Source organism: Acinetobacter sp. ANC 3882, from assembly GCF_022549545.1.
Taxonomy (GTDB): Bacteria; Pseudomonadota; Gammaproteobacteria; order Pseudomonadales; family Moraxellaceae; genus Acinetobacter.
Window position 1 is genome coordinate 1 of sequence record NZ_JAKZGB010000013.1, and the last position, 95810, is coordinate 95810.

At 42.0% G+C, this 95810-nt stretch carries 93 protein-coding genes, 4 tRNA genes and 1 riboswitch; of the genes, 60 read left to right on the top strand and 37 right to left on the bottom strand.

Translation table 11 applies throughout. From position 1 onward, the window contains the following. The first annotated feature begins 261 nt into the window (after positions 1–261). The 3 genes from MMO42_RS16880 (at position 262) to cysK (ending at position 2685) form a co-directional block, all read left to right on the top strand. Entirely contained in the window at positions 262–603 is a 342-nt protein-coding gene (locus MMO42_RS16880) for a VOC family protein (protein ID WP_241321423.1), read from the top strand. 168 nt (positions 604–771) lie between these two features. After that, positions 772–1458: a dihydrodipicolinate reductase C-terminal domain-containing protein gene (locus MMO42_RS16885; protein WP_241321424.1), complete on the top strand. Its 687-nt coding sequence runs from the start codon at positions 772–774 to the stop codon at positions 1456–1458. A 225-nt stretch (positions 1459–1683) separates the two neighbouring features. After that, on the top strand, positions 1684–2685 hold the full coding sequence (gene cysK / locus MMO42_RS16890; RefSeq protein WP_241321425.1) for a cysteine synthase A: 1002 nt from the start codon (positions 1684–1686) through the stop codon (positions 2683–2685). A gap of 63 nt (positions 2686–2748) precedes the next feature. On the opposite strand, the gene MMO42_RS16895 is transcribed toward cysK, so the two are convergent. The 5 genes from MMO42_RS16895 to MMO42_RS16915 form a co-directional block, all read right to left on the bottom strand. Continuing rightward, on the bottom strand, positions 2749–3291 hold the full coding sequence (locus tag MMO42_RS16895) for a lytic transglycosylase domain-containing protein (protein WP_241321426.1): 543 nt from the start codon (positions 3289–3291) through the stop codon (positions 2749–2751). A gap of 339 nt (positions 3292–3630) precedes the next feature. Continuing rightward, the gene (locus MMO42_RS16900; RefSeq protein ID WP_005291127.1) at positions 3631–4194 is read right to left on the bottom strand and encodes a transglycosylase SLT domain-containing protein; all 564 of its coding nucleotides are present in this window, start codon (positions 4192–4194) and stop codon (positions 3631–3633) included. A gap of 315 nt (positions 4195–4509) precedes the next feature. Next, positions 4510–4728: a DUF2798 domain-containing protein gene (locus MMO42_RS16905; RefSeq protein WP_005291128.1), complete on the bottom strand. Its 219-nt coding sequence runs from the start codon at positions 4726–4728 to the stop codon at positions 4510–4512. After that, on the bottom strand, positions 4725–5300 hold the full coding sequence (locus MMO42_RS16910; protein WP_241321427.1) for a flavodoxin family protein: 576 nt from the start codon (positions 5298–5300) through the stop codon (positions 4725–4727). The genes MMO42_RS16905 and MMO42_RS16910 overlap by 4 nt, the downstream gene beginning before the upstream one ends. A 9-nt stretch (positions 5301–5309) precedes the next feature. Next, complete coding sequence (locus MMO42_RS16915; RefSeq protein WP_241321428.1) at positions 5310–5801, bottom strand: DUF2938 domain-containing protein; 492 nt, start codon at positions 5799–5801, stop codon at positions 5310–5312. An 81-nt stretch (positions 5802–5882) separates the two neighbouring features. On the opposite strand from MMO42_RS16915, the gene MMO42_RS16920 reads away from it, so the two are divergent. From MMO42_RS16920 to MMO42_RS16945, 6 genes are all read left to right on the top strand, one after another. Continuing rightward, positions 5883–6287 (top strand): helix-turn-helix domain-containing protein, encoded by a 405-nt coding sequence (locus MMO42_RS16920; RefSeq protein ID WP_005291137.1) that lies wholly within the window; start codon positions 5883–5885, stop codon positions 6285–6287. A 153-nt stretch (positions 6288–6440) separates the two neighbouring features. Further along, entirely contained in the window at positions 6441–7694 is a 1254-nt protein-coding gene (locus MMO42_RS16925; RefSeq protein ID WP_241321429.1) for an esterase-like activity of phytase family protein, read from the top strand. 79 nt (positions 7695–7773) lie between these two features. Then, entirely contained in the window at positions 7774–8979 is a 1206-nt protein-coding gene (locus tag MMO42_RS16930) for an MFS transporter (RefSeq protein ID WP_241321430.1), read from the top strand. Between the two features lie 72 nt (positions 8980–9051). Continuing rightward, positions 9052–9441 (top strand): hypothetical protein, encoded by a 390-nt coding sequence (locus MMO42_RS16935; protein ID WP_241321431.1) that lies wholly within the window; start codon positions 9052–9054, stop codon positions 9439–9441. Between the two features lie 178 nt (positions 9442–9619). Beyond that, the gene (locus MMO42_RS16940; RefSeq protein WP_241321432.1) at positions 9620–12001 is read left to right on the top strand and encodes a YgiQ family radical SAM protein; all 2382 of its coding nucleotides are present in this window, start codon (positions 9620–9622) and stop codon (positions 11999–12001) included. Positions 12002–12307: 306 nt separating this feature from the next. Further along, the gene (locus MMO42_RS16945) at positions 12308–12850 is read left to right on the top strand and encodes a DUF2726 domain-containing protein (RefSeq protein ID WP_241321433.1); all 543 of its coding nucleotides are present in this window, start codon (positions 12308–12310) and stop codon (positions 12848–12850) included. On the opposite strand, the gene MMO42_RS16950 is transcribed toward MMO42_RS16945, so the two are convergent. From MMO42_RS16950 to mdtD, 9 genes are all read right to left on the bottom strand, one after another. Further along, on the bottom strand, positions 12847–13200 hold the full coding sequence (locus MMO42_RS16950; RefSeq protein WP_241321434.1) for a RidA family protein: 354 nt from the start codon (positions 13198–13200) through the stop codon (positions 12847–12849). The genes MMO42_RS16945 and MMO42_RS16950 overlap by 4 nt on opposite strands. Positions 13201–13274: 74 nt before the next feature. After that, positions 13275–13478: a hypothetical protein gene (locus MMO42_RS16955; protein WP_005291155.1), complete on the bottom strand. Its 204-nt coding sequence runs from the start codon at positions 13476–13478 to the stop codon at positions 13275–13277. Positions 13479–13537: 59 nt separating this feature from the next. Then, entirely contained in the window at positions 13538–14926 is a 1389-nt protein-coding gene (gene creD, locus MMO42_RS16960) for a cell envelope integrity protein CreD (protein WP_241321435.1), read from the bottom strand. Between the two features lie 75 nt (positions 14927–15001). Continuing rightward, positions 15002–16468 (bottom strand): two-component system sensor histidine kinase CreC, encoded by a 1467-nt coding sequence (gene creC / locus MMO42_RS16965; protein WP_277603374.1) that lies wholly within the window; start codon positions 16466–16468, stop codon positions 15002–15004. A gap of 3 nt (positions 16469–16471) precedes the next feature. Then, a complete protein-coding gene (creB, locus tag MMO42_RS16970; protein ID WP_241321436.1) occupies positions 16472–17191 on the bottom strand; it encodes a two-component system response regulator CreB in 720 nt (239 codons plus the stop codon). Positions 17192–17495: 304 nt separating this feature from the next. Further along, on the bottom strand, positions 17496–18563 hold the full coding sequence (gene dinB, locus MMO42_RS16975; RefSeq protein WP_241321437.1) for a DNA polymerase IV: 1068 nt from the start codon (positions 18561–18563) through the stop codon (positions 17496–17498). After that, positions 18553–19314 (bottom strand): glycoside hydrolase family 25 protein, encoded by a 762-nt coding sequence (locus MMO42_RS16980; RefSeq protein WP_241321438.1) that lies wholly within the window; start codon positions 19312–19314, stop codon positions 18553–18555. Before MMO42_RS16980 ends, dinB begins: the two co-directional genes overlap by 11 nt. Positions 19315–19324: 10 nt before the next feature. Continuing rightward, positions 19325–20293: a hypothetical protein gene (locus MMO42_RS16985; RefSeq protein ID WP_241321439.1), complete on the bottom strand. Its 969-nt coding sequence runs from the start codon at positions 20291–20293 to the stop codon at positions 19325–19327. A gap of 43 nt (positions 20294–20336) precedes the next feature. Further along, positions 20337–21725, bottom strand: a complete 1389-nt coding sequence (gene mdtD / locus MMO42_RS16990) for a multidrug transporter subunit MdtD (protein WP_241321440.1) — start codon at positions 21723–21725, stop codon at positions 20337–20339. A 164-nt stretch (positions 21726–21889) separates the two neighbouring features. Here mdtD and MMO42_RS16995 point away from each other — a divergent pair, with 164 nt between their 5' ends. Next, positions 21890–23677: a choice-of-anchor I family protein gene (locus MMO42_RS16995; RefSeq protein ID WP_241321441.1), complete on the top strand. Its 1788-nt coding sequence runs from the start codon at positions 21890–21892 to the stop codon at positions 23675–23677. A gap of 53 nt (positions 23678–23730) precedes the next feature. Here the strand turns inward: MMO42_RS16995 and MMO42_RS17000 are convergent, their stop codons facing one another. Further along, positions 23731–24357 carry a TIGR00730 family Rossman fold protein gene (locus MMO42_RS17000; RefSeq protein WP_241321442.1) on the bottom strand — a complete coding sequence of 209 codons (627 nt, stop codon included), beginning with the start codon at positions 24355–24357 and terminating at the stop codon, positions 23731–23733. A 325-nt stretch (positions 24358–24682) separates the two neighbouring features. Here MMO42_RS17000 and MMO42_RS17005 point away from each other — a divergent pair, with 325 nt between their 5' ends. The 6 genes from MMO42_RS17005 (at position 24683) to MMO42_RS17030 (ending at position 32426) form a co-directional block, all read left to right on the top strand. Beyond that, a complete protein-coding gene (locus MMO42_RS17005) occupies positions 24683–26260 on the top strand; it encodes a TerC family protein (protein ID WP_005154688.1) in 1578 nt (525 codons plus the stop codon). 86 nt (positions 26261–26346) lie between these two features. Beyond that, positions 26347–26817, top strand: coding sequence for a YchJ family protein (locus tag MMO42_RS17010; RefSeq protein ID WP_241321443.1), 471 nt, complete (start codon positions 26347–26349; stop codon positions 26815–26817). 52 nt (positions 26818–26869) lie between these two features. After that, the gene (locus MMO42_RS17015) at positions 26870–27514 is read left to right on the top strand and encodes a trimeric intracellular cation channel family protein (protein ID WP_004802075.1); all 645 of its coding nucleotides are present in this window, start codon (positions 26870–26872) and stop codon (positions 27512–27514) included. Between the two features lie 126 nt (positions 27515–27640). Next, positions 27641–28255, top strand: coding sequence for a sel1 repeat family protein (locus MMO42_RS17020; RefSeq protein ID WP_241321479.1), 615 nt, complete (start codon positions 27641–27643; stop codon positions 28253–28255). Between the two features lie 115 nt (positions 28256–28370). After that, positions 28371–30590 (top strand): DNA topoisomerase IV subunit A, encoded by a 2220-nt coding sequence (gene parC / locus MMO42_RS17025; protein WP_241321444.1) that lies wholly within the window; start codon positions 28371–28373, stop codon positions 30588–30590. 156 nt (positions 30591–30746) lie between these two features. Further along, entirely contained in the window at positions 30747–32426 is a 1680-nt protein-coding gene (locus MMO42_RS17030) for an AMP-binding protein (RefSeq protein ID WP_241321445.1), read from the top strand. Between the two features lie 76 nt (positions 32427–32502). Here the strand turns inward: MMO42_RS17030 and MMO42_RS17035 are convergent, their stop codons facing one another. After that, a complete protein-coding gene (locus MMO42_RS17035; protein ID WP_241321446.1) occupies positions 32503–32895 on the bottom strand; it encodes a hypothetical protein in 393 nt (130 codons plus the stop codon). Positions 32896–33045: 150 nt separating this feature from the next. Here MMO42_RS17035 and MMO42_RS17040 point away from each other — a divergent pair, with 150 nt between their 5' ends. Both MMO42_RS17040 and ppa read left to right on the top strand, forming a co-directional pair. Further along, entirely contained in the window at positions 33046–33444 is a 399-nt protein-coding gene (locus tag MMO42_RS17040) for an MAPEG family protein (RefSeq protein WP_005291200.1), read from the top strand. Positions 33445–33558: 114 nt separating this feature from the next. Then, positions 33559–34086 carry an inorganic diphosphatase gene (gene ppa / locus MMO42_RS17045; RefSeq protein ID WP_004656389.1) on the top strand — a complete coding sequence of 176 codons (528 nt, stop codon included), beginning with the start codon at positions 33559–33561 and terminating at the stop codon, positions 34084–34086. Positions 34087–34187: 101 nt separating this feature from the next. Here the strand turns inward: ppa and MMO42_RS17050 are convergent, their stop codons facing one another. Continuing rightward, a complete protein-coding gene (locus MMO42_RS17050) occupies positions 34188–35459 on the bottom strand; it encodes an OprD family outer membrane porin (RefSeq protein ID WP_005291202.1) in 1272 nt (423 codons plus the stop codon). A gap of 740 nt (positions 35460–36199) precedes the next feature. On the opposite strand from MMO42_RS17050, the gene MMO42_RS17055 reads away from it, so the two are divergent. Next, positions 36200–36970, top strand: a complete 771-nt coding sequence (locus MMO42_RS17055) for a TorF family putative porin (RefSeq protein ID WP_241321447.1) — start codon at positions 36200–36202, stop codon at positions 36968–36970. Between the two features lie 115 nt (positions 36971–37085). Here the strand turns inward: MMO42_RS17055 and MMO42_RS17060 are convergent, their stop codons facing one another. Beyond that, positions 37086–37850, bottom strand: coding sequence for a TSUP family transporter (locus MMO42_RS17060; protein ID WP_241321480.1), 765 nt, complete (start codon positions 37848–37850; stop codon positions 37086–37088). A gap of 394 nt (positions 37851–38244) precedes the next feature. Between MMO42_RS17060 and MMO42_RS17065 the strand changes: the two genes are divergently transcribed. After that, a complete protein-coding gene (locus MMO42_RS17065; RefSeq protein ID WP_005291212.1) occupies positions 38245–39033 on the top strand; it encodes a TorF family putative porin in 789 nt (262 codons plus the stop codon). Positions 39034–39073: 40 nt separating this feature from the next. Here the strand turns inward: MMO42_RS17065 and MMO42_RS17070 are convergent, their stop codons facing one another. Further along, a complete protein-coding gene (locus tag MMO42_RS17070) occupies positions 39074–40561 on the bottom strand; it encodes a YifB family Mg chelatase-like AAA ATPase (RefSeq protein WP_241321481.1) in 1488 nt (495 codons plus the stop codon). 69 nt (positions 40562–40630) lie between these two features. Beyond that, positions 40631–40858: an accessory factor UbiK family protein gene (locus MMO42_RS17075; protein WP_004802123.1), complete on the bottom strand. Its 228-nt coding sequence runs from the start codon at positions 40856–40858 to the stop codon at positions 40631–40633. Positions 40859–41133: 275 nt separating this feature from the next. On the opposite strand from MMO42_RS17075, the gene glnK reads away from it, so the two are divergent. The 7 genes from glnK (at position 41134) to MMO42_RS17110 (ending at position 47994) form a co-directional block, all read left to right on the top strand. Then, complete coding sequence (gene glnK, locus MMO42_RS17080) at positions 41134–41472, top strand: P-II family nitrogen regulator (RefSeq protein ID WP_004656379.1); 339 nt, start codon at positions 41134–41136, stop codon at positions 41470–41472. 67 nt (positions 41473–41539) lie between these two features. Continuing rightward, positions 41540–42946, top strand: a complete 1407-nt coding sequence (locus MMO42_RS17085) for an ammonium transporter (protein ID WP_005291248.1) — start codon at positions 41540–41542, stop codon at positions 42944–42946. 125 nt (positions 42947–43071) lie between these two features. Further along, positions 43072–43536 (top strand): transcriptional regulator NrdR, encoded by a 465-nt coding sequence (nrdR, locus tag MMO42_RS17090; protein ID WP_004656377.1) that lies wholly within the window; start codon positions 43072–43074, stop codon positions 43534–43536. A gap of 12 nt (positions 43537–43548) precedes the next feature. Then, complete coding sequence (gene ribD, locus MMO42_RS17095; protein ID WP_241321448.1) at positions 43549–44649, top strand: bifunctional diaminohydroxyphosphoribosylaminopyrimidine deaminase/5-amino-6-(5-phosphoribosylamino)uracil reductase RibD; 1101 nt, start codon at positions 43549–43551, stop codon at positions 44647–44649. Further along, complete coding sequence (locus MMO42_RS17100; protein ID WP_005191741.1) at positions 44646–45938, top strand: DNA adenine methylase; 1293 nt, start codon at positions 44646–44648, stop codon at positions 45936–45938. Before ribD ends, MMO42_RS17100 begins: the two co-directional genes overlap by 4 nt. A gap of 396 nt (positions 45939–46334) precedes the next feature. Further along, complete coding sequence (locus tag MMO42_RS17105) at positions 46335–47174, top strand: MIP/aquaporin family protein (RefSeq protein WP_241321449.1); 840 nt, start codon at positions 46335–46337, stop codon at positions 47172–47174. A 160-nt stretch (positions 47175–47334) separates the two neighbouring features. Then, positions 47335–47994: a riboflavin synthase gene (locus MMO42_RS17110; protein ID WP_005154709.1), complete on the top strand. Its 660-nt coding sequence runs from the start codon at positions 47335–47337 to the stop codon at positions 47992–47994. A 43-nt stretch (positions 47995–48037) separates the two neighbouring features. Here the strand turns inward: MMO42_RS17110 and MMO42_RS17115 are convergent, their stop codons facing one another. From MMO42_RS17115 to MMO42_RS17125, 3 genes are read right to left on the bottom strand one after another with little or no spacing between them, the layout of a single operon-like run. Next, positions 48038–48664, bottom strand: coding sequence for a hypothetical protein (locus tag MMO42_RS17115; protein WP_241321450.1), 627 nt, complete (start codon positions 48662–48664; stop codon positions 48038–48040). A 35-nt stretch (positions 48665–48699) separates the two neighbouring features. Continuing rightward, positions 48700–49107, bottom strand: a complete 408-nt coding sequence (locus MMO42_RS17120) for a DNA polymerase III subunit chi (RefSeq protein ID WP_005154712.1) — start codon at positions 49105–49107, stop codon at positions 48700–48702. Positions 49108–49110: 3 nt separating this feature from the next. Beyond that, complete coding sequence (locus MMO42_RS17125) at positions 49111–50559, bottom strand: leucyl aminopeptidase (protein WP_241321451.1); 1449 nt, start codon at positions 50557–50559, stop codon at positions 49111–49113. A gap of 154 nt (positions 50560–50713) precedes the next feature. Between MMO42_RS17125 and lptF the strand changes: the two genes are divergently transcribed. From lptF to MMO42_RS17145, 4 genes are all read left to right on the top strand, one after another. After that, positions 50714–51814 (top strand): LPS export ABC transporter permease LptF, encoded by a 1101-nt coding sequence (lptF, locus tag MMO42_RS17130; RefSeq protein ID WP_241321452.1) that lies wholly within the window; start codon positions 50714–50716, stop codon positions 51812–51814. Then, a complete protein-coding gene (gene lptG / locus MMO42_RS17135; protein ID WP_005291274.1) occupies positions 51814–52884 on the top strand; it encodes an LPS export ABC transporter permease LptG in 1071 nt (356 codons plus the stop codon). Before lptF ends, lptG begins: the two co-directional genes overlap by 1 nt. A gap of 121 nt (positions 52885–53005) precedes the next feature. Next, on the top strand, positions 53006–54550 hold the full coding sequence (gpmI, locus tag MMO42_RS17140) for a 2,3-bisphosphoglycerate-independent phosphoglycerate mutase (RefSeq protein ID WP_241321453.1): 1545 nt from the start codon (positions 53006–53008) through the stop codon (positions 54548–54550). 9 nt (positions 54551–54559) lie between these two features. Beyond that, positions 54560–55738 (top strand): S41 family peptidase, encoded by a 1179-nt coding sequence (locus MMO42_RS17145; protein ID WP_241321454.1) that lies wholly within the window; start codon positions 54560–54562, stop codon positions 55736–55738. A gap of 35 nt (positions 55739–55773) precedes the next feature. Here the strand turns inward: MMO42_RS17145 and MMO42_RS17150 are convergent, their stop codons facing one another. Genes MMO42_RS17150 through MMO42_RS17160 form a run of 3 tightly spaced genes read right to left on the bottom strand, consistent with a single transcriptional unit; the run spans position 55774 to position 59450 of the window. Next, complete coding sequence (locus MMO42_RS17150) at positions 55774–57210, bottom strand: sigma-54 dependent transcriptional regulator (protein WP_241321455.1); 1437 nt, start codon at positions 57208–57210, stop codon at positions 55774–55776. Positions 57211–57231: 21 nt separating this feature from the next. Then, complete coding sequence (locus MMO42_RS17155; RefSeq protein WP_241321456.1) at positions 57232–58797, bottom strand: ATP-binding protein; 1566 nt, start codon at positions 58795–58797, stop codon at positions 57232–57234. A 17-nt stretch (positions 58798–58814) separates the two neighbouring features. Next, positions 58815–59450, bottom strand: a complete 636-nt coding sequence (locus tag MMO42_RS17160; protein ID WP_005154729.1) for a response regulator — start codon at positions 59448–59450, stop codon at positions 58815–58817. A gap of 209 nt (positions 59451–59659) precedes the next feature. Here MMO42_RS17160 and pbpG point away from each other — a divergent pair, with 209 nt between their 5' ends. The 3 genes from pbpG to MMO42_RS17175 all read left to right on the top strand — a co-directional run bounded on the left by pbpG (position 59660) and on the right by MMO42_RS17175 (position 62284). Then, positions 59660–60724 carry a D-alanyl-D-alanine endopeptidase PBP7/8 gene (gene pbpG, locus MMO42_RS17165; protein ID WP_155757577.1) on the top strand — a complete coding sequence of 355 codons (1065 nt, stop codon included), beginning with the start codon at positions 59660–59662 and terminating at the stop codon, positions 60722–60724. Positions 60725–60874: 150 nt separating this feature from the next. After that, positions 60875–61492: a hypothetical protein gene (locus MMO42_RS17170; RefSeq protein WP_241321457.1), complete on the top strand. Its 618-nt coding sequence runs from the start codon at positions 60875–60877 to the stop codon at positions 61490–61492. A gap of 21 nt (positions 61493–61513) precedes the next feature. Then, the gene (locus MMO42_RS17175; protein WP_241321458.1) at positions 61514–62284 is read left to right on the top strand and encodes a hypothetical protein; all 771 of its coding nucleotides are present in this window, start codon (positions 61514–61516) and stop codon (positions 62282–62284) included. 72 nt (positions 62285–62356) lie between these two features. On the opposite strand, the gene thrC is transcribed toward MMO42_RS17175, so the two are convergent. The 4 genes from thrC to xerD all read right to left on the bottom strand — a co-directional run bounded on the left by thrC (position 62357) and on the right by xerD (position 67164). Further along, positions 62357–63496 (bottom strand): threonine synthase, encoded by a 1140-nt coding sequence (gene thrC, locus MMO42_RS17180; RefSeq protein WP_004802157.1) that lies wholly within the window; start codon positions 63494–63496, stop codon positions 62357–62359. A 58-nt stretch (positions 63497–63554) separates the two neighbouring features. Further along, positions 63555–64856, bottom strand: a complete 1302-nt coding sequence (locus MMO42_RS17185) for a homoserine dehydrogenase (RefSeq protein ID WP_004802159.1) — start codon at positions 64854–64856, stop codon at positions 63555–63557. A 437-nt stretch (positions 64857–65293) separates the two neighbouring features. Continuing rightward, entirely contained in the window at positions 65294–66109 is an 816-nt protein-coding gene (locus MMO42_RS17190) for a DsbC family protein (protein ID WP_241321459.1), read from the bottom strand. Between the two features lie 134 nt (positions 66110–66243). Continuing rightward, positions 66244–67164 carry a site-specific tyrosine recombinase XerD gene (gene xerD, locus MMO42_RS17195; protein WP_241321460.1) on the bottom strand — a complete coding sequence of 307 codons (921 nt, stop codon included), beginning with the start codon at positions 67162–67164 and terminating at the stop codon, positions 66244–66246. Between the two features lie 205 nt (positions 67165–67369). Here xerD and MMO42_RS17200 point away from each other — a divergent pair, with 205 nt between their 5' ends. The 6 genes from MMO42_RS17200 (at position 67370) to ftsW (ending at position 72807) form a co-directional block, all read left to right on the top strand. Then, positions 67370–67630: a FeoA family protein gene (locus MMO42_RS17200; protein ID WP_005154750.1), complete on the top strand. Its 261-nt coding sequence runs from the start codon at positions 67370–67372 to the stop codon at positions 67628–67630. After that, positions 67627–69480 carry a ferrous iron transporter B gene (locus MMO42_RS17205; RefSeq protein WP_241321461.1) on the top strand — a complete coding sequence of 618 codons (1854 nt, stop codon included), beginning with the start codon at positions 67627–67629 and terminating at the stop codon, positions 69478–69480. The genes MMO42_RS17200 and MMO42_RS17205 overlap by 4 nt, the downstream gene beginning before the upstream one ends. 54 nt (positions 69481–69534) lie before the next feature. After that, on the top strand, positions 69535–69786 hold the full coding sequence (locus MMO42_RS17210) for a DUF6587 family protein (protein WP_005291299.1): 252 nt from the start codon (positions 69535–69537) through the stop codon (positions 69784–69786). A 52-nt stretch (positions 69787–69838) separates the two neighbouring features. Then, a complete protein-coding gene (locus MMO42_RS17215; RefSeq protein WP_241321462.1) occupies positions 69839–70129 on the top strand; it encodes a hypothetical protein in 291 nt (96 codons plus the stop codon). Between the two features lie 114 nt (positions 70130–70243). Next, positions 70244–71596 (top strand): UDP-N-acetylmuramoyl-L-alanine--D-glutamate ligase, encoded by a 1353-nt coding sequence (gene murD, locus MMO42_RS17220; RefSeq protein ID WP_241321463.1) that lies wholly within the window; start codon positions 70244–70246, stop codon positions 71594–71596. Positions 71597–71613: 17 nt separating this feature from the next. Then, a complete protein-coding gene (gene ftsW / locus MMO42_RS17225) occupies positions 71614–72807 on the top strand; it encodes a putative lipid II flippase FtsW (protein WP_005291305.1) in 1194 nt (397 codons plus the stop codon). 47 nt (positions 72808–72854) lie between these two features. Here ftsW and gluQRS read toward each other — a convergent pair whose 3' ends face one another. From gluQRS to thiC, 5 genes are all read right to left on the bottom strand, one after another. Beyond that, the gene (gene gluQRS, locus MMO42_RS17230; RefSeq protein ID WP_241321464.1) at positions 72855–73796 is read right to left on the bottom strand and encodes a tRNA glutamyl-Q(34) synthetase GluQRS; all 942 of its coding nucleotides are present in this window, start codon (positions 73794–73796) and stop codon (positions 72855–72857) included. A gap of 3 nt (positions 73797–73799) precedes the next feature. Then, a complete protein-coding gene (dksA, locus tag MMO42_RS17235; protein WP_005291309.1) occupies positions 73800–74333 on the bottom strand; it encodes an RNA polymerase-binding protein DksA in 534 nt (177 codons plus the stop codon). A gap of 189 nt (positions 74334–74522) precedes the next feature. Then, the gene (cpdA, locus tag MMO42_RS17240; RefSeq protein WP_241321465.1) at positions 74523–75338 is read right to left on the bottom strand and encodes a 3',5'-cyclic-AMP phosphodiesterase; all 816 of its coding nucleotides are present in this window, start codon (positions 75336–75338) and stop codon (positions 74523–74525) included. A 22-nt stretch (positions 75339–75360) separates the two neighbouring features. Beyond that, on the bottom strand, positions 75361–75972 hold the full coding sequence (locus MMO42_RS17245; RefSeq protein ID WP_241321466.1) for an NUDIX domain-containing protein: 612 nt from the start codon (positions 75970–75972) through the stop codon (positions 75361–75363). 75 nt (positions 75973–76047) lie between these two features. Next, a complete protein-coding gene (thiC, locus tag MMO42_RS17250; RefSeq protein WP_005291315.1) occupies positions 76048–77943 on the bottom strand; it encodes a phosphomethylpyrimidine synthase ThiC in 1896 nt (631 codons plus the stop codon). 85 nt (positions 77944–78028) lie between these two features. Then, a riboswitch (TPP riboswitch) is annotated at positions 78029–78149 on the bottom strand. Between the two features lie 147 nt (positions 78150–78296). On the opposite strand from thiC, the gene phoU reads away from it, so the two are divergent. Further along, on the top strand, positions 78297–79019 hold the full coding sequence (phoU, locus tag MMO42_RS17255) for a phosphate signaling complex protein PhoU (RefSeq protein WP_005154764.1): 723 nt from the start codon (positions 78297–78299) through the stop codon (positions 79017–79019). Between the two features lie 294 nt (positions 79020–79313). On the opposite strand, the gene MMO42_RS17260 is transcribed toward phoU, so the two are convergent. Continuing rightward, positions 79314–79586: an oxidative damage protection protein gene (locus MMO42_RS17260; protein ID WP_005154766.1), complete on the bottom strand. Its 273-nt coding sequence runs from the start codon at positions 79584–79586 to the stop codon at positions 79314–79316. Positions 79587–79595: 9 nt separating this feature from the next. After that, entirely contained in the window at positions 79596–81029 is a 1434-nt protein-coding gene (gene argH / locus MMO42_RS17265) for an argininosuccinate lyase (protein ID WP_241321467.1), read from the bottom strand. On the opposite strand from argH, the gene MMO42_RS17270 reads away from it, so the two are divergent. The 19 genes from MMO42_RS17270 to MMO42_RS17360 form a co-directional block, all read left to right on the top strand. Then, the gene (locus MMO42_RS17270; protein ID WP_241321468.1) at positions 81020–82162 is read left to right on the top strand and encodes a histidine kinase; all 1143 of its coding nucleotides are present in this window, start codon (positions 81020–81022) and stop codon (positions 82160–82162) included. The genes argH and MMO42_RS17270 overlap by 10 nt on opposite strands. A 57-nt stretch (positions 82163–82219) precedes the next feature. After that, complete coding sequence (locus tag MMO42_RS17275; protein ID WP_005191841.1) at positions 82220–82960, top strand: LytTR family DNA-binding domain-containing protein; 741 nt, start codon at positions 82220–82222, stop codon at positions 82958–82960. Positions 82961–83071: 111 nt separating this feature from the next. Continuing rightward, positions 83072–83989 (top strand): hydroxymethylbilane synthase, encoded by a 918-nt coding sequence (hemC, locus tag MMO42_RS17280; protein WP_241321469.1) that lies wholly within the window; start codon positions 83072–83074, stop codon positions 83987–83989. Then, complete coding sequence (locus MMO42_RS17285; RefSeq protein WP_241321470.1) at positions 83989–84765, top strand: uroporphyrinogen-III synthase; 777 nt, start codon at positions 83989–83991, stop codon at positions 84763–84765. The genes hemC and MMO42_RS17285 overlap by 1 nt, the downstream gene beginning before the upstream one ends. After that, positions 84762–85589 carry a hypothetical protein gene (locus MMO42_RS17290; RefSeq protein ID WP_241321471.1) on the top strand — a complete coding sequence of 276 codons (828 nt, stop codon included), beginning with the start codon at positions 84762–84764 and terminating at the stop codon, positions 85587–85589. Before MMO42_RS17285 ends, MMO42_RS17290 begins: the two co-directional genes overlap by 4 nt. Before the next feature lie 6 nt (positions 85590–85595). After that, the gene (locus tag MMO42_RS17295) at positions 85596–86789 is read left to right on the top strand and encodes a heme biosynthesis protein HemY (RefSeq protein ID WP_241321472.1); all 1194 of its coding nucleotides are present in this window, start codon (positions 85596–85598) and stop codon (positions 86787–86789) included. 8 nt (positions 86790–86797) lie between these two features. Then, on the top strand, positions 86798–87235 hold the full coding sequence (locus MMO42_RS17300) for a thioesterase family protein (RefSeq protein WP_241321473.1): 438 nt from the start codon (positions 86798–86800) through the stop codon (positions 87233–87235). 389 nt (positions 87236–87624) lie between these two features. Continuing rightward, entirely contained in the window at positions 87625–87951 is a 327-nt protein-coding gene (locus tag MMO42_RS17305) for an H-NS histone family protein (protein ID WP_005291332.1), read from the top strand. Between the two features lie 177 nt (positions 87952–88128). Then, complete coding sequence (gene gspN / locus MMO42_RS17310; protein WP_005291335.1) at positions 88129–88872, top strand: type II secretion system protein N; 744 nt, start codon at positions 88129–88131, stop codon at positions 88870–88872. Then, the gene (locus MMO42_RS17315; protein ID WP_005291338.1) at positions 88872–89711 is read left to right on the top strand and encodes a type II secretion system protein N; all 840 of its coding nucleotides are present in this window, start codon (positions 88872–88874) and stop codon (positions 89709–89711) included. The genes gspN and MMO42_RS17315 overlap by 1 nt, the downstream gene beginning before the upstream one ends. A 41-nt stretch (positions 89712–89752) precedes the next feature. Then, positions 89753–92014, top strand: a complete 2262-nt coding sequence (gspD, locus tag MMO42_RS17320) for a type II secretion system secretin GspD (RefSeq protein WP_241321474.1) — start codon at positions 89753–89755, stop codon at positions 92012–92014. 63 nt (positions 92015–92077) lie between these two features. After that, on the top strand, positions 92078–92695 hold the full coding sequence (locus MMO42_RS17325) for an FHA domain-containing protein (protein WP_241321475.1): 618 nt from the start codon (positions 92078–92080) through the stop codon (positions 92693–92695). A 70-nt stretch (positions 92696–92765) separates the two neighbouring features. Then, on the top strand, positions 92766–93431 hold the full coding sequence (locus MMO42_RS17330; protein WP_241321476.1) for a phosphoglycolate phosphatase: 666 nt from the start codon (positions 92766–92768) through the stop codon (positions 93429–93431). A 109-nt stretch (positions 93432–93540) separates the two neighbouring features. Beyond that, the gene (gene trpE / locus MMO42_RS17335) at positions 93541–95034 is read left to right on the top strand and encodes an anthranilate synthase component I (RefSeq protein ID WP_241321477.1); all 1494 of its coding nucleotides are present in this window, start codon (positions 93541–93543) and stop codon (positions 95032–95034) included. Between the two features lie 99 nt (positions 95035–95133). Continuing rightward, a tRNA-Thr gene (locus MMO42_RS17340) sits at positions 95134–95209 on the top strand. 53 nt (positions 95210–95262) lie between these two features. After that, a tRNA-Tyr gene (locus MMO42_RS17345) sits at positions 95263–95346 on the top strand. Positions 95347–95379: 33 nt separating this feature from the next. Next, positions 95380–95455, top strand: a tRNA-Gly gene (locus MMO42_RS17350). 11 nt (positions 95456–95466) lie between these two features. Next, positions 95467–95541 (top strand) — tRNA-Thr (locus MMO42_RS17355). A 162-nt stretch (positions 95542–95703) separates the two neighbouring features. Further along, positions 95704–95810: GTP-binding protein (locus MMO42_RS17360; RefSeq protein ID WP_017396788.1), on the top strand; the 107-nt coding region annotated here is incomplete at its 3' end.

Genomic DNA, 95810 nt, shown 5'->3' on the forward strand with positions numbered 1-95810 from the left:
CCCGAACTCAGAAGTGAAACCTCTTAGCGCTGATGGTAGTGTGGCACTTGCCATGTGAGAGTAAGTCATCGCCAGCTTTTAAATACTAACACCCCCTCCGCTAACGCAGAGGGGGTGTTTTTTATTGCATAGATAAAAAGAATAAGAACAAAAAACATAATATGTTGGAAAAATTGGCCTGATTGGTGATTTTTTAAATCATTAAGAGGTTATTCTAGTTATAAAGATAAGTATTAAAAAAATAACAATGAGGTGAATCGAATGGTTGATGTTGTGATTCCTTATTTAAATGTTCGTAATGCATTTGCTGCACTTGAATTTTATAAAATCGCTTTTGGTGCAGAGGTACTCAATATCATTGAGCGCAATGGTGGCTTGGTCGCACATGCGGATGTGTCTATTGAAGGTGCTCGTTTTATGCTACGAGAGGAATATCCTGAATATAATTTCAAAAGTCCTGAATCATTAGGTGGAACAACGATCAATTTATTTGTATACGTAAAAGATGTAGAAGCCTTTTTTGAGCAAGCAATTGCTTCGGGAGCTAAGGTGATCCGACCAGTTGAAGAACAATTTCATGGTGATTTGATGACTGAGCTTTAAGATCCATTTGGTCATTCGTGGTTTTTTGCAACACACCATACGGATATGACTTCAGAAGAACTTAAAGAACAAGCAAAGAAAGTAGGGCTGTAATGGAAAAGTTTATATAGATGTGATCTCTGTTTATACTTACTGAAATTCTATTTTTATTCTTAGAAATTTAAATCTATGACAAATATTTATATTGTTGGTTCTGGAAAATTAGCCGTTGAATTATTAAAAGAGTTGCGCCTAGGACAGAAATATTTGATATCTGCTTGGGCTGATCGTAGATATCAGTCTGAATCATCAATTGTTATTCATGCTGGTTCTGGACGAGAGTTACAGGATGTTATTGATTATTGTAAACAAACCGATTCTATTTTAATTGAGTTATCAACTGAAGCTAGTTTAAAACTAGCAGATTTAAGCATCTCAGTCATCCAATGCCCTAACACGAATATTCTAATGCTTAAATTTATGAATATGATTGAGAAAAGTGGGCAAAATTTCAGTCAATATCAGATAAGTATCACCGAATCCCATCAAGCTAATAAAAGCTCTATACCTGGAACAGCTGTGGCTATGGCAAGAGCATTGGATCTTCCAGCTGAACAGATTGAATCGGTACGTGAGGTAGACAGGCAGTTATCTGAACTCTCAATTCCAGAACAGAATCTAGCTCGACATGCATATCACCGTATTGAGATTTCAGATGGTAACTCATGCTCAATTCTGTTAGAAACCCGAGTTCTAGGAGTGGCACCCTATGCTGAAGGTGTAAGAGAGATAATCATTGCTCTGGGACGAAGAAGAGATAGCTTAGAAAAACGCTTATATAGTGTAATGGAGCTGATTGAAAATAAATGGATTTGAGAATAGCTTTCATTGTTATTTGTAGGGTTATTAAGTATATTTTTTATCGTTTTAGATTTTTATCATTTACGATTAAAAATTATTATTGTTGTCTGAATTATCAGCTTAATAATTTAACTCTATTAAAAATATAACTTTTCATAAATCTTAACGTTTTCTACTTTCCTCCTAAGTTCACAAGCCTATAATGATTAAGAATCATTCCAAATCTAATAAGGAAATAACATGTCAACCGATCAGCAATTTCCAACGCCTGCCAACCTAGGTATCGCAGTTTATTCAAACAATGCCGAAGCGATTGGTAACACTCCCTTAGTTCGTATCAACCGTCTAATTAAAACGGGTGCAACGGTCTTAGCAAAAGTTGAAAGCCGTAACCCTGCATTTTCCGTGAAATGCCGTATTGGTGCAGCGTTGATTGCAGATGCGGAAAAACGTGGTGTGCTTAAAACAGGTATGCATATTGTTGAGCCGACCAGTGGTAATACAGGTATTGCTTTAGCATTCGTTGCGGCAGCAAAAGGTTATCCAATTACCTTGACCATGCCTGCAAGTATGAGTTTAGAGCGTAGAAAAGTATTAAAAGCATTAGGTGCAGATCTGGTTCTGACTGATCCAGCGAAAGGGATGAAAGGTGCGGTCGATGAAGCAGTTCGTTTAGCCACTGAAAATCCTGAGCAATATTTCTTACCGCAACAATTTGAGAATCCAGCGAATCCACAAATTCATACAGACACCACTGGCCCTGAAATTTGGCAGGCAACCAATGGTCAAGTGGATATCTTAGTTGCTGGTGTAGGTACGGGTGGTACCATTACTGGGATTTCACGTTATTTTGAACAGGTTCAGAATAAACCATTGTATTCAGTTGCGGTTGAACCTGCTGAGTCACCAATTATTACTCAGACTAAACGTGGCGAGAGCATTACACCTGCGGCACATAAAATTCAGGGCATTGGCGCAAACTTTATCCCTAAAAACTTGGACTTGGATTTGGTAGATGAAGTGCTACCTGTGAATAGTGCCGATGCGATTGAGTGGGCAAGAAAATGCGCAACTCAAGAAGGAATCTTGGTCGGTATCTCGAGTGGCGCAGCATTGGCAGCAGCAGCTCAAATTGCTGAACGTCCTGAGAATGCGGGTAAAACCATTGTGGTGATCTTACCGGATAGTGGAGAGCGTTATTTATCTTCAGTCTTGTTTGAAGGACTCTTTGAAGAAGCTTAAGCTCATTCTTGATCCAATAAAAAACCATGCTTTCGCGCATGGTTTTTTACTATTCACTTATTTTTACAGAGCTTTCTTCAAGGTTTTTTCATGACGTTTGACCGAACGTGCATATTTTTTGGCTTTATGACGAGTCCAAAAGCTACGTTCGTAGCCTGTTGGTCCTACATTGTAATAGGCTACGGCTTTAGACCAGCTACCTGCTGATCTGTAATAGGTCGAGAGGACATGTGCGCCACAGTTAATATTGACATTTTCATCATAAAGATTGCCTGGGCATGATTGGCGCCAATGACTGGAAATGATCTGAGTTAAACCAATCGCACCTGTTGGGGAACGTGCCGAGCTGTTGTAGTTGGATTCTTGGCGAATCAGGGCTGCAAGTAAAGTTGGTGACACCTCATAACGTTCAGCACTTTGAATAATCATAGGTGATAAACGATTTGCCGTATTCGGGGAAACGGAATAGGCATTTTGTAATCCCGATGATAGTTGATTCGAGCGATTGGCAAATGATCCACTTAAACTGCTACATGCAGACATACTAATGGCAAGCACCACAAGGCTGATTTTTAAGAAAATCGATGCTAATTTTTTCAAGGCCATGTGTTGATCAGCGTAAGTCGATGTAATGTGCAAAACCAAGAACCAATAAAACCAAAATTATAAGGATGGTATTCACTCGGTTTTGCGGAGTCAATAGGAGTTATTTTACTGTATTGATTAGGATTAAATTGGGTATAAAAAAGCCCCGACATCCTGTCGAGGCTTTCTCATATTTGGTTTCTTGCCATCAACTCCTGTCAATGACCACGTCCTGTGCTTATTATTATTCGGAATGAGACATCCTGTCTCTCTATGATTCATATATTAGGGGATAACCGAATGATCGGATATTCGCAAATCACTTGAATTGATGTACGCTTTTACTTACAACAGCACCTTTTACAGAACTTCTTTCAATGATTGCTCATGACGTTTGACCGAGCTGGCATAACGTTGTGCTTGTTGACGCATATACGGACTTCTCCTATAGCCTGTTGGCCCGACATTGTAATAACCAAGTGCTTTTGCCCAATCTCCTGTCGATTGATAGTAATTCGCTAAGATATAAGCACCGCAATTAATATTGACGTGTTCATCATATAAATCGCCTGGGCAAAATTGTTGCCAGAACTTTGGGCGAACTTGAGTTAAACCGACGGCATCTGCTGAAGAGCGTGCATAAGTTCTATAGCTAGATTCTTGACGAATCACAGCTGCCAATAAATGCGGTGAAATGTTATGACGTTCAGCTGTTTGCAGGATAATCGGTGCAACCCGATTGGCTGTGGTTGGAGGCACTGAAAAGGCAGTCTGAATACCTGAAGATAATTTCTGGGAGTGATTCACTGTAGGTGCTTTGGTTGTGGTACACGCGACAGTGAGGCAAGTACTTAAAAAAATGAGGCTCAATTTAGCAAAAGTAATGTGAAAGCGAGAAAAAGAAAATTTGTTGTAAATTATCATCGTTGAAAAGTTTGACCATCATATATAAAAACATGCGGATGGTAGGTAGGGAATTGCACCGAGTCAATGCTAACTGTTTGGGTAAATCGTTTGCTTTTATATACTAAGCTTAATTCGAGAGCCATAAAAAAGCCCCGACATCCTGTCGAGGCTTTCTCATATGAGGTTTGTTGCCGTCAACTCCTGTCAACGACCACATCCTGTCTCTCTATGTTTAATAGAGTAAGTCATACACGCTGCATTGTATATTCACCAAAGACCGCAGTAGTTATACGTTTTCACCTACATCGCTTACCAAAGCTAAATTTATGGTGATTAACGTTTTTTCAGGATAAAGCCCACCAACCTTTGTGCAATTGGTGCGCAGATCAATACACTTGGAAATGCAAACATCCACGCCACAATCCATGCTGACATCCACATTGAAAAGAAGTGATCGATAAAGCCAACTGCTTTTAAAGTGGTAATACCTGAGATCAAAAATGACATCATGCAGGATAGGATAAGTGGAAATAAAAGACTTGCCGCCTTCACGTGATCATCACTCCTTGATATGCACTTAAACTCAATGCAAAATTTTGTCCAAATAGTTGAGCCGTTTTAATATCGCCAAATAGAAAGGCATTGGCTGCACTGGCATGCTCAGCTTGTGCCATTAATCCAGACCAAGAACCTAGGCGGTTGGCAGCCTGTGTATCAGGGATGCCTTGATGCTGCTCTGGCAGGATCGGATTGCCCACCCATATCATACCGTGTTGCATACAAAAGGTGAAAAGTGAAATGAGTGTAGATTGTTTATCGCCTGCTGGTAGAGAGGAAACGGTAAAACCTGCGGCGAATTTGCCTTTGAAATTTTGCTTTTTCCAAAGTGGGCCAGTGGCGTCCATCAATTGCTTTAAGGTGCCTGAAACCCCACCTAAATAGGTTGGTGTACCCCAGATTAAACCATCATATTGAATCAATAATTCTGGCTGAGAGATCAGCTGTTCTGCTGTAAATAAATCGATTTTTATATCTTTGACCTGTGCTGCACCAACCTGAATTTGCTGTGCGATAAATTGGGTATGCCCTTGGCGGCTATGATAAATAATGGCAATAGATTTCATGGTTCATCCTTATTGAAAGCGTTGCAGTAATTGAGCAGTAAGATATAAACCACAGCCAAATAGACTGTGATTGATCAAGCTTCGAAGGCAGTTCATCAGCGGTTTTGATGTTTTGGTTGAGGCAAAGCCTGCACCCATGGCTGGCTGCATAATGAAAAATGGAATTAGTACGGTAATCAGTCCAAAACTGAAGGCAGGCAAAAATTGGGGTTGTAATAACCATGCATCGCCCACGACCCAAATAAACCCGAATGCAAATAAGATTCCCACGCTGTAATGTGCAATCCAGCCTAAGCGGAATTCATATTGAATGGTTGGACTTTGTGCAATCGATGTATGTAAAACCCGACCCCGAAAAATCCAACCGACCCAACGGCCAAGCAGAGCAAAATTGAGTGTTGGGATATTGAATTGTTTTAAGATAAATACCCAAATATCCATAATGAATGTTGCGCCCACACCTAAACAGAAGGTATGGAATAGCAGTTCAAACGTTTTCATTTTTCCACCTTGATCTTCTCTGTACAAAACGTGATAAATTTATTGTGCAAGTTCAAGTCAACTTGAAGTCAAGAGGTATTTATGGATATTGCTGAAGTTGCTAAACGAGCCAATGTCGCCACATCAACGCTACGGTTTTATGAAGAGAAAGGTTTAATTCAATCGATTGGTCGGCATGGCTTACGTCGACAGTATGCCAAGCAGGTATTGGATCAATTGGCATTGATTGCATTGGGGCGTGCGGCTGGCTTTTCTTTAGATGAAATTGCGCATATGTTTGGGCAAGATGGTCGACCTGAGTTGGATCGTAAGATGCTGAATGACAAGGCAGAACAACTGGAACAGATGACACGACGCTTGCACTTTATCAGCGAAGGACTGAGACATGCGGCAGTGTGCCCCGCAGACAACCATATGCAGTGTCCGACTTTTCAGAATTTTTTAAAGGCTGCAATTGCTGGAGAATATTCACCGACTAAACTGTAGCCGTACAGCGTGAAATGAAAGTTCCTTAATTCATGGCTGGCATCCCTCTGTTACGTTGTCATTTTCCCGCCACAAAGATTTCACGTTATTGCAGTAAAAGCGTCATCAAAGCTTGTTTAAATGTGCATAATTTTTTACCAAATGTATAAAACCATGAACAAGAAAACTGTATTGGCGCTTTTCTGCTGTGCCGCTTTAGGTTTAACTGCCTGTAATGATGACAATAATCAAGATCAGATTTCATCGACAGACAAAGTGACAGAACCTACCTTGGTTTCTTTTGCCAAATTACCCGTAGCAACATATGCGGCAGGGCCTGACTCAGGTAAAGCCGTCAGTGGCGCGAATGGCATTTATCCGCCATTTAAAGGGCAACCTGTACAAGGCTTTTCTGCCGCTTTAAAAAATGATGATGGCAGTTATATGGCGATGGCTGATAATGGCTTTGGTACACAAGACAATTCAGCGGATTTCTTATTACGCATTTATAAAATCAAAGCCGATTTTAGAACCAAAACCAAAGGCACTGGGCAGGTCACTGTGCAAAGCTTTATTCAGTTACGTGATCCGAACAAACGTATTCCTTTCGAGATTGTGAATGGCAATACCGCAGAACGTTTATTGACGGGAGCTGATTTTGATCCTGAATCGATGCAACGTGCGCCAGATGGTACGTATTGGATTGGCGATGAATTTGGTCCATTCTTACTGCATTTTTCCGCAGAAGGGGTGTTAATCGATGCGCCGATTGCCTTGCCGAATCCATTTAATCCAGCTCAAGAATTACGTTCGCCACAAAATCAGTTAAACAAAGCCAATATTAATTATGTTGAGCCTTTGGTTGGGCGTAGTAGTGGCTTCGAAGGGATGGCGATTTCTCCAGATGGTAAGTATTTATATCCGTTACTGGAAAAGCCACTCGTCAATGACGCGACGGGAAGACTGCTAATTTCTCAGTTTGATCTCCAGAAAAAAGCCTATACAGGGCTCTATTATTGGTTTGTACTTGACAGTAAAGCCACCAATATCGGAGATTTTCAGCTATTTAATGATAAAGAAGGCATTATCATTGAACGGGATGTCAGCCAAAATAATCTTGGAGGACATAAGAAACTGATTCGAATTAAGTTCAATGAGCCGAAGCAAGTGGTAGCACGCGAAAACTTGGTCGATTTAATCAAAATTGCCAATCCAAATGGGTTATACGGCACCGCAAGAGATGGGGATATTGGAACGGGCAATGTATTTTCCTTCCCATTTGAAACCATTGAAGATGTGATTATTGAAAATGGCACAACGCTCACCGTGCTGAATGACAATAATTTCCCAGGTTCATCGGGTCGAAATGCGAAACTTGCCGATGATAACGAGATCATCCAAATTCGCTTACCCAAAGCATTATTTTAAACTTTAGGTAAAAAATGGCCGAAATGATCATTCCTCATTTCGGTCGAAGGCGTATACTGATTGGACATAAGGAGTTCCAATGTCTGAGTCAGCTGTACGTCCAACCCATATTGAATATGGTTCGAAATCGTTTACTGCGATTTTATGGTCATTGTTCTTTGCTGGTTTTGCGTCATTTTCATCTTTGTACTGCGTACAGCCAATGATGCCGATTTTTGCAGAATTCTTTCACGTCACACCCACACATAGCAGCTTTCCCTTATCATTTTCCACTATTGCACTGGCAATAGGTCTATTGTTCACAGGCTTTATTTCTGATCGCTTTGGCCGTAAACCGATTATGGTATTTGCCTTGTTTCTGGTGTCGATCTTACTGCTGATCAGTGCCTCTTTTCCGATTTGGGAAGTCTTCCTGAGTACCCGTGTTTTGATCGGTTTAGCCGTGAGTGGCGTTGCAGCTGTGGCCATGACTTATATTGGAGAAGAAATTGCACAGCAAGATATTGGCTTTGCAATGGGGTTGTATATCTCTGGCACAGCCATTGGGGGAATGGGCGGACGTTTGATTGCTGGGGTCTTGGTTGACTTTATTTCTTGGCAAGCAGCAACTTATGCGATTGGATTGCTGAATTTTATTATTGCCTGCTTATTCTATTTATTACTGCCAAAGTCTCAACATTTTAAGCCTTATCCATTTCGATTCTCCCGTTTTAAAGCTGCTTTTGAGCAAAATCTAAAAGATCCTAAATTGCGGATCCTGTTTGCTCAAGGCTTTATTTTGATGGGTTGCTTGGTGACGGTGTTCAACTACATCAGCTACCACCTATTAGAAGCACCTTTTCACTTATCGCAAACATGGATTGGTTTAGTTTCAATTGCTTATTTGGCAGGGATCTATAGTTCTCCCAAAGCTGCACAGTGGAGCTTTAAATATGGTCGAGATAAAGTGCTGCCAGTGCTGTTACTGACCATGATGCTTGGCTTATTAATTACTTTAATTCCATCTCTTTGGACGATTTTACTTGGCTTAATTATTTTTACTTTTTCATTTTTTGCCGCCCACTCAACAGCCAGCAGTTGGGTATCGGTGCAAGCTGTACAATATCGTGCGGTCGCTTCTTCTCTTTATTTATTTTGCTATTACATTGGCTCAAGTTTACTGGGGAGTAGTGCGGGTTTGGTTTGGGAAAACTTTGGTTGGGGCGGTATCAATTTAATGGTGGCGGTGGTGTTAGCCTTTGGGTTAGTCTTGGCGTTGCGGTTGAGGTTTTTTTCGATGCGCTAATCGGATTAACTTTGCTTTTTATGGATGATGCTTTAGAGTTTTATTTAATAAATCAAAAATTAAAGTATTAGAATGACAAGGGTTAAACAGATCTGGATTGTGTTCCTGATCATTATTTCGTTAATAATCAGTTTTGCTATGGGTGTTTTAACCACGGGCTTTAGTGCTTGGTTTACACCCCTAGTTAGCATGCAAATTTCAAATCAAAGTGGGCAAACGATTAGTGTGTTGAAGCTACATGTGCAAACAACAGGTGTGCAGCATGAAATCTTTTTTCAGCCACTCGAAAATAACAAGACCATCGCAACCCAGTTTTTTGTACAAGGCGAGGGGGGGTATCGGCTAGAAGCAACTTTGGCGAATGGTCAAATCGTTTCTGGAGGTAACGGCTATATTGAGTCGGGTTATACGGTCAAAGAAGTGATTCGATCAAATGGAATAACCAGTACTGCTTCCTATTAGTTAAAACTTCAGTTTGAGGCTCATATTTATATTTTGTTTAAACTTTATACAAATTATTTGTTATCTCCTTGTTCTTGAATATTTTATAAACAGGGAAAATGAATGAAATTCATGTTAAAATGATCGGCTTTCATCTTTAGATGTCTCTCCTCCATCTGCTAGCCGAGATTCGCAAGCTATGTCTACTGCCTATACCATGCAGACCGCGCCAAAAGCGCTGTTTGATTACGACAAATATTGGGCGTCGTGTTTTGAACCCGCACCATTTTTGCCGATGTCACGAGAAGAAATGGATCTGCTCGGCTGGGATGCGTGTGACTTTATCTTGGTTTGTGGTGATGCCTATATTGACCATCCGTCATTTGTATCGGGTGTGATTGGGCGTGTGCTTGAAGCACAAGGCTTCCGTGTCGGAATCATTGCACAGCCAGATTGGACCAATGCAGAGAGCTTCCGCGTTTTAGGTAAACCAACTATCGCATGGGGCGTGACCGCAGGCAATATGGATTCAATGATCAACCGTTATACGGCAGATCGTAAAATCCGTTCTGATGATGCATATTCACCTAATAATGAAGCAAACAAGCGTCCAGATCGTGCAGCAACAGTGTATTGCCAACGTTGTCGTGAGGCTTTCCCTGATGTACCCGTTTTGCTCGGTGGGATTGAAGGCAGCTTACGTCGTATCGCACATTATGATTATTGGTCTGACAAAGTACGTCGTTCAATTTTGATGGATTCAAAGGCTGATTTATTGATGTATGGTAATGGTGAGCGTGCCATTATTGACGTGATGCATCGTTTAGCCAAAGGTGAAAAAGTTCACGAGATTACTGATGTTCGTGGCACTGCATTTATTATCAATAAACATAATAAAAAATCGAAAGCAAAATTCGTTGAAATCGCCAGTAACGATGTCGATACCATCGGGCGTGTTGATCAGATCATCAACCCTTATGTGATGACTGAAGATATTGATGGCTGTGAAGTTGAAAAAGAAAAAGGCAACTCACTGGCACAATATCAGAACTTTCAGAAAGAATTCGTTGCCAATCCGATCGTACGTGAAGGCGACAATTTAGATCCAGATACGCAGATCGTACAGCTTAAACCTGCGCCATCGAAAGCGATTAAACATAAATTACCACCACGTGAACTGGCCGTGATCCGTTTGCCTTCTTATGAAGAAGTGGCCAATGATCAGGTTCTATATGCGCACGCCAACCGTATTTTGCATCTCGAAACCAATCCGGGTAATGCCCGTGCATTGGTACAACGTCATGGTGAGCGTGATGTCTGGATCAATCCACCGCCAATTCCTTTAACCACTGAGGAAATGGACTACGTTTTTGATTTGCCTTATGCACGTTTACCGCACCCCGCTTATGGCAATGCGCGTTTCCCTGCATTTGATATGATCAAGTTCTCTGTCAATATCATGCGTGGTTGTTTTGGTGGCTGTACTTTCTGTTCGATTACTGAACACGAAGGACGCATTATCCAAAACCGTTCGGAAGATTCAATTTTACGTGAAATTGAAAAGATTCGTGATACAGCACCAAACTTCACAGGCATTATTTCAGACTTAGGTGGGCCAACAGCAAACATGTACCGTTTGCATTGCCAAGACCCTGAAATTGAAAAGAATTGCCGTAAACCGTCTTGTGTTTACCCTGGGGTGTGTCAAAACCTGCATACGGACCATGCCCCTTTGGTTCAGCTTTATCGTAAAGCGCGTGAAATCAAAGGCGTGAAGAAAATTTTGATTGGTTCTGGTCTACGTTATGACCTTGCGGTATTAAACCCTGAATATGTCAAAGAACTGGTTCAGCACCATGTCGGTGGTTATCTGAAAATTGCGCCTGAGCATACCGAAAACGGCCCATTATCGAAGATGATGAAACCAGGCATCGGAACTTATGACCGCTTTAAACAAATGTTTGAGCGTTTCAGTAAGGAAGCGGGTAAGGAACAATATCTAATCCCATACTTCATTGCTGCACATCCGGGTACCACGGATTATGACATGATGAATTTGGCGATTTGGTTGAAAAAGAATGGTTTCCGTGCCGATCAGGTTCAGACTTTCTATCCATCACCAATGGCAACCGCGACCACAATGTATTACTCAGGCAAAAACCCATTGTCTAAGGTGGCGCGTTATACGGAAAATGTGGATATCGTTAAAGGTGAAAAGCGTCGTCGTTTGCATAAAGCGTTCTTGCGTTACCATGATCCAAACAACTGGCCTTTATTACGCGAAGCCTTGAAAGAAATGGGGCGTGTAGATTTAATCGGAAATTCAAAGCAGCATTTGATTCCAACCTATCAGCCACAAGGTACTGCTGAAGGTGAATATAAATCGGCGCGTAAAAAGAATTCCTCTGTTGCAGGAGATTCGGCAAAACGTGGTCAAGGACAATCTCGCCCACAGTCTGGTCAGAAACATCCACAGAAAGGTCAGCTGCTCACGCAACATACAGGTTTACCACCGCGTGAAACTGGCGAGAAAAGACCATTTTCAGGCAAACCCAAGTCGAAAGCCAAAGCATCTCGTTAATGAGCTGTTGAAGAAGGCATGGTGAATTCACCATGCTTTTTTTTATTTACAAATAATCGACTGCTCACAAATTAACCGTAAAACTATAAGTCATAGAAACATAAACTGACAATAACGACTTGAATATTGGGTGTGTAATGATTATAAATAAAGAGCAGAGGGCTGTTACGACTTTGGTCGTCTAGGAAAACACGATTAAAAAACTTAAGTTTGCACTGCAAAATGACTTTGCTATCGCTGTTATTGATTAAAAAAATTGGCATAAAGCCAAAATGATTATAAAAAATCTAAAGGGATTGGTTAGAAATGTATTATTTTATAACAATAGTTGGGTTGCTGTTGATCACAGCACTTGCGCTTCGCCGCCTACAACAAAACAGGCGTCAGGATAGTCCACTCAAACGCCGTGGTATTTTGAATATCGCAGAACAGATTACACTCATGCGTTTACAGGCTGTTTTACCGCGTCATACCGTGTTGGCACATGTTTCTTTTGATGCACTTTTGACCACAAAATTCGCACATACACGTCGTAAATATCAGGGTTTGGTTGCTGATTTTGTGGTTTTAGATCAACAGCATCAAGTGCTTGCGATTATCGAAATTGCCGACGAATCTTATGTGAACCGCCTACATCAAAAGCACTATCAAGACAGTTTACTTGAGCTGGCGGGCTATCGAGTATTGCGTTATAGCAGTATTCCAACAGAGCAAGAGCTCAGAGAAGATTTAGTACCTGATCTGTTTGAATCCGCGAAGGTCTCAACCGCTTCCACCACAACATCAATGCCAATTGCGAAAGCGGATCGAATGATGAAATATAATGAATTTGCGGTGAAATCCTATTAAGGAAGAACCGCTGTTACTGTCATTTCAACGAACACATCAGGTGCATAAAGTTTAGATTCGACACAGGTCCGTGCTGGGGGATGTCCCTCAGCAATCCACGCATCCCATACTGCATTCATAGCTGTATAATCTTTTTCAATATCTTTTAAGAAGATAATGACAGATAAAATATGAGTTTTATCTGTGCCTGCTTCTGCGAGCAAGCGATCAATATTGTCTAGTGTTTGTTGGGTCTGTGCACTCACATCGACACTCGTATCATCTGCTAATTGACCAGCTAAATGAACAAGATTTCCTGAAATTGCGACTTCGCAATAACGTGAAGTGACATGAAGTCGTTGCACAGACATAGTAACTACCTAATCGAAAATTGTGTTTAGGATTGTACTTGATGCGATTCAGCCGCAGTGTAATTTTGTATAAATCAGGCTAAAAAAGTTTCTATTTCCATTAAATTGCGTTGTTGAAAAAATAAGATGCAGCGTAACTGTGGACAAATAATGATATTGCCTAGATTAAGAAATTGAATTTTAGCTTGGCGTAATTGATTTAAGCATGTGGCAATTGAACTATGAGCAGGGCAAAGTTGTTTCATCTGGCTCAATGTCGAATGGTTGGTCTGATACATTTTTTATTCCTCGTCGATTTTATAAAAGGGGCGAAGATAAGCTTTCGCCCAAACACCGTTTAGACGCTTTGTTGTTCGGATTGATACCAATTGACATGACGGGTGATGAACATGACACAGCCAATTAGAATGAAGGAGAGGATGGAACCAAATAGGAAAGTTTTGCCGCTGGATTGCAGTAACAGATACATCATGCCGTATAGTACCCCCAGCAAAATACCGAAGAAGAGAGCAGCTTTCATGCCCTTCACAACAAAGTATAAATACCAAGTGATGAGACCGACACAGGCACCTGCCGCGACCAGATAAGCCAGAGAAAAGGCATAGTATTCACTGATTGAAAGCAATAGAACGAAGAATACACCTTGTGCCATGGCGACGAGTGCATATTGAACGGGATGAATTTTGAGCTGCTTTAAAACTTCAAACAGGAAGAAGCAACCAAAAGTAATAATGATCACCATGATGCCATATTTGATGGCACGATCGGTTTGGGTATAAATATTGACAGGTTCTAAGAATTGAGTCGAAATACCTGAAATATTTGAGGGTGTATTCGTATCATAAGCCGCGCCTGTTGGGACATTCTGTGGGTTGAGGGTTTGATAAAAACATTGGCTATTTTCACACAGTGACACACTTTCTAAATTACGTTTACCAAGCGCAATATTCTTCCAGTTGGCTTGGAATTGCTGTTTGGCGCTGGACTTTTTAAACGGTAAGCTTTGCCCATCGTATTTAACATCACCCCAGTTGCCCTTGGCTTGATAGGTCATTTCATAGCTGGTTGGAATAAAACTAAACTCACTGAGACCTTCAAGATCAAACTGCAAGCCAAATTTAAAACCCTGCTGGAACTTTTGAATCAGCTCAGGATATTGTTTTGCGCTAATATGCATGATGTCAAAACCACGTTGTCCTTGGCTTTGCTCGGAAAAATCAAACTTATAGGCTTTACCATCAATATTGAATATTGGTTTGGCATTCAACCCTCGTGCATCTTGAATCGGGAAAATAATTTCAGCCTGTTCCCACAGATAATCACGTTTTGCCTCATTATCGACAGCTTTAAATAGGCCTTTGCCTGACATCGAATTTTGATAGCTGATGGCTTTATAAATATTGCGTTTATAGGTACTGTCTGACACCTTAAATTGTGCTGTCCAATCTGTTGTTTCTGCACCTAAAGCGACGAAAAGGGTTTGAGTACATTGGTAGGTTTTCTTCTGTTCGTCGGTGCACGTCGTTTGAACTTGATAGGGAAGTTTTAAATAAGGCGCGACGATTTGTTGTGGGCGAATTTGTTCATTGGCAATGTCATGAATGACTTGTTGTTGATAGCTTTGTCGTTCAGTGACTAAACTTGAAATAAAGAATAGACCAATATAAAAAATCAAAATCAGGAACAAAATGGCTCCGATTTTGAGACTAATAAAATTGCGGCGCATGAGGTGTTCTCTGGTCGTTGGGATGTGACCAGTATCTCTAGGTGATATGCAGTTCGAATGAGTTCGGTTTGAAGCTTAAGTGAAGTTTGTGTGAAGTCTAAGCGTGACCAATACACCTGAATGATGGAATGCCAAGAAATCGAGGCGATTTGCTTCAATATTCTGAATGTTAATCTCCCCTTGATGTTGTTGAATAATTTGCTTCACGATACTCAGGCCAATACCTGTACTGCGTTGTTGATTGTGCGGACGCGGTAAGGAAAAATAAGTTTCAAAGACACGAGCTAAGGCATATTCAGGAATTGCATCGCCTTCATTAAAAAATAACAAGCTGATGTTCTGATAAGAAATATCTTGCTGTAATTGTATGGCGATCTGACCATCAAGCGGACAAAAATCTCTGGCATTGTCGAGTAAATTATTCACCGCCTGTTTGAGCCAAAAGGGGTCTGCATATACAGTACATTGCTGAGCAAGATCAAGGTGGAGCTGAATGTGTTTGAGCTGTAATGCGCTGTGTTGCTGCTGGATGCATTGCTGAATCAGTGTATTCAGATCGAGGGTTTGAAACTCTAGAGTATGCTGATTTTTTTCGAGTCGTGTTAACAGCAACATACGTTCAATCAGAGATTGCAAACGCTGGCTTTGCTGAACAATATGCGTCGCGAATTGTTGCTGATCTGCAAGTGGTAAATCATCTTGTAACAGCTCGGCACTGGCCTGAATAGCGGTGAGTGGACTTTTTAGTTCATGCGTAAGTGTATTGACATAATGCTCGACATAGCCACGATCTTCCAGTTTTTCTCGCATCTCGCTCAAGGCTTGGGTCACTTGATTAAGCTCTTTGGCAGAATAAAAGAAAGGGGCCTGATTCACGGGTGCCAATGCCTGTGCATAACGTCGTACTTTATCAATACTGTGTCTAAGCCAATATGCAACCATACTGGCAAGTAACAGGCTCAGCGCGGCAATCCACAAAGCTTGGTAAATCAATTGTTGTTCGGCGCGTTCGATATAAGGTTGTACCGATTGATTTGGCTTACCGATACTAACCACACCGAGTAATTGTTGCTGATAAATTATCGGGGCAGCAATATGCATCACGCTACTGTTACGATCATAAGGATTGGTTGCGGTCGAACGTGCGCCGTATTTTCCTTGTAGCGTCAAATAGACATCATTCCATTTGGAATAGTCTTGTCCCACAGCCTCACCCTCAGAATCATAAATGACGATACCGTTTCGGTCAGTGATATATAGCTGCTGATTGATTTGTTCTTTTCTATGCTGCCAAATCGTGGCATTGAGTTGGCGTGATAAAGCAGCCTGAATTTTTTGATCGAATTCTGGGGTATCGACTTGGTGCTGATAGACATCTTCTGCAATTAATTGCGCAATGATATTGGCATTTTCAGCAAGTGTATCTTCAACCACTTGTCGTACATTGGGTTTTACTTGCTGAGTGAGGGTATATGCGATAAAGCCTAAGCTGAGCACGACCACTAAGCTAAAGAAAAACCAGATACGGACGAAGATTGACATGGCTTAGCTCAATTTCACTAAACTATAGCCAAAACCACGATGGGTTCGAATCGGATCATCATTTGGGGTAACTTGTTTGAGTTTCTGTCTTAAACTTTTGATATGAGTATCGACCGTACGCTCTAAGCTATGCTCTGGATGTTCCCAAATATGATCCATCAGCTGTTGGCGACTAAACACCTGTTCAGGATGCTGAATCAGTAAAAATAACAAGCGGTATTCATAGCGAGTCAGTTGTAGTGCTTGTTGATGATAATGAATCTGCAAAGACTGTGGGTTGCATGACCATGTTGAGGATTGCAAAATGACTTCTGTTTCAGGGAGTCGCGGCACTGCTACCACAGGCTGAGTTGACGCTTCCATTCTGCGCCAAATGGCTTTAATTCTCGCCACAATTTCACGTGCGCTGAAGGGTTTACTGCAATAATCATCTGCACCAATTTCGAGTCCTACCACCCGATCAATTTCGTCATCTCTTGCGGTTAAGAATAGCAATGGGGTGTGGTATTTTTGGCGCAGTTGTTTACAAACTTCAAAGCCATTCAGGTCAGGTAGTCCTACATCAAGAATAATAAAATCAAAGGTTTGTTGTGTCAGGAACTGTAGTGCTTGAGTGCCTGTATTGGCCCAACTGACAGACCAGCCTTCACGCTCAAGCGCATAACGCAGTGGCAGTACGATTGCAGCTTCATCTTCAACACAGAGAATTTGTTTTTGCTTCATAAGACCGTTGTAATGCGCAATATTCTAATTTTATGCAGTTAGTTTAACTGAAGTCTTGGCGGAGAGAAGGATTAAATTCAGAATTTTTATAACGAGGAAAAATTGATAAATCACACTTGAAGTGCCCTGTAATATTCGGATTTGATCGTCACGCCAACCACAGGAGCAGATGCTAAAAGTGAGGATTTCTTTAGCAAAGCAAGCAACATGGATAATGTTACTGCGTTGCTTAGAGTACTGAAAACTGCATAAAAAGCAAACATAAATTTTGGTAAGACGCATGCTTTTGTTTAAAAAAACAGCATTACCATAAAGAAAGTTGAGATTCTTCTTGGAGTGGCTGTAACTGATAAACGCCAACACCAATCAGGCGAAATTGGAAATCTGGGTCAATATGCATTTCATCGAGCAGTTGTAAAACTACTTGTCCCAAATCCTGTTGAGATTGTAAGGCTTGCTTAAAGCTCTTGCTATGCTGTAACACCTGAAAATTTTTGAGTTTCAGTTTTACATTGACACCACGTGCGCTGAGCTGTTTTTTGTTCAAGCTTCGCCACACTTGCTCGGCCAAAGGCTGCCAAGCATGGCTGCACTGAACGAGTGTGTAATCATCATCAAAGGTGATCTCTTTGGAGATTTGTTGGCGTTCTCTTTCTGCTTTTACGGGACGATGATCAATTCCCTGAGCATATTGATAAAGTTGTTTGCCGTATTTACCAAAATGATGGATCAGCACATTTTCTTCGATTTTTTGTAGATCACCCAAGGTATGCAGATTCAGTTGATTGAGTCGTTCTTGAGTGACTTTTCCAACCCCCGGAATTTTATTCAGGGCCAAATCTTGGATAAAGCGGAGTACTTGATTGGGTTTAATTACAAATAAGCCATTGGGTTTGTTCCAGTCCGATGCAATTTTTGCCAAAAACTTATTCGGTGCGACACCTGCAGATGCAGTGAGCCCCGTTACTGCAAAAATATCAGCACGGATTTGCGCCGCGACTTCAGTGGCACTGGCAATATTTTTCAAATTTTCAGTGACATCGAGATAAGCTTCATCTAAAGACAGTGGCTCGATTAAAGGGGTGTACTGCTGAAAAATCTGATGGATTTGAGTTGAGACTTGACGATATTTCTCAAAATTCGGTTCTATCACCACCACTTGTGGACACAGTTTTTTGGCTTGTCCCATCGACATCGCGGAACGGAGTCCAAAGACACGGGCTGGGTAGGATGCGGCGGCAATCACTGCCCGAGGATGATGTGAGGACACCACCACAGGCAAATCTTTTAGATCAGGGCGATCTTTCAGTTCAACTGAAGCATAAAAGGCATCCATGTCGATATGGATGATTTTGCGTAGTTCATTTGGCATCGTCAATGCCTTGTTCTTTCAAAAAAATCCGCCATTGTTTTGGCGATTCGGCGTAGACATTTAAATCCACAGCTTTAGGAATACCCGCGATTTTACCTTGGCTGCTGTGCTGCCAAAATAACCATTGGCGACCATCTTTGAGCTCAGGTTTACCGTCATAGTCCCTGACCCATAATGGAGTGTTGTTGAAATTACCCATCAATACAATGTGATAGAAACTTTTAGAAATATAGAAAATAGGCTGTTTGCCATAATGCTTTTGCAATTGATCATGCATGAGCTGAATTTCTTTGAGTAGCTGCTCTTTGGTATAGGCATTAATGCAGTTGCTGTCGTATTCAAGGTCGATCACAGGAGGGAGGGCATCTGCTTTCTTTGGCACTGTTGCAATAAAATTTTCGGCTTGGATGGCCCCATCACGACACAAACGATAGAAATGATAAGCACCAACATGCAAGCCTTGCTCGCGCGCTTTTAACCAATTCTGTTGAAAGTTCCGATCTTTGAAGTCACCGCCTTCAGTGGCTTTGAGATACACAAATTGATATTGCAGGGGGGAGATTTTTTCCCAATTAATCTCACCTTGATGATGTGAAACGTCAAAGCCGCGGATGGAGTAATCTTGAGCGGCGGCTTTTTGCTGGTAAAACAAACCGAAGTAACTGACGATACCCAGCATGACGGCTAAGCCGATACTGGCATAGGTCGGGTAATATTTAGCGTGGGGCAGTTTCGCAGATTTTTTTACCATATCATTCGTATTATGCGATGTCTAAGCGAGTGTCAGATTTACAGTATTGATCATGGATAGATTGTACTCTTTTCGCCTTGGCATGAATGGTCTGACTACCCAATTGTGCCACAAATTTACACGACGCATAATTCTCAGCGCGTTTTTGATAATCCAAAACCCAATTTTCTCGTATGGCTAAACGTTCCTCACTGACTGGCCAAACACCTAGACGTAACCGATTGACCCCAATTCGCCAAGGTTTCGGGCTGATTCGGGCGCGAAAACAATTCTGGTTTTTACACATCCGCACATAATTTGGATCGGCTTTGATGGCATTAAACAGAGATTGAGCCTCATCACTATGAGGATCAAATGTTTGGTGCATCACCAAAACCCGATAGCCTTTTGGGGTGAGATAAACGCGTAAATGCCATGTGGGATGCTGTTTAGAAAAATTCTGAATGGATGCCAAGGCTCGTTGCTCAGGTGTTCCCCCTAACTTGCTGTACAGATCAAACAGGATCTTTGTCACCAGACCTGTCAATAAGAAGGACAGTATGCATCCAACGCCGAGGACAATCCATGACGCCGTATAAATGGCACTAGCGACTGAGATGAGTAGCAACAATAAAAATGCGGCAAGACGTAACTTAAAAGGAGGCGTGTATTCAAAATCAATATCTGCAAATATTACATCTGGCGTGTTTAAACATAATGCGCCATAAGCGTTTCGAGTGATCACCACCTCGTCTTGCTGAGCAATAATTTGCTCGCGTATAGGTACACCTTCAGCGCCATTATAAGGGACTTTATGATCAATTCTGCGAATGTTTTCGCCTGCCTTAATCCTTTCAATCGCTTCGGCAACACGCTGTTCAGCATGTGTCTGTGCAGCTTCTAGACTTTGATCTGACCAGCCAAAACGTTTGATGGTGTATTGACGTCCTGCAATCTTGGTTTTTATTTTAGCCTCGGCCCAATGTTGGGGAACGATCATGTCATTTTTCCTTATTGTTGTCGTTGAGCTCAAAATTTTAAATTTAATCCGTGGTCTCTTTTGGAATCTGCCAAAATACCAATGCGGTAATGATGTTAATACAGCCAAGGGTAATCAAGGTGGCGTGGAAGGCGGTACTGATCGAAGCGGTAGAGAAATGCTGACCAAACAGATTAATCAGTGTGCCTGCCAAAGCAACCCCGATACTCATGGAGAGCATCATAATCATGGATAAAAAGCTATTGCCGCTGCTGGCATCTTGTTGTGGTAAATCTTTGAGCGTTAGGGTATTCATACCCACAAATTGCAGGGAATTGAGTGTTCCAAAGATAAACAGATGCAAGACTTTCAGCCACAGCGGTGTCTCGGCCGTCATCAGCGAAAAACTAGCAATGCACAACCCCACCAAAACGGTATTGGTCAGTAGAAAACGACGATAGCCAACGCGTTGAATCAACGGACGAATAATGGGTTTAGAAAATAATGAGCCCAAGACCATGGGAATCATCATTAACCCTGTAATAAAGGGTTCAAAACCAAAAGCAACTTGCAACATCAATGGCAAGATAAAGGGGATCGCATTACTGCCTAAACGGGCAAAGAAATTCCCCAATACCCCAATCGAGAAAATTTTGTAGCGGAATAAGCGGCCATGAAACAAGGCATTTTGATGACTATGTGCATGGTAGGCATAAGCTACTGCGGCGACCAATCCTGTGATTAATAAACCGAGGCTGACCCAGCGTGAATATTGTGAAGCTGCAATATTTTCAATGCCTAAGGACAAGCCGACCATCGCCACCATCAATAAGATAAAACCACTTAAATCGAAGGCTTTGACTGTAGGTTCTTTTTGGTTTGGCATGACTTTAAAGGTCATGATCATTCCCAAGATTCCCATCGGAATGTTAATTAAAAAAATCCAGTGCCAAGTCGTTACCTCAACCAACCAGCCCCCTAAAGTCGGTCCCATGAGCGGCCCGACCAGCCCAGCAAGGCTCATCAAACTCATGGCGGACAGGAATTGGGAGCGTGGAATCAGCTTTAATAAAGCCAAACGGCCTACAGGCATCAGGAGTGCGCCACCGACACCTTGAATCACGCGGAAAAACAACAGTTGCTCTAGGTTTTGAGACAAGCCGCATCCCAGTGACGCCAAGCTAAAAATCACCATGGAACTGAGATAGATATTCCGAATTCCGAAACGATCTGCCAGCCAGCCACTTAAAGGGATACAGGCTGCAACAGACAGCACATACGCGACAATGACGCCATGCATTTGCAGTGGATTTTCATTGAGTTGCACTGCCATGGCTGGAATCGCAGTATTGACGATAGTGGTGTCCAAGGCCTGCATAAAAAAGCCAATGGAGACCAAGAGCACCAACAATCTAAATTCGGGCTGTACAGCTTGATGGGTTGTCGTTGTCATGGGCCGTGACGGATAAAAAGTCAGTTTTAGTGTAATGCAACTGTGCTTGAAATACAGACTAAAATTGTCAAAGAGTGGTCATGAAACTGACATTAAAGTGTCATCGAATTTGCATCACCCAATACTAAATTAGCCATACAACATAAATTGTATGGAATTTGATCATGAAATTTAAGATTTCAGTTTTATTGGCGGCATTGTTGTCGGTGGGGTTAGTGGCTTGTAATGATGATAATAACAACGTAACACCAACACCTGAGGTCGTAGAGCTGACGCCAGAAACAATTAAGTTGAGCTTGTTGGGGCGCTATGAAACCAATATCTTTGCCAAAAGTGCGGCTGAAATTCCAGCCTATGATGCTGCGACCAAACGTCTATTTGTTGTCAATGCACAGAAGGGTTTGGTTGATGTGCTAGATGCGTCAAAACCTGAAAAACCAGTCCATATTGCTGAGCTATCTGCACGCACTTATTTGGCTAATTCGGAAGTAAATAGTGTTGCGGTAAAAAATGGCATTGTTGCACTTGCAGTCCAAGCTGAGAAGAAAACCGATACAGGGATCGTGGTCTTTTTTAACGCCAAAGATTTAAGTTTTATCAGTAAAGTCAATGTTGGTGCTTTACCCGACATGTTGACCTTTAGCCCAGACGGTAAAACTGTTTTGGTGGCCAATGAAGCTGAGCCAAATGATGATTATTCAGTTGACCCTGAGGGATCTGTCAGCATTATCTATGTCAGTAATATCCAGCAGCCTAAAACCAGTGAGGCAGACTTTAAGGCGTGGAACACACAAAAGGCAGATTTATTGGCTAAAGGAGTACGTATTTTTGGGCCCAATGCAACTGTCGCTCAAGACTTGGAGCCTGAATATATTACTGTTTCTGCGGACAGCAAAACTGCTTGGGTGACACTCCAAGAAAACAATGCGATTGCACGGATTGATATTGCTCAGCAGAAAGTGACCGATATCTATCCATTGGGCTATAAAGATCATGGTCTCGTTGGCAATGAGCTGGATGTTAGTGATAAAGACAAGAAAATTGACATCAAAACATGGGCTGGCTTAGTGGGTATGTATCAACCTGACTCGATTGCCAATTATCAAGCCAATGGTCAAACCTATTTGGTCACAGCCAATGAAGGTGATGCGCGGGCATGGTTAAAGGATTCAGATGCATATTTTGGTGGTGATACAAGCAAAGGCTTTGTGGAAGAAATTCGAGTTAAAGATTTATTTAAGAGCAGTGGCTTTACCAATAAAGTGAAAGATGAGTATCCAGCACACTTGCAGAAAATTGCTGTTGGCGTCAAAGGTGCAAGACTCAATGCCGCAGTATTTGGTTATTGTGGTGCAACGGCAACAGATGCAAAAGAATGCCGTGAAGATAACCAATTAGGTCGTTTAAAAGTGACTTGGACCAAGGGTTACCAAATGCATGCCGATGGTACGCCAAAACTTGATGCAGATGGTTATTTGGTTTATGACAAGCTTTATGCTTATGGTGCACGCTCATTCAGTATCTGGAATACTCAAGGCCAAATGGTCTGGGACTCGGGTAGCGAATTTGAAAAGAAAATAGCCGAACTGTTCCCGAATTACTTTAATACTGATCATGAAGAAGTGGCGTTTGATAAACGAAGCGCTGCGAAGGGCCCAGAACCTGAAGGGGTTACTGTAGGTAGCATTGGCAAGAAAACCTTTGCTTTTATCGGCTTGGAACGGATGAGTGGCGTTATGGTGTATGACATTACCACCCCGAATAAGCCTAAATATATTGAATATTTTACCACGCGTAATTTTGTTGAAACCGATACGGCCAAGCAGGGAGATTTAGGACCTGAAGGGTTAATTTTTGTTGCGGCGAAAGACTCGCCAAATGGCAAGCCTTTATTGGTGGTCGGTAATGAAGTCAGTGGTTCAACAGCGGTATATCAAGTCAATGTGCAGTAAGTGTTAGCCATAAAAAAGCGGATCGATCTGATCCGCTTTTTTATTTCGATGCTTTACACTTCGATATGAGTTGGAGCATTTAAATTTTTAATGACATTTGAAATCTGTTCAGGCGTTTCGCAAATAATCACTTTGGCACGATGCTGCGGTGGCAAGAAACCTTCTTCCACAGCATGATCCAGTTGTGCAATCAATGCATCATAAAAATGGTTCACGTTATAAATAATCATCGGTTTTTGGTGCTGATTGAGCTGTCCCCAAGTGGCAATTTCCAGAATTTCTTCAAATGTACCTAGGCCACCTGGTAGGGCAATAAACGCACTGGCACGTTCAGCCATCAGGGCTTTGCGTTCATGCATGCTACTGACGATATGTAGTTCGGTCAGTTTATGATGAGCAATTTCGTAATCCAGCATGAATTCAGGAATCACGCCGACCACTTCACCACTATGTTCAAGTACGGTATCAGCCACTTGTCCCATCAGACCAATACTGGCTCCGCCATAGACAATACCAAAACCTTGGTTGGCAATATGCTGGGCAAGTTCAATGGCTTTGTCTCGGTAAATCGGCTTGTTACCTGTACGTGAACCGCAATATAACGCAATAAGAGATTGGGTGGTTTTTATGGGAGTAGGAGTAATGCTTCTTGTCTCTGTCATTCTTAATACACTATTCATTCGTTTATTTTCACCTTATCATTTTCACTGTGCTTGTCTAGGCTAAATGAGGTTTGTGACAGTTTTATGCACACTTTACATACAAAGCTATTTTGTAACGCTTAGAAAGAATTTGAAAACATCATCCACATAAAAAGGGTGAATTTCACTGAAATCTTGCCTATACTAAAAATCCTTTTATTAATCTATGTACCTCTATGAGTAGTGGTTGTTGTCGCTCCGCATTGTTCTATTTTCCTAAAAAAAATGTTTTGGCTACTTGTGCCGACCTTTTAAAATCTCAACTTCATAACAATATTGTTGATTTTGCAGAGGAGTCACCTCAATGATTCTGGAATGGATGTCAGATCCTGCTGCTTGGGTTGGCTTAGCCACATTGGTGGTGCTTGAAATTGTACTGGGTATTGATAACCTTGTTTTTATTGCAATTTTGGCAGAGAAACTACCTCCAGAACAACGTAATGCCGCTCGTAGAGTTGGTTTGATTCTCGCCTTACTGATGCGTTTGGGATTGCTTGCGGCAATTGCATGGGTCGTGACATTAACTGAACCACTGTTTCATATTTTTGATCATGCTTTTTCTGGTCGTGACCTGATTTTACTGTTTGGTGGTGTGTTCTTATTATTTAAGGGCACCATGGAACTGCATGAGCGAATTGAGGGTCATCAAACACTGAAAGAAGAAAATCCAGTGCATGCTACTTTCTGGATGGTTATTGTTCAGATTGTAGTTTTGGATGCTGTCTTTTCTTTAGATAGTGTGATTACTGCGGTTGGTATGGTGAAGCATCAAAGTGTAATGATGCTGGCAATGATTATTGCTGTTGGTATCATGCTTTGGGCATCAAAACCACTGATGGACTTTGTCAATAAGCATCCAACTGTGGTGATTCTATGTCTTGGCTTCCTGATGATGATTGGTTTCTCATTGGTGGTTGAAGGCTTTGGTTTCCATATTCCGAAAGGTTATTTGTACGCTGCGATTGGTTTCTCGGTGTTGGTGGAAATGATCAATCAGACGATGCGCCGTAACCAAGAGAAATTGGTCACGACCACTGATTTACGTTATCGCACCGCCTCTGCCGTACTGCGTATGTTGGGCAGTAAAGGCAATGGTAATGAAGACAAAGAAGCAGAAGATGTTTTAGCGACTCAAGCTTATGCCAAAGAAGTCTTTGATGAAGATAATGGGGTATATCACAGTGTCTTGGTCCAAGGGGTATTGGGTTTATCTGAGCGTCCAGTCAAGTCGGTGATGACGCCACGTCCAGAATTGGAATGGTTAGATCTCGATGATGATCCTGCTGAGTTGAAAGAACGTTTAATGGCAATGACCCATTCCCGTTTGATCATTGCGCGGGGTGAGCTAGATAATATTGAAGGTATTGTACTCACCCATAAAGTGTTGAATGAATACATCGAAACAGGTGCGATTGATTTCACTAAGCACTTACGTGAACCTGTGATTGTGCATGAGAATGCGCAAGTGTTGATGGTGATGGAGCAATTACGTCAAGCACCGTTGCAAATGGCGATCGTATTGAACGAATATGGTTCGATTGAAGGGATTGCCACGCCGATTGACATGCTAGAAGCGATTGCAGGTGAATTCCCAGATGAAGACGAATTGGAAGCAACTGCGGAAAGTCTAGATGACGGTTCGATGTTACTAGAAGGTTCAACCGATATTCGCCATGTGTCTTTGTTGTTGGGCAAAGATTTGGTCGATGAAAGCGAAGAATACTCAACATTGTCAGGCTATATCCTGTTCCATTTAGGCCGCTTACCTGAAAATGGTGACATGATTGAAGTCGATGGCTATCGCTTTGAAGTGGTCACCATGGATGGGCACAAAATTGAAAAAGTGCGCATTCTTGCCAAAGAGAAGTCTGTCGAGAAATAACTAAGCTGTATTATTCTGAATAGCCTTGAGTTTGACCGTTGTGATGCAATGGTTTTACTCGGGCTATTTTTATTTGAGAATTCAAAATGATTTTGTCAAAGAATTGTCCTTGCGGACATGGCCCCTATGCTGAATGTTGTCAGCCCTTGCATTTAAAACAACAGGCCGCTCAAAGTGCAGAGCAACTCATGCGCTCGCGTTATAGTGCCTTTGCATTGCAGCAGATTGACTATATTTTGCAAACCACGGCCTTGGGGCAGCAGACTTTGTTGGATCGTGCAGCGATTGCCGATTGGAGTCAATCAAATCAATGGTTGAAACTGGAAGTGGTGCAGCATCAACCCAAGCTGGATAAAACCCATGCTCTGGTTGAGTTTAAGGCACATTATCATGATGGCAAACAAGCACATATTCATCATGAAATTTCACATTTTGTTTTGCATGAGTTGCAATGGTATTTCCTTGATCCGACCTTAGACATGCAGATCACTATGAAACAGCCCTGTATTTGTGGCTCGGGGAAAAAATTTAAACAATGTTGTGCGCAATTCATCTAACTTTGTCTTAGAATAGCGCACACTTTTACGCCTGATTTAGGGATGTAGGCAGATGTTACTCACCGTGATTTATATTATTGCCATTACTGCAGAAGCGATGACAGGTGCATTGTCAGCGGGCCGACGTAGTATGGACTGGTTTGGTGTAGTGCTGATTGCCTGCGTGACGGCTTTAGGCGGTGGTTCAGTGCGCGATGTGCTGCTCGGGCATTATCCTTTGACTTGGGTAAAACATCCTGAATATTTGGTTTTGACCTGTATTGCAGCCTTTGTCACCATCATTATTGCCAAATGGATGCGTCATCTGCGCAACATCTTTTTGGTTCTAGATGCCTTAGGTTTAATTGGTTTCACCATCATTGGTTGTCAGATTGCCTTGTCGATGGGACATGGTTTTGTGGTGTCTGCGGTGGCAGGGGTCTTAACAGGCGTGTCGGGTGGTATTCTGCGCGATATTCTGTGTAATGATGTGCCTTTGGTGTTCCGTCGTGAGTTGTATGCCAGTATTTCCTTCGTTGCCGTGATTTGTTACTGGGTGTGTTTAGAAGTTGGCTTGCCACATGATCTTACTGTGATTTTTACCTTGGTATTCGGTTTTACCTTACGTTTAATCGCGATTTATTTTGGTCTGGAAATGCCGAAATTTATTTATAAGGAAGATGATGCAGAATCTGCTTCCTCCACCGATGAGCATTGATTGGAAAGCATGCCTGCAATTTATTTTATTGAAGGTTTTTAATGCCTTCTAAGAATTATTTATCTTAAATATGATAGCTTTTATACGATTATTAAATTAAAAATGAATCTTTTATCTGTGCAAGAAATGACTCCCGAAGTTATGGAGTTAGATGTAAGTGAACAAATAAAAACAGGACTTAATTATTGTCTAGGGCGCAATGGAGCCGTTCAGAATCTCTTGTTGGGTCGAAATTGGTTATGGATTGCGGCTACCTATAATCAGTCACTTGTTGCTGAATATAATTGGGCTTCAACTTGGATGGCGCAACCCATCTATAATGAAAATGACATGATTTATATTGAAGAGCTTGAGGAACTTGCTGAACAAGGTAATGCTGCGGCTTTATATTTGTTAGGTGTTTACCATTCAGGTTCTAATGAAGATGAACATTTGGATATTGATCTTGCATTAAAATATTATGAGAAAGCCGTACAGCAGCAGTTTCCGCCTGCTATTAATAATCTTGCAGATAAATATGAAAATGGTACTGGCGTTGCAAAAAATCTAAAAATAGCCTTTGAGTTTTATTCTGCCGCTGCTAATCATGCAATTGCAGCATCTCAGTTTAGCTTGGGTCTTTTTTATTTAAAGGGGCTTTATGTTGAAAAAGATGACGAATTAGCTAGGGCGTGGTTAAAAAAGGCAGAGAAAAATGGCTGGTTTTCAGCATCAGAAATTCTATTGAATATGTTGCATTAAGCTTAACAAGACACCATTTGACGTTTAAACAACAACAAGGGCTTGTCACAACGCCTGCATCCACATAGCATACAAAGCATTGACGATAATAAATGATTTTGGATGACTCGCTGAAATGACCAGCCTTGCACATCATGCAACAGAAAACCGTTCCGTAGCCGAATTCACTGAGCAGGCTTACCTGAACTATGCCATGTACGTGATTATGGATCGTGCATTGCCCCATATCAGTGATGGCTTAAAACCCGTACAGCGCCGTATTGTTTATGCGATGAGTGAGCTCGGCTTAAAATCGACAGGCAAACCGAAAAAATCGGCACGTACCGTCGGTGACGTACTCGGTAAATACCACCCACACGGTGACTCAGCATGTTATGAAGCGATGGTGTTGATGGCACAGCCATTTAGCTATCGCTATCCATTGGTTGAAGGTCAAGGTAACTGGGGTTCGCCAGATGATCCAAAGTCATTTGCGGCTATGCGTTATACCGAAGCCAAACTGTCAGCGTATAGTGAGTTATTGCTGAGTGAACTTGGGCAAGGTACCAGCGAATGGCAAGATAACTTTGATGGCTCGATGAAAGAGCCAATCACTTTACCTGCACGTATTCCCAATATTCTGTTGAATGGTACAACCGGGATTGCAGTGGGGATGGCGACGGATATACCGCCACACAATTTACGTGAAGTGGTGAAGGGCACGATTGCGTTGATTCGTAATCCTGAAACCACAGATGAAAAATTGGCAGAGTATATTCCTGCACCAGATTTACCAACCAAAGCTGAAATCATTACCCCGCCTGAAGAATTACTGAAAATTCAAACCACAGGCCGTGGTAGTTACCGTGTTCGAGCAGTGTATACGGTTGAGAAAAATGAAATCGTGATTAGCGAATTGCCGTATCAGGTTTCAGGTTCTAAAGTTGTGACGCAAATTGCCGATCAAATGATTGCGAAGAAGTTACCTTTGGTTGCGGATATTCGAGATGAATCTGATCACCGTAATCCAACCCGTTTGGTGATTGTGCTGCGCTCTAATCGTGTCGATGCAGAAACGGTAATGAGTCATCTATTTGCCACGACAGATTTAGAATCTAGCTATCGTGTCAATTTGAACATGATTGGAGCCGATGGCCGTCCACAGGTGAAATCAATTCGCCGCATCTTGTTAGAGTGGATTGAGATCCGTAAGCAAACCGTGACCCGTCGTTTGCAATATCACTTAACCAAAATTGAAAAGCGTTTACATATCTTGGCAGGTCTTTTAATCGCCTACTTAGATATTGATACCGTGATTCGGATTATTCGCGAAGAAGACCAACCAAAACCTGTGTTGATGCAGCATTTTGGAATTGACGATATTCAAGCTGAAGCGATTCTGGAACTTAAGCTGCGCCATTTAGCCAAGCTTGAAGAAATGGAAATTCGCCGTGAGCAAGAGGAGTTGGAGGCGAAAGCAGCCATTATCCGTGAGCAATTGGCAAATCCTGAATCGTTGAAAAATCTTATTATTGGCGAGTTGAAAGAAGACGCGAAAAAGTTCGGTGATGATCGCCGTTCACCAATCGTTGTACGCGCAGATGCAGTACAGATTAAAGAACAAGATTTGTTGCCTGCTGAAACGGTAACGGTTGTTCTGTCAGAAGCAGGGTGGGTGCGTGCAGCCAAAGGCGGTGATGTCGATGCTGCGAATCTTAACTTCCGAGCGGGTGACCAGTATTTAAGTCATGCTGTGGGTAAAACCAATCAACGGGTGTATTTCTTGGATCAAACAGGGCGTAGTTATGCCTTGCCAATTAGTAGTCTACCTTCGGCACGAGGTTTAGGAGAACCGCTTAGTTCAAAATTATCACCTGCCAGTGGTGTTTCGTTCACCCAAGTGTTTATTGATGATGATAACAAGGAGTTATTAGTCGCCAGTTCAAACGGTTATGGCTTTAAAACGCAAGCTGCTCAGTTAGATACCAATGCCAAAGCAGGTAAAGCATTTTTAAGTGTGGCTGATAAAGCATTTGCTTTACCATTGCTGCCAATTCAGCAAGCAACCCATGTTGCCATTTTGAGTTCATCAGGGCGGTTACTGATTCTTGATTTAGCAGAACTTCCAGTTCTGAATAAAGGTAAAGGTAACAAGTTGATACAACTTGATGAAAAAGAGCAAATTTTATCCATGACAACCTTGACGTTAGATGAAATAATCCAAGTCGCTGCAGGACAACAGCATCTAAAACTGAAAGGGGACGATCTCCAAAAATATCTAGGAAAAAGAGCAACAAAGGGGCAACTTTTACCACGCGGATATCAAAAAGCAAATAGACTCTTCATTCAGAGATAAGGCTAGTATTCTGTGATACAAATACGTTATATATGACAATGTATTCATATTGTTTGAATAGATTGACAGGGCAATTCAAAAAGTTAAAAAAAATGTTTTGTCATGGACGTAACGTTGTTACATTTTTAAGGATTACCACTCGGAGATAATGGCATTATGGAAAAGATTTGGTTTGCTGAATACCAAAAGACAGGAATTCCAGAAACAGTTGAACTGCCTGCTGAAAACACCTCACTTGTTGATATTTTTGAACGCAATTTCCAAAAATTTGGTTCACGTGATGCCTTTATCTTCATGGATAAAGTTTTAACGTTTAATGAATTAGAAGTCGCTAGCCGTAAATTTGCTGCTTATTTACAAAGCTTAGGTCTAGCTAAAGGATCACGTGTTGCGGTCATGATGCCGAACGTTTTCCAATACCCAGTGGTTGCTTTAGGTGTGTTCCGTGCAGGTTTAGTGCTTGTGAATGTGAACCCATTATATACCGCACGTGAACTTGAGCATCAATTGAATGACTCTGGTGCTGAAGTGTTGGTGATCATTGAAAACTTTGCCAGCGTTTATCAAAGCATTATTGGTAAAACACCTGTGAAGCATGTTGTGGTGGCTTCTGTAGGTGACATGTTGGGTACATTGAAAGGTACATTGGTCAACTTTGTTTTACGTAAAGTACGTAAGCAAATTCCAGCGTGGAACATCCCAGGTCATACTAAATTTAATGCAGCATTGAACAAAGCCAATCCGAGCAATTACAAGCGCCCAAGCTTAACTTTAAGTGATACGGCAGTACTGCAATACACGGGTGGTACAACGGGTGTTTCTAAAGGTGCTGAATTGACGCATCGTAACCTTGTTGCAAACTTACTTCAGTGTGAAGCAATTTTCTCAAGTAAATTTGGTGCTTCTGACAGTGCGAAAGGCGATCGTATCGTTTGTGCATTACCGCTTTATCACATCTTTGCATTCATGGTATGTGCGCTTTACGGTATGTACAAAGGCCAAGCGAATATCTTGATTCCAAATCCACGTGACTTGCCTGCAGTGGTGGGTGAATTACGTAAATACCAACCTTCATTCTTCCCAGCAGTAAACACATTGTTTAATGCTTTAGTGAATAACGAAGAATTCAAACAACTTGACCATAGCAATCTGAAGATGGCGATGGGCGGTGGTATGGCGGTATTGCCTTCAACTGCGGCAGCATGGAAAAAGATCACAGGTACAACCATTATCGAAGGTTATGGTTTATCTGAGACTTCGCCTGTTGCAACTGCGAATCCACCTGCAACAACTGAATTCAGTGGCACAATTGGTATTCCATTGCCATTAACAGAAGTTGCAATTTTAGATGATGACGGTAAAGAAGTTGCGCTTGGTGAACAAGGTGAAATCTCAATCCGTGGTCCTCAAGTGATGAAAGGCTACTGGAATCGTGCAGATGAAACTGCCAAAGTGATGACCGCTGACAATTTCTTCCGTACAGGTGACATCGGTGTAATGGATTCACGTGGTTATGTGAAGATTGTTGACCGTAAAAAAGACATGATCTTGGTGTCAGGCTTTAACGTTTATCCAAGTGAAATTGAAGAAGTGATTGCGAAGCATCCAAAAGTATTGGAAGTGGCTGCGATTGGTGTTCCAGATGAAAAATCAGGTGAAGTGCCGAAATTATTCATCGTGAAGAAAGATCCTTCTTTAACCACTGAAGAAATCATTGCTTATGCAAAACAAAACCTAACGGGTTATAAGTGCCCACGTTATGTTGAGTTTATGGAAGAATTACCAAAATCAAACGTAGGTAAAATCTTACGTAAAGATTTACGTAAACCAGCTTAAGAATCCCACCTAGCCTCCCTTTAAAAAAGGGAGGTACTGGAAAGGCGCCGCAATCGCGGCGTTTTTTTATTTGGATTTATTTAACGCTATTTGATTTCATGAGCCAACGATCAATATAAGGTCGCCCGATGCCGACAATACCGACAAATACCAGCATAGTGGCCAATTGAAAACGTAAACGGGTTGGATCGATACCATTAAAACTCAAATAGTTATCTGCAACAGCATACAGTACGATCACTGCGAGCCAGTGCCAAAGTGTTAAGCGATAAATACCGACGGCATAAAAGGCCACGGTGAGAATCACAAAGGTACCCAAAGTTGATTGCCAATTCAGATTGGCACAAATCACACAGAGTAAAAAGGCGACGATTGGCAGAACAACTTTCAGCACACGATCCACTAAAAGCTGATGCTGTCGTTGTTGGGCGAGAACATCAAACATTTCTTTTTGATCTTGGCGTTGCATGGTTGCACCTTAAAACTGTATGAAAAAACACAACTTTTACACAAATACGCTGTGTAAAAGAAACGCTTGTTGAACAAGCACAAATGAAAGTTCAATAAATTATAGATTATGATAGCATGATCAGAAGAACTTCAAATGATGGATGTCAGCATGCAAGGTATTAGCGGCATTATATTGATGATTATAGTCGCATGTTTGTTGCCGTATGTTTTTACCTTGATTGCAAAATCAAAAGGTGGTTTTCAAGCAAAAGATAATCAAAACCCGCGTGAGTTTTTGGCTAAAACAACAGGGCTGTCGGCACGAGCAAATGCAGTGCAACAGAACAGCTTTGAGAGCTTGCCTTTGTTTATTGCTGCTATTTTGATGGCAGAGTATATGGTGGTGCCTGAGCGATTTATTCTTACGTTGGGTTGGGCCTATATTGTGTTCAGAGTGATTTACGGCATCTGTTATTTAGCCAATCTAGCGACTTTGCGTTCAATCATTTGGTTTTTCTCGCTGCTTTGTCCAATTTTACTGTTCGTGATCACAATTAAAATGAGCTAAAGCATTGGATAGAAAATTCTCCAGCTGTTTGCATATCTAGCATCATTTTCATTGTATTCACGTTATAATCTGTCCGATTTACATCTGACTTCACAATATTAAACGAGTGTTGATATGAGTTATAGCAATATTCCTGCGGGTAAAGACGCACCTAATGACATCTATGTCATCATCGAAATTCCTGCAAATGCAGCGCCAATCAAATATGAAATCGATAAAGATTCAGATGCGTTATTTGTAGACCGTTTCATGGGTACAGCAATGTTCTACCCAGCAAACTACGGTTATGTACCAAATACATTGTCTGAAGATGGTGACCCATTAGACGTACTTGTTGTAACTCCACATCCTGTTGCTGCTGGTTCTGTGATTCGTTGCCGCCCAGTGGGCAAATTAAAAATGGAAGATGACGGTGGTATCGACGCGAAACTCATCGCTGTTCCACACGAAAAATTATCTCCATTGTACAAAGATGTTCAAGAATATACGGATCTTCCGCCATTATTGATCAGCCAAGTTGAGCATTTCTTTGCTCACTACAAAGATTTAGAGCCTGGTAAGTGGGTAAAAATCAGTGGTTGGGAAGGTGCTGACGTTGCCAAAGCTGAAGTATTGAAAGCAATCGAAGCTGCTAAAAAGTAACTTTGAAATGCTTAACCAAGTTTTAAAAATTTAAAACTTGGTCATAAAAAAACCTCCATTCAAATGAATGGAGGTTTTTTTATTGCTTGATCAAATGTGAATTAGAATAATTTCACAGGAATATCAAGCCAGATACGCCATTCGTTGGTATCACCGATATAAAGCTTATCGTAAGCATCGCTAGCACGATAGTACGAGTGACGTAAACGTAAGCTCGCATCTTTGGCAAAACCAGATTGAACAGTGTATTTCACTTGGTTAAAGAACTCGCGTTCTTGAGCAGTGTCGGCTACATCTTTAACTTTGATGTCCCAACCATAAACAAAAGCAGTCGTCCAGCTTAAGCCTGGAACGCCATAGCCACCAAAGTCTACGTTATATTGCAACTGTGCGGACTTTTCCTGATTACCAATGAAGTCAGACAGGTAAGAGTTTGGCAAATAGATACTTTGAGCGCCGTCAGCGTTCTCGCCGTAGTCATAACCGGTATTACCATTGTTTTGTTGGTAAGCCAACATCACGCTGTGTGGACCAGTGTTATAAGTCGTAGAAAGTGCCCAAATGGTATTTTTACGATTAGACAAGTCATCAGTCGTACTAGAATACGTGCTCGCTTTTTCATCCCATTTGGTGTGATAAGCGCTTAAATCGTAAGTCAGACCACTGTCTTTATCTAATGCTTGTTTATAATTCAAATTGATATAATGACGATCTAACTTATCTTTGCTGTCTAAGCCAAAATAAGCGGCATTCAAATTATCATCAAATTTATATTTTGCACCCCAAACCACGGCACGATCTAAATGGCGACCATCGCTATTAATTTGGTCAGAGTATTGGTCTTTGGTGAATTTACCCGCAGTTAACTCTAAGCCATCAATTTCACGGCTTGTTGCCAAAACACCATCGAAGTATTCAGGTACTAGACGTGCAGTGTTACTTGCCAAAACAGGAATATCTAAAATCTGTGTACCATAAGTCACTGTGGTATTCGAGATACGTGCTTTTACAAAACCGCCACCACGAGCCCAATGATCATAGGCTGAACCATCGGGATGCTTTGGAATCATACCATTACCGGCATTATTGTTTGAGCCCAATTTAAAAGAGCCATCACCGATCACACCAGCACCAAAGCCAACTAAACCTTGAGTAAAACCTGTTTCCAGTTTCACCATTGCCGTCTGAGCGTATGAGCTCGTGTCTTTGACACCGTTCTTTTTGTCACGATTTAAATAACCAGTACGGAATAAAATATCCCCTTTGGCATCTTCAACAAGTCCTTTTGCTTCGCTTTGTTCGCTTGCATATGTTGAGGTAATTAACGCGGCATTAATCAAAACCGCTAAAGTAAGTTTATTTGCCTTTGGCATAGCTCGCCTCATTAAAAAAAATAAATTTGGGATAGAACCGAAATTTTGACCAATTGTATAAGTTATGCATAAAAAAGATAGATTTTTATTAAAATAATTTAATTAATATTAAATAAAATACTTATATAATTTTATGATTTATTTCCCGTTTAATAATGCATCAAAATAAATTTAAATGCATGATTTTAAGTAATAATCTGTTTTATTTTGATCATAAAATAGCCTGATTATTTTTTGATTTATTTTTGCGAAAATATGTGATTTATTGCATTATTTTTTCTTTTTATTTAATGAGTTATTTTTTCTTTGTTTGAAAAATAAGCGTATCGGTTTGCAAAAAATACCATCCCGACGAATGACAGTGACTGACCAATCCAAAAGTTACAGATGTTCAGACTAACTTAAGTTTTTTGTAGATGCACTTTTATGGAACATTGCCTGTTTTTATAATGGAATGCTTATCTTTTAAGCATTTTTATCTATTGAATTAGCACCAAAATGCCTCTTTTTTGTGCGAAAAATAGTCTTTATTTTTCTGTCGCTTCTAAATAGTTCAAAAAACCAGATCTATTTTTGATCAAGACCAATTCTGAGGCGCCTAGAACTGAACCACAGCACTTTTATGGGACAAAATCTAGATTTAGCGTAGTTTTTTTAGAGTTGGCACAGCAATTGCTAATTACTTTGCGATGCAATTTAAAACATAAATCAGTCGAATATCCATCATGGGGGAGATCAATATGATGAAATTTGCATGTAAAGCAATCGCGTTGAGTATTTGTGCAGTGACTTCGACTTTTGCTATGGCGGAAGAAACAAATACATTATCTCAATACGGCCTTAGCTTTTCTGGAACGGCTGCGTTAACGACTGATTATCGTTATCGTGGTATTACTCAAACTCAAAGTGATCCTGCGGTACAAGGTGGTTTTGCATTAACGCATTCATCTGGGTTATATGCAGGTGTATGGGGATCTAATGTTAACTTTGGTGGCCCAGATCCTCATTTAGAGTTAGATCCATATGTGGGTTATGCAACGGAACTTCCTTTTGCAGGCAAACCGACCTTAGATGTAGGTTTATGGTACTACGGTTACCCAAGCGCATCGGATATTAACTGGTTAGAACTTTACGCTAAATTAGGCTTTAAAAACGTTCTTGCTTCTGGCGACAGTTTGTTAGGTACTTTGAACTACACCAATGATTTTGCAGGTACTGACGAAAACGGTTGGTATGTAAATGCGACTTATAATGTACCTTTTGCGGACACTGGCTTCGGTGGTGTAGCAAGCGTTGGTTATACCAAAGTGGATAACTACGACTTTAGCGACACGGGCGCTGAAGATGACAACTATGTCGATTGGAAAGTCGGTATGACTTATAGCGTCAAATCAGTGTCGGGTTTAACAGCTGAACTTGCGGCTGTAGGAACCAATATTGATGCGGATGCTCAACCCTATAAACGTGGTACTGAAACAGGTGCTGTGTTTACTTTAACCAAAGCATTCTAATCTTCTTTGAACAAAGAAAAGCCAGCATTTTTGCTGGCTTTTCTACTTTTCATATCGATCTAAGTTGTTAGATGGACAGGAGAGATCTTCGCTTTGATTAGGCTGTATAACCTATTCAAAATAGAGAAAATGCCATTCTTACAATAAGAAAAACTAAAAGGATCAGGAAAAATAATCTGATAAATTGGCTGCCATAGCGGAGTGCGAGAAATACACCCACTAAAGAACCCAGAATATTGCAGATGGCGATCAATAAACCAATTTCCCACAATACATGGCCTGTGGGTATAAAAAACAAAAGTGTTGCGCTAAATGTCCCTAGATTAACAACTTTTGCCGATGCTGAAGCATTGAGAAAATCAAAGCCAAAAACTTTTACAAAGAGGAAGAGTAGAAAGCTTCCACTGCCAGGTCCGAAAACGCCATCATAAAATCCAATCAATCCGCCAAAAAGGATTCCGAGCAAGATTTCTTTAGAACTACATTTTACATAAGTACTTTGTGCACCTAAGTCCTTCTTTAAAAATGTATATACGGCCATGATGATGAGTAAACAGAAAACGATGTAGCTCATCAATTGCTTTGGAATATAAGCAGTGGTCATCGCACCAATAAATGCAAATATAAATGCCGCAAGCATCGTCGGAATCAAAAGTTTCCAGACAAACTTGATTTTATGAACAAATTTAAAAATGGAGGATGCTGTACCTGCCCAAACCGCTACTTTATTTGTACCGAAAACGGTGGCAATACTGTGTTGTGGCAAAGCATGTAGTAGAGCAGGTATTTGTACTAAACCACCACCGCCCACTGCGGCATCAATCAGACCACCACAGAAAGCAAAGAACCCTAAAGTCAGCAGGACGGTTTCATTAATCATCATATCAGCCAGTCTGAAAATTTTTATGTTGTTCGCACTTTTGAAAGCACAGTAGGCGAATCTTGTTTGATAGCTATCATTAAACAGCGTTTCTTTTGAACTTGCTGTTTTTTTATGCTGTTCAGAACCTCAAGTTTTAAATGAATAAAAATTATGTGCTTGGCTAAAAAGGTGCTTTTTATGCGCTATGAAGGATAGGAGCCGCTCATTTCAGTTGCATGATTAGAACAACTTTGCTTTAGAACTTAAAAAATATTGATTTTATTCTTATTAGTATTTGATTTTATTTATCTTTTTTTATTTCTATGATTTGGCACAGCAATTGCTAATTAGCTTGTGATGCAATTTAAAGCTTAAAAATCAATTGAGTATCTAAAAATAGGGGGAGATCAATATGATGAAGTTTGCATGCAAGGCTGCTGTACTAGGAATGGTGACTGCTGCTTCAACGTTGAGTTTGGCTGAAGAAACAAAACTACCATTTCCGGGAACCATTACAGGCAATGTGAATGTGGTATCAAGCTACAATTTACGTGGTATGACCAACTCGCCAGAAAGCGATACACCAGCGGTACAAGGGGGGCTGGACTATACCCATGACAGTGGCTTTTATTTGGGTTACTGGTTCTCGACTTTAACCGCTGCTTATGCCGACTTTAATACCTCACCAACCGATGTGAAGGAAGAGAAAAAATCATTCGAAAATGACTTCTATGCAGGTTATAAAGGCAAAATTACTGAAGATCTTGGTTATCAAATTGGAGGAACGGTTTATTACTATTATCCAGGTTGGGAGTCGACAGGCTATGAAACCATTTTGGGATTGAGCTATAAAGATTTCAGCATTACCGCACAAACCTTATTGAATAATGTGACTTTCGGAAATAAAGGCGATACGTATTTCTTGGCGACTTATGCACCCAAACTTGCAGGGGGATTTACGGGGAAAGCGCAAGTTGCAGCCTATTATTATGGTGATGATGATGAGTATCTGGCTTATGAGGCCAAAGCTGGGGATGTAACCAAAACTGATTTTGCTTTCCGTCATGCGACACTGGGTTTATCGCATCCTTTGGGCAATACAGGGGCAACCTGGAGTCTGGATTATATTTTTGGTGGTTATACGCGTGATGAAACCAAACAAAAGAATAAAGTGGTGTTAGCACTTGGTTATGCCTTCTAACTGAGACTGATCTATAAAGAAGTGGCCTTGAGGCCGCTTCTTAGCTTTGGCTGCCACGATAAGACAGTGCTTCTGTTAAATGACTACTACTGATGCGTTCGCTTTCAGCTAAATCTGCAATGGTTCGAGCCACTCTTAATACCCGATGATAGGCACGGGCAGAAAGGTTGAGCCGCTGCTGTGCCATTTCTATGATTTTGGTCGAACTGTCATCTAGCAAGGCATGTTGTTCCAGCAACTTTGGTGAAAGTGCTTGGTTTAAACAGTGCTGTCTTTGAATTTGTTTTTCATACGCTGTGATGACGCGTTGCCTTACACTGTCTGAATTTTCTACGGGCGTTCGATCTTGCAGTTCCTGAGCTTGTAAGGGTGGAACATCAATATGTAAATCAATACGATCGAGCAGGGGGCCTGAAATCCGATTTTGATAGCGCTGGATACTATCGGGAGAACATTGGCAGCGACTATCTTGATTAAAGGCATAACCGCAGGGGCAGGGATTCATCGCTGCAATAAATTGGAAATTTGCAGGAAAGGTCATTTGCCGTGCGGCACGAGAAATCACAATTTCTTTGGACTCTAGCGGTTGGCGCAGAACTTCGAGGACTTTGCGATCAAATTCAGGCAGTTCATCCAAAAATAATACCCCCAAATGAGCCAGGGTAATTTCACCAGGTTTGGGTTGTGAACCACCACCGACCAAGGCAATCGCAGATGCGGTATGGTGCGGTGCACGAAATGGACGCTGTCCAAAGCTGTGCTGTGCATTGGCGACGGAATAAATACTGGCAACCTCCAAATTTTCCTGTGCATTGAGCGGCGGTAAAATAGAGGGAAGTCGAGAGGCGAGTAAGGTTTTACCTGTACCTGGAGGACCTTTAAATAAAAGCGAATGTCCACCCGCTGCCGCAATTTCCAATGCACGACGGGGGCGTAATTGTCCTTTAACATCTGCTAGGTCGAGTTGATAAGACGTTAAACCATGATTTGATCTTTCTGGTGCAGCAGCAATTTGAGCGTTGCCCGAAAAATGTGCACAGACTTCCTGCAGGTGGTTGGCTGCATATACCTCAAAATTGGGGAGTTGATTGGCTTCTTCTAAATTTCCTGTGGGAAGTAATAGACGGTGTTGTGCCTGTTGGCAGGCCATCGCAATGGTCAATGCACCTGAAATCGCTCGTAAATGTCCATCAAGTGCTAGTTCACCAATAAATTCAAACCCTTCAGTACTTTTTTCAGGGAGTTGTCCAGAAGCAATCAAGATACCTAAAGCAATCGGGAGGTCGAGTCGTGAACCATCTTTGGGTAGATCTGCTGGGGCCAAGTTGATGGTTAAGCGCTTGGTTGGAAACTGAAAACCGCTATTAATGATAGCTGAACGAACTCGATCCTTACTTTCACGTACTGCCGCTTCAGGTAATCCTACAATCGTTAATGAAGGCAAGCCTGAACTGATATGAACTTCGACTTCAATTTGTGGGGCATGCAGCCCCAAAAGGCCTCTCGTATAGATTTTGGCAAAAGACATCTTATTATTGTTCCATTGTGGTGCTTTATTTTTAATCATTTTTCGGTGCTGATCGCACCGAATTGGTGCTTATTTTTTGTTCTGAACAATTTCTTCAAGTATTTTCATTTGTTGTTGCAGCTCTGTGAGGCGTTGATTGGCCGTATTGAGTGCAGTTCTTTGGCGATCAAGTTCCTGTTTAGAGACAAGGTCTAACTTTTCGATGCTTTCACTCAGTAACGCCCGTAAGTTTTTTTCTAGGTCTTTTTTAGGTTGGTCAACTTGCTGCAAAATTGCCTGTAAAAGAGTCTCAATCATAAAGTGCTCAATAGGTTATGTATATTTGCTGCTCAGTGTATCACCGCTGGTTATATTCCTCTAGCACACTTCGGGACAGAAGGATGAGTGACGGGTTGATTTCATCCAATATCGCGAAATGAAACTTATTTTCGATGCACTATCTACATCTTCAAGCCTAAATAGGTTATAAAGAAAGCTTGTGTCCGATATTTAAAAACCCCCAACCTTTAAATATTGGCATGAAAATTGAACATAAAACCTTACTGGTGAAAATAAGCCGAAGGAAAACAAACATGAAGCTTGTAACTGCAATTGTAAAACCATTTAAATTGGATGATGTGCGTGAGGCACTCTCTGAGATTGGTGTTCAAGGGATTACCGTAACTGAAGTCAAAGGTTTCGGACGTCAAAAAGGTCATACAGAACTGTATCGTGGTGCAGAGTATGTGGTTGATTTCTTACCGAAAGTGAAGATTGAAATTGCAATTAGTGATGAAATGGTTGATGCAGTCATTGAATCAATTACTCGTGTCGCAAGTACAGGCAAAATTGGTGACGGGAAAATCTTTGTCACGAATTTAGAACAAGTGATCCGTATCCGTACGGGTGAGACTGGGCCAGATGCTGTCTAAATTGGCACAAACTTTGCTGAGTTAGAAATTAGAGAAATAGCTCGCAAAATAAGGTTGGGGGACACGAATGAAAAAAATGCTTATGGCGCTCAGTCTATCTGGCGCACTCTTAGGTGGTTCAGCGGTGGTTTGGGCAGAAGATGCTGCATCAACACCAACAACTGAACAAACTGTAGCAGTAGCTGATACGGGTGCTGCAACAACTGAAATTGTTGCAGTTGAAGCTCCAGCTCCTGAAGAAGCTGCTCCTGCTGCTGTCGCAACAGTGGATACTGGGGATACAGCTTGGGTTCTTGTTTCAACAGCATTGGTTCTGTTGATGACTATTCCTGGTTTAGCGCTGTTCTATGGGGGTATGGTTCGTAAGAAAAACGTACTCAGCACCATGATGTTCAGCCTTTCTGCAGCGATCTTGGTGAGTTTAATCTGGGTGATTGCAGGTTACTCATTGGCTTTCTCTGGTTCAGGTGCTTATGTGGGCGACTTGGGCAAAGCGATGCTGAATGGTGTTGCATTTGATGCCTTAAGTGGGACAATTCCTGAAAGCTTATTTGTTATTTTCCAAATGACGTTTGCAATCATCACTGTTGCAATTATCAGTGGTTCGATTGCTGATCGTATGAAATATTCAGCATTTATGGCATTTATCGCAGTTTGGGTGATCTTGGTTTATGCACCAATTACTCACTGGGTGTGGGCGGCTGACGGCTGGTTATTCAAAGCAGGCGCATTAGATTTTGCTGGTGGTACGGTTGTTCATATTAACGCAGGTGTTGCAGGTTTGGTTGCAGCATACATGTTAGGGAAACGTACAGGTCTTGGCCGTGAATCTATGGCACCGCATAACTTAACCTTAACTGTAATTGGCGCAAGCTTGATTTGGGTGGGTTGGTTTGGCTTTAACGGTGGTAGCGCTTTAGGTGCTGGTGCGCGTGCAAGTATGGCAATTCTTGTGACTCAAGTTGCTGCTGCCGCTGCTGCATTCTCATGGCTCATTGTTGAACGTCTTGTTCGTGGTAAAGCATCAGTTCTTGGTGGTGCATCAGGTGCGGTTGCTGGTTTAGTGGTGATTACGCCTGCTGCGGGTTTCGTTGGTGTAGGCGGCGCATTAATCATGGGCTTAATTGGTGGTGTGGTGTGCTTCTGGGGTATTACAGCACTGAAACGCCTGCTTAAAGCGGATGATGCTCTAGATGCGTTCGGTTTACATGCTGTTGGTGGTATCGTTGGTGCGATTCTTACAGGTGTGTTCTACAGTGATGAAATCATCAAAGCGGCAAATGTTGCACTTGCACCAACCTTTATCGGTCAATTGTGGGTACAAATCGAAGGTGTGTTAGCAACAATCGCTTATAGCGCAATTGTGACCTTCATTATCCTGAAAGTAATTGATCTGGTAATTGGTATCCGTGTCAGTGCTGATGATGAGCGTATGGGTCTTGACCTTAGCCAACATGGCGAACGTATCGAATAATCAATACAAGATATGATTTTAAAAACAGCCCCATGGGGCTGTTTTTTTATGCCTTTAGCGTCCTGGTTCTGCAATTGAAGAAACTTTGCTACACTTAAGCAAAGAGAGTAAATAATCACGCAACTATGCATTGTCCATTTTGTAACGCCGCTGATAGTAAAGTCATAGACTCCCGTTTGGCTGCCGAAGGCTGTCAGATTCGACGTCGTCGTGAATGTGTCATTTGTGGGGAGCGATTTACCACCTTTGAGAGTTATGATGTGGTGATGCCAAGGGTGATCAAATCCGACGGTAAAAATGAACCTTTTGATGAGGCCAAGCTACGTCGTTCTTTAATGCATGCCTTGCAAAAACGTCCTGTCACTCAGGAGCAAATTGAAACGGTACTCAGCGATATTCAATCGCAGATTCGTCGGCTAGGCGAGCGCGATGTCAAATCCAGAACCATTGGTGAAATCGTGATGCAGGCATTATTTGCATTGGATCATGTCGCCTATGTTCGATTTGCCTCTGTGTACCAAGATTTCCAAGATGTAGAAGCATTTCGCCATCAAATTGAGCAAATGCAACAACGTGAAAATGAAGCTTAAATTCGAGAGATCATGTCTGAGTTAACCCAAGATCATTTATCTGAACATCAGTATTGGATGCAGCGTGCTATTGAATTGGCTCGACTTGGACAATATTCGACGAAACCCAATCCTAATGTCGGTTGTGTCATCGTTAAAGATGGTCAATTGATTGGAGAGGGGTATCATCCCAAGGCAGGACAGCCGCATGCAGAAGTATTTGCATTGCGCCAAGCAGCCGAGAATGCCAAAGATGCAACGGCTTATGTCACTTTAGAACCTTGCGCACATTACGGGCGAACACCGCCTTGTGCGGAAGCTTTGGTCAAAGCTCAGGTGAAAAAAGTTGTCATTGCCTGTTCAGATCCGAATCCATTGGTTGCAGGTAAAGGCGTTAAAATTTTACAAGATGCAGGCATTGAGGTTGAAACGGGAATTTGTACGGAAAGTGCAAAAACGCTCAACTTTGGCTTTCTAAAAGCCATGTCAACGAGCCTGCCTTATGTACGCTTAAAAATAGCATCAAGTCTGGATGGCCGCACTGCCATGGCGTCGGGTGAATCAAAGTGGATTACTGCCACAGCTGCTCGACAAGATGTACAACATTGGCGGGCAATTTCAGGCGCGGTGATCACGGGGATTCAAACCGTTTTAGCCGATGATTGCGAACTGAATGTGCGTGCTTTGGAAGGTGTTGATCTGACAACCGTGGTGCAACCGAAGCGGATTGTTTTAGATCGACAAGGACAGCTCCCGCTTTCTGCAAAAATTTTACAGCAATCTGAAACGGTGATGGTGATGACACCATTTCGTCAAGAACTTGCTGATTTAGGCGTGATACAATTGACGCCGCAACCTCTAAACCAGTTATTGCAGACTTTGTCCCAACAGTATCAAATTTATGATGTTTTGGTTGAGGCAGGTGCAACTTTATCAACGGCCTTTTTACAACAAGGATTGGTTGATGAAATGATTAGTTATGTTGCACCAACTTTACTTGGTCAATCTGCTCGGGCTATGTTTAATGCTGAATTTAGCAAAATGGCAGAGCAGCTCCGTTTTGAGTTGGTCGATGTAACCCAACTTGGGCAAGACATTCGCCTAAGATTGCTCCCTATCCAAGAGATGATATGAATCCAGAACCATCGGTTTATCACAAGCGTCGTCATGCTGCCCGTACGACTGACGAATATCTTTTTCATCAGTTAGTGCCGTATCTCGGTAATAAGCGTCGACTGCTTCATCTGATTCTAGAAGCGCTTGAGATTACAGGGACACTGAACAGTAAGAAAAAGAATCCACCGATTTTTGCTGATTTCTTTGCGGGGAGCGGCGTGGTCTCTCGTTTAGCCCGTCAAAATGGTTATCGCGTGATTGCCAATGATTGGGAGCCGTATAGCCATGCACTGAACAATGCGATTTTAGCTTGTGTTGATGCGCCTGCATTTAAAGAGTTAGGTGGCTATCAGAAAGCAATTGATTACCTGAATCGTTTGCCTGAAGTTAAAGGTTGGGTCACGCATAATCTCTGTCCGCGTAATGATGATGTGTATGATCCTGCCCGTGATCGCCTGTTCTTCAAACGCCGTAACGGCATGCGTATTGATGCGATTCGTCAGCAGATTGCAACTTGGCAAGCACAGGGTGCAATTAATGATGTGGAAATGAGTGCTTTATTGGCACCATTACTTTATTCAGCAAGTTTCGTCAGTAATACCAGTGGCGTTTTCAAGAGTTTCCATCAGGGCTGGGGCGGACGTACCCAAACGGCACTGGAGCGGATTGAATCGTTATTGTGGCTGACACCGAGCCGTTTTTGTGAGATTGGCGATCCTAAACGTCCAGCTGCTGAAATGTGGTGTGTGGATGCACAGCACTTGGCTAATCAAATGAGTGGTTTCGAAGTCGATGTTGCTTATCTGGATCCTCCTTATAATCAGCATGCCTATAGTAGTAACTACCATGTTCTTAATGCATTGACCTTATGGGATCAAGTGGACTTGCCATCCCCAGACACCAAGGGTTTTAAAAGCGGTATTGATCGAGCTTGGCGTAAAGAACGTCCAAGTCCTTATAACTCATCTAAATATGCCAAAGAAGCGTATGAAAAGTTATTGGAAACGATTAATGCGCGTTATATTTTGACCAGTTACTCGACTGATGGAAATATTGAACCGAAAGATTTGCTGACGGCTAATTTAAAACGCGGCAAAGTCACGCTATTGACCCAAGATGTTCCGCGTTATCGAGTGAGTAAACAACGTCAGTCTGAACGCGCTCGTGTACTTGAGTTTATTGTGATCACGGATACGCATGCTAAGTCAGGGCCACCATTACGACAGCTTTTGGGGCAGTTGTACCATTTCGCAGAATTGGGCGGTGTAGATACAACTGGCAATAGTACCCAACTGGCACTTTGGTAAGATAAAACGGACACCACTTTGGCAACAAAGTGGTGTTTTTGTATCCAAATTTTAATGAGTATCGGTTAATTAGATTAATATAATCGTTTTGAAAGATAAGCTCATGTTTTTATAGTAAATTTCTATCAATTTTTGATTTATTTATACGTGCTAAGTCATGCTATTTTAAATAGATGTTTGAAAATAATTTTAATAAATAATGATTTAAAACAAACAAATAGATTTTTATTGCCCTCTATTTTTACCATCGTGTTCACCGAATCTAAGGATGGAAATACTTTGACCAATCGTTTAAATTTTTACCAAATGATATTGACCGTATCTGAAAATAACTATAGTTTGCCGAGCTTAATTTAGGGTCTTGCCTATTAGCAGCGATGACCAAGAGAGGTTGTTATGAGTCGCTCGGAACCCACCTTATTGGGGCAATGCGTAGCTGAATTTTTTGCTACTGCAATTTTTTTATCATTTGGTATTGGTGTGGTGGCTGCGCTGAAGCTTGCAGGTGCAAGTTTAGGCCTGTGGGAAATTAGTATCGTATGGGGTTTGGCGGTTGCATTGGCAGTGTATTTATCTGCTGGCATTTCAGGGGCGCATCTTAACCCCGCAGTGACCATCGCTTTGGCACTGTTTGCAGGATTTGATAAGCGTAAAGTCCCTTTCTATATCATTGCCCAAGTGGCAGGGGCAGCGACGGGTGCGCTGCTGGTATATGGGTTATATAGCAATTTATTTGTGGATTATGAACAGACGCATCACATGGTGCGTGGCAGTGTAGAAAGTCTGGAACTGGCAGGGATCTTCTCCACTTATCCGCATCATCTGTTATCGCTTGGTCAGGCCTTTATGGTGGAAATGTTTATCACCATGTTATTGCTCTGGCTCATTATGGCGATTGGGGATGATAGCAATGGTTTACCGCGAGGGGCTTTAGCACCGATTCTGGTGGGTTTGCTGGTTGCCGTGATTGGCGCGTCTTTTGGTCCATTAACGGGCTTTGCCATGAACCCTGCACGTGATTTTGGCCCAAAAATCGTGGCTTATTTCTCGGGTTGGGGAGCTGTTGCCTTTACAGGTGGTCGTGATATTCCTTATTTCATCGTACCGATTATTGCACCGATCATTGGTGCTTGCTTAGGCGTACTCGGCTATAAATTATTCTTTAGCCATTTCTTGGTCAAGAATCAGGTTGCAGCCAAAGAGACGGCAGATCAGCAAGTGTCTGAAATGCAATAAATGCATGATTCAATAAATTTTAAAAAGAGGGTGGTCAGTTGATCACCCTTTTTTATTTGCGGGCATTTGAACTGGCGATGCCTTGTTATCTAAAGTTCTTTGCTTTAAGGTATCTTATTTACTGTGGCACGTACTGCAATAAAGGTAGGTTGAAACTCCCATGTTTACAGGCATTATTGAAAGTTTAGGTAAGGTTGAAAGCTTACAAAGTGTAGGTGGCGATATTCGTTTACGTATCCAGACTGATTTGGATATGTCCGATGTGCATCTAGGTGACTCAATTGCGACCAATGGAATCTGCCTAACTGTGATCGAATGGGGTGGAAACTGGTACGCTGCAGACGTGTCTCGTGAAAGTTTAAATCGGACCACATTGGGTCAGTGGAAAGTGGGGCAAGCGGTAAACGTAGAAAAAGCGATGCTACCCACCACACGTTTTGGCGGTCATATTGTCAGTGGACATGTTGATGGTTTAGGTGAAATTACGGTGGTTCGCCAAGATGCGCGTTCTTTGTATTTTGAAGTAACAGCACCGCCTGAATTGGCAAAATACTTGGCAGAAAAAGGCTCAGTCACTGTGGATGGCATTAGTCTGACCATTAATCATTTACGCGGCAATATTTTAAGCCTGAATTTGATTCCACATACCGCTGAGCGTACCAATATTGGAACTTGGCAAGTGGGAAGCAAGGTGAATTTAGAAGTTGATGTATTGGCGCGTTATATCGAGCGTTTGTTATTGGGTGATAAAGCTGCGGAACAGAAAACTGAATCAAATCTCAGCATGGCGTTTTTAGCGGAAAATGGTTTCTTAAAATAAAATATTCCGTATAAAAAAGCCCAGTTGAACTGGGCTTTTTTTATTACTTCTCGTTTGAGAATTCACTATTTTTTAGAATGTAATCAATTTCATCTTGCGCCAGTGCATGTAACTTGGCGCGGAATACAGTTACAGCTTGCTCAATCAAGCCTTCTGCTTCTAATTCAAGTCGGACACGGACGCTTTCGAGTTCAGACAAAATCTGCTGATCATCAATCGCAACACGTTGAGCTTGTGCATAATCGATACTTGGCTGTTCAGGATTACTTTGATAGCGCTCAGTTTGCTGTGCAATTTCCTGATCAATATGGCCACGTAAGGCAAGCAGATTTTCGGTTTGCTGTTCAAATTGACGGGCCTCATCGGCTTGCAGTTGCGCTGCATATGCTGCTTCGGCTGCACGCTTCTCTTCCAAAGCCTTTTCCAAAGCCAGTTGTTTACGGATGCGAGCTTGTTCAATCAATTCAGCTTTTAAATCAGCATAAGCTTGGTCAATCCGCTGCTGAGAAAGTTGCTGGGCACTCTCTTCATGTTGCGTCCACGTTTGAGTGAGTGTTTGTGGTAACAGTAGATCACAAATACGTGATAAATCATCCTGATACGTCTGACGAACGGTCTCAGGTGCATTTAACCAACGTTTTTTAAAGTCCTGACCTACATTTAATGCCACAAGACACTCCTCAAATGATGCTGTTTATTGCCGATTTATAACTTAAATGTTCGAGGTTCTATGCCCAAACGACGATACATTTTAAATTTTTCACGCCCGATCTGTTTTGCCGTTTCATTATTTTCAATAATCTCGATAATGTGGCGAAAATCTTGAGTTTGTTCAAGTGCATGATTGTTAAAATTAAACACGATCCAATCATTCGACGGGGGTAATTCCGCTGAAATACACACTGGGCTATTCGGTTGATCGATGCCATGTGGAATAAAACTGAGTGGATCAAAGTTCCAAAGTTTCTCGTCTAACTCAGTTTGTTGCTCTGAATCAGCACAATACCACCAAATATGCGGATGCTGATTCAGAATCTTACGACATAAACGGCAAGCACTTTCAACTTGCCGTTCGGTACTATTTTCAAATAGATAAAAGCTGATTTGTGGCATATTTTAGTTTTTCGTTTCAACACGATTTGCTAAAAATTGCATCAATAACGGTACTGGACGGCCCGTTGCACCTTTGGCAGCACCAGATAACCACGCCGTACCTGCCACATCAAGATGTGCCCAACGATAGTCACGCGTGAAACGTTCGAGGAAACATGCTGCAGTAATTGCACCACCGTAAGGACCACCAATATTGGCAATATCGGCAAAAGGAGAATCGAGTAATTCTTGATACTCTTCCATCACAGGCATACGCCATACGCGATCAAGCGATTGCTCACCTGCCTGTTGTAGATCTTGAGCAAGTTCATCATCTGGCGTAAATAAGCCACTGACCACTTTACCGAGTGCAACCACACAAGCCCCAGTTAGCGTCGCAATATCAATCACCAGTGCAGGGTTAAAGCGTTTGATATACGTTAATGTGTCACATAACACCAAACGACCTTCTGCATCGGTGTTCAAAATCTCAACAGTTTGACCGCTCATGGTGGTGACGATATCGCCTGGGCGGGTGGCATGACCTGATGGCATATTTTCTGCTGCTGCAATCGCACCGACCACATGGATCGGGAGTTGCGCTTCACAGAGTGCCTGAATGGTTCCAAGAACAGAAGCAGCGCCACACATATCAAATTTCATTTCATCCATGCCTAAGCCCGGTTTTAATGAAATACCACCTGTATCAAAGGTCACGCCTTTGCCCACCAGCACGACAGGTGCTTGATCTACTTTGGCATTGTATTCAAGCGTGATAATACGACCTGGGCGGTCAGAACCTTTGCTGACAGCAAGGAAGGCATACATGCCCAAGTCAGCCATTTGCTGTTCATCCAGCACCGTCACTTTTAAAAGTTCTGGATATTGTGTTGCAAGTGCAAGTGCTTGATCCGCTAAATATTCAGGGAAGCAAATATTACCTGGACGATTGCCGAGATCACGTGCATAGTTCTGGCCCGATTGCACCGCATGAATCAGATTCAGTTGCGCATCATCTAAAGTGGTCTGCTTGGCAACAAGATGGATTGTTTCTAACACAAATTCATTTTTTTTCGATTTAAACTCATCATAACCATATGCTGCTTGCGTTAGGCTCAAGGCAAACAACGCATGCAAATCAGTTGGTAATGCAGACAGATCGACCGTAATTTGTGTAAATTTATTTTGTGATGATTTGATAATGCTTTGTGCGAGTTTTGCTAATTTTGTGGCCTTTAACTCAGCACTTTTTCCAAGCCCTAACAATTGGGCATTGGCTTGAACAGAAACATTGGCAATCAAGGCCAAGCTTTCGTTAAAACCTGCTTTGAATTGTGTTGCGTTAAGCACTTCTTCTAGGTGATTGATTTGATATGTATTTAAGTTCTGTTGTAATTGTTCTGAATCAACCAAAATCCACAAAGATTCGCTAGACGCCTGAGTGGGGAATGCGTTATGAAGGGTAAATTTCATTGTTTGTATGGAACCTGATGAGTGAAAAAGAAAGATAAGTCCATTAAACACTTTCGGATATGAGGTTGCAATCCGCAACAAGCGATAGGTTTTATATTTTTAACATTCGGGTAAACTAGCGTTACCTTCGATTAGGCTTTTTGGAAGTATTACTTTGATTATTCGGCGTTATCTCGTCAAACAAGTGGTTTCGACATCACTCGTCGTCATTGGTTTATTAACCCTGATTATGATGGGTGGTCGTTTAATCAAATATTTTGGCGTGGCAGCTCAAGGTCGTTTGGATGCAGGTATTTTATTTAGCATCATCGGCTATCGTTTGCCCGAGTTTTTAACGCTGATTCTTCCTTTAGGTTTCTTTATTGCCTTGATGCTGGTGTTTGGTCGTCTCTATGTTGACCATGAAATGGCGGTTTTAAATGGGAGTGGCGTGAGTCGAAACCAATTGGCACGTCTACTGTTGCCGATGACATTGGTTTATCTGGTTGTGCAAACTTGTTTGATGCTTTGGGTCGGACCGTGGGGTTTACGTGAATTTGAAAAACTGACCAGTACCCAAGCCGTGCGTACAGGCTTCGATTTAGTACGTCCTAAAGAGTTTATTTCTTCAGGACCTTTTACCATTTATGCAGGCTCACTTTCAGAAGATCGTAAAAATTTAAAAGATATTTTCTTCTACCAAAAGGCCAAGCAGGAAGACAAGCCTGATGTCATGATCTTGGCAAAAGAAGCAACGCGCGTAGAAGTGGAAAATGATACCGCGAATGTGGTGGATTTGGTCCAAGGTCGCCGCTACGAAATTTACCCAAATCAGCCGAGATATACGCAAGCCGAATTTCAGTCTTATCGTTTACGTTTAGAAAATGATAAAGATGTGAAGTTTGAAAGTGATGATGTTGCGGCATTGTCCATGTCAAAGCTCTGGGAAAAGCGCGATGATTCGGTACTTAAAAGTGAGTTGGGTTGGCGTGTCTTTGGTCCATTGGTGATTATTGTAGCATTGATGTTGGCAGTGGCGTTGTCCGAAGTGAGTCCGCGTCAGGGACGTTATTATCGGTTGATTCCTGCAATTTTTATCTTTGCCAGCTTAATCGTGTTGTTGATTGCAATTAAAACCCGAATTAGTAAAGACGAATTGGATATCTGGGCTTATCCAGTGGTACTGGCTGTGTATGCCGCAGCCGCAGCAATCTTTGCACGTAAACAAAAACTAGCGCCAAAACTTAAGAAAAGCATTCAGCGAGTGGGGTTATAATGTTAGCACGTCGAATAGTCGCCAAACATGTGACAAAAACCACTGTCCTTGCCATGCTCGGAACCACGTTGGTGTTATCTTTTCTACAAGTTTTATTCACTTATTTGGGTGAGTTGGGCGAGCTGAAACCGAATTATAATGCATGGCAGGCTTTTCTCTATGTCATGTGGGGTGCACCTCGTTATTTATATGAAATCTTACCCGTTGCTGCATTGATTGGTTCAGTCTTGGGCCTAGGGGCATTGGCTTCGAATAGCGAACTAATAGTGATGCGCTCTGTCGGAATCAGCCTCTGGCGGATCGTTGGTTGGGTGATGCGTGCAGCTCTGTTATTGATTGTTTTGTCTTTTGTACTCAGTGAATGGGTCATTCCATATACCAATGAAAAAGCACAAAGTATTAAAAAACAACGTAGTGTCGCAGCTTTAGGGGAAGTAAAAGGCTATTGGTCACGTGAAGGGCAGCGTTTTATTTATATTGATTATGCCAACTCGCAAGGCCAACTTCGCAACATTCAAGTGATTGATTTTGATAAAGACTATCGCTTGCAGTCTTTTGTGAATGCTGAAAAGGGTCAGTTCATCAAAGATGGGCAGTGGACATTAGAGCAATCACATCAAGTCGACTTGCTGGCGCAGGGCAATGCCATTAAAACCGATCACGATCAACAAGCACTGGGTTTGGCACTACAGCCGAAATATGTGCATATGGTGACCTTAGATCCTGAAGATTTATCGCCAAGTCAGCTGATCAGCTTTATGCGTTATATGGATGAATATAGTCAGGTGCCGAAGACTTATGAATTGGCATTTTGGCAGAAGGTTACGTCCCCATTTTCGTTGATTACTCTGGTCTTGATTGCGTGCTCATTTATCTTTGGTCCACTGCGTCAACAGTCGATGGGTTTCCGGTTAGTAATTGCACTATTTACAGGGCTTGGCTTTTTCTATTTACAGGATTTCTTGGGCTATGCGAGTTTGGTTTATGCGCCATCTCCAGCATGGTTCGTGCTATTACCAGTGGTATTGATCTTTATGGCTGGTAGTTATTTATTGTATCGGGCACGATAATACACTTGATATGAAGACTCTATCATCGGGATTGATGAAAGCCATCAGTCTGGTCATGGAGAATTTGATGAAATTTCGGTAAAATATGCCGATCAAATGATAGACAAAAAGAGAGTCCATTATGACGGATGCAAATGCTGGCAAAATTCCTCACGTTCTTGTAATTATGGATGGTGTAGGACATCGTGAAGCAGTTGAAGATAATGCTTTTTTAGCAGCAAAAACACCAAACCTCACTGCAATGGTGGCAAAGCATCCGAATAGTTTGATTTCTGGTTCAGGTGAAGACGTGGGTTTGCCTGACGGTCAAATGGGCAACTCAGAAGTTGGACATATGAATCTTGGTGCAGGCCGTGTGTTGTATCAGGACTTTACTCGAATTACCAAGGACATTCGCACAGGTGCTTTTTTTGAGCATGAAGTGTTAGTTGATGCAGTCGAAAAAGCCAAAGCAGCAAAGGGTGCCGTGCATGTGATGGGTCTATTATCACAAGGTGGTGTTCATTCGCATGAAGATCATATTGTGGCGATGTGTGAGCTTGCATTAAAACGTGGTGCAACCGTGTATTTACATGCATTCTTGGATGGTCGTGATACACCACCACGTAGTGCAAAACCTTCATTAGAAAAACTCGATGCTTTATTTGCTCAGTATCCAAATCAAGGTCGTATTGTTTCCATGATTGGCCGTTACTTTGCCATGGATCGTGATAATCGCTGGAATCGTGTTGAACTCGCTTATCGTTTAATGACAGAAGGCGAGGCAGTTCGTGTTGCAAGCTCAGTTGTTGAAGGCTTAGAACAAGCCTATGCAGCAGAAGAAAATGATGAGTTTGTTCAAGCCACGCGTATTGGTGAAATTACCAAAATCCAAGATGGCGATAGTGTGGTTTTCATGAACTTCCGTGCTGACCGTGCGCGTGAAATTACCCGTGCCTTTGTTGAAAAAGATTTTGCTGGATTTGAACGTAAAGTCGTTCCGAACTTGTCGAAATTTGTGATGCTGACGCGTTATCAAGCCAGTATTGATGCACCCGTGGCTTATATGCCAGAAGGGCTTAAAAACTCATTGGGCGAATATCTTTCTGGTTTAGGTAAAACGCAATTACGTATTGCCGAAACTGAAAAGTATGCACATGTGACTTTCTTCTTTAGCGGTGGCCGTGAAGATGAATATGAAGGTGAGAAACGTATTTTAATTCCATCACCGAATGTTGCAACGTATGACTTAAAGCCAGAAATGAGTGCTTATGAAGTGACCGACGAGTTGGTCAATGCAATCAATTCGGGTGAGTTTGACCTGTTGGTGGTCAACTATGCCAATGGAGATATGGTCGGGCATACAGGTATCTTTGATGCCGCGGTCAAAGCAGTTGAAACTGTCGATACATGTCTGGGCCGTGTCTATGAGGCTGTCATGGCAAACAAAGGGCATATGTTAATTACTGCTGATCATGGTAATGTAGAACAAATGCAAGACTACGACAGCGGACAAGTTCATACCCAACATACCACTGAATTGGTGCCATTTATTTATGTTGGCCCGACACAAGCAACCATTGCGGAAGGTGGTGTATTGGCCGATGTTGCACCCACATTACTCCATTTGATGAATATTCCTGTGCCTCCAGAAATGCAGGGCAAGAATCTGATTACTTTAAAATAAGGTGAAGCAATGACCCAATACAACAACATTTACCGAACGTTATGTGCAAGTGTGTTGATGTGTTGGGGGCTGCATCTCTCCGCAGCGCCAATTACTCATTCTTCTGGATGGGCTGATGAAGATAAAAGTATCAGCAGCACAGAAGTTCCGATTGAGTCAATTCAACAATTTGTACAAATTTATGGCATTGTGAAAGACAACTATGTCGATAAAAAGTCCGACGATGCATTATTTCAGCAGTCGATCAAAGGCTTGGTCAGCGGCCTAGATCGCTATTCTCGTTATTTATCTGCAGAAGAATACCGTCAATTGATTCAATATACAGAAGGTGATTTAGCCTCTGTCGATTTCAACTTAAATTATGATGCGCATTCGAAATCTTGGCAGATTCAGGATTTAAAGTCTGGCTCAGATTCAAGCAAATTGGGTTTGCGTAATGGGCAAGTGATTCTCAAAGTTGATAATCAAGAACTTAAAAATTTAAATCAAGACCAGATACAAGGTCTACTGTATGGTTCGATTGGCAGTACCGTACAAATCCACCCAGAGAATAATAACAGTACAGTGATCTTGGTCCGCAATAAAAAAGTCGAAACGGATATTGAGCCTGTGCTACTGCATAATCAGGTGCTGGTACTAAAAATTCGCGTTTTTCAGCAAGATACTGCCAATGAAGTGAAACGTTTAATTGAAGAATATAGCTCAAGCAAACTTAAAGCGGTGGTTTTCGATTTACGTAATAATCCGGGTGGATTGCTATCTGCTTCAGTGGAGGCTGCCGATTTATTTTTAAATCAAGGTCTGATTGTGACGACGAAAAGTCGTTCTGAGGGTGATCAGCAATTCCAAGCCCTGCCATCCAATGAATTTCAAAATCTGAAATTAGGCATTCTCATTAATCGTCGTTCGGCTTCTGCTGCGGAAGTTTTCACAGCCGCATTAAAAGAACATAAGCGCGCCTGGGTGGTGGGTGAAAATAGTTATGGTAAAGGTGTGGTACAAAAGCTATTTCCTTTACCAAGCGGTGCTGCACTGCAAATGACGGTATCCCACTATTACACCCCGAATGGCAATATGATTGAAGGTCAGGGCATTCAGCCCAATCAAACGTATGCTTTGTCTGCCGAGATGAAAGAAGATAATTACCTTGAGCATGTCACGGATTTGGTTTTGAAAAGCAGATATTAAAAAAAGCCCCTGATGACAGGGGCTTTTTTTATAGATTATTCATCATCTTCAGTATCTAAACCGAATTTTTTCAAACGATAGCGTAATGAACGGAAGGTCATTCCCAATTTCTTGGCTGCCAAGGTTCGATTCCAATGGGTCAGATTGAGTGCATTCAGCAGAATTTCTTTTTCAATATTCTCTAAATAACGCTCTAAACCTTCGGGTGGAAGCTTCTTTGAACTCATGTTTGGACTTGCAGAGTGCTGTGGTGCTTCAACTTCTTCAGTTATGGTATTGGAAAATGAAGGTGTTGGATTGACGAACGAACTGCGTAATGGCGCAGTTTGTAAATGGGCTAAGTCAATATTGTCATCATCACTGAGCGTAATTGCACGTTCAATGATGTTGCGTAATTCACGCACATTACCTGGGAAATATTGTTGCAACAGGAATTGCTCAGCACGTGAGGAGAGCGATTTTGTCGACAATTCCCATTCCTGACTGATTCTTTGAATAAAGTGATTCGCCAATAATAGGATGTCTTGTCCACGCTCACGCAAGGGTGGCAGTACAATATCCATGACATGAATACGGAAGAACAGATCTTGTCGGAAGCGGCCTTGTTGCACCAATAGTTCTAGATCTTGATGACTGGCACTGATGACACGGAAATCAACATCAATTTCTTGGTCAGAACCGACCGGGCGAATTTTCTTTTCTTGAACTGCACGTAATAGTTTGACCTGCATATTTAAAGGCAGTTCAGCAATTTCATCTAAAAATAGACTACCGCCGTGCGCAGAGAGAATTAAGCCCTGCTTGTCCTGTGTTGCACCAGTGAAGCTGCCTTTTTTATGGCCAAATAACTCGCTTTCCATCAATTCAGTTGGAATTGCGCCACAGTTAATGGCAATAAAAGGGCCTTCGCTACGATTACTCAAACGATGGACCAGATTCGCGACGACTTCTTTACCTGTTCCTGATTCACCGGTAATAAATACAGGGGCTTGAGAACGGGCGATTTTCTTTAAAGCGATCCGTAATTGTTGAATCGGTGCTGAACGTCCAATTAACAGTTTATTTTCTAAAGCTGTTTCAGCGGCCTCTTGTTCGGGCTGTGGACGATTCAAGGCTTTTTGGATCAGCTGATCCAAATGCATTTGATTGACAGGTTTACTGACAAAATCAAATGCGCCCGCTTTTAATGCTGCAATGGCAATATCCATATTGCCATAGGCGGTTAATACTGCAATAGGCGTATTGGGATAGTTCTGAGTCACATGTTTGACCAAATCCAAACCATTACCATCTGGAAGATTTAAATCTGTTAAACAAGCGTCATACTGGAACTCAGTAAAGAATTTTTTTGCCTGTTCGACCCGATAGGCGAGATGTGTCTTGATGCCCATGCGCGCGAGCGTCATTTGCATTAAAAGACATAAATCTTCTTCATCGTCTACGAGCAAGACGAGTGGTTGTTTTGTTGCCATTCCCCGAGAAACCTAATCTAATCAATGAATTTTAGAGCATTCAATCCTGAAGCATGCTCCTTGTTGTCGCTCTATATAGGTGAGCTTTGCATGATTGGCCTCACAAAATGTGTGAGACAAATACAATCCTAAACCAGTTCCTTTAATTTCGGTACTAAAAAATGGTTTGAATAGTTGAGAAATATCTCGTTTTGAGACACCCGTCCCAAAATCGATGACATCAATGCAAGTTCGTCCCTCTTTTTCGTGTACTTCGACTTCAATATATGGCGCGTCAGTTGCATTATGTCGTAGTGCATTTCTAATTAAATTAATCAGCACTTGGCGTAATTGTTTTTCGTCAAATAAGATGCTGACCTGTTCTGTCAGTTTAATTTGAATTTGTTGTTTGGCATCAGCAAGATCTTCATTGAGTAAACTTTCAAAGAAGGAGCTCAGATCAATTTCTTGTGGCTCAGTCGGTTTATTCCGTGCCATGGCTAAGGTGTCTTGCACGATGCTATCAATCCGCTTGGCTTGTTTGCTGATCATGCGGGACAGCATTTCTTGTTGGTGCGGATCACTGTCTTTGAATAGCTCATTGGCTTGCACAATCGCAGCCAAAGGATTGCGAATTTCATGGGCAATACTGGCAGAAAGCTGACCCAGTGCGGCAAGTTTCAGTTGCTGGACTTGTTGAGTCAGTTTCTGTGCATCTTTTAAGATCAATAACACTAAGGCCTGTTCAGGAACAATCAGATGTTTCACCCGAACATTAATGGTGTACGCGCTTTGCTGTGATTCAAAACTAAATTCTTCACCATCTTCAAGATCACTAAATTGAATCAGTTCAAACAAGTCTGGTTGTAACTTTACCAGTGGTGTTTTTTCTAAAGAAATCGGTAAATGGATGCCTAATAAGGTATTGGCTGCCGGATTGGTTAATACGATATGATTGCTTTCATCAAGTACCAAATAACCATCTTCAATCTGTTCTAAAATATAACGGTTAATATTTTGTAGTTGATGAATTTCAATGGATTGATGAAAAGTTAAGGTTTCTAAAATTTTAAAACGCTGTACTGCAATACGGCCAATGGCATGGACCACAAAAAATAAAAACGCCAGAAAAATGCTATTACCGAGATGATTTAAATTATTGACGGCAAAAAAGTCACCTAAAAAACGCTGGTAAACCACCATAATGACGGCAAATAGAGTAATGATCAGTGAGAGGTGAGCATTGAGTAATATCGCAGAAGAAAAAATAATAATGACGTAAAGCAAGCTCAGCTGTAGATTTGGGCCACCTGCTGAGAAGGTGATTAAACTTAAACAAATGACATCAATCAGAAAGATAAAAATCAGTTGCTTGGAGGTTTGGATTGGAAGCAGTTGCAGTAAAAAAAGCTGAAAAATATTGATCGTGATATAACAAATCAGCGTATAGAAATATAAAAAAGGGTAGGTATAGTTGCCAGAAAGCTGTTCGGCAGTCAGTAAATAAATTAAAAGCAGGCTAATCGAAATAATGAGCCGATAGCCACTATACCAAACACCGAGCCGATAGACCGTCTGTGAAACTGATGACGCAATTTTCCCTAACATAGGCGCTTACTGTTGTTTTAAGGTTTAATGAGCCCATAGCGAATTGCAAGATGGGTAAGTTTGACATCACTATCAATGGCCAGTTTTTCAAAAATACGATAGCGATAGGTATTAACAGTTTTAACGCTTACAAACAATTTGTCAGCAATCTCTTGGGCACTGATACAGTTCACCACCATCATGGCAACTTGCATTTCACGTTCTGAGAGCGCATCAAAAGGAGATTGTTGTGTATCAGAAAGATATGAGCTAGCCAGTTGTTCAGCAATATCTGCACTAAAGTATTTTCCACCTTGCATCACTTTATTGATAGCTCGAACCATTTCGGTAATCGGAGCACCTTTGGTGATATAACCTTTTGCACCAGCTTTAAGTAAGAGCGATGGATAGGGTTCTTCGGCAAGACCACTTACGGCAATGACTTTGGTTTCAGGCGCAGTCTGTAACAAACGGCGTGTGGTTTCTACGCCACCAATGCCTGGCATATTCACATCCAATAGCACCACTTGAGGATGCTTTTGACGCACCAAAGCAATCGCTTCCTCTCCTGATTCTGCTTGTCCGATGACTTCAACATCAGGGTGGTCTTCCAACATACGACAAATTCCTGTGCGTACGAGTTCATGATCATCAACAACGAGAACAGTGATCAAGAAGACCTCCTTTTTTCAAAAAACTGGTTTTTTGTTACATAAAGCAAAATTAGCTTGCAATGAAACGACAAAATTAGCAATCCTATTCTTCGTTTTTAGCGAATAGTTGTACACAATTGTGTCTATAAAAGCTTTACCCGATTTGTTCAAATGTAAGGCATAATGGTATTAAGCGCAAATGTGCAGCGTCCAGAGTTGAGTATTGTGTCGTGAAAAATTCTAAAAAATCTATCATGCATGTTTTAAGCATGTCTATCTTGTGGGCTTTAAGCTCAACAAGTTTTGCAGAACTGGTTGTGAATAACAATCCAGCTTCTTCGCGTGTGAATGGTTCAGCTTCAATGAATTGGTCTGCAAGTGATGCAAGCCAGTTGATGGAAGATGATGAACCATTGGAAATTGGTCCACAAGGTTCAACCTCTGTTACCACAACATTGCGTAATGGTGGTTCGGCAACGATTAGCTCTTCTACTGCACAGCAATCAACGTCGCAGATTCGAGATACTTTTGGTTACAGTAGCCAGCCTTCTGTCAATGCACGTGCTGCGTTGGTGATGGACGCACAGACCGGCGAAGTGCTGTACAGTAAAAACAGTAATATGTCAGTGCCAATTGCATCTATTACCAAATTGATGACAGCTGTGGTCACAGCGGACGCGCGCTTAAACATGTCAGAAGAAATCACTTTGCAGTCGATTGATTTTGCGGGTGCTGGAGGTAAGAACTCAAGTTCAACCTTACGCGCTGGTGATACCATGAATCGTGCAGAAGCACTTCTATTTGCTTTGATGAAGTCTGAAAATCCAGCTGCTGCTGCCTTGGCGCGTACTTACCCAGGTGGTCGTTCAGCCTTTATTGCTGCGATGAATGCAAAAGCGAGGCAATTGGGCATGACTGCAACACGTTATGCTGAATCAACAGGCTTAGACCCACACAATGTCTCTTCAGCGCGTGATTTGGGCATTTTGGTCAGTACTGCTTCGCAATACGGCTTGATTCGTCAATTTTCTACGACACCAACCTATGATTTCAACTTAGGTTACCGTGTGTTGAAATCGAATAATACCAATGCGTTGGTGCGTAATGGTGGTTGGAACATTAACTTGTCAAAAACAGGTTATATCAATGAAGCTGGTCGTTGTGTCGTCATGCATACGACGGTGAATTCACGTCCAGCAGTTGTGGTGTTATTGGGTGCGCCAAGTTCGCAAGCACGTAACAGCGATGCAACTAATCTATTAAGCTGGTTAAGCACTTTGCCAAAACGTGTTTAATTCTTTATAGTCAAAAAACTCCTCTTTATGGGGAGTTTTTTTATGTCTGAATAATGCGACACAACTTGTCTTATTTCAATAGATTATGTTCGTTTTTTAAGCCGAAATCGGCTAATGTGTGCCTACAACAAAAAATGATGACAGACCATTATGAATGCGATGCAACATGCACGGATTTCTGCAAAACGCTGGGGTGGGGAACCCGAAGACTACTATGAATTACATGCATTCATAGACAGTACCAAAAGCCTATGCAGTGATGCGCGACACCGAATTTTACATACCTTGTGGGGCATAAATTCGGTTGTGGTTCCTGTGTTTGGACATAGCCTTCAAAATAGCGCAGGCAAATCGATTGATATTAAAGATTTGTGTGAGCGTGATCATTTATTGGTGGATTACCAGCAGCGTTTTATTCCGACACTCAATGATTTTGTAAATGCGATAGATGCAAGACAATTGCCCAAACACTTTGAACAGCATTTAGAAAAGTTACATCATGATTATGTACAGGATAAAACACTCTCACAATTAATGTTATTGCCTTTGGCGCTGACGGGGAAATTGCATTCACTCTTGTTCACCCATAACAGTTGGTTTATCTACGATATTTTGCCGAGGATTGGGCAACTGCCGAAACTGGACAATATCGTGTATAGCCCCGCTGATTTTTTTAATGCCATGCATTTTGAATTATGGATGGACAATGGCATGGCAATTCCTGCAAGCGCTCAAGCATTACATCAAATAAAACAAACAATTCAATGATAAATGAATTAGGGGAACAACATGACGACTTACGTGATTCGTGCCAAATATTTTGGTTATAACGATGAAGTCTTTTATGTGGCAGGCAATCGTATTGCCAATGTTTTTGGGGATAAAGCCCAAGCCGAGGCTGCATATAAAAAGCTAGAAATTGATGGGGCGCGAGATTTCGCCCTGTATGAAGTGGAATCACTTTTTGATGCAGATGAAGCATTGTTAAAACTATTGGATGATTTCGTATTCTCACGTTGTGGTGAGCATATCTGTGAAGATGGGGATATTTCAGATGATGTGTTACCTGAAAGCTTAAGCGATGAAGATACTTTTGAATTTATTCAATTGGCAGGAATGCAAAAATTTCAACTGGTACAGTTTGAACATGAGGCTCGGTTTTATGCGCTTTGGTCAGTCAAAAAACAGAAATGGGTGGAAGAGCATGACGAGTTTTTTGCCAGTTTAGCTTATGCAGATCAACCTGAACAATTAAAAACGAATGTAGGAACTATTTTTGCAGATTATGACTATGGCGATATTCAGCTTAAAGGCTCACTTGATGAGTTGTCTGATCAGCCTGTGCTCTTACAGGCAATGATCACAGCGCAATCGGGTTTGAAATACGATCAGAAAAGCCAAATTTTAACGATTATGCAGGGTTGGGAAGAAGAAGCATTATATGCGGTTAATCCTTTACTCAAACAGCCATTATTTGAAATCAAAGAAATTGAGCTTGAAGAAATTCAGAGGATTGAAAAAGAATTAACTGCACAATATAGCTATGATGATTACGAATAACTTTTTCTATCTATGATTACCAATAAAAAAACCAGTTGCAGGCAACTGGTTTTTTTATTTCAGTATGTAAGCTTACATATTTGAAAGAATAGAATCTTTCACTTGATCCATGGTTGCGTCAATCGACAACATCACGGCATCAGCACATTGCTTGATTGCAGTGTCAGGATCTTTTAAGCCATTGCCTGTCACTGTACACACAATCACAGAACCCTCAGCAATTTTACCCGCTTTAAGATCACGGATTGCACCACCAATTGATGCTGCTGAAGCTGGTTCTACGAATACGCCTTCGTACATTGAAAGTAAGCGCTGTGCTTCGAGGATCTCAGCATCAGTCAGTTCATCAAACCAACCTTTAGAATCACGTACCACGGCTTTAGCATGGTTCCAGCTTTGTGGATTACCAATACGAATTGCTGTTGCAACAGTTTCTGGATTTTCAACAGGTGCACCACGTAAGAATGGCGCAGCACCAGATGCTTGATAACCGACCATTGTTGGTAAGCCTTCTGGTTTAGGACCTGTGAATTGATCAGTTGCAGCATCATAAATCACTTGCTCAAACTGATCCGCAGGTTGATTGGCAACCGCTTCGGTATAACCCATCCAGTGTGCGGTGATGTTACCGGCATTACCGACAGGTAAGCAGTGATAATCAGGTGCACGACCCAATGCTTCTACGATTTCATAAGCAATGGTTTTTTGACCTTGCAAACGGTAAGGGTTGATTGAGTTTACAATCGTTACAGGTGCTTGATCTGCGACTTCTTTAACCAGACGCATACCGTCATCGAAGTTACCGCGGATTTGCATGGTGATCGCGCCGTACATCATTGCCTGAGCCATTTTACCCATGGCAATTTTGCCTTCTGGGATTAATACGAACGCTTTGATGCCTGCACGTGCTGCATACGCTGCCGCTGCCGCTGAAGTATTCCCTGTAGATGCACAGATAATCGCTTTAGAACCTTCTTCAACTGCTTTGGTCACAGCCATTGTCATACCACGGTCTTTAAATGAACCTGTCGGGTTCAGACCTTCGTATTTCACATAGATTTCTACGTTTTTGCCAATAATACGTGGAATGTTCTCTAACTTAATTAGTGGAGTATTACCTTCACCTAGAGAAATAGCACGTGTAGTTGCAGATACAGGTAAACGGTCACGATAACGATCTACAAGACCAGTATAACGATTGGCATTCGACATGATGGTGTTCCAATATGAGGTAGAGCGGGGTGAGGGAAGTCATTTTCCCTCAACCTGATTAACTATCCAGCGATTCTAAACGAATTCTTACGATTTCGCCACGAATTGCAGGTAATGCTTGAATTTGTGCTAGTGCTTCATCCATTTTAGATTCAACGATTGGATCCGTTAAAATCACGATTGGAATTAGGTCTTTTAAGCGTGATTGCTGCATGATGGCATCAATACTGATTCCTGCACGGCTGAGAATCGTGGTGACATCAGCCAATACGCCAGTCTGATCTTCAGCATTGAGGCGGATGTAATAACCCGTAGTCATTTCTTCACGGCTTAAGATTGGCACATTGGTCAATGCTTCAAAAGCAAGCTGAGGAATAGTTCCTGCGCCATCTTCTGTATATGAAATATCACGCACGATATCAATCACGTCAGCAACCACAGCAGAAGCTGTTGGGCCTGCACCTGCGCCAGCACCATAATATAAAGTCGGGCCAACGGCATTGGCTTGAACCAAGACGGCATTTTTAACGCCATTTACATTTGCAATCAATTCTTCCGCAGGGATCAAGGTTGGATGTACACGTAGCTCAATGCCTTTGTCAGCGCGACGTGCAATGCCTAAGTGCTTGATACGGAAACCAAGTTCTTCTGCATATTTCACATCTTGAGCTGTGATTTTGCTGATGCCTTCGGTATAGACCTTATTAAATTGCAATGGAATACCAAAAGCACATGACGCCAAAATCGTCAGCTTATGTGCCGCATCAATCCCTTCAACATCAAAGGTTGGGTCAGCTTCGGCATAACCAAGTTCTTGCGCTTCTTTTAAAACGTCTTCAAAGGCACGGCCTTTTTCACGCATTTCAGTCAGAATGAAGTTACCTGTACCATTAATGATGCCTGCAAGCCATTCGATATGGTTGGCTGCAAGACCTTCACGGATCACTTTAATAATTGGGATTCCACCAGCAACCGCTGCTTCATAGGCGATCTGAACGGCATTGTCTTCTGCTGCCTTAAACAATTCATTGCCATGTTCAGCCAGTAAAGCTTTGTTTGCAGTCACAACCTGTTTGCCGTGCTTAATGGCTTCCATGATGACTTCATAAGCAGGGTGAATGCCACCCATGACTTCGACCACCATATCAACATCTGGTTGACGTACGATCTCCATCAAATCATCGCTTTGTTTAATGCCTTCGAGTTGTAAATCTGGACGTGGACGGCGTGTGCCTACGTGTGTAATTTGAATTTCTCGACCGGTACGGCGTTTAATTTCCGCAGCATTTTCTTGTAGTAATTTAAGGGCTCCACCACCTACAGTACCAAGACCGAGTATCGCCAGACGAACTGGTTTCACGTCACACTCCATTTTATTCAATCATTTTAATGAAGCTTGATCATAGCTAAAAAAATGCGCAGACACTAGGGTCTGTTGTCACTTTATAAATGAATTGCGTTGAAGGCTGAAAATCCATCAGACTAGGCATGAAACGTAGGGAATGGCATTCCCTTGCCAAGTTTCATAACGACGTATGAGGGAGTTTTAGCCACAACCCTGAGCAAGAGCAAAGCATTGCTTTGATCGCAGCGCAAGGCGAAGCTCAAGGACAGGGAGATTTTTGGCGCTTCTGTGTTATGTCTTGTTTATTTAGAATGACTAAATTTCACAATCCATGCCTTGTATCGCCTAAAAATCTCCTCTGTCGCAATCACAGATAAAGTGGTAACAGACCCTATTCCGATCATCTTTAATCTGTCGCCCGAGTCTTTGTTATTTTGAGGAGGTATTTTCGTTTATTTGTTTAAGCGTTGATCGATTTCTTCAGGGGTCATATAACCACCTAAATACTCACCTTCGACGTTATAAATCGCAGGTGTACCATTCACACCCATGTTCAAACCCAACTGATATTGGTCACGTACTGGATTCTTACATTCAGCTGCAGATACAGGTAAACCTTTAGCGGCTTGATCGAACGCAGCTTTACGATCTTGGCTACACCAGATTGCTTGCATGGTTGGCATAAACTGTTCACCACGTGGCCAAGCGATATAACGTACTTCAATCCCTTTAGCATTAATTTCAGCAAGGTGTTCGTGTAGTTTATGGCAATATGGACAGCTTGAATCTGTGAAGACGTAAATGACATGCTTCGCTTTACTACCTTGCGCTGGATAAACGATGAGGTCTTCAGTTTTCAGTGAAGCTAAATGTTTTTTATTTTCGGTTGCTTGCAGTGCCTCGCTGACATTGTGCAACTGTTTGTCACCTAAACGAACCACATCACCTTGAATAATGTATTGTCCATCAGCAGTGGCATAGACTGAACCCATCCCTTCTAGGCTAACCCAGTAAAGGTTTGGGACCTCAGTTTTTTTGATTACAAGAATTTTGGCATTGATGTTTGCCGTTTTAAAATGCTTTTCTAAAGTTGAAACCAAGCGCTGTTGTGTATTGCGTTCATTCAATGTCGATGCTTCACCTGTCGCAGGCGCACTTGCTGTGAGTGCATCTTGTTTTTGTGCTGAATTTTCTTTTGAGCAAGCACTTACCAATAATGTTGATGCTAATGTACAAGCAATTACAAGCTGAGACCGAGTAAACAACATAGAGAACCTTTTTTGTACGAATTCATTTGTATAAGGGGCTTAGCATAACAAAAAAATTGAATCACTTCGTTAAATCTTGCATAGGCTCTGTGAACAGAATCAAGTTTTAGCTGAATCCTAGATAAAAGGTGGTTTTAACCCCGTGGATGGTATTTGCCATGCAGTTCCTGCATTCGCTGCTGAGCCACATGGGTATATATCTGAGTGGTAGAAAGGTCGCTATGCCCAAGCAACATTTGTACGACACGTAAATCTGCACCGTGATTGAGTAAATGGGTGGCGAAAGCATGACGCAAGGTATGGGGGGATAATTCCGCTTGAATATTGGCTTGTAAGGCATAACGCTTAATCGCATACCAAAAATTCTGGCGACTCATGATGCCACCATGTTGAGTAAGAAACAGATAATCCGTGCTGCTCTTATACAATTGCGGGCGTGATTCGACTAAATATTTTTCAATCCAGTCACAGGCAAATTGCCCGAGTGGCACCAGACGCTCTTTGTTGCCTTTACCTGTAACGCGTAGAAATCCCTGTTTTAAATTGATCAGTTCAAGTTTTAAGTTGAGTAATTCTGAAACACGCAGACCACAGGCATACAGCACCTCGAACATGGCGCGGTCACGTAGACCTAAAGCGGTGGTGATGTCTGGTGCATTGATCAAAGACTCGACATCTTGTTCAGATAAATCCTTGGGTAAGGCACGACCAATTTTAGGAGAGTGGTGGGTGGCAACTGGATTGTCATCCCGAAGTTTTTGCTCTCTTAAAAATTTATAAAACTGTCTGAGCGCGGATAAGCATCGGGCAATCGAGCGAGGGCTTTTCCCTGCTTTGGTGAGGGCAATGAGCACATCAGCAATGTCATCACTTGACCATTCTGGTAATGCTGAACTTTGATGCAACTCGCTACATTGAATCAGATCGGATAAATAAGCATTTCGTGTATGTGGACTGACGGTTTGTGCGACAAGATAATCTCGAAAACCTTGTAAAAAACTGAGCTGGGCTGGAATGGTAATTGCAGCGGGGATGCGTGGCTTTTTATTGAGCATAATGGGCCTAAAACGATAATCTATGAAAAAAGTACATGTGCTTTTTAGGCGCGATATACCCTAATTTATCCTTGATTTCATTGCACTGTAAAAGAAAATTGAATTGTTGTCGATCTGTCACAAAGCTAAATGCCACTGAGATTGCTTTTGGTAATTATTCTCATTTGCTTGTATACTATAATAAAGAGAGTAAAGGGTTAGAGCGGTGCGATTGTCAGCATTAAAAGTCAAGCAAATAGCGGTGATCACGAAAGTGAATCGCTTGGTCGATGAGACAGAACAGCCAGATTTAGTTGCAGTTCGTTTAGAAAGTTTAGGCTTTGTGCCTGGTACACAAGTGCAAGTGATTACCAAAGGTATTTTTGGTGGTGATCCGATTCTAATCCAGCTCGGTTTTACGCGTTTTGCGTTACGAAAAGCTGAAGCGGATAAAATTGAAATTCAACTTGAAGGAGCACCTGCATGAGTGATGCGCTACGTGTTGCCCTTGTGGGAAATCCAAACTGCGGTAAGACATCTTTATTTAACCATTTAACGGGTACACGCCAAAAAGTTGCCAACTATGCGGGTGTAACCGTTGAGCGTAAAGTCGGCCATTTTCAGCTGCCGTCTGGAAAGTCTGTGCGTGTCTTGGATTTACCAGGCACTTATAGTCTACAGGCAACTAGCCCAGACGAAGAAATTACTCGTGACGTCTGCCAAGGTAAAATTGCGGAAGAAGGCCAACAAGATGCTTTCTTGTGCGTGGTCGATGCAACCAACTTAAAACTACATCTTGGTTTGGTGTTGGAAATTATTGAGCTTGGCCGTCCGATCCTTGTTGTTTTGAACATGATGGATGAAGCGCGTCGTCGTGGCATTCAAATCAATACGCAAAAATTATCAGAGCGACTTGGCGTGCCTGTCGTTGAAACTGTGGCAGTACGTAATTCAGGTATTGAGAACCTGTTGCATGCATTGGATCAGGAAAAATATACAGTTCCGCAAACTGAGCTGAGCGGTTTAAAGGGCGACCATCATCAAAAAATCGAAGTGATTTTCAAAGATGTTGTGAACTTTGTCGATCAGGAAGATAAGCGTACCGATTTCCTCGATAAGATTTTCTTACATCCAGTTCTCGGTTTACTTAGCCTTGCGATAATGATGTTTATCGTATTCCAAGCGGTATTTGCTTGGGCTGCACCGTTTATGGATGGGATTGAAACCTTCTTTGCGTGGTTTGGTGAGAAGCTCGGAGAGTATATCTCGCAACCGTTACTGCATAGTTTGGTTGTCGATGGGATTATCGCGGGTGCGGGCAGTGTGGTTGTGTTCTTGCCACAAATTTTGATTTTATTCTTCTTTATTTTGGTTTTAGAAGAATCAGGTTATTTACCGCGTGCAGCCTTCTTGCTTGATAAATTGATGTTTAAAGCAGGTTTAAGTGGCCGTGCTTTTATTCCATTACTTTCAAGCTTTGCCTGTGCAGTTCCTGGGATTATGGCAACACGTAGTATCAGTGATCCACGTGATCGTTTTACCACGATTATGGTTGCACCATTGATGACCTGTTCTGCGCGTTTACCTGTTTATGCATTATTGATTGCTGCCTTTATTCCAAGTCAAACGGTATGGGGCATTTTCAATCTGCAGGGTCTGGTATTATTTGGCTTATACATGTCAGGTATTGTGAGTGCACTTTTTGTTGCGATCGTGATGAAATTTTTGCAAAAAGATAAATCACAACATGCGCTTTTGCTTGAGTTACCAAGTTACCGTATTCCTGATCTAAAAAGTGTTGGGATTGGCTTATTGGATCGCGGTAAAATCTTCTTAAAACGTGTCGGTGGCATTATCTTTGCCCTGTCGATTTTACTTTGGTTCTTATGTACCTTCCCGCAAGCACCAGAAGGGGCAACCTTACCTGATATCGATTACAGTTTTGCTGGGATGTTGGGGCATTTGTTGCAACCGATTTTTGCACCAGTAGGCTTTAACTGGCAAATTGTGGTTGCACTTATTCCTGCGATGGCAGCACGTGAAGTTGTAGTTGCAGCTTTGGGTACCGTCTATGCGCTATCTGGTGCTGATGATGATGCAATCTCGCAAGGGCTCTCTCATTTAATTAGTGCAGATGGCACAGGTTGGTCATTGGCAACAGGTTTATCATTATTGGTATGGTTTATCTATGCGCCGCATTGTTTGGCAACGTTAGCAACGGTACGCCGTGAGACAGGTTCATGGAAGCATGTTGCTGTAATGACTGCGTATTTATTCGGTTTGGCGTATTTAATGTCTTTCTTGACTTATCAAATTGCATCAAGCATTTGGGGTTAAGAAATTCCACCTAGCCTCCCTTTGAAAAGGGAGGCAATCATTGGAGAGACGGTTATGTTTGAGTACTTGATTGTTGCTGTATTAGTGCTGTGGAGTGCTGTTGTCGTATTCAAAAAGGTGTTCCCTCAAACAGCAAATTCAGCATTTCTGAGTTTGTCGAATTCTTGTCAGCGTTTAGGCTGGCAGCGTTTGGCGACATGGTTAAAACCTAAAATGGCTGTGGGTTGTGGTGGCGGCTGTGGTTGTTCGACCGATGAAACGGAGAACAAAAAAGCAGAGCCCGTTCAAACGGTCAAATGGCGTTAAAACAATTCAAAATGCCCATCTCGAGATGGGCATTTTTTTGGAACAAGAAAAAATGAACCAGGCTCAAATGAGTGAAAAACAATCTTTAAGTCCTAAACATAAATTGATTTTACTGGGCTTCATGCTGGTGATGACACTGCTTTATCTCTCTGCTTTGTCTAAGGGGCTGAATATTTATAAAGAAACCCTCTCTTGGCTTATCTCATGTTTAATCTTGATTTATCTGTGGTTGAGACCCGAATTGATTGAACTTAAAATCAAGCAATATGCATTTAAATCTGTAGATTGGTTAGGTGCTGTGATCTTGGCTTTATTAGGGATGAGCTTTTTTATCCCTGCTTAAGCTTTTACGCACTGACACAAAAAAGATTGAATAAAACCAAAACTGAAAAAGCATTTAAAACAGTAAAGTGCTAACATTTTTGCCATTCTGTAATCTGCAAAAAATGGGGCGAAAATGTTAATACAACGTGGTGGATTAAAAGTTGTGGCTGGCTTGGGTATTTCTGGTGTGTCAGCAGTCAACTTTCTACATGAACAGGGCTACCAAGTTGCAGTAACAGATTCGCGAGCCACCCCGCCAGGGCATGATCAGATTCCAGCAGGTGTACGTACCAGTTTTGGTCAATTGGATACTGAGCTTTTATTGCAAGCAGAAGAAATTATTCTCAGTCCAGGACTTGCACCCCAACTTCCAGAAATTCAACAAGCAGTTGAAAAAGGCATCCCAGTGGTCGGTGATATTCAATTATTACGCCGTGCTACAGAAGTGCCAATCATTGCGATTACAGGATCAAATGCAAAAAGTACAGTCACCACGTTAATTGGCTTGATGGCACAAGAGGCAGGCAAAAATGTGGCTGTCGGTGGCAACTTAGGTCGTCCAGCATTAGATTTATTAAAAGATAAACCTGATTTAATTATTTTAGAGTTATCGAGCTTCCAACTTGAAATCACATCACACTTGAATGCAGAAGTTGCTGTAGTGTTGAATATGAGTGAAGATCATTTGGATCGTCATGGTGATATGTTGGGTTACCACAAAGCCAAACATCGTATTTTTCAGGGCGTGAAAAAAGTCGTTTATAACCGTGACGATAATTTAAGCCGTCCATTGGTTCCAGATGTTACCCCAATGCAAAGTTTTGGTTTGAATGCACCTGATTTAAATCAATATGGTGTGCTGCGTGATGCGGATGGCAGCATGTGGTTAGCCCGAGGAAGAGAGCGTTTGCTTAAAACCTCTGAGATGTATATTCAAGGGATGCACAACGTTGCCAATGCATTGGCGTGTTTGGCGTTGGGTGAAGCAGTTTGTTTACCGACAGCTTCAATGTTTGAAACGCTTAAGCATTTTAAAGGCTTGGAACATCGTTGTGAATATGTCGAAACCATTGATGGTGTACGCTATTACAATGATTCCAAAGGAACCAATGTTGGTGCGACGCTGGCTGCAATTGATGGTCTTGGTGCCGCAATTGAAGTGAAAAAAGGCAAGCTGGCTTTGATTCTTGGTGGTCAAGGCAAAGGGCAGGATTTCAAACCTCTCCGTGATGCTATTCAAAAATATGTGAAATCAGTGATTCTCATTGGTGAAGATGCTGCGGTGATAGAACAGGCGATTCAAGGTACAACTGTGATTCAGCATGCAAACAGTTTAAAAGAAGCGGTAGCACTGGCTCAAAAAGCCACTCAAGCAGAAGATGTAGTTTTACTTTCACCAGCCTGTGCGAGCTTTGATATGTTTAAAAGCTACAATGATCGTGGGCATCAATTCGTGGCATGTGTAAATGCCTTGAATGAAAAATAAGAACTGGGAATAGAACTATGGCTGATTTAGCCCAAAATACGGTACAGAAGATTTCGCAATTGCTGAATCGCTTACCTAAGCTACCCGCAGAAATGACGGCACGAAATATCCTGATTTTTTCTGTGATTTCGCTGCTATGTTTCGGTTCAATCATGGTTGCATCGGCGTCTATGCCGTATGCGGAATATATCCATGAGAGTCCTTTTTACTTTTTGATTCGTCATGGTATTTCCATTGTGGTTGCTGCGGTGGTGGCATTTTTAACCTATCGGGTTTCATTGAATCTCTGGTTTAAAAATGCCTTTCCTTTATGGCTGATTACCATTGTCCTGCTCTTGGCGGTATTGGTGGTCGGTTCTGAAGTCAATGGTGCACATCGCTGGATTAAGGTGGGTGGTTTTACCCTACAACCCACCGAGATTGCCAAAATTGTGATGGCGATTTTTACTGCGGATTATGTGGTGCGCCGCGCCAAAGAAGTGCGCACGCATTGGAAAGGTTTGCTCCGCTTAAGTGGTGTCATGGCCTTAACCGTGGGCTTTATTGTCGCTGAGCCAGACTTGGGTGCAACCGTCGTTATTGTATTAATGATGGTTGGCGTGTTCTTTTTAGCAGGAGCGCCAGCAACCCAGTTCTTGATCATGCTTGGTGCGATCTTTGCGGGTGTGAGTGCGTTGATTATCTTCGAGCCATTCCGCTTCCAACGTTTGATTTCCTTTACCAACCCTTGGGCAGATCCATTGGGTGTCGGTTACCAGCTTTCAAATGCATTGATGGCCTTTGGTCGAGGTGAATGGTTTGGTACTGGCTTAGGGCACAGTGTGCAGAAGCTTTCTTATTTACCTGAAGCGCATACGGACTTTATGTTGGCTGTATTAGGTGAGGAATTCGGCTTCTTTGGCGTGTCTATCGTAATGATACTGTCATTTACCATGTTGGCCTGTTGCATTCGTATCGGTCATCGTGCCTTGCAACATAACTATTTGCGTGCAGGCTATTTAGCCTATGGAATTAGCATTATTTTTCTGATGCAGATTCTGGTGAATGCAGGCATGAATATGGGTTTGATGCCAACCAAAGGTTTGACTTTACCGTTTATTAGTTATGGTGGTACATCGTTGATGATGTGTGCAGCGATGATTAGTTTGATTCTAAAGATCGATGCGTCAACACAAGAGTTGAACCCATTAAAAGAAGAATCGAATTTCTAAATTGGCTCAGATTGAAAAGCCCTGACAGTGTTCAGGGTTTTTTTGGCTTACTGAAAAGTTCCCGTCAAATGAATGCCGAGCGGGATCGAGTTTACATCCCATTGCTGCACGGCTTGTTGCAGCATAATGCGGGGTTGATCCAGCTCAACTTTAGATTGTCCTAAGGCTGAAATAGCCTGCTGCAGCAGTTCTGGCGCTTTGTTGATGTCCAATGCCTGGGCCAGATTTTGTTTAGACAGTTTTTGCCCTTGATCGTTCATGGCGAGCGGAAGGTGCATATAGCTTAAACTAGGATAATCAAGCAAAGAGCCCAACCAGATTTGTCGGGCTGTATTATCGAGTAGATCTGCGCCACGAACCACATGGCTAATACCCTGTAGATAGTCATCCACAACCACCGCGAGTTGATAGCTGATAATGCCATCACGGCGTTTTAAGACGAAATCACCGAGATCCTGTTGTAAGTTAGAACATTGCTGACCTTGTAAGCGATCTTGAAAGCAAATGAGCTGGTCAGAAACTTTTAAGCGAATGGCTTGATCAACAAAGTCGAGATTGAGATCGCGGCAGGTACCGATATAGAAATGATTTGAACCCAACATCTTGCGCGTACATTGGCAAGCGTAAATCGCTTGTGATTGCTTGAGTTGCTCAAGCACCTGCTCATAGAGATTTAAACGATCTTTTTGAAAAATAATTTCTGCATCTGGCTCAAATTGAAAGGCATCAATACAAGCAAGAATATGGGCTTCGCTGTTGGGATAAATGCGAGGAATGTCGGTATCTTCGATACGGACCAGCCATTTGCCTTGATTGGCTTTGGCATCGCAATAACTGGCGACAGCAGTCAGTAAGGAACCAAAATGCAATGGACCTGTAGGCGATGGCGCGAATCGTCCGATATATGAGCAGCGATTAAGCAAAGCATCGCTTTGCCGCTGTGCAAGAGCGAAGCTGTGCTTCGCTTCATGGCTCAACGCGGTTGTCAAAAATTAACCGTTGTTTTGCTTTTCTTTGATTTCTGCCAAAGTTTTGCAATCGATACATAAAGTCGCTGTTGGGCGAGCTTCTAAACGACGTAAACCGATTTCGATACCACAGGTTTCACAAAAACCGTAGTCTTCGTTTTGAATGGCTTCAATCGATTGTTCGATTTTGCGAATGAGCTTGCGTTCACGGTCACGTGTGCGTAGTTCAATTGCAAATTCTTCTTCTTGCGTTGCTCGGTCGTTGACGTCAGGAAGCGCACTTGATTCATCTTGCATGGTATTCAAGGTGCGATCAACTTCAGACATTAACTCAGCTTTCCATGCATTTAAAATTTGGCGGAAATGCTCAAGTTGTCCTTCAGACATATATTCTTCATTTTTCTTTGGCTGATAAGGCGCAATTCCAAATAAGCTCGCAGTTGTACCGCTTTCTGAAGCTTTAGCTTTGGTTTTACGTGTACGTTTCACAGCCAATTTTTGATCGTCGATCACGTCTGTTTGTTCGTCCAAGACTTGATTTTGGTTGTCATTCGCCATATAGGGCATTCCTCATCTTACACGTACTATCTATACGCAAAAAATATGGTGATATGCAAGTGTTTTTATAGAAACCTAAGATGGTTTTTCCCATCAAGGGTCGACATCATATAGAGTTTTTGGACAAGATGGTAGTCATTCCCGTCCAGATTTTGTGAGAAATCGACAATGTAATTTGTAATCAAAAGTTTAGTCATAGCCTAAAACTTCAGAACTGTTCATCCGTTCGGAAGTCTGGAGGCGATAGACCTGAGTTTCCAGTTCACCGTTGGCTTTCAGGCGAATAAAACGGTAGCCAGGATGTTCCTCATCCAATGCAAATTTATCGCTTTTGGGCTTGAACTGAATACAGGTGGATGGGGTCGATAAAAACTCAACACCTTGCCATGTATTGATTGAATCTTGATGCACATGCCCACATACGATTGCTTTGACATTCGAAAAGGGCTGGATGGTTTCTAGCAAGTCGGATGAATTTTTAAGTTTGTGTTGATCAATCCACGCCGATTGCATGGCAAAAGGATGATGGTGACATGCAATAATGACATGGCGATCATGGTGTTGTGTCAGCAACTGGGTAAGCTGTTGCAATTGTGCTTCAGCAATTTTTCCATCAATCCGCTTTGGCTGCGCACTATTGAGTAGGATAATGCACCATTGACCTAACTCAATCACAGTCGGTTGGGTCTGATCTGTTTCATGAAATGGAAAATGTGTTACATCGTCATGATTGCCTGGAGTATGAAAAAAGGGGATTCCCAAGCTTTGCATATGTTGTACATAGCGTTTATACGTCAAAGGTGTTGGCGATTGAGCTAAGTCACCTGTGTGTACAATCAGGTCAATATGAGGATGTTGCTGGCGCATCAAGTCGATTACAGCATGAAAACTTTGTTCGGGTTGCATCCCAACAAACTCTAAATGTGGATACTCTAATAAATGTGTATCAGTAATCTGTATCATCACAAAATCTTGTTGCGATAATGATGAGACTTGGAAAGTCACCGTCTTTAGCCCCTTCAGATTTTTATCTTTGTTGTATATGTTGAGACAGCCACTGTAATGCCATGATTACAGGTGCGTTTCTCAACCGCCCGTTAATTAATAATGCTTCTAATTCGGAATAGGCAAATAGATGAAGCTGAATATTTTCACCTTCATCTGGCATCCCAAAAATGCCTCCATCCTTTGGCAAATTAACTTCTGCAATATATAAATGAAAAAATTCAGAACATGCACCAGCAGAAGGGTAGAAGCTAAATAAATGTTTTAATTCGGTGATCTCACAGCCAGACTCTTCTAAGCTTTCACGGCGGATACAACTTTCTGGAGATTCATCTCCATCGAGTACCCCTGCAATGACTTCAAGTTGCCATGGCGAAACTGGATCATTCAATGCACCCACACGAAATTGTTCAATCAGTGCAAAGCGTTGTTGTTGGTCGTTATAAAGTAAAACACCAGCAGCTTGTGGACGATGAACCAATTCACGCTGAATTAAAGGTGAGTAATCTTCTCGATGAAATAATCGATGTTTTAAACTCACTTTCTCAACTTGAATGAACCCTCGAAACAAAGGTTCTCGAGATTCTATCGTAACGTCGGTTGCTGAATAGCTGGCGTGGTCAAGAATAGTCATCTTCAATCAGGATGAGATTGTACATATCTCATCCTAACCGAGAATGATTCGCAGGAAAATCTTTTTTTAGTCGATTTACACCTTGTGGTACAATTTTTGACCATGTTCCTGATAAGCGGTTTTCATGGCATTGAGACCTGCTTCAACTTCTTTTTCAGCATCATTTGACTGTTTGGCATTGTGCTGGTTTTGCGCATAATCTCGCACATTTTGGGTGATTTTCATCGAACAGAATTTTGGACCACACATTGAGCAGAAGTGTGCTGATTTATGGGCTTCTTTAGGAAGCGTTTCATCATGCATACTGCGTGCTGTGTCTGGGTCTAAGCTGAGGTTGAACTGATCGTCCCAACGGAATTCAAAGCGTGCTTTAGAGAGGGCGTTGTCACGCACTTGTGCACCTGGGTGGCCTTTGGCTAAGTCAGCCGCATGTGCTGCAATCTTATAGGTGATAATGCCATCCTTGACGTCTTTCTTGTTAGGTAGACCCAAATGCTCTTTTGGTGTCACATAGCACAGCATTGCCGTTCCATACCAGCCAATCATCGCTGCACCAATCGCAGAGGTAATATGGTCATAACCTGGTGCAATGTCTGTGGTCAGTGGACCAAGCGTATAGAATGGCGCTTCTTTACAGACTTCAAGCTGTAGATCCATATTTTCCTTAATCATATGCATTGGCACGTGACCGGGACCTTCGATCATCACTTGTACGTCATGTTCCCAAGCACGATGAGTGAGTTCACCGAGGGTTTTCAGTTCGCTGAATTGTGCTTCATCGTTGGCATCCTGCACGCAACCTGGACGTAGGCCATCACCTAAGCTGAATGACACGTCATAGGCTTTCATGATTTCGCAAATTTCGTCGAAATGTGTATATAAAAAGTTTTCTTGATGATGTGCTAAGCACCATTGCGCCATGATTGAACCACCACGAGACACAATACCCGTTAGACGGTTTGCCGTCATGGGTACGTAACGCAACAATACACCTGCATGAATGGTGAAATAGTCAACACCTTGTTCAGCTTGTTCAATCAAGGTGTCTTTAAAGATTTCCCAAGTTAAATCTTCAGCCACGCCATCGACTTTTTCCAGTGCTTGGTAGATGGGTACAGTACCGATTGGCACTGGTGAGTTGCGGATAATCCATTCACGTGTTTCATGAATGTTCTTACCTGTCGATAAATCCATGATGGTGTCGGCGCCCCAACGGGTTGCCCACGTCATTTTTGCGACTTCTTCATCAATCGATGAGCCGAGCGCAGAGTTACCGATATTGGCATTAATTTTCACCAAGAAGTTGCGACCAATGATCATCGGTTCGCATTCTGGGTGGTTAATATTGGCTGGAATAATGGCACGACCCGCAGCAATTTCCTGGCGTACAAATTCAGGGGTAATTTCTCGTAAGTTTTGTGCACCAAAGTTTTGCCCTGGATGCTGACGCATATCGACATTTTCACGTTGGCGCTGGTTTTCACGAATGGCAATATATTCCATTTCAGGCGTAATCATACCTTGCTTGGCATAGTGCATTTGCGTGACATTTTTGCCTATTTGTGCGCGACGTGGGTTTTGAATATGGGCAAAACGAATTTCGGCGGTGCGAATATCTTTTAAGCGGGCTTGACCAAACTCCGAACTAAGACCAGAAAGTACATCGGTATCTTGGCGTTCTTCGATCCATGTTTGACGAACGAAAGGTAAGCCCTTATTTAGGTCGATTTGTACATTGGGGTCGGTATAAACACCAGATGTGTCATAGACCATCACGGGTGGATTGTGTTCACCACCCAAGCCAGTTGGCGTTTCGGTTAAGCTAATTTCGCGGAAAGGGACTTGGATATCAGGGCGAGAACCTTCAACATAGACTTTTCGAGATGCAGGTAATATTCGGGTTAAATCTTTTGCAGCTTGCTCATGTTGAGCAGAAATATCAGCAGGGGAAAGATTCGTTAATTGGTTCATGGCATGATCCTTATGTATGGTATTAACGAATCAAGCACGACCAAAAACCATGGCGGATTTATCTCTATGATAAATAGAAGCTAAGTTTTTTGCTGGGCTTGATTCCTACGCAGGTGTTAACCTGATCAGGTTCAACGGTACTTATCTTTAAATTGAGTAATTAAGATAATCTCAGCAGTTTGTTAACTGCGCTCCGTCAAGCTAGGCATTTAGACTAACAGATTTTTAAATTTTTGTTGTAGCAATTCACACCAATCAACAATGGGCCAATCCGTGCTATTGTCATAAAAGTTTCATCATTTCTATGTTTTAATCACCAATCATTTTTTCCATGTATCTAGTGGAGGCATACTGTGAGCCCAAGCAATCCTGTGTTAAGTCATCATATTTCTTCACAATTTAATGAAGACTTGCAAGATGTGCACACCAAGTTTATGACCATGGGTGGATTAGTGGAGCAACAGGTCGCAAATGCGATTCATGCTTTATTAGACACAGATGCTAATTTAGCGATTGATGTACAGTTTAAAGACAATGCAGTGAACCAATTCGAGCGTGATATTGATGAAGGTTTGACATTGATTTTAGCCCGTCGTCATCCAGCAGCGATTGATTTACGTATGGTGATCGCAATGAGCAAAGGCAATACGGATTTAGAGCGTATTGGTGATGAAGCTGCGAAAATTGCACGTATTGCACAAACCCTGTGTGAAGAAGGCGAGTCACCACGTGGTTATATGGAAACCCGTCATATTGGTAATCAAGTTCGTGTCATGATTCATGATGCCCTCGATGCTTTTGCGCGTTTAGATGTTGAGCAGGCATTGAAAGTCGTCATGGCAGATGTGGATATTGACCGTGAATATCAATCAGCAACCCGTACCTTAATGACCTATATGATTGAAGACCCGCGTCATATTTCACGGGTGATTAATGTGATGTGGGTACTACGTTCTTTAGAGCGAATTGGTGATCACGCACGTAATATTTCAGAACAGGTGATTTATATGGCGAAGGGTACCGATGTGCGCCATACCAGTATTGAAGAGATTGAACAAAAAGTACATCAAAAATAATGGTAAAAGTAGAATAATATATCGCCGCTCTAACTAGAGCGGCTTTTTATTTTTGAGGGAATTGCAATAAAAAAATCCCAGACTTCGGGGGAAAGTCTGGGAGAGAAATATCATGCGTTACGTGAGATATCAACGTATCTCTTTGTCCTTCTGAATACAACTATAAACACAGCGTTCTAACGTGTCATGTAGACAACTGTGTATACTCTGTAAGGCTTTATTACTTATGTAAATATCATGTAAAAAGAGAGCTGAAAACAGCTCTCTTTTTACCGTACGGTGAGACAAAACGGCTTATTTCTGTTCAGTCCAACCTTCAGCTTTTTCTACACTTTCATCGTTATTAAAGAACTTCTCACGTTGCTCTTCAAGGAACTTTTTCGCATCAGGTTCAAATACATTCAAACGCTTTTCATTAATCAGCGTGGTTTGATGTTTTAACCATTCTTGCCATGCCTGTTTTGAAACAGTTTCAAAGAACTCTTGGCCTTTGGCACCAGGAAATGGTGCAAAATCCAAGCCTTCAAGCTCTTGTTTGTATTTGCGGCAAAGTACTTGTCTAGTCATCATAAATCCTTAAGCGTATAACTGTTCTAGGCGAGTGTGCGCACGGGCAATCGCAGCTTCAACTTGTTTTGGTGAAGTTCCACCAATATGATCACGTGCATTGACAGATGCTTCTAAGGTCAGTGCCTTGTCGAAAACATCTGCTGTGATCAAATCAGAGAATTGTTGTAACTGTTCAAGTGTCAATTCAGATAAGTCTTTTTCTTCTGCCACACCTAAAGCGACCGCTTTACCAACAATTTCATGTGCATCGCGGAAAGCCACACCTTTTTTGACGAGGTAGTCTGCAAGATCTGTTGCAGTTGAGAAGCCACGTAAAGCTGCTTCACGCATAATTTCGATATTTGGAACGAGGGCTGGAACCATGTCTGCGAATGCCATGAGAGAGCCGCGCACGGTATCAATCGCATCAAATAACGGTTCTTTATCTTCTTGGTTGTCTTTATTGTATGCCAATGGCTGACCTTTCATTAAGGTCAATAAGCTAATTAAGTCACCAAAAACACGACCTGATTTACCACGAACCAGTTCAGGTACATCTGGATTTTTCTTCTGCGGCATGATTGAAGAACCTGTGCAGAAGCGGTCTGGAATATTCACAAATTTGAATTGTGCAGAAGTCCATAAAATAAGTTCTTCAGACATACGTGATAAATGCATCATGATCAAAGATGCTGCTGCATTAAATTCAATGGCAAAGTCACGATCAGAAACGGCATCGAGCGAGTTTTCTGAAAATGCTTCGAAACCCAGAAGCTCAGCTGTGTAAGCACGATCAATCGGGTAGGTCGTACCTGCCAAAGCTGCTGAACCGAGTGGCATACGATTGACGCGTTTACGGCAGTCTTGTAGGCGCTCTGTATCACGCACCAACATCTCAAACCAAGCCAACAAGTGGTGACCAAAAGTCACAGGTTGAGCGGTTTGCAGGTGAGTAAAGCCCGGCATGATGGTGTTGGTATTTTTACTTGCCAGCCCCAGTAAGCCTTTTTGTAGACGGAGTAATAAACCTAAGATGTCGTCAATTTCATCGCGCAAATAGAGGCGGATGTCGGTCGCAACTTGGTCATTACGGCTACGACCTGTATGGAGTTTTTTACCCGTGATACCAATACGTTGAGTCAAACGTGACTCAATGTTCATGTGTACATCTTCTAAATCAATACGCCATTCAAAGTTGCCTGCTTCAATTTCAGCTTGAATGGTGCTTAGACCTTGGATAATGTCATCACGTTCAGCTTCAGTCAGGACGCCAACTTTGGCAAGCATGGTTGCATGTGCGATTGAACCTGCAATATCTTGTTTATAAAAACGTTGGTCAAATTGCACAGATGCGGTAAATTCTGCAACAAAAGCATCAGTTGCTTCAGAGAAGCGACCACCCCACATTCCAGAGGTTTGATTTGGGCTTGCTGCAGAAGAGGATTGAGAAGATGTGGTCATGGCGGCTCAGCAAAATAAAAAAGAGTATAGCAAATCCAAACGCAGTTGCCGAAACTCGACATAAGAAGTTATCGCAAACTCGTCAGGGGAATCCATCAGGCTCCTATTTTTTTACGAAAATAGGGCAATGGCAATACTTATTAGAATTAATTGTTGCAAGTAATGTTTTAGCAATGGTGTTGGCTTTGGCCGAAGCGCGCTCATGGCAAGCCTTAGATGGCTTTCGTGTGCTGCAATATATGTTTTTTATTAATTGGGTGATTTTATCATTTGCGACACTGGTGGATTACTTTCAAGGTTTTTTTGCCAAGTTTAGTCAGAAAGTGGCATTAATACTTGGTTTTGTTTTACTGCAATTGATTGTTTTATTGACCACCTGCGCGGTCAATGTTATTCAGTATTGGGCTGCACGTTCAGGTGTATTTAGCGAAGAGGTGCTGTTTCAGGGGACGAGTCTGCATTTGAGCTATGGTGTTTTACTCGGTGCATTCTGTTTGCGTTATTTATATATGCGTGAACAATGGATGAGCCAGCAATACAGTGAATTGAATGCTCGAATTCAGGCGATGCAAGCACGAATTCATCCGCATTTCTTATTTAATAGTATGAATAGTGTGGTGAGTTTAATTACGATCGACCCCGAAAAAGCTGAAAATATGCTGATTAATCTGTCACGACTGTTTCGAGCGAGTTTTCAGGAACTGAAGCTGGTGAGTCTGGCCGAAGAAATTGATTTATGCCAGCAATATTTAAGTATCGAAAAAATGCGTTTAGGCGAGCGTTTAAATGTAGAATGGAATATACAGGCGACACCAATTGAATTAAAACGCGTGACGATTCCGTTATTAACGTTGCAACCTTTGCTTGAGAATAGTATTTTTCATGGGGTGGAAAAAATTTTGCAGCCATCAACCATTAGCGTATTGGTTGAAATATTGCAAAATCAAGTCAGTATAGTCATTACCAACCCTTATTCTCACGATACAATAAAATCGAGACAGGGAAATGGTATTGCGATAGAGAATGTGAAGCAGCGCTTGAAAGCTTATTATGGGCCAACGGTTAAGTTTCAGATTTATGGGGGAGCGTCGTTATATACGACGGTGGTGAGCTACCACTATCGAGTAAAATAATAAGTCAAGTTAACCATAAAAAATATGGATGAAGTTAACGGTGACAAGGAGGAGAGGATGAGAGTTCTGATTGCTGATGATGAGCCTCTCGCTGTAGAGCGTTTGTCACGTTTAGTGACCCAGATGGGACACGAAGTCATTGCGACGGCGCATCATGGTCAGGATGTGTTAAATCATATTGAAAACGACTCGCCTGATGTCGTTTTATTAGATATTCAAATGCCTGGGATGAATGGTTTGGAGTGTGCTGAACAACTCAGTCAGCTCAACCCTCGTCCTGCAATTATTTTTTGTACGGCATATGATCAACATGCATTGGAAGCATTTAAATTTCAAGCACAAGGATATTTACTTAAACCTGTTGCACAACAAGATTTACAGCAGGTGTTTAATCATTTAACTCATCTTACACAAGCACAAATGACTGGTTTAAAACAACAAGACGATATGTACGATACCAAAACACAACGCCATCAAATTGCTGCGAAAACTTATCGCGGAGTTGAGCTGATTCCATTAGAAAATGTTTATTATTTTTTAGCGGATCAAAAATATGTCACTGTTCGCCATAAAAATGGCAGCGTACTGATTGATGAAACCCTGAAAGACTTAGAATTGGAATTTGCAGACCGTTTTATTCGCATTCATCGTAATGCTTTGGTCTCGCTCGACTATCTTGAAGGGCTGGAATTAGTCGCAGCAGGACAATATCAGGTACGTTTGCGTGAACTGGAGGAGCGTTTATCCGTCAGTCGCCGTCACTTACCGAGTTTAAGAGAGTGTATGCATCAATTATAAAACTCAGCTTTTCAGCTGAATGATTGATCACTTTATGATTTTTTGCTTGCAATTTCAGGTGATCAAGTTAAGTTTGGAACAATTGCTTTGATCAATACTTAACTTGAATTTATGAAAACCTTAAAAATTGCGACTCGACAAAGCCCTCTTGCACTTTGGCAGGCAGAACATATTCGTTCTCGTTTAAATGTGCTTTATCCAGATTTAACGGTTGAATTGGTTAAGTTTGTCACCCAAGGCGACAAGATTTTAGATACACCGTTAGCCAAAATTGGTGGTAAAGGTTTATTCGTAAAAGAGCTGGAAGCAGCATTGCTGGATGGTCGTGCGGATTTGGCTGTACATTCAATGAAAGATGTACCGATGCATTTGCCTGAAGGTTTAAGCTTGGCTGTGATTTGTGAACGTGAAGATCCTTTGGATGCATTTGTTTCGAATCATTATGCACATTTCGATGAGCTACCACAGGGTGCAAAGGTGGGGACTTCTAGCCTGCGCCGTAAGTGTCAAATTTTACAGCAACGTCCTGATTTAGACATTGTTGATTTACGCGGCAATGTGGGCACACGATTATCCAAATTGGATGATGGTTTATACGACGCCATCATTTTGGCCAGTGCAGGATTAAAACGTTTAGGTTTGGCAGAGCGCATTCGCCACTGTTTAGCACCTGTACTCAGTTTACCTGCGGTGGGCCAAGGTGCACTTGGCTTGGAATGCCGTACGGATGATGCAGAATTATTAACATTAATCCAACCGTTACAACATGAAGAAACCTCGATTTGTGTCCGTGCAGAACGTGCCTTTAATGCTTATTTGGAAGGGGGTTGCCAAGTACCGATTGCAGGTTACGCAACTTTAGCCAATGATCAAATTCAGATTGAAGGGCGAGTGGGGAGTGTTGATGGGAAAACCTTACTGAAAGAACAGTTGGTTGGAGCAACAGCAGATGCCGAACAACTCGGTGAACAACTGGCTCAGCGGTTGTTAGCGCAGGGTGCAGGTGAATTGCTGAAAGCGCTATATTAATGCTGTTTATTAATACGCGTCCTGATGACCGTGCTTCTGTATTAACCCAAGCATTGGGAGAGGCGGGTTATCAGGTCGAAGCATTGCCTTTACTTGAATTGGTTGCCGAGTCATTTTCTGAAACTTTACAGCAACTCTACTTCGCGTTGCTCGAGACTCAAGTGGTCGTGGTGGTTAGTCCGACTGCTGTTGACATTGGGATGCGTTATTTACAACAAGCAGGATTGCAACTTGATCAGCTCAAACATATTCAATGGGTTGCAGTAGGGCAAGCCACAGCACAGGCTTTAGCTCAATTTAATATAGCAAGTGTTGTCCCTGAGGTGGAAAGCTCTGAGGGAATGCTGGAGCTGCCTCTGCTAAAACAGCAGATGGGTTTAACCAAAATTGCATTCTGGCGAGGTTTGGGCGGGCGACAGTTTATGATGCAGCAATTGCAGCAACACGGTGTCGAGATTCTGAATTTTGTGCTCTATCACCGCCAATGCCCAGAACAAAGTTTTACCTTATTTCCTGAAATTGTAAGAAAAATAAATTTAAATCAACCTGTTGCGGTGTTGATCAGTAGTGAAGCGAGTTGGAACTATTGGCAGCAGTTACGTCGTCAGCATCCGTGTGCAGCAGAATGGGTGTATTTGGTTTTAGGTTCACGCTTGGCTCAAATTCTGATCAAGGCACGGGGTCAGGCTGCTCAAGGATTTAACATTATTCAGCTTGAAAATTTATCTGCATCAGAGATCATTCAACGCATGAGTGATTGGCAAGGACATGTATGAGAAAAATTGGTTATCTAATATTAGGATTGAGTTTGTTGTGGTTAGCCAAACTCAGTTACGATGTTGCGCAATATTCTCAAACTGTACCGCAGTTACAACAGCAGTTAGATCAAACCGAGCAGCGTTATGCTTTATTGAATGATCAATTCGTTGCCGTGCAACGCCAGTTACAAAGTGCCAGTCCCGTAGAGCCAACGGATAGTGTTTCGATACCGACTACGGTGGCAGGGATTGCTCCTGTTATTTTGATTAAGCAGCAAATGCAATTGGTGCAATTTGCCGTGGATCAGCAACAGTTTATTTATGCATTAGATCAATTGAATCAAGTGCAGCAGCATGTTATGCAATCTGCTGTTTCTCCTGCATTACAGCATAGTTTGGTGAAAGCGATTGAGCAGGATAAACAAACCATTCAGCAATATGTATTAAGCCAAACGCAACAGCAGCAGCAACTTGATAATCTATTGCAGCAACTGGATCAAAAGATTCAACAAGAAATTCAGAACCCGAAAGTCAATATGGCCAAGAGTGAAAATTCGTCTTGGTGGCACTGGTTTAAACTCGAAAAAGTACAACGTAACGCGCCTGATTTGATGAGCCGTAACATCACCTTGAAAGAAGCACAATTACGCTTATTGCTTGCCTCTCAGGCATTGCAGCACGGCCAGTTGGCTGAATATCGAAAATCGATCTTGGAAGTCATGCAGTTACTTGCTGAATTGCCTGATCAAGCCAGCCAGCAGATGAAACAGAAATTAGAGAAAATTGTAAATTTACCGGCAGTGCCTACACCAAAATTAACCACATTGGGTTTATTGGGATAACGCATCATGAAATATTTACTGCTCACTTATTTGCTTGTCAGTCTGGTGTTATTCGCACTGTTTGCTGTATTAAGTTATGGCTATGGAAATGGCTATGTGTATATTTATTGGCGGGAATGGCAGTTTCAAAGTGGTGTTTGGGGGCTGATTGCACTTTTTATTGTGATGAGTTTACTCGCACAATTCACTTGGTTGTTCGGTAAACGTTATCTGGCCCGAGAGCAGCGGAAAAAAGAAACCATTCTGCATTTCAAAGATTTACATCCCTATGAGCAGCTCGGCATTGTTTGGTTGTTAGAAGCGGCGAAAGATCAACAAGTTTTTATTGAGCGTGTTTTTACGCAATCAGGTTTGTTAAATAATATCATCGATGCGCAGTTTGATTATAAAAATGGCGATTATGAAACAGCATTGCAGAGTTTGGAAAACTCCGCACCGATGGCATTTGAATTGGCTGAATTGCAGCGCATTGATATTTATTTAGAGCAGCAGCAGACCGAAAAAGCGCTTACACATTTAGAGTTTCTCGCTCAACACCAACTTTCTCCTTGGTTGGCTGAAATTGAAACTGCTTATCAGCAACGTATCACGGCCTTATGGGGCAAGCTTGCTTTGCAGAAACCGTGGCTATTCCTACAGGCAATTCAATTTGGTTTGTTGGATGCGGAACATCGTGATTTATGGCTGCAGCAGTTATTAATACAATTTGAGCAAGCGTCGGTGGATGATCTCACAGCTTTGCAGCAACGTTATTTGGCTTTGCAAAACGAAATACAGGATCGTCCTTATAGCAGTAAAGTACTTTGGTTGAAGTTGTTGGCGCGTATGCCAGAAATGAGTTTGCAGCATGAGGATTTAGCCTTGCATTTATTGCAAGAGCAGTTTGATCCAGAAGTATTTTATCTGTGGTTCCAGCAACAGTTATTAAAGCAAATTCCCGATTATGCTTATGTCGAACAGCGGATTATGCAGTTGGAACAACGCTATACCAGTGTGCCGATGTTAAGCTTTGCTAAATGGCATGTTTATGTGGCTACACAGCGTCAGCAAGAAGCCGAGCAATTATTAACTCTATATCCAGAAAACATTTTAATGAGTTATTTAAGGATTAAATCCACATTAGGGGATAATCCCGATTTAATCAGGCAGTTAAATTTAATATTTGAAAACGATGTGAATTTTCTTAATTTTAAGATATGAGTGAAAATATGAAGGAACTGTCTGTCTATCCTGTAATACATAAGCAAACGGTGGCATGGGGAGATATGGATGCTTTTGGGCATGTTAATAATGTGCAGTATTATCGTTATATAGAAAGTGCACGAATTGCCTATTTAATGGCGTTGAATATCTTTGATCAGGATATATTGACAGTGGTGGCCTCCAGTCAGTGTAAATATTTGAGTCCCGTATTCTATCCTGATGTGCTGCATGTTGGTGCGCGTATTGAAGAGTTACGAAATAGTGCTTTTCGTATGTATTATGTTTTATGGAGTGAAACACAGAACCAAATGGTCGCAACGGGTGAGGCTGTTATGGTCTGTGTCGATAAAGAAACATCTAAGAAATTAAATATCCCAGAAGGGGTTAGGCATAAGATTATTCAATTGGAACAAAGTGTAGGGCACTCGTTAATATCTAACTAATTATTATAAAGACGATTATGTCTATTTTTTTTGATTATATAGTAAATTTATATAATAAGGTTCAAATACCAAGACCATATACATTGGCGGTATTTGAACCTTGATGGGCTCAATAAAAATTCGATTTTTTTAGATAAAATTAAGAATAAGTTAATATAAGCATGATGCTTGGTCTTCACAGATATTGCCTTTACAGAATATGTTTTTATATAACAGGTCTACTTTTTAAGGTTTATTGTAAATAAAATGCGATTTTGTGCCTGATATACGATTAACTGGGCTATTCTTATATTGATTATTTAATCATTTATAAATTAATATTGAATCGAATTTGAAATTCATTTTATTTTTGAGTGATATATTTCCCCTATTAAGTTGGAGTGGTTCTAATGAAACCAGATATTAGCGATTTATCTGTAGAAGATTTAAAGCGTTTACAAGCAGAAGCGGAAGCTTTAATTGCGAGTAAAAAAGATCAAGCAATCGAAGATGCATATAATCAAATTGTTGCAATTGCAGATGCGCTTGGCTTTAGCGTTGAAGAGTTATTGGAAGTTGGTGAGCAAAAGCGTAAGAAAACAACGCGTAAAGCAGTAGAGCCACGCTACCGTAACAAAAACAATGCTGAGGAAACTTGGACTGGCCGTGGTAAACAACCACGCTGGTTAGTTGCTCAATTAGAAAAAGGTGCAAAACTTGAAGATTTCTTAATCTAAGCAAGTTTTAAAGTCATCGTTCTGTCATACGACGACTTTATCCTTTATTAAAAGCCAAGCTCAAAAAGCTTGGTTTTTTTATATGAGAGAATTGGCGATGTTGAAAAAGTATGCATAATGTCATTCAGGGGCGAGTGTCTCAAGAAGGATGATATTTGGCATGTTGGTAAGGGTGGAATGAAGAAAAATACCAAGCAATGGAGATGGTGGATTTTCGCCATTTTTGCATTTTTAATTTTTATTATTTTACAAATTCCAGCAACTTGGTTAATTGCGAAATTTTCAAAAGATAATCAAATATTACATAATGTCAGCGGCAATATATGGCAGGGGCAAGCGGATTGGCAGCGTGGTCAATTGCGTGGATCGGTTCATTGGAAAACACGTCCTCTCGACTTGTTGTTACTGCGTCTGGGTGCAAATCTCGATATTCATAGCGGTAATACCCAGTTCAATGGAATTTTTGCTTATGGTTTTGGCAAAAAAATCATGATCAAAGACCTGCAAGGCAAAATCTCGCCTGAAACATTAAAGTATTTTGCAAACTGGCAGTGGCCTGAAAATTCAATTCAATTGAAAGATGTGCAATTCAATTATCAAAAAGAAAAAGGCTTTAGCGCGACAGAAGGTCAACTCAATTGGGGCGGTGGTGAGTTGAGCTATACGTTTGGCCAACGACAGGACCGCATGAATATGCCTTCTTTGGCTGCTGAGCTGAAAGATGAAAACGGACAATTACAAATTGATGTTCGCGACCAACGTAGCCAGAAAATGGCAAATCTGAGTTTAGATGCAAGTCTGATGTTGGATGTGCAGTTAACCCAACGGATGTTGTTGAACATTCCATCTTATCAAGGTAAAGCTGGACTCGACACTTATGTGATTAGCTCGCGTCAACCGTTACTGCAAGGTGGTTTCTAATGAAAGCAATCACTCAAAAGTTGCAGCAACTGCGTTGGCAAAAAGTTGATAAGCTCAGTGGTTTGGTTTTAGCTTTATTGATTTTGTGGTTGTGCTGGAAATTGGCTTCCTTGTTTTGGTGGGTGCTTGCACCGCCTCAACCGATGCAGTTCGATCGGGTGGAGCTGGGTTCGCAACAAGCACAAGTGCCTAACATTAGTTCCTTTGCTTTATTTAATGAGCCTGCAGCAACGTCAGCTGATGATAATGTTAACTTGGAACTACAAGGTGTATTGTTGGGTCAACCAAATTACTTGTCCTCTGCGGTGATTAAGTTGAATGATACGGCTGAACGTTATCGTGTAGGAGAGACGGTTGGTTCGACTTCATATCAACTGGCAGAAGTGTATTGGGATCATGTGATTTTGAGACAAGGCAATGGCGCAACTCGAGAAGTAAAGTTTAAGGGTTTGGATAAAGGCTTATATCAACCCATTGCACCAGTATTGAACAGTAACAACAGTGTGCCGCCTGCAGCAGCTGCACCCACTCAGAACTCACCCCAATCCGCTTTAGGTCAGGCGATCCAGCAAATGCAGGATAACCGTGAACAGTACATGAAGAATATGGGGGTAAGTGGCGGTGGTTCAGATGGTTATGAAATATCAGATAAGACCCCATCGAATTTAAAAAATACCTTGGGTTTGCGCGCTGGCGATCGTATTCTATCGATCAATGGGCAGAGCGTCGGGCAAGGACTCAACGAAGTACAATTATTAGAGCAAGTACGTCGTGAAGGGCATGCCAAAATAGAAATAAAACGTGGTGATCAAGTGATGACCATACAACAAAGTTTTTAGTGATCACACGTCACCATATCAGTTAGGAATAAGTGCAGGTTATGGCTTTTTTAAATCATCAACGTCCACTTTGGGCATTACTTGCCGCAGCACCTTTGATTGCGACAGTCAGTACCCATGTGCAAGCACAAACATGGAAGATCAATCTACGTGATGCAGATTTAACGGCATTTATTAATGAAGTTGCAGATATTACAGGTAAGAACTTTGCGGTTGACCCTCGTGTACGTGGTAATGTAACGGTTATTTCCAATAAGCCGCTGAATAAAGATGAAGTATATGACCTATTTTTAGGTGTGCTGAATGTCAATGGTGTGGTCGCACTTCCTTCTGGAAATACGGTTAAACTTGTGCCTGATAGTAATGCCAAGAACTCTGGCATTCCCTATGACGCACGGAGTCGTGCTGGTGGCGATCAAATTGTAACGCGGGTGATCTGGCTGCAAAACACCAATCCTAATGATTTAATTCCAGCTTTACGCCCATTAATGCCGCAATTTGCGCATTTAGCAGCAGTTGCAGGAACCAATGCCTTAATCGTTTCTGATCGTGCAACCAATATTTATCAGCTTGAAAATATTGTGCGTAATCTGGATGGTACGGGTCAAAATGATATTGAGGCGATTAGTTTACAGTCGAGCCAAGCAGAAGAAGTGATTGGCTTGTTAGAAACGATGAGCGCAACTGGTGCCTCAAAAGATTTTATCGGTTCACGTGTTCGTATCATTGCAGATAATCGCACCAATCGAATCTTGATTAAGGGTGATCCGGACTCGCGTAAACGCTTACGTCAAATGATTGAAATGCTGGATGTACCATCGGCAGATCGATTGGGTGGCTTAAAAGTTTTCCGTTTGAAGTACGCCAGCGCAAAAAACTTAGCTGAGATTTTACAAGGTTTGGTGACAGGCCAGTCGGCGTCATCTTCATCGTCGTCTTCGAATAGTAATAACAGATCAAATTCGATCAATAATCTGACGTCCAATAATCAAAATTCAAGCTCATCTATAGGTTCGTCGGTTTCTACACCTTCGATTAATTTAAATAGTAATTCAAATAATAGTCAAAATTCGGCAATTACCAGCTTTAATGGTGCAGGTATCAGTATTATTGCTGACCCAACTCAAAATGCCTTGGTGGTCAAAGCAGATCCGCAGTTGATGCGGGAAGTTGAAGCTGCCATTCAACAATTGGATATTCGTCGTCAACAAGTCTTGATTGAAGCCGCAATTATTGAAGTCTCAGGGGATGATGCAGATCAATTGGGAATTCAATGGGCATTGGGTGATTTAAGTAGTGGTGTAGGCTTGCTGAGCTTTAGTAATGTGGGTGCAAGTCTGGCATCTATTGCAGCAGGTTATGCTACAGGTGGCGCAAGCGGTGCAGCCGCAGCCATTGCTGGAGATGCCAATAAGGGGAATGGTGCGACCTTTGGCGTGGGGAACTTTGAAAACTCCCGTAAAGCATATGGTGCACTGATACAAGCGTTGAAGACCAACACCAAATCAAACTTCTTGTCTACACCTTCGATTGTCACCATGGACAATGAGGAAGCTTATATTGTTGTGGGTCAAAACGTTCCTTTTGTCACGGGTTCGGTATCGACCGGAACGTCAGGTACCGTCAATCCTTATACAACGGTTGAACGTAAAGATGTGGGTGTTACTTTAAAAGTGATTCCGCATATTGGTGAAAATGGTACGGTTCGCCTCGAAGTTGAACAAGAGGTTTCGGATGTCCAGAACAATAAAGGTCAGGCAACAGATCTCGTGACCAATAAGCGGGCCATCAAAACGGCAGTGCTTGCTGAGCATGGGCAAACTGTCGTATTGGGTGGTTTGATCGCGGACAATACGTCATTGTCACGTCAAGGCGTTCCAGGGTTGAGTAGCATTCCATATCTTGGACGTTTGTTCCGTGCTGATGCGCGTAGTAATATCAAGCGTAACCTGTTGGTGTTTATACATCCTACGATTGTCGGGGATGCGGATGATGTGCGCCGCCTTTCTCAGCAACGTTATAATCAGCTCTATAGCTTGCAACTCTCCATGGATAAAAATGGCAATTTTGCAAAGCTCCCTGAAAACGTGGCAGATATTTATAATCCGCGACCTGTGGTCCCTAACTCGCCTTATCAGAAAGTCCCTACTGCGACACAGAACAAAACAGTTGTGGTGACAACGCCTGTTGCGGTTGAAGTGCCTCAGGTGCAACAAAAAACCGTACAACTGCCAGTTAAAGAAACGGAACGTAGTAAGAATACTGTGACGACCACCACAATTCGTCCTGCGTCTTCACAGTAGAAGCACAGAAGCGCTTATGACAGAATGTTATGATTGCAAGAAATTATATAAGGATATGCATCTATGACTTGGAAATTACAAGCCATTACAGGTGAATTTACGGGGCAAGAACTGAATATCGAGCGCGACATGTTGGTGGGTAGACACCAGGATGCCGACATTTTGTTGCAATCTGCGGATATTTCACGTCGTCATGCAGCGTTGTTGTTGAAAGATCAGCAGCTTTGGGTGCAAGACCTTAATTCGTCAAATGGCACCTTCATTAATGATGCGCGTGTCGAGCAAGAAACCGAATTGCATGATGGTGATATTTTACAGTTCGCAAGTTTTGTCTTCTCTGTGCTTGCACCAGCAGCAGCTGATGCTGAATTACCTGAAATCGAAATTGAACCTGTGACATCTACTACGCATGATCAAGGTATGCCGAGTATTGCTGAGCGTGCGGTTGAAACACCTATCACGCGTGATGGTATGCCGCAACAAGTCTCGATTCCAAAACCAGCGCCAATCCCTGAAGGGGTGAGTGTTCAGGCTGTACCTGAACCGCAAGCTGTGGTGGTTGAAGAACCTGTTTCACGTGTCGTACAGGAAAAAGAGCAACAAAAGAATGCTTCTGTTGGTTTGATCTCGATTATTGTGTTAATCATTTTAGCGGTGATTGCTTGGCTCTTCTTTAAATAATTGGGCGAAGCTTTTACAATCAAGGCATGCCCACGTTGGTATGCCTTTTTCATTTCTTGAGTCGAAATATATGTCCGTTGCTCAGTTGCAAAACCGTAGTTTAGTGCTATTTGATCTGGATGGAACACTGGTTGATTCCGCTGCAGATTTATATCGGGCGATGAACCTGAGCTTAGAGAAACTGGGTTTGGAGGTCGTGACCGAAGCGCAAGTTCGGGTTTGGGTTGGAAAAGGTGCAGCCAAACTGTGTGAGGCTGTGCTAGAGCATTTGTTTGGACAAGTAGATGCTCAGCAGCAAGAACAACTCCTCAGTACGTTTGTTGAGGTCTACGCTCAGGAACTCTGTGTGAATACCCAAGTGTATGAGGGTGTTTTGCCATTTCTAGATTATTGTCAAATCCATAATATTACGATGGCATGTGTCACCAATAAGCCTGAGCATTTGGCGAAAGGGATTCTGGATATTCTGCAATTGAGTCCATATTTCAAAATTGTGATTGGTGGTGATAGTTTGTCTGAACGAAAACCGCATCCATTACCACTGTTGCATTGTGTGGAGCTGGAAGGCACATCTATAGCCGAAACCTTAATGATTGGTGATTCAAGTAATGATGTGGAGGCGGCAAGACGTGCAGGTATTGATTGTATTGTGGTCAGCTATGGCTATAATCATGGAGAAAGTATCTATGACTGCCAACCCCAGCAAGTGGTCGATCGTTTGGCAGAATTAGTTTAAAAGATTTAGTAAGGAGATAGGCATGAAGATTGTTATGGTTTTTCGATGGCGGGCTTGAAATAGCACTAAAGAAAAAACGCACAGAAATTCAAAACCATAGAGATGATTCATGACCACTTTAGTACAATTTGAACAATTAAAATCAGCAGGCTATAACACCATTCCTGTATATCGCCAACGTTTGGCGGATACCGAAACGCCACTCTCAGTTTTTGCACGTTTTAAACACCACAAACAAGCTTACCTATTTGAGTCTGTCGAAGGTGGAGAAAACTGGGCACGCTACTCCATGATTGGGTTAGGTGAGTCTACTGTTTTTTCCTGCAATGCAGGTGTACTCACCATTCAGCATGCAGATGGCGCCGTGACTCAGCAAGATTGCGCTGATCCATTTCAATATATTCGAGAATTTCAAAGTCAGTTCAAGGTGCCTACGCAGATAGAGTTACCTGACTTACCTAATTTTACGGGTGGTTTGGTGGGTTATTTAGGCTATGACGCTGTGCGTTATATTGAGCCAAAACTCAAGAATGTGCCGACTGCTGATCCTGTGACGCTTCCTGATCTATGGTTAATGCTGTCTCAAACCGTGATCGTTTTTGATAATTTAAAAGATACCTTATTTTTAATTCATCATGCAGATGCGAGCCAACCTGATGCTTATCAAAAGGCTCAGCAGAAACTGGATCAACTTGAACAATTATTGGCGACGCCTGTCAGCCTGCAAGCAAAACCACATACTGCACCACATTTTGAATCGATTACAGGAAAGGAAAAGTTTCTAGAAACAGTTGAGAAGGTGAAGGAATATATCCGTGCAGGCGATGTGATGCAGGTTGTGCCTGGTCAGCGCATGGTGTCTGACTTTGATGGCGAGGCTTTACAGGTTTATCGTGCGCTACGTCATTTAAATCCATCACCGTATTTGTTTTTGGTACAAGGGCAAACTTTGGTTGACCAAAAACCATTTCATATTGTTGGTTCATCACCAGAAATCTTATCTCGCCTCGAAAATGGGATTGCGACGGTGCGCCCTTTAGCGGGTACGCGACCACGTGGCAAAAGTAAAGAAGAGGATCTTGCTTTAGAGCAAGATTTGCTCACAGATGAAAAAGAGATTGCAGAACATCTGATGTTGATTGATCTAGGCAGGAATGATGTAGGGCGCGTTTCTAAAATCGGGAAAGTACAAGTCACTGATCGTATGGTGATCGAGCGCTATTCGCATGTGATGCATATTGTCTCAAATGTACAGGGTGAAGTTCGAGATGATGTCGATGCTTTAGATGTTTTTAAGGCGACATTCCCAGCAGGGACACTTTCAGGCGCACCAAAAATTCGTGCCATGGAAATTATTGATGAAGTTGAGCCTGTAAAACGTGGTGTATTTGGTGGGGCTGTTGGATATTTAGGCTGGCATGGTGAAATGGACATGTCGATTGCAATTCGCACCTGTGTTATTCGCGATAAAAAAGTCTATGTACAGGCTGGAGCAGGGCTGGTTGCGGACTCAAATCCTGAGTCTGAGTGGAATGAAACCCAAATAAAAGCTCGCGCAGTGATCAAAGCGGTTGAATTATCATCAAACGGATTGATTTTATGAGTTTTTAGCTATTTTTTTGAAAAAAGCACTTGCATCGATTCAGAGTTTTGCTAAACTGCACACCGTTCCGATACGAAACGTACGAAACACTAAGAAAGAGCCGGCATAGCTCAGTTGGTAGAGCAACTGACTTGTAATCAGTAGGTCCACAGTTCGAATCCGTGTGCCGGCACCATCTTAAAAGTGTGGTAGTATAGTGTAAAGAACAGCACTGTGTAAGTGTGATATGGTGAGATTCCCGAGCGGCCAAAGGGGGCAGACTGTAACTCTGCTACGAAAGTTTCGAAGGTTCGAATCCTTCTCTCACCACCATCTAACTTCGATAGAAGTGGTAAATACCAATATGCGGGAGTAACTCAGTTGGTAGAGTGGCAGCCTTCCAAGCTGCATGTCGCGAGTTCGACCCTCGTCTCCCGCTCCATCGAAGATGTCGCTCTTATAGCTCAGTGGTAGAGCACTCCCTTGGTAAGGGAGAGGTCTCGAGTTCAAATCTCGATAAGAGCTCCAGATATAAAACTTAGTAGAATTTCTACAGATTTTAAAGAAGCAGGCTATTATAGTCTGCTTTTCAAGTATTGGGTGTCTAGTTTTTTAGGCGATTGTCGATAAGTAAGGTTTTTCAGGGTTGTTTTTCTCTAAACTTGTGTCGACGTAAACGAGGAGAATCAAATGGCTAAGGCTAAGTTTGAACGTAATAAACCACACGTAAACGTGGGTACAATTGGTCACGTTGACCATGGTAAAACAACTTTAACTGCTGCGATTGCAACTATTTG

Bases quoted from the DNA above. Each gene is read 5' to 3' on its own strand.
- MMO42_RS16920 (WP_005291137.1), top strand. From the start codon at position 5,883: ATGGATATTGCTGAAGTTGCTAAACGAGCCAATGTCGCCACATCAACG.
- dinB (WP_241321437.1), bottom strand. From the start codon at position 18,563: ATGCCAAATGAACTACGCAAAATCATCCATATCGACATGGATGCCTTT.
- MMO42_RS16880 (WP_241321423.1), top strand. From the start codon at position 262: ATGGTTGATGTTGTGATTCCTTATTTAAATGTTCGTAATGCATTTGCT.
- MMO42_RS17285 (WP_241321470.1), top strand. From the start codon at position 83,989: ATGCTGTTTATTAATACGCGTCCTGATGACCGTGCTTCTGTATTAACC.
- nrdR (WP_004656377.1), top strand. From the start codon at position 43,072: ATGCATTGTCCATTTTGTAACGCCGCTGATAGTAAAGTCATAGACTCC.
- MMO42_RS17325 (WP_241321475.1), top strand. From the start codon at position 92,078: ATGACTTGGAAATTACAAGCCATTACAGGTGAATTTACGGGGCAAGAA.
- MMO42_RS16955 (WP_005291155.1), bottom strand. From the start codon at position 13,478: ATGTATCAGACCAACCATTCGACATTGAGCCAGATGAAACAACTTTGC.
- MMO42_RS17020 (WP_241321479.1), top strand. From the start codon at position 27,641: ATGACTCCCGAAGTTATGGAGTTAGATGTAAGTGAACAAATAAAAACA.
- argH (WP_241321467.1), bottom strand. From the start codon at position 81,029: ATGACCACATCTTCTCAATCCTCTTCTGCAGCAAGCCCAAATCAAACC.
- MMO42_RS16900 (WP_005291127.1), bottom strand. From the start codon at position 4,194: ATGATAATTTACAACAAATTTTCTTTTTCTCGCTTTCACATTACTTTT.
- MMO42_RS16995 (WP_241321441.1), top strand. From the start codon at position 21,890: ATGAAATTTAAGATTTCAGTTTTATTGGCGGCATTGTTGTCGGTGGGG.
- MMO42_RS17110 (WP_005154709.1), top strand. From the start codon at position 47,335: ATGTTTACAGGCATTATTGAAAGTTTAGGTAAGGTTGAAAGCTTACAA.
- ribD (WP_241321448.1), top strand. From the start codon at position 43,549: ATGTCTGAGTTAACCCAAGATCATTTATCTGAACATCAGTATTGGATG.
- MMO42_RS17015 (WP_004802075.1), top strand. From the start codon at position 26,870: ATGTTACTCACCGTGATTTATATTATTGCCATTACTGCAGAAGCGATG.
- parC (WP_241321444.1), top strand. From the start codon at position 28,371: ATGACCAGCCTTGCACATCATGCAACAGAAAACCGTTCCGTAGCCGAA.
- MMO42_RS17260 (WP_005154766.1), bottom strand. From the start codon at position 79,586: ATGACTAGACAAGTACTTTGCCGCAAATACAAACAAGAGCTTGAAGGC.
- MMO42_RS17190 (WP_241321459.1), bottom strand. From the start codon at position 66,109: ATGTTGTTTACTCGGTCTCAGCTTGTAATTGCTTGTACATTAGCATCA.
- MMO42_RS17065 (WP_005291212.1), top strand. From the start codon at position 38,245: ATGATGAAGTTTGCATGCAAGGCTGCTGTACTAGGAATGGTGACTGCT.
- ppa (WP_004656389.1), top strand. From the start codon at position 33,559: ATGAGTTATAGCAATATTCCTGCGGGTAAAGACGCACCTAATGACATC.
- thiC (WP_005291315.1), bottom strand. From the start codon at position 77,943: ATGAACCAATTAACGAATCTTTCCCCTGCTGATATTTCTGCTCAACAT.
- dksA (WP_005291309.1), bottom strand. From the start codon at position 74,333: ATGGCGAATGACAACCAAAATCAAGTCTTGGACGAACAAACAGACGTG.
- MMO42_RS17125 (WP_241321451.1), bottom strand. From the start codon at position 50,559: ATGAAATTTACCCTTCATAACGCATTCCCCACTCAGGCGTCTAGCGAA.
- MMO42_RS16930 (WP_241321430.1), top strand. From the start codon at position 7,774: ATGTCTGAGTCAGCTGTACGTCCAACCCATATTGAATATGGTTCGAAA.
- MMO42_RS17170 (WP_241321457.1), top strand. From the start codon at position 60,875: ATGAATGCGATGCAACATGCACGGATTTCTGCAAAACGCTGGGGTGGG.
- gspN (WP_005291335.1), top strand. From the start codon at position 88,129: ATGAAGAAAAATACCAAGCAATGGAGATGGTGGATTTTCGCCATTTTT.
- xerD (WP_241321460.1), bottom strand. From the start codon at position 67,164: ATGCTCAATAAAAAGCCACGCATCCCCGCTGCAATTACCATTCCAGCC.
- MMO42_RS16950 (WP_241321434.1), bottom strand. From the start codon at position 13,200: ATGTCTGTGCAACGACTTCATGTCACTTCACGTTATTGCGAAGTCGCA.
- MMO42_RS16915 (WP_241321428.1), bottom strand. From the start codon at position 5,801: ATGAAAACGTTTGAACTGCTATTCCATACCTTCTGTTTAGGTGTGGGC.
- hemC (WP_241321469.1), top strand. From the start codon at position 83,072: ATGAAAACCTTAAAAATTGCGACTCGACAAAGCCCTCTTGCACTTTGG.
- MMO42_RS17275 (WP_005191841.1), top strand. From the start codon at position 82,220: ATGAGAGTTCTGATTGCTGATGATGAGCCTCTCGCTGTAGAGCGTTTG.
- MMO42_RS17000 (WP_241321442.1), bottom strand. From the start codon at position 24,357: ATGAATAGTGTATTAAGAATGACAGAGACAAGAAGCATTACTCCTACT.
- MMO42_RS17245 (WP_241321466.1), bottom strand. From the start codon at position 75,972: ATGACTATTCTTGACCACGCCAGCTATTCAGCAACCGACGTTACGATA.
- MMO42_RS16940 (WP_241321432.1), top strand. From the start codon at position 9,620: ATGTCTACTGCCTATACCATGCAGACCGCGCCAAAAGCGCTGTTTGAT.
- MMO42_RS17145 (WP_241321454.1), top strand. From the start codon at position 54,560: ATGACCCAATACAACAACATTTACCGAACGTTATGTGCAAGTGTGTTG.
- gspD (WP_241321474.1), top strand. From the start codon at position 89,753: ATGGCTTTTTTAAATCATCAACGTCCACTTTGGGCATTACTTGCCGCA.
- MMO42_RS17270 (WP_241321468.1), top strand. From the start codon at position 81,020: ATGTGGTCATGGCGGCTCAGCAAAATAAAAAAGAGTATAGCAAATCCA.
- MMO42_RS16945 (WP_241321433.1), top strand. From the start codon at position 12,308: ATGTATTATTTTATAACAATAGTTGGGTTGCTGTTGATCACAGCACTT.
- trpE (WP_241321477.1), top strand. From the start codon at position 93,541: ATGACCACTTTAGTACAATTTGAACAATTAAAATCAGCAGGCTATAAC.
- creC (WP_277603374.1), bottom strand. From the start codon at position 16,468: ATGTCAATCTTCGTCCGTATCTGGTTTTTCTTTAGCTTAGTGGTCGTG.
- MMO42_RS17030 (WP_241321445.1), top strand. From the start codon at position 30,747: ATGGAAAAGATTTGGTTTGCTGAATACCAAAAGACAGGAATTCCAGAA.
- MMO42_RS16885 (WP_241321424.1), top strand. From the start codon at position 772: ATGACAAATATTTATATTGTTGGTTCTGGAAAATTAGCCGTTGAATTA.
- mdtD (WP_241321440.1), bottom strand. From the start codon at position 21,725: ATGACAACGACAACCCATCAAGCTGTACAGCCCGAATTTAGATTGTTG.
- MMO42_RS17290 (WP_241321471.1), top strand. From the start codon at position 84,762: ATGAGAAAAATTGGTTATCTAATATTAGGATTGAGTTTGTTGTGGTTA.
- MMO42_RS17055 (WP_241321447.1), top strand. From the start codon at position 36,200: ATGATGAAATTTGCATGTAAAGCAATCGCGTTGAGTATTTGTGCAGTG.
- MMO42_RS17050 (WP_005291202.1), bottom strand. From the start codon at position 35,459: ATGCCAAAGGCAAATAAACTTACTTTAGCGGTTTTGATTAATGCCGCG.
- MMO42_RS17295 (WP_241321472.1), top strand. From the start codon at position 85,596: ATGAAATATTTACTGCTCACTTATTTGCTTGTCAGTCTGGTGTTATTC.
- MMO42_RS17075 (WP_004802123.1), bottom strand. From the start codon at position 40,858: ATGATTGAGACTCTTTTACAGGCAATTTTGCAGCAAGTTGACCAACCT.
- MMO42_RS17205 (WP_241321461.1), top strand. From the start codon at position 67,627: ATGAGTGATGCGCTACGTGTTGCCCTTGTGGGAAATCCAAACTGCGGT.
- MMO42_RS17210 (WP_005291299.1), top strand. From the start codon at position 69,535: ATGTTTGAGTACTTGATTGTTGCTGTATTAGTGCTGTGGAGTGCTGTT.
- murD (WP_241321463.1), top strand. From the start codon at position 70,244: ATGTTAATACAACGTGGTGGATTAAAAGTTGTGGCTGGCTTGGGTATT.
- MMO42_RS17300 (WP_241321473.1), top strand. From the start codon at position 86,798: ATGAAGGAACTGTCTGTCTATCCTGTAATACATAAGCAAACGGTGGCA.
- MMO42_RS17100 (WP_005191741.1), top strand. From the start codon at position 44,646: ATGAATCCAGAACCATCGGTTTATCACAAGCGTCGTCATGCTGCCCGT.
- MMO42_RS17060 (WP_241321480.1), bottom strand. From the start codon at position 37,850: ATGATTAATGAAACCGTCCTGCTGACTTTAGGGTTCTTTGCTTTCTGT.
- ftsW (WP_005291305.1), top strand. From the start codon at position 71,614: ATGGCTGATTTAGCCCAAAATACGGTACAGAAGATTTCGCAATTGCTG.
- MMO42_RS17155 (WP_241321456.1), bottom strand. From the start codon at position 58,797: ATGTTAGGGAAAATTGCGTCATCAGTTTCACAGACGGTCTATCGGCTC.
- thrC (WP_004802157.1), bottom strand. From the start codon at position 63,496: ATGTCGAATGCCAATCGTTATACTGGTCTTGTAGATCGTTATCGTGAC.
- MMO42_RS17215 (WP_241321462.1), top strand. From the start codon at position 69,839: ATGAACCAGGCTCAAATGAGTGAAAAACAATCTTTAAGTCCTAAACAT.
- gpmI (WP_241321453.1), top strand. From the start codon at position 53,006: ATGACGGATGCAAATGCTGGCAAAATTCCTCACGTTCTTGTAATTATG.
- MMO42_RS16925 (WP_241321429.1), top strand. From the start codon at position 6,441: ATGAACAAGAAAACTGTATTGGCGCTTTTCTGCTGTGCCGCTTTAGGT.
- MMO42_RS17330 (WP_241321476.1), top strand. From the start codon at position 92,766: ATGTCCGTTGCTCAGTTGCAAAACCGTAGTTTAGTGCTATTTGATCTG.
- MMO42_RS17085 (WP_005291248.1), top strand. From the start codon at position 41,540: ATGAAAAAAATGCTTATGGCGCTCAGTCTATCTGGCGCACTCTTAGGT.
- creB (WP_241321436.1), bottom strand. From the start codon at position 17,191: ATGAAGCAAAAACAAATTCTCTGTGTTGAAGATGAAGCTGCAATCGTA.
- creD (WP_241321435.1), bottom strand. From the start codon at position 14,926: ATGCGCCGCAATTTTATTAGTCTCAAAATCGGAGCCATTTTGTTCCTG.
- MMO42_RS17150 (WP_241321455.1), bottom strand. From the start codon at position 57,210: ATGGCAACAAAACAACCACTCGTCTTGCTCGTAGACGATGAAGAAGAT.
- MMO42_RS17315 (WP_005291338.1), top strand. From the start codon at position 88,872: ATGAAAGCAATCACTCAAAAGTTGCAGCAACTGCGTTGGCAAAAAGTT.
- MMO42_RS16985 (WP_241321439.1), bottom strand. From the start codon at position 20,293: ATGATCGTTCCCCAACATTGGGCCGAGGCTAAAATAAAAACCAAGATT.
- MMO42_RS17040 (WP_005291200.1), top strand. From the start codon at position 33,046: ATGCAAGGTATTAGCGGCATTATATTGATGATTATAGTCGCATGTTTG.
- MMO42_RS17305 (WP_005291332.1), top strand. From the start codon at position 87,625: ATGAAACCAGATATTAGCGATTTATCTGTAGAAGATTTAAAGCGTTTA.
- cysK (WP_241321425.1), top strand. From the start codon at position 1,684: ATGTCAACCGATCAGCAATTTCCAACGCCTGCCAACCTAGGTATCGCA.
- glnK (WP_004656379.1), top strand. From the start codon at position 41,134: ATGAAGCTTGTAACTGCAATTGTAAAACCATTTAAATTGGATGATGTG.
- MMO42_RS17005 (WP_005154688.1), top strand. From the start codon at position 24,683: ATGATTCTGGAATGGATGTCAGATCCTGCTGCTTGGGTTGGCTTAGCC.
- MMO42_RS17010 (WP_241321443.1), top strand. From the start codon at position 26,347: ATGATTTTGTCAAAGAATTGTCCTTGCGGACATGGCCCCTATGCTGAA.
- MMO42_RS17035 (WP_241321446.1), bottom strand. From the start codon at position 32,895: ATGCAACGCCAAGATCAAAAAGAAATGTTTGATGTTCTCGCCCAACAA.
- MMO42_RS17070 (WP_241321481.1), bottom strand. From the start codon at position 40,561: ATGTCTTTTGCCAAAATCTATACGAGAGGCCTTTTGGGGCTGCATGCC.
- MMO42_RS16935 (WP_241321431.1), top strand. From the start codon at position 9,052: ATGACAAGGGTTAAACAGATCTGGATTGTGTTCCTGATCATTATTTCG.
- MMO42_RS16980 (WP_241321438.1), bottom strand. From the start codon at position 19,314: ATGGTAAAAAAATCTGCGAAACTGCCCCACGCTAAATATTACCCGACC.
- MMO42_RS16895 (WP_241321426.1), bottom strand. From the start codon at position 3,291: ATGGCCTTGAAAAAATTAGCATCGATTTTCTTAAAAATCAGCCTTGTG.
- MMO42_RS17120 (WP_005154712.1), bottom strand. From the start codon at position 49,107: ATGCCACAAATCAGCTTTTATCTATTTGAAAATAGTACCGAACGGCAA.
- MMO42_RS17175 (WP_241321458.1), top strand. From the start codon at position 61,514: ATGACGACTTACGTGATTCGTGCCAAATATTTTGGTTATAACGATGAA.
- MMO42_RS17105 (WP_241321449.1), top strand. From the start codon at position 46,335: ATGAGTCGCTCGGAACCCACCTTATTGGGGCAATGCGTAGCTGAATTT.
- lptG (WP_005291274.1), top strand. From the start codon at position 51,814: ATGTTAGCACGTCGAATAGTCGCCAAACATGTGACAAAAACCACTGTC.
- MMO42_RS16910 (WP_241321427.1), bottom strand. From the start codon at position 5,300: ATGAAATCTATTGCCATTATTTATCATAGCCGCCAAGGGCATACCCAA.